Here is a 95,774-nt window from a genome sequence, read left to right on the forward strand (position 1 = left end):
CCCAGAAAATCAGCACCAGCACCAGCGCGCGGTAGCCCATCAGCACCTTGCGGTTGTTACCCACCAGGAAGCGCAGGTTGCTCTCGCCCAGGTAGTAGTTGTACATGATCGAGGTGAACACGAACAACGCCAGGGCCACCGAGATAAACATGCGGCCCCAGTCACCCACTACAGCCGCCAGGGAGTTCTGGGTCAGGGCAATGCCGTCGCCTTCAAAGCCTGGGGTGTAGAAGCCGGAGAGCAGGATCAGCAATGCGGTGCAGGTGCAGATCACGAAGGTGTCGAGGAACACGCTGAACGCTTGCACCACGCCTTGGGCGATCGGATGTTCCACCGACGCGACCGCCGCCACGTTCGGCGCACTGCCCAGCCCGGCTTCGTTGGCGAACACGCCGCGCTTCACGCCCATGATGATCGCGCTGCCCACCAGGCCACCGAAGGCTTGGTCGAGGCCGAAGGCGCTCTTGACGATGGTCGCGAGCATGGCCGGCACGTGGTCGAATTGCAGCACGATCACATACAGGGTCACGGCGATGTACACCAGGGTCTTGACCGGTACCAGCAGGTCGGCGATCGACGCGATGCGCTTGATCCCGCCGATGAACACCAGGCCCAGCAGGACTGCGAGGGCCAGGCCGGTGTAGGTGGTATCCAGGCCAAAGGCGTTGTTCAGCGAGTGGGTCACGGCATGGGCTTGCAGGCCGTTGAACGCAAAGCCGAAGGTCACCAGCAGCAGGAACGCCATGACCATACCCAACCAGCGTTTGTGCAGGCCATGCTGGATGTAATAGGCCGGGCCGCCACGGTAGGTGCCTTCAGCGTCAGTGCGCTTGTACAGCTGGCCGAGGGAGCACTCGATAAAGCTCGAAGACATGCCCACCAGCGCGGTGACCCACATCCAGAACACGGCGCCCGGGCCACCCAGGGTCACGGCAATGCCGACACCTGCGATGTTACCGGCACCCACACGGCCGGCGAGGCTGAGCATCAGCGCCTGGAACGAACTGAGCTGGTCGGAGCTGTTTTTCAGGCTGTCGCGAAACACCGAAAACATGTGGAAAAAGTGACGCAACTGGACGAAACGCGAGCGGATCGTGAAATAACCGCCGAGCCCGACAATGAGCACGATCAGTACTTTCCCTGAGAGGAAGTCGTTGATGACTTCGAGCATGGAGTGTTCCTCGCTGATTTTTCTAATGGCAAACGCAGGACGGTCCTACCCCTCGCATAGCACCAGGCAGTGCGCGACGGTTCGACCCATCCTTTTGCGGGTGTTGTTATTCATGCGGTTTCGCGCGTGTCCGGGCCTCGTTGCCGACGGCCGCTGGCGCGAAGAGGGGCGGCACTATACCTAGGCGAACGTGATCCGTCTGCTCGGACTGATTAAAGGTTTCAGCCAAGGGGTGTCGGGTAGGGGCGATGTTGGAATTTTTATGGGCGTCATTTCACAACCTTGAGGCAAAAAAAAGGGCCTGAAGAACGAGCCTTCAGGCCCTCAAAAGGTGAGAGGTGTCTAGTCCCTCAACCTGGTGAGCGGTGCAACAAACGCTTAGGCCTTCAACGGGACCAAACGTGGAGCGATCATGTTTTCGGGGCGCAGGATGTCGTCGAGCATGGCGTCGTCGAGCAAGCCTTCTTCGCGCACCAGTTCCAGCACGCCGCGGCCGCTTTCGAGGGCGATACGCGCGATGCGGGTGGCGTTTTCATAGCCGATGTACGGGTTGAGCGCGGTGACCAGGCCGATGGAGTGCTCCACCAGCTCGCGGCAGCGGGCTTCGTTGGCGGTGATGCCGACGATGCAGTGTTCGCGCAGCATGTCCATGGCGCGTTGCAGCAGGCGGATGGAGTCGAAGATCTTGAAGGCGATCAGTGGCTCCATCACGTTCAACTGCAGTTGGCCACCTTCGGCCGCCATGGTCAGGGCCAGGTCGTTACCGATGACTTGGAACGCCACTTGGTTGACCGCTTCCGGGATCACCGGGTTGACCTTGCCGGGCATGATCGAGCTGCCTGGCTGGCGCGCCGGCAGGTTGATCTCGTTGATACCGGTGCGTGGGCCGCTGGACAGCAGGCGCAGGTCGTTGCAGATCTTCGACAGCTTCACAGCGGTACGCTTGAGCATGCCGGAGAACAGCACGAAGGCGCCCATGTCGGAGGTGGCTTCGATCAGGTCGGCAGCCGGGACCACGGGCTGGCCGCTGATAACGGCCAGGCGTTGTACGGCCAGGGCCTGGTAGCGCGGGTCGGCGTTGATGCCGGTGCCGATGGCGGTGCCGCCCAGGTTCACTTCAGTCAGCAGCTCTGGCGCCAGGGTTTTCAGGCGGGCCAGGTCTTCACCGAGGGTGGTGGCGAACGCGCGGAATTCCTGGCCGAGGGTCATCGGCACGGCGTCTTGCAGTTGGGTGCGGCCCATTTTCAGCACGTGGCTGAATTCGACGCCTTTGGCGGCGAACGCCTGGATCAGGCTGTCGAGGCTGGCCAGCAGCGCGTCATGGCCCAACAGCAGACCCAGGCGGATCGCGGTGGGGTAGGCGTCGTTGGTCGACTGCGCCATGTTCACGTCGTTGTTGGGGTGCAGGTACTGGTATTCGCCCTTCTGGTGGCCCATGGCCTCCAGCGCGATGTTGGCGATGACTTCGTTGGCATTCATGTTGGTTGAAGTGCCGGCGCCGCCTTGAATCATGTCCACCACGAATTCTTCGTGGAAATCGCCGCGGATCAGACGGGCACAGGCTTCGCTGATAGCGGCGTGCTTGGCTTCGCTGAGCTGGCCCAACTCACGGTTGGCGTCAGCGGCAGCTTGCTTGACCATTGCCAGGCCGACCACCAATTTCGGGTAATGCGAAATCGGAACGCCCGAGAGGCGGAAGTTATTCACCGCTCGCAGGGTCTGGATGCCGTAATACGCTTGAGCGGGTACTTCGAGTACGCCAAGCAGGTCTTTTTCTGTGCGGAATGATGCAGCGGAGAACATGACGGAAATCATCTCGATATGGACCCGGAACAGGCCGGAACGCTGCGAATGCTAGGCCTGTAGGAAATTTTGGGCCAATGCTGTTAAACACTGGCCTATGCATAAACGGCATAATGCAGGTGTGACCCGGCTATCATGACGGGCGTGTGTGCCAAAATGGTGCGTATCCGTGGGAGGTAGTGATGAACCTTGAGAGCAAATGGCTGGAAGACTTCAGCGCCTTGGCGGCGACTCGCAGCTTTTCCCAGGCGGCGGAGCGACGGTTTGTCACCCAGCCAGCGTTCAGCCGACGTATTCGCAGCCTTGAGGCCGCACTGGGCCTGACCCTGGTCAACCGCTCGCGCACGCCGGTGGAGCTGACGGCGGCCGGGCAACTGTTCCTGGTCACCGCGCGCACCGTGGTCGAACAACTCGGTGAAGTGCTGCGCCATTTGCATCACCTGGAAGGCGGGCAGGGTGAGGTCATGCAAGTGGCCGCTGCCCACTCCCTGGCATTGGGCTTCTTCCCGCGCTGGATCGCACAACTGCGCAATGAAGGTCTGAACATCGCCACGCGGCTGGTGGCCACCAACGTCGGCGACGCCGTACACGCCCTGCGCGAAGGCGGTTGCGACCTGATGCTGGCGTTCTATGACCCGGATGCGGCGATGCAGATGGACGCCGAGATCTTCCCGTCGCTGCACCTGGGCAACACCGAAATGCTCCCGGTGTGCGCGGCCGACGCCGAGGGCAAGCCGCTGTTCGACCTGGAAGGCGAGGGCAGCGTGCCGTTGCTGGCCTACAGTGCTGGCGCGTTCCTCGGCCGTTCGGTGCATTTGCTGTTACGTCAACGCGCCCTGCGTTTTACCACGGTTTACGAAACGGCCATGGCCGACAGCCTCAAGAGCATGGCCCTGGAAGGCCTGGGTATTGCCTGGGTGCCGCAATTGAGTGTGCGTGCCGAACTGGCGCGCGGTGAATTGGTGGTGTGCGGCGGGCCGCAATGGCATGTGCCGCTGGAAATTCGGCTGTATCGCTGTGCGTTGGTGCGTAAGGCGAATGTGCGGTTGTTGTGGCGTAAGTTGGAAGGTGGGGCGGCGCAGAACACCTGAGCCCAATCTCGGGCCGAATGCAGGGCAAATGTGGAAGGGGCGGTGCGACGATTCGACTTGCCCCCGATTACGGTGTGTCAGGCACTGAATATGTCACTACTACACTGCTATCGGGGTGTAGCCCCTCCCACAGGGTTTTGTGGTGATCTGGCTGACTTGAAAGTCAATAAAGCCGCCGGTTTGCACGGCTAGACAGATGGTCATCCCAGGGGCTGTTTATCTGCGTTATTACGGTATACTGCGCGGCCTTCGGCCGGTCCAACCGGCCAAATTTCGTACAACAAGCCACGCCGGATTTCCCGCGTGGCTTGTTGTTTTTTGACGCGCCTGCGGGCGCCCAGAGAGAAGAGGCACGACGATGAGTGCATTGGTTGGCGTGATCATGGGCTCCAAGTCCGATTGGTCCACCCTTAGCCACACCGCCGATATGCTGGAAAAACTCGGCATTCCGTATGAAGTGAAAGTGGTCTCTGCCCACCGCACCCCGGACTTGCTGTTCCAGTATGCCGATGAAGCAGAATCCCGTGGCATTGAGGTGATCATCGCCGGTGCCGGCGGTGCAGCGCACCTGCCAGGCATGTGTGCGGCCAAGACCCACCTGCCGGTGCTCGGCGTGCCGGTGCAGTCATCGATGCTCTCGGGCGTGGATTCGCTGTTGTCCATCGTGCAGATGCCGGCCGGCATCCCGGTGGCGACCCTGGCAATCGGCAAGGCCGGCGCGATCAATGCCGCCTTGCTGTCTGCCAGCATCCTGGGCGCCAAGCATCCGCAGTTCCACGCTGCGCTGAAAAAATTCCGTGCTGAGCAGACAGACAGCGTGCTGGACAATCCAGACCCACGCATTGCCTGAGGTTGTTGACGATGAAAATCGGTGTAATCGGTGGCGGCCAACTGGGCCGCATGCTGGCCTTGGCGGGAACCCCGCTGGGGATGAACTTTGCTTTCCTGGACCCGGCGCCGGACGCCTGCGCGGCGGCCCTCGGTGAACACCTGCGCGCTGACTACAGCGACCCGGATCACCTGCGCCAGCTGGCGGACGAAGTTGACCTGGTGACCTTCGAGTTCGAAAGTGTCCCGCCTGAAACCGTGGCGTTCCTGTCGCAGTTCGTGCCGGTATACCCGAGCGCCGAAGCCTTGCGTATCGCTCGCGACCGCTGGTTCGAGAAGAGCATGTTCAAGGACCTGGGCATTCCAACCCCGGCCTTCGCCGATATCCAGTCCCAGGCGGACCTGGACGCCGCCGTTGCCAGTATCGGCCTGCCGGCTGTGCTGAAAACCCGCACCCTGGGTTACGACGGTAAGGGCCAGAAGGTCCTGCGCACCCCAGCGGATGTGGTCGGCACCTTCGCCGAGCTGGGCAGCGTGGCTTGCCTGCTGGAAGGCTTCGTACCCTTCACCGGTGAAGTGTCGTTGATCGCCGTGCGCGCCCGTGATGGCGAAACCCGCTTTTATCCGCTGGTGCACAACACTCACGACAGCGGCATCCTCAAACTGTCCGTGGCCAGCACCGATCACCCGTTGCAGGCCCTGGCCGAAGACTATTCCAGCCGCGTGCTCAAGCAGCTGGATTATGTCGGTGTGATGGCGTTCGAGTTCTTTGAAGTCGACGGTGGCCTCAAGGCCAACGAAATCGCCCCGCGTGTACACAACTCCGGGCACTGGACCACCGAAGGCGCCGAGTGCAGCCAGTTTGAAAACCACCTGCGTGCTATCGCAGGCTTGCCCCTGGGTTCCACGGCCAAGGTGGGCGAGAGCGCGATGCTCAACTTTATCGGCGTCGTACCGTCGGTCGAGCGCGTCATTGCCATCGATGACTGCCACCTGCATCACTACGGCAAGGCCTTCAAGGCCGGGCGCAAGGTCGGTCACGCCAACCTGCGCTGCAAGGATCGCGCAACGCTGCAAGCGCAGATCCTCAAGGTCGAAGCGCTGATCGCCGAGCAATAAACCCAGGGGGTGGCGGGAACCATTCGGCTATCGCCGTCCTCTGATTGCAGGATGCCAAAGCCTGTCCAGGCTTTGGCATAGCTCACTTCATTCAGAGGGAAATGCCATGGGTATCATCGGAACCATCTTTATCGGCTTGATCGTCGGCCTGCTGGCGCGTTTCCTCAAGCCCGGCGACGACAGCATGGGTTGGATCATGACCATCCTGTTGGGTATCGCCGGTTCCCTGGCCGCGACCTACGGTGGTCAGGCACTGGGTATCTACCAGGCGGGCCAAGGTGCGGGCTTTATCGGCGCACTCGTCGGCGCAATCATCCTGCTGGTGATCTACGGCCTGATCAAAAAGAACTGATCAGCCGACAAAGTCCTCTGCGCTGCGCAGGCGCAGAGGGCTAGAATGCTCGGCACTTGTTACTTGCCGAGCCTTTCCATGCGCCGTTTTCTGTTGACTCTTCTCTTGCTGGGCTCTGGCCTGGCACACGCCGGCGAACTGCCGGAAACCGACTGGCTCGACCTGATGCCGCTGTCGGACCAGAAGGCCCTCGAGGCCATGCCCGAGATCGACCACAACTCCCCCGAAGCCCAAGGCACCTTCACCGATAAAGGTGGCTTGAAGCAGAGCAAAGGCTTGCCGGCGGTGATGTATTCCACCAAGACCGTGGCCGCCATGAACGGCAAGAACATCCGCATCGGCGGCTACCCGGTCCCGTTGGAAACCGATGCCAAGGGCCGCAGTACGCTGTTCTTCCTGGTGCCCTACCCAGGCGCGTGTATCCACGTGCCGCCACCGCCACCTAACCAGTTGGTGCTGGTGCGCTATCCCAAGGGCTTGAAGTTGGATGATATCTACACGCCGCTGTGGGTCACGGGCACGTTGAAGGTGGAGAAGGTGAATAACGACCTGGCGGATGCGGCGTATGCGCTGGATGCGGGCAAGGTGCGGGTGGTGAAGGAGTCGGATCTCTAAACCACACTGCAAATCAATGTGGGAGGGGGCTTGCCCCCGATAGCGGTGATGAAGTCACCAGAGACAGTGACTGACCCCCTGCAATCGGGAGCAAGCCCCCTCCCACATTTTGATTGGGTTTACAAAGTGATACTGGTGATGCTCACGCCCAGCGTGTGGCTTTCACCCGGCGCCAACGCCACCACATCATCCAGCACATTCGCCGTCTCGATGCACAGCATGCCCTGCCAGCCATCGTCGGCCATGTCGTCGAAAGCCTTGGCGCGTTCGGTCCAGGGGTTCCAGATCACGGTGGATTTCGAGCCTTGGCTGGTGAGCTGGATGCGGCGCTGCCAGTCGTTATCGACGATGTTCAGTTGCGCGGGTGTATCGAGGTAGATGCGGTCGGTCTCGGCGCTGAAGTGCAGCAGGCCGGTTTGCGTCTTCTCGCTCCAGCCATCGGCGGTATCGATGTACGCCGAGCCGTCCAGGCCTTCGACCTGCACGTTGCGTACGTCGCTGACGGCGAAGTAGGTGTGCAGCGCCTGGCTGAGCGTGACAGTGTGGTCGCCACGGTTATGGCTGGTCAGGCGGATATGCAGTTGGTCGTCCAACAGCAGGCTTAGCTTCAGGTCGACCTGATGGGGCCAGCCGGGGAAGCCGCCTGTGGGCACTGGCAGCACCAGGTCGACGCGCAACCCTGTGCCTTCAAGTGCGGTCCCGGCCAACGCCCATAGGGCGGTGCGCACAAAACCGTGGGCGCCGGCCGGGGTATCACTCTGGCGCATCGCCTTGACGCTTTGAGGGTTGCGATCGAACACGCCAAACCACGGCCAGCACACCGGCACACCCGTGCGAATGCCTTTGCCTGTCTTGAACACGGCGGCCTTGTTCGGCCAGATCAGCGGCTGCTCGCCTGCGCGTTGGTAACTGATGATGTGCGCGCCCTGCTGGGCCACCATCAGTTGCGCACCGTTGTGGCGGATGCGCCAGCAGTCCAGCTCGTCGACTTTCACGGTTTCAACGTGGGGCGTAGGCATACAAAAGCACTCTCAATGGCAGGCAATGGGGCAATTGACCGTCAAAACCCGGCGAGGTTTAACGCGCGCGCGACGGCACCGAACGTGTGCGGCCACTGCCATCGATGGCAACGAACACGAATACCGCCTCGGTCACCTTGCGCCATTCGCTGGACAGCGGGTCATCGCTCCACACTTCGACCATCATCTGGATCGAGCTGCGGCCGATTTCCAGGGCCTGGGTATAGAAGGACAATTGCGCGCCCACGGCGACCGGCACCAGGAACGCCATGCGATCAATGGCCACGGTGGCGACACGACCGCCGGCGACTTTACTTGCCATCGCGGTGCCGGCCAGGTCCATTTGCGAGACCAGCCAGCCGCCGAAGATATCGCCGAAACCGTTGGTTTCACGCGGAAGCGCGGTGATTTGCAGGGCGAGATCGCCTTGCGGGATAGGATCTTCTTGTTCGAGTTCGATCATGCCGGGGGTGCCTCTGACCCGTGAAGCTTTTTATAGATGGTGCAAAGTGGATAGCCGACTGGTGGAAAAACGTTTCAGCACAAACATACTCCGTTCGATACGTTTCTCGTAAGGCGTACTAAAGGGAAACTCTGCCAAACCGGCTGGGCGGCACCCAACGGCGTTTTGGCACAGCAGCCCGTCAAGGATGCGGGTCTTGCGCATGCAAGGGCCGAGTATATCGAGACCCTGACGCCACGACGACCTCCCGGCGCTCATTTGGTCGGTAAATAGACGCTGTAATGGGGCTTTTTCGGGCAACTGTTCTTCTATCCAGCTTAACGGGTGTCCCGCGACGGGATTATTTCGTCCATCTGCACAGTTAACCGTTCGGCGCTGTGCTTTTTCCAACGATTTGCTATCTTGCCAGACCCGCCGCCAGTCGCGGGCATGTCGTCCTTATTACGCTGATTACTATAAGAGAAGCTTTGCCATGTCCTCCGTGCCCGCAAGCAGTGCGCAACCGTCGCGCCCGCTGACCCGCAACGACTACAAAACCCTGTCGCTGTCTGCCTTGGGCGGGGCGCTGGAGTTCTACGACTTCATCATCTTCGTGTTTTTCGCCACGGTGGTCGGAAAACTGTTCTTCCCCGCCGACATGCCCGAATGGCTGCGCATGATGCAGACCTTCGGCATTTTCGCCGCCGGTTACCTGGCACGCCCATTGGGCGGCATCATCATGGCGCACTTCGGTGACCTGCTGGGCCGCAAGAAAATGTTCACCCTCAGCATCTTCATGATGGCCGTGCCGACCCTGATCATGGGCCTGCTGCCGACCTACGCGCAGATCGGCCTGTGGGCGCCGATCCTGTTGCTGCTGATGCGCGTGATCCAGGGTGCGGCCATTGGCGGCGAAGTGCCGGGTGCTTGGGTGTTCGTCTCCGAACACGTTCCGCCGCGTCACATCGGCTACGCCTGCGGTACCCTGACCAGCGGCCTCACCGCCGGCATCCTGCTGGGCTCGCTGGTGGCCACCGCCATCAACACTATTTATAGCCCCGAGCAGGTCTCGGATTACGCCTGGCGGATTCCGTTCTTGCTGGGCGGTGTATTTGGCCTGCTGTCGGTGTACCTGCGCCGCTGGCTGCACGAAACCCCGATCTTTGCCGAGATGCAGCAGCGCAAGACCCTGGCCGCCGAGCTGCCATTGCGCGCCGTACTGCGTGACCATCGTGGCGCCATCGTGCTGTCGATGTTGTTGACCTGGCTGTTGTCGGCCGGCGTCGTGGTGGTCATCCTGATGACTCCGACCGTGCTGCAGACCATCTACCACTTCACTCCGACCATTGCGCTGCAAGCCAACAGCCTGGCCATCGTGACCCTGAGCCTGGGCTGCATTGCCTCCGGTGCCCTGGCCGACCGTTTCGGTGCCGGGCGCGTACTGGTTGCCGGTTGCGCGCTGTTGCTGGCGACGTCGTGGACGCTTTACCACAGCTTGCTGGACCACCCCGACTGGTTGTTCCCGCTGTACGCCCTGACCGGTCTGTTCGTCGGCACCATTGGCGTGGTGCCTTACGTGATGGTCAAAGCCTTCCCGCCCGTGGTGCGCTTCAGTGGTTTGTCATTCTCCTACAACGTGGCCTACGCGGTGTTCGGTGGGCTGACGCCGTTGGCCGTGTCGTTGCTGATGAAGGAAAGCCCGATGGGCCCGGCTTACTACGTTGCCGTCCTGTGTGTGATGGGGATGGTGGTGGGTGGGTACCTGTGGAAGCGCGGGCGCTGACGGCCGACTGATCACCTGTGGCGGGCGCGTTCGCCACAGGTGATGTTTGCCTCATCAATAATGTCAGAGTGTTTCCGAATAACCGTTACGCCCGCCTCAACCCTCGCATAACCCCTGTGTTTCCGAACTTTTCCCCGCGTTGCTGCGTTTCATCATCGATGATGGCCTTTCATCTAATTGTCACATTACAGACATAGAGTGTTCACACGGCCTCTCGATACTTGGCCCCGATCCAATTATCCCTATCTGCTAGGAGCAAGGCATGAAACTGAAACGTTTGATGGCGGCAATGACTTTTGTCGCTGCTGGCGTTGCGACCGCCAACGCGGTGGCCGCTGGTGTTGACCCGGCAATTCCGGCTTATGTGAAGACCACTGGTGTGTCGGGCAACTTGTCCAGCGTCGGTTCCGATACCCTGGCCAACCTGATGACCCTGTGGGCTGAGGGTTACAAAAAGGAATACCCGAACGTCAACATCCAGATTCAAGCAGCTGGTTCTGCCACCGCGCCTCCTGCGCTGACTGAAGGCACTTCCAACCTGGGCCCGATGAGCCGCAAGATGAAGGACACCGAACTGGCGGCCTTCGAGCAGAAGTACGGCTACAAGCCAACCGCTATCCCGGTTGCCGTGGACGCCCTGGCGGTGTTCGTGCACAAGGACAACCCGATCCAGCACCTGACCATGGAGCAAGTTGACGCGATCTTCTCCTCGACTCGCCTGTGCGGTGGCAAAGCCGACGTGAAAACCTGGGGCGACCTGGGTGTGACCGGCGACCTGGCCAACAAACCAGTGCAACTGTTCGGTCGTAACTCGGTGTCCGGCACCTACGGCTACTTCAAGGAAGAAGCCCTGTGCAAAGGCGACTACAAGCCTAACGTGAACGAACAACCTGGCTCGGCTTCGGTCGTGCAGTCGATCAGCTCCTCGCTGAACGGCATCGGTTACTCGGGTATCGGCTACAAGACCGCCAGCGTGAAAACCGTGGCCCTGGCCAAGAAAGGCAGCACTGACTTCATCGAAGACAGCGAAGAAAACGCCCTGAACGGCAAATACCCGCTGTCGCGCTTCCTCTACGTGTACGTCAACAAAGCCCCGAACAAGCCTCTGGCCCCGCTGGAAGCTGAGTTCGTGAAACTGGTTCTGTCCAAACAGGGCCAGGAAGTTGTAGTGAAAGACGGCTACATCCCGCTGCCAGCCAAAGTTGCCGCCAAGGCCCTGGCTGACCTGGGTCTGAAAGAAGGCAACTGATTGCCTCTGCGGGAACCGGTACGCCGGTTCCCGCATCACTAATTTTCAATCCGCTGCCAGCCCTGCTTCGCGGCGGATTTCTTGCGTCACTGCATTGTCATCTTTCTGTCATACAGGATCGCTAGGGTGTGCGCATGAATGATCTGGCCAATTCCACCATGACGACAACTTCTCCCCCCAAGCGCATTGATTTCAATACGCCTGAGCTGCAACGCAAGCGCCGCATCCGCGCGCTCAAGGATCGCCTGACCCGTTGGTACGTACTGATTGGCGGCCTCGCCGTCCTCGGCGCCATTACCCTGATTTTCTTCTTTCTTGCCTATGTGGTTGCGCCACTGTTCCAAGGTGCTTCCCTGACCAAGGAAGACGCGCTGACCCCGGCCTGGATCCAGGACGCCGGCAAGCCGTTGATGATTTCCCTGGAGGAACAGAACCAGGTGGCCATGCGGGTTTCCGACAAGGGCCAGGCACTGTTCTTTGATGTCGCCACCGGTGCCGAACTCAAGCGTTTCGATCTGCCGCTGCCGGCGGGTGCGAGCGTAGCGTCCATCGGTGAAGACCAGCCGGGCAGCCCGCTGGTGATCCTCGGCTTTTCCAATGGCCAGTCCCTGGTGTTCCGCCACACCTATAAGGTGTCGTACCCGGACGGCAAGAAAACCATCACGCCTGCGATTGAATACCCCTACGGTGAAACGCCCATCGTGCTCGACGATGCCGGCCGCCCGTTGGAGCACGTCGCCCTCAACGCCACCGACTCGTCGCTGGTGGTTGCCGGCTCGGCGGGTTCGCACTTGAACGTGCTGACCCTGAGCCGTGAAGAAAACATGATGACCGGCGACGTCACCAGCGAGCAGAAGCGTATCGAGCTGCCGCAGATGACTGAGCCGGTGAAGGCGATCTTCATCGACCCGCGCCAGCAGTGGCTGTATGTGATTAACGGTCGCGCCCTGGCCGATGTGTTCAGCCTGCGCGACAAGAGCCTCAATGGTCGCTACAAGTTGCTGGAAGACGCCAACGCTGAAATCACCGCCAGCACTCAACTGGTGGGCGGTATCTCGCTGATTATCGGCAACTCCAAGGGTGGCCTGGCCCAGTGGTTCATGGCCCGCGACCCGGATGGCGAGCAGCGCCTGAAGCAGATCCGCACCTTCCAGATGGGCACCGCGCCCATCGTGGAAATCACCGCCGAAGAGCGTCGCAAAGGCTTCACCGCCCTCGATGCTTCCGGCAAGTTCGGCGTGTTCCACAGCACCGCCCACCGCACCCTGCTGGTGGATCCGGTGGTCGACGGCCAGGGCGTGTTCGGCCTGTCGCCTCGCGCCAACCGTGTGATCGTCGAAGCCGGCGGCAAGCTGCAACCGCTGCTGCTGGACAACCCGCACCCGGAAGTGTCCTGGAGCGCGTTGTGGAGCAAGGTCTGGTACGAAAACTACGACGAGCCTAAATACGTCTGGCAATCGACCGCCGCCAACACTGATTTCGAACCCAAGATGAGCTTGGCCCCGCTGACCTTCGGTACCTTGAAGGCCGCGTTCTACGCCATGCTGCTGGCCGCGCCATTGGCCATTGCCGCCGCGATCTATACCGCTTACTTCATGGCCCCGAGCCTGCGCCGCAAGGTCAAGCCGGTGATCGAACTGATGGAAGCGATGCCGACGGTGATCCTCGGCTTCTTCGCCGGCCTGTTCCTGGCGCCGTATGTCGAAGGGCATCTACCGGGGATTTTCAGTCTGCTGATGCTGGTGCCGATTGGCATCCTGGTGGCCGGTTTTATCTTCAGCCGCCTGCCTGAGTCTATCCGCCTGCGGGTACCCGATGGCTGGGAAAGCGCGATCCTGATCCCGGTGATCCTGTTGGTGGGCTGGCTCTCGCTGTACATGAGCCCGTACCTGGAAACCTGGTTCTTCGGCGGCGACATGCGCATGTGGATCTCCCATGACCTCGGCATCACCTACGACCAGCGCAACGCCCTGGTGGTTGGCCTGGCCATGGGGTTTGCAGTGATCCCGAACATCTACTCCATCGCCGAAGACGCCGTGTTCAGCGTGCCGCGCGGCCTGACCCTGGGCTCCCTGGCCCTGGGCGCCACGCCGTGGCAGACCATGACCCGCGTCGTCATCCTGACCGCCAGCCCGGGGATTTTCTCGGCGCTGATGATCGGCATGGGCCGCGCCGTGGGCGAGACCATGATCGTGCTGATGGCCACCGGTAACACGCCGGTGATGGAGATGAACCTGTTCGAAGGCCTGCGCACCCTGGCGGCCAACGTCGCCGTGGAGATGCCCGAGTCGGAAGTGGGCGGCAGTCACTACCGCGTACTGTTCCTCTCGGCACTGGTGCTGCTGCTGTTCACCTTCATCATGAACACCCTCGCCGAGCTGATCCGTCAGCGTCTGCGCAAGAAATACTCGTCGCTTTAAGAAAGGTAGAAGTCTGTGAAACAGAACTCCCTGAATGGATGGTTCAAGAGCGGCGCTCCCGGCGTCTGGATCAGCGGTGGCGCGGTGTCCATCGCGGTCATCATGACCATTGGTTTGCTGGCGGTGATAGCCGTGCGTGGCCTGGGCCACTTCTGGCCGGCTGACCTGATCCAGGCCAACTACAACGTGCCGGGCCAGGAAAACCATATCGTCATCGGCGAAGTGGTGCAGAAAGAAGAAGTGCCGCGCGAGCGCCTGAAAAGCGCTGGCCTGCCGGTGCCCGATGCGGGCCCTGAATTCATGACCCGCGAGCTGATCAAGGTCGGCAACCGTGACCTGAACGGCAACGACTTCACCTGGATCGTCGGCGAGTGGTTGAAGGACCAGAGCACGCCGAAGAACCTGATGACTATCGAGCGTCGCGAGTGGGGCAACTTCTACGGCACCCTGGTCAACGTCAAGCAGGATGGCAAGGTCATCGCTGAAGGCGAGGCCGCGTGGCCGGAACTGCAAGCCCGCGTCGACCGCGTGAACAAGCTGGCGGCTCAACTCAAGACCCTGGAGAAGTCCGACATCGGCGCGATCAACGCCGGCCTCGAACGTATTCGCCTGCACGGTCGCAAGCTGGAACTGGAAGGCAAGCTCGACGCCGCCGCCCAGGCCGACATGGATGCCGACCGCGCCGAGCTGAACGCCCGCTACCAGGACATCGAAGCGCGCCTGGCCGACCTGCACGCCCAGTTCAACCGCGACGCCTTGACCGCCCGCGATGCGAACGGCAAGGAAGTGGAAATCGGCATCGGCAAAGTGGTACACGCCTACCAGCCGAACGCCATGGGCACGATGACCAAGATCGGCTTCTACTTCAGCAAGGTCTGGGAGTTCCTCAGCGACGACCCACGGGAAGCCAACACCGAAGGCGGGATCTTCCCGGCCATCTTCGGCACCGTGATGATGACCCTGATCATGGCGATGATCGTGACCCCGTTCGGCGTGTTGGCGGCGGTGTATCTGCGTGAATATGCCAAGCAGAACACCCTGACGCGGATTATCCGCATCGCCGTGAACAACCTGGCGGGTGTACCGGCCATCGTCTACGGCGTGTTCGGCCTGGGGTTCTTCGTGTATGTATTGGGTGGCTCGGTCGACCGTTTGTTTTTCGCCGAAGCCCTGCCGGCCCCGACCTTCGGCACCCCAGGCCTGCTCTGGGCCTCGTTGACCCTGGCGCTGCTGGCGGTGCCGGTGGTGATCGTGGCCACCGAAGAAGGCTTGGCGCGGATTCCTCGCACCGTGCGTGAGGGGTCCCTGGCACTGGGCGCGACCAAGGCGGAAACGTTGTGGAAGATCGTGCTGCCGATGGCCAGCCCGGCGATGATGACCGGCATGATCCTCGCCGTGGCGCGCGCCGCCGGTGAAGTGGCGCCGCTGATGCTGGTGGGTGTGGTCAAGCTGGCGCCGTCGCTGCCGCTGGATGGCAACTACCCGTACCTGCACCTGGACCAGAAGATCATGCACCTGGGCTTCCATATTTATGACGTCGGCTTCCAGAGCCCCAACGTCGAGGCCGCACGGCCGCTGGTGTACGCCACCGCGTTGTTGCTGGTGCTGGTGATCGCTACGTTGAACCTGTCGGCGGTGTGGATTCGCAACCACCTGCGCGAAAAATACAAAGCGTTGGATAGCTGATAACCCTGTAGGAGCGAGCTTGCTCGCGAGAAACGCAAGGGCGCCGCGTTCATTCTGGCTCCCGCGCGTTTTGTTAACGACCTTCGCGAGCAAGCTCGCTCCTACAGAAGAATGATGTAACCGCAGGCCCAATCGCCGCGGCTCACTGAAACGAATTGGTAGCACAGGGAGCATCCCATGCAACACGAAACCCAATCCCACGGCATCAACATGTCTGCCCTGGGGCGTGACAAGCAGAGCCTGAGCCTGGCCCAGGAGACCGTGGCCATCGAAGTGCCCGGCCTGAGCCTGTACTACGGTGAAAAGCAGGCGTTGTTCGACGTCAGCATGAACATCCCCAAGCAGCGCGTGACTGCCTTTATCGGCCCCTCGGGCTGCGGCAAGTCCACCCTGCTGCGCACGTTCAACCGCATGAACGACCTGGTGGACGGTTGCCGCGTGGACGGTGCGATCAACCTCTACGGCACCAACATCTACCGCAAGGGCGAAGACGTGGCCGAGTTGCGTCGTCGCGTGGGCATGGTGTTCCAGAAGCCCAACCCGTTCCCCAAGACCATCTACGAAAATGTGGTCTACGGCCTGCGCATCCAAGGCATCAACAAGAAACGTATCCTTGATGAGGCCGTGGAGTGGGCACTCAAGGGCGCGGCGCTGTGGGATGAGGTCAAGGACCGCCTGCATGAGTCAGCGCTGGGCCTGTCCGGCGGCCAGCAGCAACGTCTGGTGATTGCGCGCACCATCGCCGTGGAGCCGGAAGTGCTGCTGCTCGACGAACCGTGCTCGGCACTCGACCCGATCTCGACGCTGAAAGTGGAAGAACTGATCTACGAGCTCAAGTCCAAGTTCACCATCGTCATCGTGACCCACAACATGCAACAGGCGGCGCGGGTTTCCGACTACACCGCGTTCATGTACATGGGCAAGCTGGTGGAGTTCGGCGATACCGATACCCTGTTCACCAATCCGGCAAAAAAACAGACCGAAGACTACATCACCGGTCGCTACGGCTAGGAAGCCGTGGTTCACATTGCACTGACGCTGCGGTTCTCCGCACCTTACCGGACGCTCCAAGGACGCCAACATGATTAGCAAAGAAGGCCTTACCCATCACATCTCCGCGCAGTTCAATGCCGAGCTTGAGGAAGTGCGCAGCCACCTCCTGGCGATGGGCGGGCTGGTGGAGAAGCAAGTCAACGATGCGGTCACCGCGCTGATCGAGGCCGACTCGGGCCTGGCCCAGCAAGTGCGTGAGATCGATGACCAGATCAACCAGATGGAACGCAACATCGACGAAGAATGCCTGCGCATTCTTGCCCGTCGCCAGCCGGCGGCGTCCGACTTGCGTTTGATCATCAGCATTTCCAAGTCGGTGATCGATCTCGAGCGCATCGGCGACGAAGCCACCAAGATTGCCCGTCGCGCCATCCAGCTGTGTGAAGAAGGCGAAGCCCCGCGCGGCTACGTGGAAGTGCGCCATATCGGCGACCAGGTGCGCAACATGGTGCGCGACGCGCTTGACGCATTCGCCCGCTTCGATGCCGAGCTGGCATTGTCGGTGGCCCAGTACGACAAGATCATCGACCGTGAGTACAAGACGGCGTTGCGTGAGCTGGCGACCTACATGATGGAAGACCCGCGCTCTATCTCAAGGGTCTTGAGCATTATCTGGGTGCTGCGCTCCCTGGAGCGGATCGGCGACCACGCGCGCAATATCTCGGAACTGGTGATCTATCTGGTACGCGGCACCGACGTACGGCACATGGGCCTCAAGCGCATGAAAGCGGAAGTTGAAGGTTCAGTCGATCAAATCCCTAATGTTCCTGGCGAATCTGACGATAAGTAAGGTTGCCCGAGAAATTAACGCCCGGCCTTTGGTCGGGCGTTTTTGTTCGTGGCAGCTGAATTTTTTACGGATCGGACGAAAGAAAGTCCGAACGTGACGATAGAGTTTTGGCAAAATGCCATTAGTCAGGCGTTCTGCGTGCCGCGGTTTTTATAGGATAAAGGGTCGATGAGTAAAGTCAGTGTATTGGTGGTGGATGACGCCTCGTTTATTCGCGACCTGGTGAAGAAGTGCCTGCGCAACTACTTCCCGGGCATCAAGATCGAAGATGCGGTGAACGGTAAAAAGGCCCAGGCCATCCTGATGCGCGAAACCTTCGATCTGGTGCTGTGCGACTGGGAAATGCCGGAGATGTCCGGGCTTGAGCTATTGACCTGGTGCCGCGAACAGGCGCACCTCAAGGCCATGCCATTCGTGATGGTGACCAGCCGTGGCGACAAGGAAAACGTGGTCCAGGCGATCCAGGCCGGTGTATCCGGCTACGTCAGCAAGCCGTTCACCAACGAGCAGTTGCTGAACAAGGTCAAGCAGGCCCTGCACAAAATCGGCCGTCTCGACGCCTTAGTCGCCAGCGCACCGACCAAGATGAACTCGGCTTTCGGCAACGACTCGCTGAGCGCCCTGACCGGCGGCAAACCTGAAGCGGTCAAGGCCGCTCCGGTCGCGGCCGTGGCACCCAGCCGCGGCTTGCTCAACAGCCCACCCGTGCAAGCGGCGCCAGCGGCAGGGGCACCGGCAGGTGGTCGTGGCCAGGGCCAATTGCGCCTGTCCAGCGGCACCCAGCAGTGTGTGATCAAGGCGCTGAGCATCAAGGAGGCGCTGCTGGTGGTGCGTCGCGGTGAGGTCCTGCCCCAGGTACTGGAAAGTGCGGTACTCGACCTTGAGCAGGGCGACAACGCCGAAGTCGCGCGCCTCAACGGCTACCTGCACGCCATTGTGGCGTTCGAGCCCAAGCCCGACAGCGACTGGCTGCAACTGACCTTCCGGTTCATCGACCAGGATGCGCAGAAGCTTGACTACATCTCGCGCCTGATCGCGCGCGGCACGGCGCAGAAGCATTTTGTGCCGGGCGCCTGATCCTCGAAACCACTGAAAAATGTGGGAGGGGGCTTGCCCCCGATAGCGGTGTGTCAGCTAACGAATACTTGGCTGAAGGACTGCTATCGGGGGCAAGCCCCCTCCCACATTGGATCTCCATTGTGGCGTACAAAGTTGTCATGATCCGTTGCTAACCTGCCGCTCAGTCATCCCGGCAGGTTCACACCATGCTCATGCGCTTTTTGCTGTGCTGCGGGCTTGCAACGGTCGCCCTGTCGACCCAGGCCATGACCCTCTACAAATCCGTCGATGCCAATGGCCTGGTGTTTTTCAGCGACCGGTATACGCCTGGCGCCCAGGCGTTCGTGATCCGGGAGCGCAAGGTTGAGCGACCGATGCTTGTCGTGCCCAGGCCCGATCGTCCACAACAAGCTTACCGCTACCCCTTGCCTTGGCGCGGCGGTCCTTTCCGCCTGACCCAGGGCCCCAACGGCAGTTTCAGCCACACCGACGCCAAGAGCCGCTACGCCATGGACATTGCCATGCCTGAAGGCACGCCGATTATTGCCGCCCGCAGCGGTGTGGTGGTGAAGACCGAGAACGAGCAGGCCGGGCGGGGCAATGATGCGTCGGGGAATTTTGTGCGGGTGCGGCACGACGATGGCACCGAGGGCGTGTACCTGCATCTCAAGCGAGGGTCGGTCAGTGTGAGGGTAGGGCAACGCGTGGCAGTGGGGAGCCCGCTGGCGTTATCGGGCAATACCGGCAACAGCAGCGGGCCGCATCTGCACTTCGTGGTGCAGCGGCCCACCGAGGCGGGACTGGTGTCGATCCCGTATGAATTCAACCAGCCCGTCGGCGCATTGCCCAATTTTGCATTGGGCAATTGACGGCAGGAGCGGGCAAGCCCGCGCCTGCGGTTAGTCGAGCAGTAACACCTTGGCCAGCACGATCTTCGGTCCTTTCATCTTCTTGATGATGATCCGCAAGCCCTCAACCTCCAGCACTTCTTCCTCTTCAGGCACCCGCTTGAGGGTGTCGTAGACCAGCCCGGCCAAGGTTTCAGCCTCGATGTGGTCCAGGTCGACGCCCAGCAGGCGTTCCACCTTGAACAGCGGCGTATCGCCCCGTACCAGCAGCTTGCCCGGCTGATAGGCGAGGATACCGCGCTCGGCCTTGCGGTGTTCGTCCTGAATATCGCCTACCAGCACTTCCAGCACGTCTTCCATGGTCAGGTAGCCGATGACCTTGCCGTCGGCTTCTTCCACCAGGGCGAAATGCGCGCCGCCCTTGCGGAACTGCTCCAGCAACTGTGACAACGGCATGTGCCGCGACACACGTTCCAGCGGGCGGGTCAGCTCGGCCAGGTTGAACGACTCGGGGAGGTGGTCCAGGGCCGCCAGTTCCAGCAGCAGGTCCTTGATGTGCAAAAGGCCGACAAACTCGTTGCGCACCGCGTCATACACGGGGTAACGGCTGAATTTGTGGCGACGGAACAGCGCGAGGATTTCCTTGAGCGGGGCGTTGAAGTCCAGGGTCACCAGGTCTTCCCGGGAGTTGGCCCAGTCCACCACTTCCAGCTCGCCCATTTCCACGGCCGACGCCAGCACGCGCATGCCTTGGTCGCTGGGGTCCTGGCCACGGCTGGAGTGCAGGATCAGCTTGAGTTCTTCGCGGCTGTAATGGTGCTCGTGGTGCGGGCCGGGTTCGCCTTGGCCGGCGATGCGCAGGATGGCGTTGGCGCTGGCGTTGAGCAGGTAGATCGCCGGGTACATGGCCCAGTAGAACAGGTACAGCGGCACGGCGGTCCATAGCGACAGCAACTCGGGTTTGCGGATCGCCCAGGACTTGGGCGCCAGTTCACCGACCACGATGTGCAGGTAGGAAATCACAAAGAACGCGGCAAAGAACGACACACCCTTGATCACTTCCGGCGATTCGACGCCCACGGCGCCCAGCAGCGGTTCGAGGATATGCGCAAAGGCCGGCTCACCGACCCAGCCCAGGCCCAGGGAGGCGAGGGTGATACCCAGCTGGCAGGCCGACAGGTAGGCGTCGAGCTGGCTGTGCACGGTGCGCAGGATCTGTCCGCGCCAGCCGTTGGTATGGGCGATGGCCTCGACCCGGGTGGAGCGCAATTTGACCATGGCGAACTCCGCTGCAACGAAAAATCCGTTGAGCAGTACCAGGACCAGTGCAAAAAGAATCATGCCGAAGTCGGCGAAGAGTGTGGCGAGGGTGATACCAGGGGAAGGGTCCATGATGGGGTTTTGCGGGTTCCGTGTGTTCAATTAGGGGTGACAGGAGGGCCTGAAAGGCAGACACAAGTGGGCCAATGTAGCGGCTGACGGGGCGCTTGCCTAGTGGTTGCTGCCAGGTGGGGTATGGAATGCACTCTCTAAGACAACACCGATCCACTGTGGGAGGTGGCTTGCCCCCGATGGCGGCGGGTCAGATATGAATGTGCTGCATGACACCCTGCCACCTATATCGGGGGCAAGCCCCCTCCCACAGTATTGGGTTTATTCGTCGGGGCTGAGGGCTCGCGAGCGCGCCACCTGAGTCGGCGGAAAATGGCAGGTGAACGTACTGCCATGCCCCAGCACGCTGCTGATCTCCAGCCGCGCGCGATGGCGCAGCAGCACATGCTTGACGATGGCCAGGCCGAGGCCGGTGCCGCCGGTGTTGGAGTTACGGCTGGAATCGACACGGTAGAACCGTTCGGTGAGGCGCGGCAGATGCTTGGCATCGATGCCGATGCCGGAGTCCTGCACGCTCAGGTGGGCGCCGTGTTCATCGGCCCACCAGCGGATGCGGATATTGCCCTTGTCCTGGGTGTATTTCACCGCATTGAACACCAGGTTGGAAAACGCGCTGCGCAATTCGCCTTCGCTGCCTTTGAGCAGGATCGACGGGTCGGCTTCCAGGGTGATCTGTTGCCCGCGTTGGCCGGACAGGGCCTGGGCGTCGTTCTTGATGGTCTGCAACAGGCTCTGCACCGCGACCGGCTGGTTGTCCGACGGGTAATCGGTGGCCTCCAGCTTGGCCAGCAACAGCAAGTCGTTGAGCAGGGTTTGCATGCGCGAGCCCTGTTGCTGCATCTGTTGCAGGGCGCGGCTCCAGCGCGGGTTGATCTCGTCGACATTGTCCAGCAGCGTCTCCAGGTAGCCGCAGATCACGGTCAATGGGGTACGCAGTTCGTGGGAGACGTTGGCGACGAAGTCCTTGCGCATCTGCTCCAGCTGGTGGATGCGTGTCACGTCACGCACCAGCATCAGGTGTTCGTTGTTGCCGTAGCGCGTCAGGTACAGCTGGATGCGCACGCGGTCGTTGGTGGGCGAGGGGATTTCCAGGGCTTCTTCGTAGTTCTCCTGTTCGAAGTATTCCTTGAAGCGCGGGTGGCGCACCAGGTTGGTCACCGGCTGGCCGCTGTCCTGGGGCGTCTTGAGGCCCAGCAGGGTCTCGGCGGCGCGGTTCCACCATTCCAGGTTGCCATCGCTGTCGAGCATGATCACCGCGTCCTTGAGCGCGGCGGTGGACTCCTGTACCCGGTCGATCACCGCTTGCAGGCGTCCGCGGACGCGTTGGTCGCGGCGTTGCAGGTGGTAGATGCTGTCGAACACCTCGCCCCACAGGCCGTAGCCGTCGGGTGGTGCTTCATCGGGTTTGTGCTGGCGCAACCATTCATGCAGGCGCAGCAATTGCTTGAGCGTCCAGCCCAGGTACAGGCCGATGCCAACAGCCAGGCTCCAGCCGTATTGACCGCTGACCAGGCCCACCAGCAGGCAGCCGGTGATCAACAGAAGCATGTGGCGGATCAGGGTGCCATGCCAGTTTTGATTCACTTGAACATGCGTCCTTGTCAGCTGTTAAGTCAGACTCTTAAATCAGGAAGTGGCTGGCTCAGCCCTTGGTGGAAAACCGATAGCCGGTGCCGCGCACGGTTTGTACCAGATTCTCGTAAGCGTCGCCCAAGGCTTTGCGCAGGCGACGGATGTGCACGTCCACGGTGCGCTCTTCCACATACACGTTGCCGCCCCACACCTGGTCCAGCAATTGGCCACGGGTGTAGGCGCGCTCCTGGTGGGTCATGAAAAATTGCAGCAGGCGGTATTCGGTCGGGCCCATCTCGGCAGGCTTGCCGTCGATGGTCACGCGGTGGCTGATCGGGTCCAGCAGCAGGCCGCCCACTTCGATCGGTGCTTCGCCATCGGTAGGACCGGCACGGCGCAGTACCGCTTTCAGACGAGCGACCAGCTCCCGTGGGGAAAATGGCTTGGTGATGTAGTCGTCGGCGCCGACTTCCAGGCCCTGGATCTTGTTGTCTTCTTCGCCCTTGGCGGTGAGCATGATGATCGGGATATCCCCGGTCAGCTCATCACGCTTGAGGCGGCGGGCCAGTTCGATACCGGAGGTGCCCGGCAGCATCCAGTCCAGCAGGATCAGGTCCGGCTTGCGGTCGACGATGATGGCATGGGCCTGCTGGGAGTTTTCCGCCTCCAGGCAGTCATAGCCGGCCATTTCCAACGCAACGGCGATCATCTCGCGAATGGGCGCTTCGTCGTCAACGATCAGAATGCTCCTGCCAACCATGCCTAAAATCCTCTTGTCATTTAACTGTCTTGCGCCGCATTAGATAACGGAATTATTGCAGTCGTGTGACAGTAATTTAGCCGCTTGGGCAATTCCCGCCCGTGTGGACTACGCTTTGAGTCCGAATCCTGACAACCACAAAAGGAAGGTTCCGATGACTTACAGTACTTTTTCCTGGAAAGCCTTGCTGGTAACGGTGGCGTTGACGCTGCCGACCCTGGCGTTTGCCGCAGAGCCGGCGATGACGAAAGATGGGGTGTTGGTGGATCACAAAGGCATGACGCTCTACACCTTCGCCAAGGATGCCGATGGCAAGTCCATGTGTAACGACAAGTGCGCTGCCAACTGGCCGCCGTTGATGGCCGAATCCACCGACAAGCCCATGGGCAAGTGGACCGTCATCACCCGAGACGATCAAAAGAGCCAATGGGCCTACAGCGGCAAGCCCCTCTATACCTTCGTCATGGACAAAAAGGCCGGTGACATGACCGGCGACGGCAAAATGGACGGGGCCTGGAAAGTCGCCAAGCCCTGATCCTGCTTCGTGGCTAAAACATCGCGGGTAGGCCCGCTCCCACCTTTTGATGTGTGAATACATTCAAACGTGGGAGGGGGCTTGCCCCCGATGAGGCCCGACCAGACACTGCAAACACCTCAGCGAAACGCGTAATCCGCCACAATCCCGACAAAAATCGCCAACCCGGCCCAGTGGTTGTGCAAAAACGCCTTGAAGCATTTCATCCGGTCCCTGTCGCGGGTGTACCAGAACTCCCAGGCAAAGCAGCCTGCCGCCGCCAGCAACCCCAGGTGGAACCAGCCCCCCAGTTCAAACCTTGCGCCGGCCAGCAACAGGCACAGCAGCGCCAGGCCTTGCAGGGTCAGGATGATCACCCGGTCAGCATCGCCGAACAGAATGGCCGTGGATTTGACGCCGATCTTCAGGTCGTCGTCGCGGTCGGTCATTGCGTAATAGGTGTCGTAGCCCACCGTCCACAGCAGGTTGGCTATATACAGCAGCCAGGCGGTGGCGGGCAGGTGGCCGGTTTCGGCGGTGAACGCCATCGGCATGCCCCAGGAAAACGCCGCGCCCAACACCACCTGGGGGTAATAGGTGTAGCGCTTCATGAACGGGTAGCTGGCCGCCAGTGCCAGGCCGCCCAGCGACAACCAGATGGTTGTGGCGTTGGTCAGCAGTACCAGCAGGAAGCTGATCAGCATCAGTACCGCAAAGAACACCAGGGCCTCTTTTGAACTGATCTTGCCGCAGGCCAGCGGGCGTTGCGCGGTGCGCTTCACATGGCCGTCGACCTTGCGGTCGGCCCAGTCGTTGATCACGCAACCGCCGGCGCGGGTCAGCACCACACCCAATACGAAAATCACGATATTGAGGAGGGCCGGCGAGCCCTTGCCGGCGATCCACAGCGCCCACAGCGTCGGCCACAGCAACAGGTAGATGCCGATGGGCTTGTCCATGCGGGTCAACTGAATGAAATCCCAGGCCCTGGGGTTCAGGCGGTTCAAGGATTTGAGCAGACGTTGATACATCAGCAATTCTCCGGATGGTCATGCAGCGCGTGCCAGAAACTCGGCAGGAAGACTTCCGCCACCAGCACGCTCAGCGGCCCACGATCAAAGCGTGAGCGGCGTGCCCACAGCCCGTCGGCCTGGTCCGTGGTGGGCAGCCATTGGCGAGGGTAACGGCACACCTCGATGGCTTGGCGGGTGAACGCGTGATCGCAAAACAGCAATTCGCCCAGGGAGCGGCTGCCCAATTCGTCCATATGCAAGCCGTCGCCCTGCAATGCGCTGCGCGCCGCCACACTGCGGGCAAATACCCACGGTTGGCCATGCCCGCGCAAATACACCTCGCGCACCCAACCGATACTGGCCGGGGGCATGTGCAGCGCCGCGCATTCATCATCGCGCAGCGGCTGCCAGCCTTCGAACAGCGGCGTCACGCTGAAGCCATCGTTGGACAGCCACGTCAGCCGGCGCGTCAGCGAGCCTTCGTCGAACAGCCAGTCGAGGGTCACGGGCGCGGGCGCAGGGATCAGAAGGCTCTGGGTCAGCCATTGGCAAACATCGGTAAGGGCGATTGAGTGCGGCACGGTGAGTCAGTATTGGCAGCAAAAGAGGCGGCGAGCTTACCATGGCGTCCTGACCTTTTGCCGGGCCGAGCCAGCGCCTTGCGTCGATCGAGCTTGCATCTCCCGGCCCCGATCAGTACAAAACGCCCTGAGCCGCGCGGCAACGCTGGATCCATCGACCGCCGGCCAACCTGCCTGGACCCTGAGGAAGCAAGTAAATGAAGAAGTGGCAATGTGTAGTCTGCGGCCTGATCTATGACGAAAAAGACGGCTGGCCGGATGATGGTATCGCTCCGGGCACCCTGTGGCAGGACGTCCCGGAAGACTGGCTGTGCCCGGACTGCGGCGTCGGCAAGATGGATTTCGAAATGATCGAAATCGGCTAATTTTCAGTTTCAGAACCGTACTACAAGGAGAAAGGAATGAACGCACCTGTCGTGATCATCGGCACAGGATTGGCCGGCTACAACGTGGCCCGGGAGTTTCGCAAGCTCGACAGCGAGACCCCATTGCTGCTGATCACCGCGGATGACGGGCGCTCCTACTCCAAGCCCATGCTCTCCACCGGCTTTGGCAAGAACAAGGACGCCGATGGCCTGAGCATGGCTGAACCGGGCGCGATGGCCGAGCAACTCAAGGCTGAAGTGCGTACCCACACACGCATCACTGGCATCGACCCAGGTCACAAGCGCCTGTGGATTGGCGAGGAAGCCGTGGCCTATAGCGACCTGGTCCTGGCCTGGGGCGCAGAAACCGTGCGGGTGCCGGTGGAAGGCGATGCATCCGAGCTGATTTTCCCCATCAACGACCTTGAAGATTACGCACGCTTTCGTACTGCGGCCGCCGGCAAGCGCCGCGTACTGCTGCTGGGCGCGGGCCTGATCGGCTGCGAATTCGCCAATGACCTGATCCTCGGCGGCTATGAAATCGACCTGGTCGCGCCCTGCGAGCAAGTCATGCCGACCCTGTTGCACCCCGCGGCGGCAGCGGCAGTGCAGGCGGGGCTGGAAGGCCTGGGGGCGCGTTTCCACCTGGGCCCGGTGCTCAATCGCCTGCAACGCACGGCAGACGGGCTTGAAGCCCACTTGTCCGACGGCGAGGTGGTCGCCTGTGACCTGGTGGTGTCAGCCATCGGCCTGCGCCCGCGCATCGACCTGGCGGCTGCCGCCGGCCTGCAAACCAACCGCGGGATCATGGTGGATCGCCACCTCAAGACCTCCCACGCCAATATCTACGCCCTGGGCGACTGCGCCGAAGTCGACGGCTTGAACCTGCTCTACGTCATGCCCCTGATGACCTGTGCCCGCGCCCTGGCCCAGACCCTGGCCGGCAACGCCACCGCCGTCAGCTACGGCCCGATGCCCGTCACCGTGAAGACCCCGGTCTGCCCGCTGGTGGTTTCGCCACCGCCACGGGGCGCCGAAGGGGTCTGGAGCGTCGAAGGCCAGGGCGCCGACATCAAGGCCCTGTGCCGCGACGCCAGCGGCCGCCTGCTGGGTTATGCGCTGACCGGCAGCGCCGTGATGGAAAAACTCGCCCTCAACAAAGAACTTCCGCCGTTGCTGGCGTAAATACCGGTCGTTCTGTCGGAATAAGCACATTTTTTACCCTAGAAAGGTCGCCGCGAGACTGGCGCGGCGTACGAGGGCATGCCATCCTCACTCCCGTCTGCCGCAGAGTAGAGCCTGCGGCGCTTTGGGCGCTGCTCCACAGACGAGCAGCACGGACATAACAACAAAAAACCGTCAAAGAGGCTTCATTTATGCGTAAACCAGAACTCGCAGCCGCCATCGCTGAAAAAGCGGATCTCACCAAAGAACAGGCCAACCGCGTCCTCAACGCCGTTCTCGAAGAAATCACCGGCGCCCTGCACCGCAAGGACAGCGTCACCCTGGTTGGTTTCGGCACCTTCCTGCAACGCCACCGTGGCGCCCGCACCGGCAAAAACCCGCAAACCGGTGAGCCTGTGAAAATCAAGGCGAGCAATACCGTTGCGTTCAAACCGGGTAAATCGCTTAAAGACACCGTCAACGCGTAAGCAGTGCCGTCTCGACAGGGGGCGGGGTGGTAGGAAAAATGGGCACGCCGACTGGGTCGGGTGCCCATTTTTTGTGGACGGATATTGTGTGGTGGGGCAGCCAACCCCCTGTTTTTTGATCTTTATCTTAACTAATCAAAAAGTCATGGTGGCTGGTGATAGTGACCGGTCTGTTTTTCAGCAGATCGTTAATGATCGAGTGCTGAGCGTCGAATTCTTCCTTTAGCGTACGCTCCCAGACGGGGTCATCTTCTGTTTGCGCGTAGTGATCAATCAGATTAATGATCACCTCAAGGGCGTAGGCAAGGTTCTCCGTGTCGGTTGCGCTGTTAAGTGCAGAATTGAAACCCGCCAACGAATAGGTTTCGTGTGCCTCGGGTTCCTCATAGTTGGCAGCATACTCATCCATTGTGTCCAGCAGGTGTTGAAGTTTGTGCTGATAGGACGAGATGTTGCCTTGAAGAATAGAATCAACAATAGTTTCTTTGCTGTCGCTGATACCCAGTTTTTGCTGAATAACAGTCAGGGTATTTGGCAAGCTGAATAAGCCATTGACACACCAGGCCGATAAAAAAATAGTTTGCTTATCGGACAAATTTTTAAGGCTGTTCTGAATGAAGGCCTGATAGTTGTCTATCTCGTCGACGATATTAAACATCATGATTGTCCTGTAAGTTTTTAATCGAAAATGCCGCCGGAAGCATCCACATGAGGCTGGCAATTTGAACAGGATGCGTTGGTTTGTTTACCACCCCACGACACGCCCCATTTTTCGACTTTTGCACCTTCTGGCAGGTTTCTGATGATAACCCGTTCAGCATGGTTTTCCAGTTTCGCCTGTGTCGGGTCCGCGTTACTGCTTCGTACCTTCGTGCCTGACAATATGTTTTCAGGTGGTATACCCATTTCAGCGGCGAGTTTTCTTTGTGCAGGGGAGAGTGTGCCGCCGCTGCCAGCCACGTAATGTGTAGTTTTTCCATTGATCGTGACCTCCGCGATGGCGACGGTTGAATTCCGTTTGGCGAACGGATCTCTCGCCACGTCATGTATTTTTCGAGCCTTGGCACTGAGGGAGCAACTTAATCCCAGCGGGTCGATCCAGCCAATCGGATTGGGCGCGTACTGGTAGAGATTGAGTCCGCCTGCCAGCCCGATAGGGTCCCGGGTGGTAAACCGCCCTACATCAGGGTCGTAAAAGCGGAACGTGTTGTAGTGCAGACCGGTTTCTCTATCGAGGTACTGGCCTTGGTATCTCAGGTTTTGCCCTTCGATGTAATACGGTTCTTGCACTTCTTGGAGGGTATTGCCCCAAACTTTATAAGTGGCCTCCCAGACAGGGCTTCCGTCCGCTTCAGTCAGTTGTAGGGGCGATCCATTAACGTCGTTATGGTAATACCTGATTTTTTGCTGGTGACCGCGGCCATCGACACGCGCCAAAGGCTCGTATCCGCTGGTGGCATACAGGTATAAGCTTTTCTGACTGTTATGTTGCTCCTCGAGTAGTTTTAAACCGTCCCATAAGAACGTGGTTTTGTTTGTCTGAAACCCATTGCGCCACTCACATTTTTCCTGACGCCTGCCCAAAGGGTCATACTTCATGCAAATCACGGAGTCCCCAGCAGTACCGTGATTTCGAACTTCAATCAGGCGATGCTCAGCGTCGTATCTGAAGCTCTGTAGACCGCGTTGGCTGCTTCTTTTTTCGATCACCCGGCCAAATCCGTCGTAACGGAAGCGCTTGTCTTGATAGGTGATTAATTTGTTGTGTACGACCAGGCCTGCTCCTTGTTGCGACCCATCCAGCAGATTTGCCGCCGCGTCATAAGCGAATATTTCTGCTTGTCCTTGGATATCGCCCTGGCTGGCAATAATCCGCCCCGTAGCGTCGTAATGCAGAAGCTGGTGGCGCTGTCCCTTGGCGTGTTGATCTCGCTTTAAGGCCAGGTTGTTTGCGAGGTCGTATTCGAAGTTGCTTTGCTCTGCACTGGGCAACAGCGACGCCTGTTGCGTGTATCTGCGTTGACGAGACCTTAACCTGCCACTGCGGTCATACCCCAAGTAAGTACTGATCTGCCCCTGGGTACGCATGACTTCGCGATGCAAGCGGTCGCGCTCAAAGTCACTGATGATGACGCCGTCTAAGTTGATTTGATGGAGGTGGCCACTGCCGTAGAACAATCGATTTATCCAGCGTCCGTCGGGCAATTGGGTTTGTGTCAGGTTACCCAACTCATCGTAATGATGGCGCAAACTCCCAGCTGGGCTGGCCTCCTCCAGAAGTTGGCCGAGTGCATCATACGAAAAGCCCAGCGCTTGCGAATTGCCTTGGTGATCCGTAAACGTCACTGCGAGCAATTGGTTGAGTACGTCATAAACGTATTCGGTCCGGCCATCGTCGGTAACTTTAGCTGTCAGGCGCCCGATTGCATCCCGCTCCAGCCGGTGAACAATAGGTTTAGCCCTGGTGGGCGGTACAACTGAAAGCCCTGTGCCATAAAGTGCGGGCACAGATTCCACGCTGGCCAAGTTATCCAGCGTATCGTAGGCGTAGTACTTGGCACTGCCGTCGAGATCCTGCTGTTTCTCAAGCCGGTCACCGGCGTCCCAGGTAAACAGATAACGTTCGCCATTTTCATTGGTCAGCGCCTGCAGCCTCCCGAAGGCATCGTAGCCAAACTCGACCGTACGACCGTGGGCATCTGTGCGCTGTGACACCTGCCCGCGACGGTTGCGTCGATAGTGCGTGGTATGGCCGGCAGCGTTGGTGTGGCTGACCAATTGCCCGTTTGCATTGCGCTGAAAATAGTCCATCTGCCCGTCGGGTGATTGGCTGGTTAGCAGCCGTCCTTTGGCATCAACACTGAAATGGGAGCGTTCTCCCAGCGCATCGGTAATCGTCTGCAAAAAGCCACGTTCGTCATAGCTGAACCGTGTCGGGTAGCCCGAGCAGTCAATGTACTCAATGAGCTGGCCGAATTGATTCCAGCGCATTCGTTTGCTTTTGCCCGCGGCATCAATGATTTCTACGATCTGCCCATGAGCGTCATAACGGTACTGCGTGCTATAGCCCAATGGGTCAGTTTCTCGGATGCAGTTTCCGCGTGAGTCGTATTGATACGTCCAACTATTGCCCGCCGCATCAATTTGAAATCGAGGCAGCGCCCAATGCGGCAGCCACACGGTAGAGTCACTGCGTCCCAAGGGGTCGTGTTCGCCAATCAGGTTTCCCGAATCGTCATAGCTGAACGCATATCGCCCCCCTTTCGGATCGGTTGCACTGAGTAACTGACGCTCGTCATTCCACTCAAACAACCACGTCTGGCCCAAGTTGTCCGTGTAAGAGACAATTTGATGTTGGCTATTCCACAACCGGGTGCTGACACGCTGCAGGCTGTCGGTGATCCGAGTAATGCCCGCTTGCAGGTCATATTCAAATCTGTACTCGTCCCCTTCATCCGTCCAATGCCGGATAACCCTCCACTCCATCTGGTCAATCAACGCCCACTCATAGAAACAACGCAACCCTGTGGGCAACTGGTGTTCGACCATTCGCTGGCTGCTGTCATAAGCGAAACGTCTTTGAGTCTGGCCGGTAGCATCGCTGACGTGCGCCAGATCACCGGCTGCATCGAAGCTATAAAGGGCAAGGGGTTCTCGCCGGTGGTCGGGGTACACGCGGACAATCTGACAGACACGATTACGTTCGCGCGTCAGTTCAATCTGTATCAAGTCAAAGGTATCTCGCAGCCGAACCAGTTGACCTCGCTCGTCATAATCAAGATAAATCCGGTTGTCATTGCGGTCGCCCAATTGACTCAGGCGCAGAAATGCCGAGTCTCCAGGGGCGCTGTCGAACAGGCGGTACAGCCCGTCTTCACTCTCGATCAGCACCTGCCCGTTACGGTGACGTCGAATGCTCAAGCCCTCGCCGGCACTGAACATCGCAGTACCCAGCGGCATAGCCCCCAGATGGATGCGTCGTGCCTGTTCGTCGGTGTAGACCAGGTCTTCGCCACCATCTGGGTGAGGCAAGATTTCGATGCAGACCTCATACGAAACGCTCCATCCTGCGCCAAACATCCCGTTGCGACGTTTATCCCGGCTGTTATAAAAGCGTTGCCAAGTGATCGGCAGTATCCCTGGCAGTACGAAATCCATTTCGGTATTACCGCCCAGCACCTTTGCTCCCGTCGCCGCATGTACCGGATTGGGCGAGCCCATCGTTGCATTTGCCGCTGCCCCCATAGCCTGGCTGACCGCATAGGACGTGACTCCGCTAAGCAACATGCAAGGCAGGTCGCTCAGCGTCTTGCCCTTCGCTCCCTTGAGCATCATCAGCACTTCAATCGCCAACCCAACGCCTGGGGTTTTCCCGCTGCGAATCTCCTGTACCACCACCGTACCGCCGCCAATCGTGACATTCGGCGAGATCAGGCCCGAGGACACTACCGTCGCGTCGCACATGCTGCGGTCACCACTGCGCACGGCGGGCTGGCCGTTGATGGTTACTTTGTCGGAACCCTCCGCCAGAAGTTGCGGGGGCATCGGCGGATGACGGGCGCACAGGACCATATCGGTGAGGGCTGGAACGACACCAGGCGCGGGCGTGGCGACGGTCGGCCGCCATAGCTGCGAGAAGAAGCCCTCGGCCATATCCAGGAAGCCGGGCTCGGCTTGTGGCGCGGTGTCGGGTTCCGGCGGCGGGAGTTCAAGCTCCGTGCCTGCGGGCGCCACATGCGAGGGAATGGAGCCTGCCGCACGCGCAGCGGGGATGCTATTGACGAAAGTGTCGGCCGAGCCTACCGCAATCGTGGCTTCCACCACCGGTGGAAACAGCGCGTTGGCGAAACTCTCGCACATTTTACTGAGGTCCTTGTCGGCCCCCGTCTTGCTCATGGCCATGCCGACGACAATGCCGACTACCGCGCCGAGGATGCAGCCACCAATGCCGGCAGTAGCGACCGTCACACCAATCGCCGCCGCCACCGCAGCAGTCGCCAGAGCAGTGATCGCCACGTTGGCCGCCACCTCCAGCACACCGCCAAGAATGTCGGCCATCATGGAGGTATGGGTCAGCGCATCGCCCATCCGGGCAGCCCATAACGCGTCAGACATGCGTGGTGCTCAGGGATGTGCCGATTCTATTGAGACTTTCCATAGTCAGTCAGCTGCCACTGTGTGGTTAAGGCATGCTCATCAATGCTGTTCTCATGCGCGGATCCTCAAGGCAGTCGACAGGCCGTACGTTGTCTTTGGCACAATCCGTCTTAGCCGTAGAAGTAATCGAAAAAACGTTCGAAGTTCTCCTCGCCCAGCAACGGGCTGACCTCTTTCGTCAGCAATTTTACAAATTTGGGGGAAAGCTCGTCGTCATCGTTGTAAATGTCAAAGATGTCGAATTTTCCGTGAACAATTTCGATAGTTTTGGCGAATGCCAAGAGGAAATCAGCCAGGGAGTTGGCAATCTTGAACGGCTCGACGACATCGTAGCTCGCCCACACTGGAGTCCCGGGAGTGTCCGTAACGGCGATAATCGGTTTTCCGCCGCCAATATCATCCATGAAAACCAGATACTGGGCAGGCCAATTCCCGTTTACCAGGGTCTTGTTCGAATCGCCATCCCATTTATAGCCAACTTGGCCGTCTTCCAAAGCGCTCAAGTTGAAGAAGCAGATCGGCGTCAGACCGGTTTCAACTTCAACATCAACTGGCTCACAGTTATCGTAGAAATAGTCGGTTTCTGCCGAGCGCGGTAACGTCTGCGGCCATTTTGCGTTGGCATGGCTGCTTTTTTCGAAGCTTCCTTCGATATCGAATTTTTTGTGGACGCGGCGCAGCTCTTTAAATGCGTTGTCAAGGGCGCTCATGTTCTTCTCCAATGGATTATTTACCGCAGCCGGCTTTTCTGCCGGGTGTTCTAAGACGGTCGATCAATCGGCCTTTGCCTGAGTTGGCATAATTCTTTCGGTGCCCTTGAGGGCTGTTCAAATGTTCGTCCACACCACTTGGGTGTTTCGAGTTTTGCAAGAAAACAATGTTCCTCGGGTCACCTTTCCAGGCCTTGCCCAAGGCACCGTTACCTTCGACGCTGTTGATATGGTGACCGGTGTAGCCTGCTTTGGACATCTTAGAGTTCAGGCGAGCGTTGCTCTTTGTATTCTTGATCAGCTCGCGTTCCTCATCCGTCCAGTTTCGTGAGCCGCCACCGCGTAGAACCAGATCCCGTTCTTCGCCCCATGCCCTATTGATTGCCGTACCGCGGCCACCCGCTTTCGGGGTGACGGACGCCTTGGGTTTGTAACGTATCAAATCCTCAGGATTCAAGCCGTAGGGGTCGATCCAGGTCAGTGGATTTGTCGAATACAGGTAAAGGTTCAGCCCCCCTGCAAGGCCGATAGGGTCGGGGGTAGTGAAGCGGCCGATATCCGGATCGTAGAAACGGAATATGTTGTGATGCAAGCCGGTTTCACGGTCCAGGTACTGGCCCTGAAACCTCAGGTTTTGTTCTTCGATGTAGTAGGGTTCACGAATTTCCTGAACCGTGTTTCCCCAAATTCGATAGCTGGCTTGCCAGACGGTCTGACCTTCAGCTTCCGAGAGCAGTTCGGGCAGACCGTTTAGGTCATTGTGGTAATAGCGAACTTTCTGCTGGATGCCACTGCCATCAACGCGAGCGAGAGGTTCGTGACTATCGTCCCCGTATATGTAAAGGCTGGTCTGGGCGTGCTTGTGTTCTTGCAGCAGGCGCAGTCCATCCCAAGTAAAGCGGGTCTCGCTCAACAAATAGCCATTCCCGTCGTAGGTCGCCTTGGCAGTTCTTCGTCCTATAGGGTCGTAGGTCATTTTTACGACAGACCGCTGCCCGCCGTGCTCATTGTGGACCTCAATCAAGCGATGTTCGGCGTCATAGGCAAAGCGCTGGATGCCGCGATTTGCGCTGCGTTTTTCGATCATTCGACCGAAACCGTCGTAACGATAACGTTTGTCCTGATACGTCAGGACCTTGTTGTGCTGTACCAGCCCGGCACCGGGTTGCGGAGCATCCAGAAGGTTCGCAGCTGCATCATAGGAATAGGTTTCGCGTTGGCCTACGAGATTGTCTTGGCTAGCGACCACCCGGTCGGTTGCGTCGTAGTGCAGCAGTTGCCTGCGTTGGCCGCTCGGCGTCTGCTCGAGCTTGCCAATCAGGTTGTCGCTGGGGTCATACTCGAAATGCTTTTGTACCGCAGCAGGAAGTACCGATGCTCGAGTGATCTGACCTCGTTCACGGGAGCGCAATCGCCCACAACGGTCATAGTGATGACGCGTGCTGAGATGTCCTTGGGTACGCAGTACTTCGCGGTGCAGGCGATCGCGCTCGAAGTCGCTGATAACCTGACCGTCGAGATTTATTTGATGGAGGTGCCCACTGCCGTAGTGCAAGCGGTTGAGCCAGCGCCCGTCGGGAAGGCGAGTCTGACTCAGGTTGCCGAGCTCGTCATAGTTATGTTGCAGGGTGCCAGTCGCGCTTTTCTCTTCGATCAGTTGACCAACGCTGTCGTAGTCAAAGTTGATCGCTTGTTGCCTGCCGGCATTGTCGGTAAATGTGACGGCCTTGAGTTGATCCAGCGAGTCGTAGGTGTATTCCGTTCGTCCATCATCAGTGATCTTGACCCGCAGGCGGCCAACAGCGTCGCGCTCAAAGCAATGCACGATGGATGCTTCGGGAGTTACAGGGACTGATGCCATTCCGCTGCCCAGAGGGGCAGGAATAGATTCCATCCGCTTAATGTTGTTCAGTGCGTCGTAATGATAGCGGCGCACGCTACCGTCCAGGTCCTGCTGCTCAGCCACGCGGTCGTTGGCGTCCCAGGAGAAACGGTACCGCTCACCGTTTTCGTTGCACAGAGTGTTAAGGCGGCCATAGCGGTCGTATTCAAAGTTGACTTGGCGGCCGTGCGCATCAAGCCGCTGACTGACCTGTCCCTGGCGATTGCGTTGATAGTAGGTAGAGTGCCCGGAGAAGTCGGTATGTGCGATCAGTTGACCGCTGGTGTCGCGTTGAAAGTGTTCAATGCGTCCATCAGGCAACTGAGTACTCAGCACCAGGCCCCGAGCATCGTAAACAAACGTTGTGCGCTCACCCAATGCATCGGTGACAGCCTGCAAATAGCCTCTTTCGTCATACTTGAAACGGGTCGGGTAACCTGAGCAGTCAATATGCTCAATAAGTTGGCCGAATGGGTTCCAGCGCATCCTTTTGCTTTTTCCCGCTGCGTCGATGACCTCCACCAACTGCCCGTGATCGTCATAGCGATACTGCGAAACATGACCCTGCGGGTCCGTTTCAGCAATGCAGTTACCTCGCTGGTCATAACGTAAGTGCCAGGTGTTGCCTTCGCTGTCCGTGCCAGATACTGGTAAAGCCCAATGCTCAAGCCACGTAGTGGATTCGCTGCGGCCCAGCGGGTCGGTCTCGCCGATCAGGTTGCCGGCGTCGTCGTAGCTGTATGCAAAGCGCCCGCCCAGCGGATCGGTGGCGCTGAGCAATTGGCGCTCGTCGTTCCACTCGAACAGCCATGTTTGCGCGAGGTTGTCGCAGTAGCGAACGATCTGGTGCTGGGTGTTCCAGTGGCGGGTACTGACGCGTTGCAAGCCGTCGGTAATGCGCGTGATACCGGCCTGCAAGTCATAGTCGAACTGGTAGGCGTCGCCTTCGTCGGTCCAGTGCCGGACCACGCGCCATTCCACGTCTTCAACCAAGGCCCATTCGTAGAAACAGCGCAGACCGGTAGGTAACTGGTGCTCCACCATGCGCCGACCACTGTCGTAGCAGAAGCGCCGCTGCACCTGGCCAGTGGCATCGCGGACCTCCGCCAGGTTGCCAGTAGCGTCGTAGCCGTAACTGACGAGCACTTCGCGGCGTTGATCGGGGTAAAGACGTTCGAGCCGCATCACGTGGCCTTGATCGCGGATCAACTCCACTTGCACCAGATCGAATGTATCGCGCAGCCGAATCAGTCGCCCGGCTTCGTCATAATCGACATGGATACGGTTGTCGTTGCGGTCGCCGAGCTGGCTGAGGCGCAGCAATGAAGGGTTGGCAGAGGGTTCAAACAAGCGATACAGCCCGTCATCGCTCTCTATCAGCAATTGCCCGTTGAGGTGTCGGCGCACGGCCAGCCCCTCACCGGCGCTGAACACCGCGCCGCCCAGGGGAATACTGCCCATGTCGATAGGGCGCCCCTGCTCGTCGGTGTATACCAGCGTTTCGCCGCCCTCGGGATGGGGACGAATTTCGACGCACACCTCATACGGCACGCTCCAACCCGCACCGAACAAACCGCCCGTGCGTTCGTCACGGCTGTTGTAGAAACGTTGCCAATCAATCGGCAGGATGCCCGGCAGTACGAAATCCAGCTCATTATCGCCGCCCAACACCTTGGCACCGGTGGCCGCATGCACCGGGTTCGACGAGCCCATGGCCGCATTGGCCATCGCCCCCATCGCACTGCTCACGGCCATCGAGGTCGCACCGCCGATCAACATGCACGGCAGCTTGCTGAAGAACTTGCCCTTGCCGCCCTTGAGCATCAACAACGCGGTGACCGCCAGCCCCACACCCGGCGTCTTGCCGCTGCGAATCTCGCGCACCACCACCGAGCCGCCACCAATGGTCACGTTGGATGAAATCAACCCGGACGACACCACGGTCGCATCGCACGTACTGCGATCACCGCTGCGCACCGCCGGCTGGCCGTTGATCGTGACCTTGTCCGAGCCCTCGGCCAGAAACTGCGGTGGCATCGGTGGATGCTTCATGCAGGTGACCAGATCCAGCGGCTTGGGTACGGCGCCCGGCGCCGGGGTGGCAACCGTGGGCCGCCACATCTGCGAGAAGAAGCTTTCGGCCATGTCGAGGTAACTGGCTTCGGGCTCTGGCTGGGGGGCTTCCAGCTCGGTACCGGCCGGCGCTACATGGGAGCTGATCGCCCCGGCGGCGCGGGCGGCAGGAATGCTGTTGGTCAGGGTATCGGTGGAGCCGGTCAGAATGTTGGCCTGCACCGTGGGCGGAAACAGCGCGTTGCTGAAGCTATCGCATAAATTCGTGAGCCCTTTGTCCGCCCCTGTCTTGCTCATGGCCAGGCCGACAATCGTGCCCACCACCGCGCCCAGCAGGAAGCACCCCAGCCCGCCGGTGGCGACGGTAATACCGGTGGCCGCGACCACGGCAGCAGTCGCCACGGCGGTGATTGCGATATTGGCCGCCACCTCCAGCACCCCGCCGAGGATGTCAGCCATCATCGAGGTGTGGGACAGCGCATCGCCCATCCGGGCAGCCCATAACGCGTCAGACATGCAGGTAGCTCATCAAGAAATCGCGTCGAACGACAGCGAGTTTTTGATCAATGCCCAATGCGCCGCCTCGCCATCACCCAGCTTGTCCGCCTTCACATAACTCAACGCGAGCATCTTGCGTGTGCCCGGTATCACCAGGGCCAACTGATACTGGAACACCTTGTCATTGCCCTTGTTGAACTGGCTGCGCAGCTCGATGCCTTCGACCTCTTGCGCGGCGCCCAGGCGCACATCCACACCCGGTTGATAGCGCAAGTCCTGCACCTGTTTTTTCAGGCGCTGGAGCTGGTCGTTGAAGTTGCTGTGCAGGGTTTCGCCCTCGGCGAGCAGGCTGCGGCTGACGATCAGGGAGGTGCCCAGTTCGGGGAACTTGAGGATGTTGATCGTCGCGTCCTGCAACTCACTGGCGGGCAGTTGAAACTGGAATTCGTTGATTCGGTACGTCATGGAAAACAGGTCTCGTCAGGAGCTTTTAGGCGCGGGAAACGCGGCTTTGATATTGGCGTCGATGGCGCCTTTCTGGCCCTGGCCATCGGGCGTGGCGCCGGGGCCGCCGCCGTTGTTCAGGTGCAGCACGCCGCCGGTATTGAACTCGGCATCGCCACTGGCGTAGAAACTGATTTGCACGCCAGTCAGGTTGATCTGCCCGCTGGCGTTGAGCTCCAGGATGCTTTCACCGCAGACCAGGCGCAGGTTTTCACCGACTTCGATGACGTAGCTCTGGCTGATGCTGTCGGTCTTCCTCTGGCCCACCGAGAGGATGTCTTCCTGCTTGACGATGCGCAGGCGGTTGTTGCCGATGGTCACCGTCTCGTTGTGCCCGATGCTCTTGTTGCGGTCATGCCCCACCGAGTGACTTTCGTCCACTTCGACGACGATGTCCTGGTTACGCTCGGCATGGATGTACAACTGCTCCAACCCCTTCTTGTCCTCCATGCGGATTTCATTGAAGTTGGCTGGCGTGCCGCCCTTGCTCGAGCGGCTCTTCATGCCGCTCTGGGTCGCATTTTCCGGCAGGTCGTAGGGCACCGTCTGCTCCGCGTTGTACACCCGCCCGGTGATGATCGGCCGGTCGGGATCACCTTCCAGAAAGCTCACAATCACTTCCTGGCCGATGCGTGGAATCTGCATCGAGCCCCAGTTCTTGCCGGCCCAGGATTGCGAGACGCGTATCCAGCACGAGCTGTTTTCGTTGGATTGGTCGTGACGGTCCCAGTAGAAGTGCACCTTCACGCGGCCGTACTGGTCGGTCCAGATTTCCTCGCCTTTGGGGCCCACCACCAGCGCGGTCTGCGGGCCTTTGACGATCGGGCGGTGGGTGTTCGCCAGTGGGCGGAAGCTTTGCTGGGCGTCGATGCAGGTCAGGCTGCTTTCGAACTGCGCCGCGCCTGAACCGCCGCCGCTTTCCAGGCTTTCCTGGACGATGTAGTAACGGCAGCCGACGATCAGGTATTCGCGGTTCTGGTCCTGGCGGCTGAAGCGGGTGAGGCTGAACAGGTGGCCCGAGCCCAGGCCGCGGGCGTTGCCGCTGAACTCGATCTGCTCATGCAGGGTTTGCAGGGCTTCGATGCGGGTACGTGCGTAGTGTTCGCCGTCTGCGCTTTGCACGTAGGTGCCGGGGTAGTCGTACAGCGGGTAGTCGCCCGCGGTGTGCGGGCGCGGCATGGCCGAGCGCACGTCGATGCTCGCGCTGGGGCGCTGGAAGTCGTAGTCGTTGAGCTCCAGCGAGCCCGGCTGCACTTGCTGCGCCAGGTGCCAGTTGTGCATGTGGTCGCGTTCGCGTTGCTGCTCGTCCTTGGGGTAGTAGGGGATCGACGCGTAGCCCGGCACCGTGGTGTGGGCGCCATAGGCATCGGCCAGCACCAGCACATGGCGGTCCTGCTCATGGCGGAAGAAGTAGTAGATGCCTTCCTGTTCCATCAGGCGGCTGACGAAATCGAAACTGGTCTCGCGGTACTGCACGCAGTATTCCCACTCGCGATACGGCCGGCTCAGGGCGTCTTCGAAGTCGGAAAAGCCCAGGTCACGGAACACCTGCTTGATGATCTGTGGGATGCTCAGGTTCTGGAAAATCCGGCAATCGGACGTACGGCTGAGCAGCCACAGCCATGGGCGTAGCGTCACCTGGTAGCTGGCGAACTGGCCCTGGTCGATGCTCTGGCTGCACTGCGCGACGATGCCGTGGAAATGCCGTTCGCCACCGTCCGCCAGTTGCAGGCCCACGCTCATCGGCTTGCCGAGCAACTGGTTGAGGTCGATGTTGGCGTCCAGGGACGTCAGTTGCAGCTCGTAGGTGAACAGGCGCCCCAGCTCTTCGCCGCCGCCCATTTCATTGAGCAGCAGCACATCCGGCCCGAGGGGGCTGGTGATCTTGGCCAGGCGTGAGGCTTGGTTGAATAGCATCGAAGTACCCTAATAACTGAAGGAACCCAGTCCAAATGTGGGAGGGGGCTTGCCCCCGATAGCAGTGTGTCAGGTGATGCATTGGTGACTGATTCACCGCCATCGGGGGCAAGCCCCCTCCCACATGTTGAGCTGTATTCCGTCAGATCAATCGTTGAACTGGTAGTGCAGCTCATTATCCCGGCTGCTGATGCGCACACCCGCCAGCGCCTTGCCCTCAAGCATGCGCGTGAGGAATTCACGGCTCATGTCGGGCAGCAGGCTGTTGGTGAGGATGGTGTCGATCATGCGCCCGCCGCTTTCGGTTTCGGTGCAGCGCGAGACGATCAGGTCGACCACCGCGTCGTCGTAGTCGAAGGCGACCTTGTGCGTATTTTCCACACGCTTCTTGATGCGGTTGAGTTGCAGGCGGGTGATCGCCTTGAGCATCTCATCGCTGAGCGGGTAGTAAGGAATGGTCACCAGGCGGCCGAGCAAGGCTGGCGGGAAGATCTCCAGCAATGGCTGGCGCAGGGCCTTGGCGATTTCTTCCGGCTCGGGAATGTTCGCCGGGTCCTTGCAAACCTGGGAAATCAGCTCGGTACCGGCGTTGGTGGTCAGCAGGATCAGGGTGTTCTTGAAGTCGATCACCCGGCCTTCGCCGTCTTCCATCACGCCCTTGTCGAACACCTGGAAGAAGATCTCATGCACGTCCGGGTGGGCTTTCTCCACCTCGTCCAGCAGGACCACGCTGTAAGGTTTGCGCCGCACCGCTTCGGTCAGCACGCCGCCTTCGCCGTAGCCGATATAGCCCGGTGGCGCACCCTTGAGGGTCGACACGGTATGGGCTTCCTGGAACTCGCTCATGTTGATGGTGATCACGTTCTGCTCGCCGCCGTACATGGCTTCGGCCAGGGCCAGGGCGGTTTCGGTCTTGCCCACGCCCGAGGTGCCGGCCAGCATGAACACACCGATCGGCTTGCTCGGGTTATCGAGGCCGGCGCGGGAGGTCTGGATGCGCTTGGCGATCATCTGCAGGGCGTGGTCCTGGCCGATGATGCGTTTTTTCAGGTGCTGGTCGAGGTTGAGCACGGTTTCCAGTTCGTTGCGGGCCATGCGGCCCACCGGGATACCGGTCCAGTCGGCGACCACCGAGGCCACGGCCTGGTAATCCACGGTCGGCAGGATCAACGGGGTTTCGCCTTGCAGCGCGGTGAGGCGCTGTTGCAGATCGACCAGTTTTGCACGCAGCTCATCGTTGCCACTGTCTACAACCCCGGCCTTTTCGCGCAGGGTTGCACGGGTGGCGAGCAACTCATCCACCAACGCTTTCTCTTCGGCCCAGCGGCTTTCCAACGTGGCCAGGCGCTCGCGCTCGGCGCTCAGCAAGGCTTCGCTGTTGCTCTGGCGCGCGCCAATCGCAATGCCGATGGCATGCTCGCGGGCGATGATTTGCAGCTCGGTTTCCAGGGCTTCGATGCGGCGACGGCTGTCGTCCACTTCGGCCGGCACCGCGTGCAGGCTGATAGCGACGCGGGCGCAGGCGGTGTCCAGCAGGCTTACGGATTTGTCCGGCAACTGGCGCGCGGGGATGTAGCGGTGAGACAGCTTCACCGAGGCTTCCAGGGCTTCATCGAGGATCTGCACCTGGTGGTGTTTCTCCATGGTCGACGCCACGCCGCGCATCATCAGCAGCGCCTTGTCTTCCGACGGCTCGGCCACCTGTACCACTTGGAAACGACGGGTCAGGGCCGGGTCTTTCTCGATGTGTTTTTTGTACTCGGCCCAGGTCGTCGCGGCCACGGTACGCAGGGTGCCACGGGCCAGGGCGGGCTTGAGCAGGTTGGCGGCATCACCGGTCCCGGCGGCACCACCGGCACCTACGAGGGTGTGGGCTTCGTCGATAAACAGAATGATCGGCTTGGGCGAGGCCTGGACGTCTTCAATGACCTGGCGCAGGCGCTGTTCGAACTCGCCTTTCATGCTGGCGCCGGCTTGCAGCAGGCCCACGTCGAGGCTGCGCAGTTCCACGTCTTTCAGCGCGGGCGGCACGTCGCCGGCGACGATGCGCAGGGCAAAACCTTCGACCACGGCGGTCTTGCCGACGCCGGCTTCGCCGGTGAGGATCGGGTTGTTCTGGCGGCGACGCATGAGGATGTCCACCAGTTGGCGGATCTCTTCGTCACGGCCCACGATCGGATCGAGCTTGCCGCTGCGTGCCTGCTCGGTCAGGTCGACGGTGAAACGCTTGAGGGCCTCCTGCTTGCCCATCGCACTCGGCGCCATGGCACCGCTGGCTTCGCCTGGAACGCCGGCATTAAAACCATCGCTGGCGCTGAGGGCGTTTTCCGGCGAGTCGCCGACGTATTCGTCAAAGCGTTCGCTCAGGGCTTCGGCCTTGATCTTGTCGAACTCAGACGACAGGCCGAGCAACGCATGGCGCAGGCTTGGGGTCTTGAGGATGCCCAGCACCAGGTAACCGGTGCGCACCTGGCTTTCGCCGAACATCAGGCTGCCATAGACCCAGCCGCGCTCCACGGCTTCTTCCACATGGGAAGACAGGTCGGTGATCGAGGTCGAACCACGCGGCAGGCGGTCCAGGGCTTCGGTGAGGTCACGGGCCAGGCGCGCCGGTTCCACGTTGAACTGGCGGATGATGCGGTGCAGGTCCGAGTCCTGCAGTTGCAGCAACTGGTGAAACCAGTGGGCCAGTTCCACGTACGGGTTGCCCCGCAGCTTGCAGAACACGGTGGCGGCTTCGATGGCCTTGTAGGCCACGCTGTTGAGTTTGCCGAACAACGCGGCGCGACTGATTTCACCCATGCTCTGGATTCCTTGAGGTGGTGGCTTGATCGGCGTAATGCCGGGCCAGGATTAGGTCGTTGGCATCAACCGCAGGGCGGCCAAGCCAGGTGTTGAAGCCCAGGCGGAACTGGCCGTTGAGTTGCAGCGCCGGCACTTCGGGTTGTTGCAAAACCAGGTTCAAGTCCCAGTCCAATTCATGGCCCAGGTACTCGGCCACCCAGGCCACCAGCTCATTGAACGGCGACTGGCCAGGCAGCATGCCCATGTAGTCGTCCAGCTTGAGTGGGCCCAGGCGGATACGGAATTTATGCTGGCGGTCCCACACGTGGCTGCCCAGGCAGAAGTCCACGCCCAGTTGGTTGGCGCTGACGCCCACGCGGCTGCGCTCGGGCAGTTCCAGCCATTGGCCGACGTATTCTTCGATCTCCACCGGCAGGCCGAAATACTCGCTGAGGATCGCCTTCAAACCGTCCGGGTAGCGGGTTTGCGCCGACAGATGGCCGCTGTAATGCAGCTTCGCGGTATCAGGGATGAGCCCCTGATTCAGCAGGCTTGGCATCCCGCGACCACTCAGTGCGGCGAGGCGTGCAGACCAGTAGTCATCGTCCGGGCGGTCGTGGCTGACCGTCGGCCGTGCCTCGGCCCAGGCCCGGTAGAATAGGCTCAGCAGGCGGTGGTGGAAGATATCCAGGAACTGCTTGCTGGTGCTGTCGGCGTTGTTGCGCTGGCGTTCGCGCACGTATTCGGTGATATGCAGCGGCAGCGGGCCGTTGGGGCCGCCAAGGCCGAAGAAGAATTGCTCCAGCCGCGCCGGCTTGCCGTCGCCACCGGGATCGACCGAGGCCAGCGTAGCCGGGGCGAAAGTGCAATCGGCCTGCTGCCCCAGGCGCAGCGGGTCATCCGCCAGGCGCAGGGAATGGCCCAGGCGCGGCAGCTCGGGCGATTCGCACTCGATACGCCGCAATGCCTGGAAGAAATCGTATTCCCAGGGCTCCTGATGCATCGCATCCAAAGTACTCACAGGGTCGGACGACGCCCGGGCTTGGCTTTCCATCGCATGATCTCGCCGCGTTCGGTGGTACGGATCACCGTCTCGGTAAAACTGTTGATCGACACGTAGCGTGCCAGGAAGCGTTCCAGCACCGCACCGAGCAGGAACACGCCGGTGCCGCGAAACGCGTTTTCATCAAACTCCAAGGTAATTTCCAGGCCACGACCAAACACAATCGGGCCGGGCATCGGCAAGCGGCGAGTGACCGCCTTGCTGCTGACCTCGCGCAGGCCTTCGATCTGCAATTGCAGGGCGGCGTCGTTGCTGTCGCCGTACAGGCGTAGCAGTTCGCGCAATGCCGCCGCGCCCTGGCCCTGTTCGCTCAGGGACAAATAGTTGAGGGACAACTGGCTGATCAGGCGCCAGGCCTTGGCATCATGGGCATGGCTGGCGCGCGGGCGGCTTGGCCCGGCGACGCAACGCACGGATAAAACCGGCGCACTGTCGGCCAGGGTGAAGTCGGTCTTGCCGTTGCCCACGCTCATGAACAGCGGCAAATCGCGGTTGGTGCACAACGCGGTCACGCCAAGCTGGCGCAGGTCGTGGCGATACGGCGCCTGGCGGCTGTCGACCAGGCTGACAAAGGTTTCGCTGCCCACATAGGTGGAGCGCGGGCCGTTGCGGCGCTGGTCGCTGGACAACACCCGTGGCTCGCGGCGCACGGTGTAGTAAGCCTGGTCGCGGCCATACCGCGATGGATCGCGTACCGCATAGAACGGCAAAAATGGCTGCTCTGGCCCGGTGCCGTGGCCGGTGATGCCGCTCAACGAATGAATCTCGAAATCCATCGGCCGCGTGCGGTCGGCGATCACATGGTGTTCGTTGACCCGGTCGGACAAGTGGATACGGTCCACGCGCTTCGGGAACAGGTTGATCGCCGGGGTGCAGAACGGCAAAAACTGCGCCGCGCCGACGCTGCCTTCCAGGCTCGGTTCGTGACGGTCGAACAGCACGATCAGTTCCAGTTCCTGGCCGTCGCAACGCTTGACCGCACGGCTCAGCTCGGCGAACTCGACGAACAGGAAGCGGTGGGGCAGGGCGAAGTACTCCTGCAACAGGCGGTAGCCCTGGAACGCCCGCGCCACCACTGGCATGGCGGCATCGGCGTCATCGAAGCCCCGCGAGCGCAATGCGCCTTGTGGCAGGCGTTCGACCCAATCGCCACCGGGCTTGCGCGCAAACACCGCGCAGGCGTTGCCCAGCAGTTGTTCGTAAAGGCGGAACGGCTGCTCGTCGGCACCGCTGAGGTACAGCGGCAGGTTGTCCAGGTCGAGGCTGTTGAACGGCAATTCGGCGCCGGTGCGCAGGGTCAGGCGCAAGCCGGCCTTGGCTTTCGGCTCACTGGCGGCCAGGCGCCCGAGCACGGCGGCGGGGTTGCCGAAGTACTCGGCGCCACTGACCTGCAACGGCCACAACGTCACCGGATGCGCGGTGCGGTACTCGCAGCAGGTCTGGGTTTCGCGGCCCAAGGCGGCGCGCAACACGGTGTCGCGCGGCAGCGGGAAGCCGCTGGCCAGGGAGCCTTCATCGGGATCGGTCTGCAACTGCACCACGGTCATCGACGGGGTCGGCGCCAGGTAGTGCGGGTAGGCGATTTCCAGCAGGTTGTGGGTGAAGGTCGGGTACTCGGCGTCGAGCTTGAGCTGCACGCGGGCAGTGAGGTAGGCAAAGCCCTCCAGCAAGCGTTCGACGTACGGGTCGGCGCAGTCCATACCGGACAGGGACAGCCGACTGGCGATCTTCGGGTATTCCTTGGCGAACTCGGCGGCGCTTTCGCGCACGTGGTGCAGTTCCTGGTTGTACAGCTCCAGCAGGCGCGGGTTCATGGGCGCCTCCGCTGGTCGGCATTGACCACGCGCACATGGCCGGATTCCAGGTCGAGGTCGGTTTGCAGCAACAGGCGCAATGGCACCGGCTGCGCCCACAGGTCGCCTTCGATCTCGAAACTCAGGGCGTTGTGATTCATCTCGCCATGGCCGACGCGGGCTTTGACGCGCAGGGTGTGGCGCAGGATGCGTGGTTCAAAGGTGGCGATCGCCTGGTAGATCAGGGCTTCCAGGGCCTTGATATCAACGCTGGAAACGCTGTTGCCCGCCAGCGCCGGCAGGCCGTAATTGACCACCGAGGTGCCTGCTTGTGTGTGCAGCGTGGCATCGGCATCGAGCAACGACGTGGTGTTGAGCAGCCACGCCAGGTCGCGCAGCACCGAGGCCTTCAATTGGGTCAGGGACAATACGCGTTTATCCGCGCTTTCCTTGGGATTGGTTGGGTCGTCGTCGGTCAACCGGTCCAGCAGGGACGGTTGCAGACGGTCGCGGGAAGCGATTTCAGTTACCACCAAAGCAGCTCCACGGACGGGTTGTGAGAGGGACGCTCGTTCAGAGGGGCAGGGGCTTGTGGCCGTGGCGCAAAGCCACGGCCACAAAGGCTATCAGCGCTTGGTGTTGGAACGGATGTTCCAGCCAAACTTGATCGCGCCGCCGTCTTTGGTGCCGTCGGCTTTCTGCGGCTGGTAGTCGACCATCACTTGGGCGAAGTTCAGGGTGACGTTTTCAGTCAGGCGGTCATCGCTGCCCGAACCGCCGGTGCTCAGGGACGTGACCAGCACTTCTTCCAGGTTGATGATCATGTACTCGACCTGGCTTTCGCCACCGGCCTTGCGCACGGTCAGCTTGACCTTGTCGATGTGCTTGCCGCTGGCGCAGTGCATCATCAGGTTCGGCGACGCCTTGTCGACGTACTTGGTCAGCGACAGGTCCTGGATATTCACCTTGCCCGCGCCGCCGCCACCGCCGACGTGCATGTTGCCGGACTGGGACATGCCCCAGCTCCAGTTCAGCACGTCGATCTCGTCCTTGTGGGCCTTGTCCATGGACTCGCCCTTGATGTCGCCGATCTTGATGAAAATATCAACAGCCATGTTTTCTCCCTGTGTGGTCTCAGCCACAGTATTTGTTAACGCCGCCGACCCCTGTAGGAGCGAGCTTGCTCGCGAAGGTCGTCAACGGTGACGCAGGCATCCTGGATGAACGCAGCGCCTTCAAGTTTTTCGCGAGCAAGCTCGCTCCTACAGGGAGCGAGCCAGTCCGGATTTTTTACGCGCTTTTTGCCGAAGGCAGCTTCGATACCAGGCGCAACGACACGGTCAGCCCTTCGAGCTGGTAGTGCGGGCGCAGGTAGAACTTGGAGTTGTAGTAACCCGGGTTGCCTTCGACGTCCTCCACGATCACTTCAGCGGCAGCGAGCGGGTGCTGGGCCTTGGTGGTTTCGGTGGAGTGCGCCGGGTCGCCGTCGACGTAGTTGAGGATCCAGTCCTGCAACCAGCGCTGCATCTCGTCCTTCTCTTTGAAGGAACCGATCTTGTCGCGCACGATGCACTTCAAGTAGTGAGCGAAACGGCAGGTGGCGAACAGGTACGGCAGGCGCGCGGCCAGGTTGGCGTTGGCGGTGGCGTCCGGGTCGTCGTATTCGGCCGGTTTCTGCAACGACTGCGCACCGATGAACGCGGCGAAGTCGGTGTTTTTCTTGTGCAGCAGCGGCATGAAACCGTTCTTCGCCAGTTCCGCTTCACGGCGGTCGCTGATGGCGATTTCGGTCGGGCACTTCATGTCCACGCCACCGTCATCGGTAGGGAACGTGTGGGCCGGCAGGTTTTCCACTTCACCGCCAGACTCCACGCCACGGATGCGCGAGCACCAGCCGTAGTGCTTGAACGAACGGTTGATGTTCACCGCCATCGCATAGGCCGCGTTGGCCCAGGTGTACTTGGAGCTGTCGGCGCCGTCGGTGTTTTCTTCGAAAGCGAAGGCTTCCACCGGGTCGGTCTTGGCGCCATACGGCAGGCGCGCCAGGAAGCGCGGCATGGTCAGGCCGATGTAGCGCGAGTCTTCCGATTCACGCAGCGAGCGCCAGCCGGCGTATTCCGGGGTGGTGAAGATCTTGGTCAGGTCGCGCGGGTTCGACAGTTCCTGCCACGAGCCCATGCCCATCACGGTCGGCGAAGCCGCAGCGATGAACGGGGCGTGCATGGCGGCGCAGACTTTCGACAGCTCGCCCAGCAGCTCGACATCGGGTGGCGACTGGTCGAAGTAGTAGTCGCCTACCAGGCAACCGTACGGTTCGCCACCGAACTGGCCGTATTCTTCTTCGTACATCTTCTTGAAGATCGGGCTCTGGTCCCAGGCCGTGCCCTTGAATTTCTTCAGGGTCTTGTGCAGGTCCGGCTTGGAGATGTTGAGCACGCGAATCTTGAGCTGCTCATCGCTCTCGGTGTTGTTGACCAGGTAGTGCAGGCCACGCCAGGCGCTTTCCAACTGTTGGAAATCCGGGTGGTGGATGATCTGGTTGACCTGGGCGGTGAGCTTGGCGTCGATGGCGGCGATGATCGATTCGATCGACTTGATCGCGTCGTTGGACACCAGGTCCGTTTGCGCCAGGGCCTGTTCGGCCAGGGTGCGCACGGCGGTTTCCACGGCTTCGCGGGCACGCTCGGTCTTAGGCTTGAATTCCTGCATCAACAAGGATGCGAACTCGCTGGTTTCCTCAATTGCACCCAGGCTCTGGGCGCCTTCGCGGGCGGTATTGTCAGTCATGATTACTGCTCCCCTGCAGGCTTAGGCGCGCTGGCAAGTGCCTGAAGCAGTGCCGGGTCCTTGATCGCCTTCATGATGATTTCTTCAGCGCCAGTCTTGCCGTCCATGTAGGTCAGCAGGTTGGCCAGTTGGGTGCGGGCTTCGAGCAGTTGCTTGAGCGAGTCGACCTTGCGGGCCACGGCGGCCGGGCTGAAGTCGTCCATGCTTTCGAAGGTGATATCCAGGCTCAGGTTGCCTTCACCGGTCAGCTCGTTGGGTACGTGGAACGCCACGCGTGGCTGCATGGCCTTGAGGCGCGAGTCGAAGTTATCGACATCCACTTCAAGGAACTTGCGGTCGGCCACAGGCGCCAGAGGCTCGGCAGGCTTGCCGGCGAGGTCGGCCATCACACCCATCACGAAGGGCAGCTGGACCTTTTTCTCGGCGCCGTAGAGCTCGACGTCGTACTCGATCTGCACTCGAGGCGCGCGGTTGCGCGCGATGAATTTCTGAGAACTTTGCTTCGCCACGTTGCTGCTCCTGGTCGCTTGAGCGACGGTGTTGTTACTGCACAGCCGGGCGGTTTACTCGCCGTCCGGGCCGCGCAGGTTTTCAAATTGGGACATGCCATCGGGAATCAGGTTGCGCACGATGGCCGCGAAGTCGGCGTGCACCAGATGTTTGGCCCGGTTCAACAACACCGGCAGCGGGCTCGAAGGCTCGTGCCGGGTGTAGTACGCAAGGATCTTGTCGAGGCTGCGCAGCACGTCGTCGCGGTTGGCGATGTCGCCAGTGGGGCGAGGTGCGGCGGGGGCAGCGGCGAAATCGACCGAGGGGGCATTGTCGTCACTGACGGCCTCGGGTTCGCGGCTGCTTGTAGGGTCGGGTACGGCTTGGTTGAGTATTTGCAACGCCTGCTTGAGCGGCTGCTTCAGCAGGCTGAGGTCCACGCCCTGGGCTGAACCGACCTGGTCGCTGACCTGCTGCTCGATGGCTTCGCAAGCGGCGCGCGCCGTGCTCAAGGCGTCACGGGTGGCCTGCAGTTGTTCGGGATCGCTGTCGAGGAACGCGGCGTTGAGTTGCTGGGCGCCGAGTTGTTCATCGGGGAAATTCATCAGGCCGCTGGCGCTGAGCGCAGCGCGCAGGCTCACGGGGCCGAAGGTGCGCGAGCGCGTGAGGATGCTTTCGCGCAACAGACGAATGGTCGCGTCGCTGGTCAGGCCAGACAGGGCGTTGATGCGCACGGTGGGGTCGTTATCGTCGTCGGCATCCAGGTGCGGGTGCAGGTCGGCCCAGTATTCGCGCAGCAGCGCGTTGATCAGCGTGAGGACTTCAGCCAGCCCGGCCACGCCTTGCAGGGCGAGGGAGCTTTGCAGCAGGAAATGGGTGATGCGCAGGTCTTTGCTGCGTTGCAGCAAGTCAAGGCTTTGCTGCTGGATGCTGCGCCACTCCGGCGGTTCAGCGGGCAGGATCGAGTCGCCCATGCTGCGCTCGGGTTGGCCCTTGGCATCACGCTCCAATTGCAAAAATTGCGCGTCATATTCCATGTCTTCACCACACGGCGAAGTCGCGGAAACGGCGGTGAGCAGCAACGGCACATCCACTGAAATCGATCTCCCTATCAGCCCGTTAAATGGCGGGCAATTCATGCATTAGTTGCGCGAGGAACTTTGCATGTTTTCTTGGTCATATAAGTAAGATGCCACTAATGTGCCATCACTGGTATTCAAGAAGTTGTGCATTTTTGGTGTAGTACTTATGCCTTGTCAAGGTAAGCTATTCGCGCTCTGTGACAGATGTGCGGTGTTTAACAACCTGCGCGACTGGTGGGTCGAACGACGCACCGGAACAGGATTTTTGTCATGAAGGCCAGTTAAGATCAGCGATCATGCTGACAAAAGCAGGTTGTGGAAGGTCGATTGCACGACCTGATGGGGATCTCTCGGGAATCGCTGTCCCTTGGATCGACTGCGCGCGAAGTATCAGCAAGGAGGCAAGATGTCGCTGTGTTTGACTATCACTAGTTATCACAAGATTACCCCGGGGCAGTGCTCCGAAAAGTCCATGAACCAGGGCTCGATGGCTATCGGCCGCAGCTCGGATAATGACTGGGTATTGCCCGACCCTGAGCGCCTGGTGTCTTCGCAACACTGCGTTATTCAATACAAAGATGGCCGTTATTATTTAACCGATAACAGTACAAATGGTGTGGAGTTGGTTAACGCCGGTATTCGTATGCGCCGGGGTAATAGCGAGCCGCTGCAGGATGGCGAGTTGATCCGCATCGGCGATTACGAAATCCAGGCACGTATCGATTTCAACGTGCAGGCCGTCGATAGCCAGCCGTTTGCCGGTGATTCACCGAACAGTTTTGAGGCCTTGATGGGCGCCGTGGCGAACAAGCCTGCGCCGACGCCCGTGATTGCGCCGCAGTTCCACGGCGCTTCGTCGATGGACACCCTGCCCGACCTGTTCGACTTCCTCAGCCCCACCGCCGTACCGCCACCCACCGTGCCGGACCACGTACCCTCCGAGCAACACGACTTCCGCCCACCTACGCCGGTCGCGGTGCCGGTGGTCGAGAAGCCTGCGGTATCCGGCGCGGTGATTCCCGAAGACTGGGACCTGTTTGGCGATACGCCAGCGCCGTTGACCAGCGCGCCGCCGCCCGCGCCGACACCACCCCCCGTACCGACACCGCCGCCTGCACCGAGCGTGCCGTCGCCCCCCGTGGTCGAGCCCGTGCTCCCCGTGGCCGATACCCGGCAACCCGACCTCCTGCAAGCCTTCCTGCGTGGCGCGGGCCTGGATCAACTGCGCCTGGACAAGGCCGATGCCTGTGCGCAGATGGAAAGCATCGGCCGCAGCTACCGCCTGATGGTCGAGGGCTTGATCGACGTGTTGCGCGCCCGCGCCAGTCTCAAGGGCGAGTTCCGCATGCAGCAGACGATGATCCAACCCGCCGAAAACAATCCGTTGAAATTCGCACCGAACGCCGACGAAGCGTTACTGCTGTTGCTTCGCCATGGCAACCAAGCGTTTATGGCTCCGGATCTCGCCGTGCGCGACAGTTTCGACGATCTGCGCGCCCATCAGTTGGCGGTGATGGCGGGGGTGGAAGCGGCGATCAAGCACCTGCTCGGCCGCTTCGAACCGGCACAACTGGAAGAGCGCATGGGCAAACCCGGCGGGCTGTCGAGCCTTTTCAACGGTTCGCGCCAGGCCCAGTACTGGCAACAATTCACCGAGCTCTACAGCAATATTTCCCGCGAGGCCCAGGAAGATTTCCAGGACCTGTTCGGCCGCGAATTCAGCCGAGCCTACGAAGAACACAGCGCACGCCAGCGTCGCTGACCCGCAGCACATGGATTAACGGATAGCTAAGTACGTCATTGAGGACGCAGGATGATTCCCAGGTTTTTACTCGCAGTCGCTACCGCGCTGCTGCTGACCGCGTGTGCCAAGGACGCGGCCAAACCCGAAACAGCCGCTGAGGCTGAAGTGGACACCGCCGCCGTCGAGTTGCATTTCCACGCCATTGCCGGGCTTAACCCCGGCGCCAACGGCCAGGCCGCCCCGGTGCGGGTACGGATTTTCGAACTGAAGAACGCCGCTACCTTCGCCCGCTCCGATTACTTCGCCCTGGCTGACCGCGCGCAATCCACCCTCGGCCTGGACCTGCTGGACCAGGACGAAGTCATGGTGCAACCCGGCCAGCAACTGAGCATCCAGCGCGACCTCGACCCCTCCACGCGCCAGATCGGCTTGCTGGTGGGTTATCGCGAGCTGGACCGCGCGCAATGGCGCACGGTGATCAACGTGCCCGCGCGCCAATACACCGAATACCAGATCAGCCTCGATGTGCGTGCCGTGCGCGCCGACGTCGTGGCTACCCCATCCAGCCCTGCCCAATAAGAAGCAATCGGAGCCCCCATGTCCTGGAACAATCGCGTGGTCTGGTCGGAAGGCATGTTCATCGGAACGCAGCACTTCCAGCAGCATGACCGTTACCTGGAAAACCTGATCGACGCCCGTAGCCGTCCGCTGTCCGCCGGCGCCTGGGGCTTTTCCGAGTTGCTGATCGACCAGGGCCTGCTGGCCCAGGGCAAGCTGGCGATCGTGTCGGCGCGCGGCCTGTTGCCCGACGGCACGCCGTTCAATATTCCCCAGGATGACCTCGCGCCGAGCCCGTTGAATATCGACGACAACCTGCGCGACGGCCTGGTCTACCTGGCCTTGCCCCTCAAGCGCGCGGGTGCCCGCGACACCGTCGACGACGGCGAAGACCTTGGCGCCGCGCGTTACGTGAGCCAGGTGCGCGAAGTGCGCGACGACAACGCCCCGTTCGAGAACCGCGCCCCAGTGGCCGTTGGCTCCCGTGCCTTGCGCCTGCTGACCGCGCAGGATGGCATCAGCGATTACGCCGCCATCGGGCTGGTGCGCATCAAGGAAAAACGCGCCGACCGCGCGCTGGTCCTCGACGACACTTATATCCCGCCGGTATTGGACGTGGCAGCGAGCAAACCACTGAGCGCATTTCGCAGTGAGCTGCTTGGCCTGCTGCACCAGCGTGGCGAAGCCCTGGCGGGCCGTGTGGTGGCCTCGGGTGCCGGTGGGGCGTCGGAGATTGCCGACTTCATGCTGTTGCAACTGGTCAACCGTGCCCAACCGCTGATCCAGCATTTCAACCAGTTGAGCCCGCTGCATCCGGAGCGTTTCTTCAGCGAACTGGTCAGCCTGGCCGGTGAGTTTTCCACCTTTTCCACCAGTGGCCGTCGCCCCCAGGAATACCCGCAGTACCAGCACGACGACCTGGCCCTGAGCTTCGCCCCGGTGATGGCGGCGCTGCGCGAAGCGTTGTCGATGCTGATCGACAGCAAGGCCACGCCGATCCCGATCGTGGAGAAAGCCTATGGCATCCACGTGGCGATGCTGGCCGACAAGACCCTGCTCGACAGCGCCAGCTTCATCCTCGTGGTGCGTGCCGATGTGCCCGGCGAAACCCTGCGCGCGCGCTTCGGCCAGCAGAGCAAGGTCGGCTCGGTGGAGCACATCCGTGACCTGGTCAACCTGCAACTGCCGGGCATCAGCCTGCTGCCGTTGCCGGTGGCGCCACGTCAGATTCCCTACCACGCAGGCAGTACCTATTACGAGCTGGACCGCGGCAGCGAGCACTGGCAGCAGTTGGGCAACTCCGGCGGTTTCGCCTTCCATATCGCCGGGCAGTTCCCGGGTTTGAACCTGGCCTTCTGGGCGATCCGAGGATAATTCGCGATGCATCCCAATGATGATGACCGCACCCAGTTCATGCCGCGCCCGGGTGGCCGTGCGCCGGAACCTGTGCGTGCAGAGCCGGCGCCGCTGTCGATGCCGGCGGCACCGATCCTGACCGGCAAAAGCCAGGGGCTTAACCCGCTGGAAAGCGCCGCCGGCCCGCTATTGGCGTTGCTGACACGCCTGCGCAACACCATTGCCCACCCCGCACCGGCCAGCTTGCGTGCGCAACTGCTGGCCTACCTGCGCCAGTTCGAAGAACGTGCGGAAGCGGCCGGTGTGGCACGCAATGAAGTGCTGCTGGCGCGGTATGCGCTCTGCACCGCTCTCGATGAAGCGGTGTTGAGCACGCCGTGGGGCAGCACCAGCGACTGGGGCAAGCAGAGCCTGTTGATCACCGTGCATAACGAAGCCTGGGGCGGCGAAAAAGTCTTCCAGTTGCTCGACCACTGCCTGCAAAGCCCGCGCGAGCGCCTGTACCTGCTGGAATTGTTGTACCTGTGCATGTGCCTCGGGTTCGAGGGCCGCTACCGCGTGATCAACGACGGTCGCAGCCAGTTGGAAGCCCTGCGTGAGCGCACCGCTGCGGCGATTCGCAGTGCCCGTGGCGACCACGAGCGCGAGTTATCGCCGCACTGGCGCGGCGTCAGCGTCGCGCGGGATCGCCTGGCGCAGTTCATGCCGCCATGGATCGCGGTGGCTATCGGCCTGGCGCTGCTGCTGGCGTTGCTGTTCGGCTTGCGCATGAAGCTGGCATCGGACGCCGAGCCGGTGTTCAAGAACATTCATGCCTTGGGCGAGATCCCGGTGCAGGCCATCGACCGTCCGGTGGCGCAGCCCAAAGTCATCGAGCGGCCACGCCTGGCCGGCTTCCTGGCGGAGGACATCAAGGCGGGTCGTGTGGCAGTAGAAGATCAGGTCGACCGTTCAGTCGTGACCATTCGTGGCGACGAACTCTTTGCGTCCGCCAGCTCCAGCATCGTCGATGACTACCAGCCGCTGATGCTGCGCATCGCCGACGCCATTCGCAAGGTCAAGGGCCAGGTGCGTGTCACCGGGCACAGCGACAACCGCCCGATTGCCACGCTGCGCTTCCCGTCCAACTGGGCGCTGTCCGAAGCGCGGGCCAAGTCGGTGCTGGACATCCTGGCAGCCAAGACCGGCCAAGGCGACCGCTTCAGCGCCGAAGGCCGCAGCGACACCGAGCCGGTGGCCACCAACGCCACCGCCGAAGGCCGTGCCCGCAATCGCCGGGTTGAAATCACCGTATTGGCGGAGGGCGTCGAGTGAAGGCGTTTTTCAGTTTCATGATTCGCTGGGTGATCCCCGTACTGGGCCTGATCGCCCTGAGCCTGATCATCTGGTTTGTGGGGCCGTTGCTCGATGGGCTGGTTCCGGAAGGGCGGCGCTGGGCGCTGATCGTGCTGATCTTTGCGGTGTGGATTGCCTATCGGGTGTTCCGCATCATCCAGGCGCGCCGTCAGGCGGCCGAAGTGATGCGCAGCCTGGCGGCGGAAACCCCGGCCGACCCCAACAGCGTGGCCACCGCCGAAGAATTGTCGAGCTTGCGCCAGCGCATGGACGAAGCCTTGGCCCTGTTGAAAAAGGCCAAGCTAGGTGGTGACGAACGCCGCAATCTCTATGAGCTGCCGTGGTACGTGATCATCGGCCCGCCAGGCTCGGGCAAGACCACTGCGCTGGTCAATTCCGGGCTGCATTTCCCGCTGGCCGCGCAACTGGGCGCCGGTGCGGTGCGTGGTGTCGGCGGCACGCGCAATTGCGACTGGTGGTTTACCGACCAGGCGGTATTGCTCGACACCGCAGGCCGCTATACCACCCAGGACAGCAATTCCACGGTGGATAAAGCCGCCTGGCTGGGCTTTCTCGACCTGCTGAAAAAGCAGCGCTCGCGTCGCCCGATCGATGGTGCCTTTATCGCGATCAGCCTGTCTGACCTGCTGCTGGGCACCGACGCCGAACGCGCCGCCCATGCGGCGGCGATCCGCCTGCGTATCCAGGAGCTGTACACCCAATTGGGCGTGCGTTTCCCGATCTACCTGATGCTGACCAAGCTCGACCTGGTGCCGGGCTTCATGGAGTTCTTCGACAACCTGAGCAAGGAAGAACGCGCCCAGGTATGGGGCATGACCTTTGCCCTGGATGACGGCAAGAACAGCGACAGCCCGCTGGCCCACCTGCAAAGCGAATTCGCCGGCCTGGAGCAGCGCCTCAACGAACGCCTGGTGGAACGCCTGCAACAGGAGCGCGACCCGGCGCGGCGCGACCTGATCTACGGTTTCCCGCAACAGTTCGGCGCCCTGAAGGATTGCCTGCAAAGCTTCCTCGAAGGTGTATTCAAGCCCAACGCCTTTGAAGAACGCGTGTTGCTGCGCGGGGTGTACTTCACCAGCGGTACCCAGGAAGGCAGCCCGATTGACCGCCTGATTGGCGCCATGGCCCAGAGCATGAATCTGGACCGCCAGCACCTGGCGCGCCAGAGCGGTACCGGGCGCAGTTACTTCATCGAAAAACTCTTCACCGCCGTGGCTTTTGCCGAACGTGGACTGGTGGGTGTGAACCCGAAAGTTGAGCGCCGGCGCAAGTGGATCGCACGCGGTGTGCTCGCGGCCACCGTGGCCTTGGTGATCGTGGTCAGCAGCTTGTGGTGGGTGAGTTATCGCGCCAACCAGGCGTATATCGCCCAGGTCGACCAGAAGGTCGCGCCCCTGGGCCAGACCGTCCAGAACCTCAGCCCGGCGCAGCGCGAAGTGCTGGCCGTGCTACCGCTGCTCAATGCGGTGAAGAACCTGGCAGGCGATTCGCCCAGCTGGTCCGAGGGCCTTGGGTTGTATCAAGGCGACATGCTGGAAGCCGAGTCCGCCAGCGTCTACCGCAAGCTGTTGATCGCGGTCTTCGCGCCACGCCTGGTGACGCGTATCGAAGAGCAACTGCATGGCGGCGGCAATTCCGACTTCCTTTACGAGGGCCTCAAGGCCTACCTGATGCTCGCCGACACCGAGCATTACGACCCGGACTTCATCAAGGCCTGGATCGCCCTCGATTGGGACCGCAACCTGCCCCGTGACCTGCCCGCCGATCAGCGCCAGGCGCTGGCCGGGCACCTGCAGGCGTTGTTCGAACGGCACCCGCCGAGCGCACGCCTCGATCCGCGTTTGATCGACGACCTGCGTCGCCAGTTGCAACAACTGCCGGTGGCCCAGCGTGTCTACGACCGGGTCAAGCGTCAGAAATTGCCTGAAGGCATCCCGGACTTCCGCATCAACGAAGCCGCCGGCCGTGATGCTGCGCTGGTGTTCAGCCGCAAAAGTGGCAAGCCGCTGGGTGAGCCGCTGAGTGGTTTCTTTACCGCCAAGGGCTATCGCCAGGCGTTCCTGCTGAGCAGCCTGAACCAGACCGGTACCCTGGCCGAAGAGCAATGGGTACTGGGCCGTGAGCAGGCCGACCAGCAGAACGTGGTCAGCCTGGCCGCCGATGTGCGTCGCCTGTACTTCCAGGACTACCAGCGCCAGTGGGATGCGTTGCTCGCCGACATCGACTTTGTACCGATCACCAGCGTGGCCCAGGCAGCCGATGTGCTGCGGGTGATTTCCGGACCCACCTCGCCGCTGAAAAAACTGCTGGTGGCGGTGGCCAAGGAAACCGACCTGCAAGCGGAAGAGCGCCAATTGGCCGCCAAGGGTGTACCGGTGGAAGGTGGGGTGGACAAGCTCAAGGAGCGCCTGGGCAGCCTGCTCGGCCAGGAGCAACCGACCGCGAATGCGCCGGCCGCCGCGGATGACCCGGTGACCGCACACTTCGCCGAACTCAACAGCATCGTCAGCAAGAACGAAGGCGAACCGGCTGCCATCGACGGCCTGTTGTCGGACATGAATGCGCTATATGTGCAGGTCAGCGCCATGGTCGGTGCCAGCGGCGACGCCTTGCTGGGTGAGGCGAAGAACCAGGCGGCGGCTGCGGCCACGCGGGTCAGCCTGAATGCCGAGCGCCAGCCACCTTTGGTGCAAGGCATGGTCAAGTCGGTGGTCAACTCCACCACCAACAGCATGATGGGCGGTGTGCGTAACCAACTGAACGCGGCCTGGGTCAGCGAAGTGGTCAACGTGTATCGTCAGTCCCTGGCAGGGCGCTACCCGATGTCGCCGGGCAGTACGCGTGACGCCACCCTGGATGACTTCGGGCAGTTCTTTGGCGTGGGCGGGGTGATGGACAATTACTTCCGCAAGTACCTGCAGCCGTACGTGGACACCTCGGCGCAGACCTGGCGCTGGCAGCCGGGCGCGGCGCAGAAGCTCGGGATTGCACCGGGCGTGCTGCAAACCTTCCAGCGTGCCGCGACGATCCGCGATGCGTTCTTCCGCTCCGGGGGTACCCAACCCATCGTGCGCTTCGAACTCAAGCCAGTGTCGATGGACCCGAGCATTACCCAGTTCCTGCTTGACCTTGACGGCCAGCAACTGAGCTACGACCACGGCCCGAGCCGCCCGGTGGCGATGCAATGGCCAAACCCCGGCAGCATTGGTGTGGTGCGAATTTCCATCATGCCGCCGTCGGCCAGTGGCCGCTCCGGTGTGACCCTGGATGGCCCGTGGGCTTGGTTCCGCCTGTTGGAGCAGTCGGACCTTACCGCCGGCAACTCGCCTGATCGCTTTAACCTGCGCCTGCGTGTGGATGGGGCGAGCATCGCCTACGAGTTGCGCGCCAACAGCGCCTTCAATCCGTTCAAGAGTCGCGTGCTCAGCGGCTTCAGCCTGCCGGAGCGGTTATGACGACGCTGGGTTTCTACGGCAAGTTGGCCAGTCGTGGGGACTTTGTCAGCCGCGCCTTGCCCCAGAGCTTTATTGGCCCATGGGACAGCTGGTTGGCGGCGGGTTTGCTCGCCAGCCAGCAGAGCCTGGGCGCCGAGTGGCTCAACGTGTACCTGGTCAGCCCGCTGTGGCGCTTTGTGTTGGCGCCGGGTGTGTGCGGACCGAACGCGGCGGCGGGCGTGGTGATGCCGAGCATCGATCGGGTGGGGCGGTATTTCCCGCTGGCGGTGGTGGCCTTGCTCGATCACGACACCAACCCGGCTTCTCTGGTGGGCGGTCCGGACACCTGGTTCGAACAGGCCGAAGAGCTGTTGCTCGGCACCCTCGATGCCGACGCTACCTTTGAACGCTTCAACGATGGCCTCGACAGCTTGGGCTTGCCGGCGATTGAGCCGCGAGCGGTCGACAGCCGTTTCGCCGGCCTGCAACGTGTGGCCGCCACCGAGCCCCACCAGCGCATGACCGCGCTCGCCGAACAGGCCTGCGACGGTGCCAGCCTGTGGTGGGGCCGTGGTTCGCAGACGATTTCCCCTGGTTTATTGCGGTGTCAGGGCCTGCCCGCCACCGGCGATTTTGCGCAGTTTTTGCTCGGACAAGAGGGTGTGATGTAGATGGGGGCGACGTATGTATCCGCGAGCAAAAGCCATGTGGGCATGGTCCGCCAGGTCAACGAAGACGCCTGCCTGGACCTGCCGGAAAACCGCCTGTGGGTGGTGGCCGACGGCATGGGCGGGCATGCGGCGGGGGATTACGTCAGCAGCCTGATCGTCGACAGCTTGCGCAGCGTGCCGCTGGGTCGGTCCCTCGAGGAATACTCGGCGGCCTTGCGCAATGACCTGCTCCGTATCAATGCCGCCGTGCGTGAAGAAACCGCCAACCGTGGTGTGACCATGATGGGCAGCACCGTGGTGGTGCTCGCCGCCCGCGGCTTGCGCGGTGTGTGCCTGTGGGCTGGTGACAGTCGCCTGTACCGCCTGCGCGACGGCGTGCTCGAAGGTATCTCCCGCGACCACAGCTACGTGCAGGACCTGCAAGACAGCGGCCTGCTCAGCGAAGCCGACGCGCGCGTGCACCCGCGCGCCAACATCGTCACCCGCGCCATTGGCGTAGAGGCCCAGTTGGAACTGGCGGTGGTCGACCTGTTGATCGCCCCGGGTGACAGCTACCTGCTGTGCAGCGATGGCCTGAACAAGACCGTCGAAGACCATGAGATCCGCGAAGTGCTCAGCCACGACGCGCCGGACGAAATCGTGCGCAGCCTGGTGCACCTGGGGCTTAACCGCGGCGCGCCGGACAACATCACCGCCATCGTCGTGAAGGTATCGGCATGAACATTGTGATTCCGGGCTACGACATCGAAGGCGAGATCGGCGAAGGCGCCATGGCCAGCGTGTACCTGGCGACCCAGCGCTCGCTGGAGCGCAAGGTGGCGTTGAAAGTGATGGCGGCGGCGCTGGCGGCCGACCCGAGTTTCTGCGAACGCTTCCTGCGCGAGGGCAAGACCCTGGCGCGCTTGTCGCACCCGCATACGGTGACCATCCATGACATCGGCAATGTCGGTGAGCTGTACTACATGGCCATGGAGTACCTGCCCAACGGCACGCTCAAGGAGCGCATCGCCGCGGGCCTGACGCCAGAGCAGGGCGTGACGTTGATTCGCCAGATTGCCTCGGCGCTGGGCTATGCGCATGCCCAGGGGTTGGTGCACCGCGACGTCAAGCCGGCGAACATCCTGTTCCGTGCTGACGGCACTGCGGTGTTGTCGGACTTCGGTATCGCCAAGTCCCTGGACGACCGTACCCAGTTCACCCAGGCCGGGTTTGCGGTGGGCACGCCGAGCTACATGAGCCCGGAGCAGGCACGGGGCCAGGAGATCGATGGCCGTGCCGACCTCTACGCGCTGGGCGTGGTGCTGTATGAAATCCTCGTCGGCAAGCTGCCGTATAACGGCACCGATGCGCTGTCCACGGCGCTGGCGCACCTGACCGAACCCTTGCCGGAGTTGCCGGTGCACCATGGCCGTTATCAGGGTGTGCTGCGCAAGCTGTTGGCCAAGGACCCGGCGGAGCGTTTCCCGGATGCGGCGGCGTTGCTGGCGGCACTGGACCAGCTGCCGGCGGACTCGCCAGAGGCCACGCTGGTGCGGCCGTTGCCGATCCCGCTGAGTTTTGATCTGGCGGGCATGACGCCCGTCACCATCGACATCCCGACCGACAAACCCCAGCCGCAACCGGTGCGCCAGCCGGTGGTGACACCGACCCAGCATAACGCCGTGTCCGAGCAGCGCCGTGGGCCGGTGTTGGCACTGGCCGCCGTGGCGGTGGCCGTGGCATTGGCCATTGGTGGCGGCAGCTACTGGTGGTTGAGCGGCCGTGATGAACCGGCCAAGCCGCCGGTTGCCGTCGTGCCGCAGGCCAAGCCGCCTGCGGCGGTAGCCGAAGTGCCACAGGCAACGCCACCTGTCGCGGTGGCTGAAGTGGATGGCGGCCAACGTCCGTTGTTGATGGCCGGCAAGAAGACCCTGTTCCAGCGCGTCCTCAGCAAGCCCGGCGCCAAACTGTCGAATGAGGCCGGCAGCGCGTCGGGCAAGGCCCTGCCGGCGTTCTCCGTGCTCTACGTGTATCAGCGCAAAGACGTCGACGGCAGCCCGTGGGTTCGTGTCGGCGCCGCCACCGATGGCCGCAGCGACGGTTGGTTGCCCGCCGCCCAGGTCAGCGACTGGAAGCAAAGCCTGGTGCTCAAGTTCACCGAGCGCTCCGGCCGGGCGCCGGTGATGTTCCTGCGCCAATCCGCCGAAGTGGAAAAGCTGCTGGCTGATCCTGCCGCGGCCAAAGGCGTGTTGGCCAAGGCGCAGAAAAACAGCGAAGACAACGGCCAGGTCCTGGCCTTGGAGCCGGCTGCCAGTGCGGTGCCGCAGAACCAGTTCTACCTGTTGCCGATCTTCGACTCCAAAGAGAGCTTCGACGAAAACGGCCAGCCGGTGCAGTTGCTGAATGTCGCGTCCATCGACCCTGGCAGCAGCGCGGCCGCCAAGCCTGCAACGCCGGTGATGAGCGCCAATGCCGACGCCTTCCGCACCGCCGTGGTGCTGGTGGTCGATACCACCGTTTCCATGCAGCCCTATATCGACCAGGTTCGCGACGTGGTGCACGAACTGCAAACCCGCATTGCCGAGCGTGGCGAACTGGACAGTGTCAGCTTCGGCCTGGTCGGTTTTCGCAACAGCATCAAGAAAACCCCGGGCCTGGAATACGTGGCCAAGACCTTGATCAGCCTTGACCAGGGCCGCGACCCGCAACGCTTTCTCGACATGGCGCGCCAGGTCAAGGCGTCCACGGTGTCCAGCCATTCCTTCAACGAAGATGCGTTTGCCGGGGTGATGCAGGCCGTGGAAGGCATGGACTGGTCCGGCTATGGCGGGCGGATCATCCTGCTGGTCACCGACGCTGGCGCCCTGCGCAAGAACGACCCGTTCGCCGCCACTCAGATGAACGAAGCCGAAGTGCGCCAGGCCGCGCTGGGCAAGCAGATCAAGATCTACGCCCTGCACCTGCGCACCGACGCTGGCAAGAAAACCCACGCCGGCGCCGAGAGCCAATACCGTGTCCTCACCGCCGACGCCAACCCACAGATCGGCGACCTGTACACGCCGGTACCGGGGGGGGATGTGCGCAAGTTGGGTGAGCGGGTCGATGAGATCGGCACGGTGTTCGCCAACCTAGTGCACCAAGTGCGCAGCAACACGCCGCAGCCGGTGCCGTTGCTGAGTGGCGCGCCGAGCCTGGCGGATAAATCCGCGGCGGTCGGCTATGCCATGCACATGGACTTCCTCGGCCGCAAAGCCGCGAGCCAGGCGCCGCAACTGGTCAGCGCCTGGACCGCCGACCGCGACCTGACCAACCCGGCACTGCCGGCGTTCCAGGTGTGTGTGATGTTGACCAAATTGCAGCTCAATGACCTGCAACAGTCGCTGAAACTGATCGTCGATGCCGCGCGCAAAACCCAGACTTCACCCAAGGATTTCTTCCAGGAAATCGCCAGCGCCTCAGCCTATATGAGCCGTGATCCGCAAGCCCTGCGCAAGGGCGGCAACCTGGCCGATGGCGGGATTCTCGGCGAGTACCTGGAAGGCCTGCCGTACCGCAGCAAGTCGCTGAATATGACCCAGGATTTGTGGTTGTCGTTGAGCGTGGCCGAGCAGGAAGACTTTATCGACGAGCTGGATTCGAAGATCCGCCTCTACGAAACCTTCCACAATGACGTGGCCAACTGGGTCCGTTTCGGCGATGCCGAGCCGGGTGATGCGTTGTACCGCGTACCCTTGTCGACGCTGCCGTAATGCTGAACCTGAGTGCGGTGCACAAGAGCCGGGGTGTCGGCAGCCAGCGTTACAGCTTGGTGATCCCGGCGCTGCACCTGCGTGCCGGGGAGCAGTTGGCGATTGTCGGGCCGAGCGGGTGCGGCAAGAGCACCTTGCTGGATCTGCTGGCGCTGGTATTGGCGCCTGATCAGGTGGGCCGGTTCGAATTCAATCAGCAGGACATTGGCGGGCTGTGGCGTGCCGATCAGCAATCCACCCTGGCCGCGCTGCGCAGCCAACACCTGGGCTATGTGCTGCAAACCGGCGGGCTGCTGGGCTTTCTGGATGTACGCAGCAATATCGCGCTGTCGCGGCAACTGCTGGGGTTGAAGGACGATGGCAGCGTGGCGCGCCTGGCTGAACAGCTGGAGATCAGCGACCAGTTGGCCAAGAAGCCGGCGGCCCTGTCAGTGGGCCAGCGCCAACGCGTGAGCTGCGCGCGCGCTTTGGCCCATGCGCCGCAGTTGGTGCTGGCTGATGAACCCACCGCGTCCCTTGACCCATTGAATGCCGAACGCGTCATGCAGGCGCTGCTGGCCCAGGCCCGCGAGCATCGCGCCGCCTGTGTGATCGCCACCCATGACGAACCCCTGGCCCGCGCCAGCGGCTTGCAGGTGCGGCGCATCAGCTGTCGCCGCGACGCCGACGGCGGCGTCACCGCGACCCTCGGGGAGGCGTGCTGATGCGTATCCCTCTGGTGGCGTCCCTGGCCTGGCAGGATTACCGCAACGATGCCTGGCTGTCGGCCTGCTCGGTGTTGGCGCTGGTGGCGGTGATCGCGCCGTTGCTGGTGTTATTCGGCCTGAAATTTGGACTGGTTAGCAGTTTGACCGAACGTTTGGAGACCGATCCGGCCACCCGTGAAATTATTCCGTTGGGCGGTGGTCGATTCAGCAGCGCATTTGTCGAACAGCTCGGCCAGCGCAGCGATGTGGCGTTCGCCTTACCACGCACGCGGCAGATTGCGGCGACGGCGCAGGTCGGCACGCTGACCTTGGAAATGCTGCCGACGGCTGCGAGCGACCCGTTGTTGAGCGGCCTGCCGATGCCCAAGGGCCTGGACCAGATCGTGCTGAGCCACACCGCTGCCGAGAAGCTCGCGGCACGGCCGGGGGATTGGTTGGAGACCAGTTTTGCGCGGCAAGTGGCGGGACGTGTAGAAGCCCAGCGCACACGCTTGCAGGTACTGGCGGTGCTGCCGCTGGAAGCCTTCGCGCGTGATGGGTTGTTTGCCGATTTGAGATTGCTGGAAGCGGCGGAAGATTACCGCGATGGCCGTGCGGTACCGGCGTTGGGTTGGGCCGGTGATGAGGTGGCTGTGAGCGAGCAGCGGGTATACCCGGCATTTCGCCTGTATGCGCGCAGCCTCACCGATGTGGAACCGCTGCGGGTGTATTTCGCCGCGCAGAATCTGTTGGTGTCGACCCAGGCGCAGACCATCGCCCAGGTGCAGTCGTTGAGCCGCAACCTGTCGATCGTGTTCTGGATCATCGCCGGGTTGGCCTTGGCGGGGGCGTTTGCGGCGATCTTCGCCGGGGCGCTGGCCGCCGTGGCGCGCAAGCGCCGGGAACTGTCGGTGTTGCGCCTGTTGGGTTTTTCCACCGGCGCACTGTTGCTGTTTGTGGTGGTGCAGGCGCTGTACAGCGCAGGGTTTGCCGCCTTGCTCAGTGCCGGGCTGTATGGCCTGGCCGAGACAGCGGTGAATAAGTTATTCGTGCAGGTGCCGGGCGAATACGCCAGCCACCTGCTGGCGCGTCACTACGGCCTGGCCCTGGTTGCAGTCCTCGGCGTCAGCGCCGTGGCGGCGGCCTGTGGCGGTTGGCGAGTGGCGCGTATCCAGGCTTCTGAAGGAATCAGAGATGTATAAGTTACTGGGCGCCTGTGTGGCGCTGACCTTGGCTTCGATGGCCTGGGCCGATGAAGCGAGTGACAAGCTCGACAACCCCAAGCCGTTGCCCGACGACGTCAGCCTGCCGTTGCCGTGCGAAGGCAATATGGTGTTCCGCTACGCCTACGTATTGGCCCAGGGCACCCTGGACGACCGCGAGATCAGCCTTGGTTACCCGTTTGCCGAAGGCGAGGCGGGCTATCAGCAGTCGTTTATCTCCGGCTATCGCCGCGACTTCATCAACGGCCAATTCACCCTCAAGGACTTGCCGAAAGACTGGAACAAAGTCATCGCACCGTTGATGCCCAAGACCGACGCCAAGACCCCGCTCAAGCCGATGCTGTACTTCATCGGCAAGTACGAAGTGACCGCGCGCCAATACGCCCAGGTGATGTCCCAGGCGCAGTCGCTGGCCAGTGGCGAGCCCGCGCCGGCCTGCGATGCGCCCACCGGCATTGCCGCGCGTTTGCCCAAGGTGAAACTGTCGCGCTTTGAGGCCGAGCGTTTCTCGGCGGTGTACAGCGCCTGGCTGATGAAATACCACCGCGACTTGCTGCCGGTCAGCGGGCGCGGTTCGTCGGCAGAAGAGGGCGGCCTGGGCTTTGTGCGCCTCCCTACTGAAGTGGAGTGGGAGTTTGCGGCCCGCGGTGGGCACGCGGTCAGCCGCCAGGACCTGGAAGGGCGCCTGTTCCCGCGCCGCGTCGAAGGCAGCGAGAGCGACGGCCCGCTCGGCGATTACGCGGTGTTCAACCAGGTCGCCGGTGGCACCGGCCAGGCCGCGCGCCTGATGCCCATCGGCACCAAATTGCCCAACCCGATCGGCATGTTCGACGTGATCGGTAACGCCGCGGAAATGGTCCAGGAATCTTTCCAACTGGTACACGCCGGACGCCGCCAGGGCACCTACGGCGGCTTTGTGGTCAAGGGCGGCAACTACCTGGAAGGCGAGGGCACGCTGTTTACCGGCATGCGCCGCGAATACCCGTTGTTCGCCGCCGACGGCACCGAGCAAAGCAATGAGACCACCGGTTTCCGCGTGGCGATTGGTGCGTTGTCGGCACCGCGCTCACGCTACAAGGAGTTGTTCGCCCAGTGGCAGAAAGAGGGCCGCCTGGCCTCGTTGACCGACGCCATTGACGATGCCCAGGACCCGACCAAGCGCCTGGACAGCATCATCGCCGCCAGCGTCGACCCCAAGTTGCAGGCCGAGCTTGGGCTGGTCAACGAAGAGCTCAAGCGCAATGTCTCGCTGATCGCCCAGCAACGCGAAGAGGCGGCGGGCAACCTGATTCAGTCGGCGGCATTGGTGGCCGAGACCATCAGCAACTACAACATCCGCCTGGCCAACCTGCAGAAGAGTCGCCAGCAGGCCCTGGACAATAAGGACGAGGCCAGCGCGGCGCTGTTTGCCACGGCCATCGACAACGGGCGCAGCGCCCTCGATGGCGCGGTGGCGATCTATATCGACAACCTGGCCACCGGCACGCGCTACACCGACGCGGTGATCCAGGCGCAGTTTCAACGCATCAAGGAAGAGTTGGATCGCAAGCCAGTGCTCGGCAAGAGCCTGGTGACGCGCGCGACACTGTTCGTCCGCCATGTCGGCAACTACCGCAAGCAACAGCGGGCCGACCCGGCGACGATCTTGAAGGAATTGCTCGCAGCGAGCGGTCAGCGATGATCGCTGGCTGTATGGCGAGCTTGGAAGGGACTCAGGCGGCAGTGGGCCGTGCTGGGCAAGTCAAACTTAGAAGAGAACACACCTATGCTTTTTTCCCGTAAGGCGGTTTCCAAGCGTCACTTGCTGCTGATCGCAGCCGGCTTCAGCACGGTGCTGACCGGTTGCGCCACGTCGCCGGCCTCCAAGGTCGCGTCGAGCACCAAGGTCGAGTACTACCCCAACTGCTACGAGCCGGTGCAGCACTTGCGCGCCACCGATTCGAACATGACCAAGTCGGTTGTCACCGGCGCGGCCATCGGTGCGGCGGGCGGTGCCTTGCTGGGCGTGCTGACCGGCGACAAGGAAAACCGTGGCCGTAACGCCGCCATCGGCGCAGCGGGCGGCGCCCTGGCCGGCGGCGCAGCGGGTTACTACACCGAGCGTCAGAAGCAGATCGCCGATGACAACCAGCGCATTGCCTCGTATGCGGCTGACGTGAACAAAAGTGCCTCTGACATCGACCGCAGCACCGCGTACGCCAGGGCGTCCCAGCAGTGCTACCAGAGCGCATTCACCAAGTTGGTGGCTGATCGTAAAGCCAAGACCGTCAACGATACCGAAGGCCGCAAGCGCCTGGCGGAAATCGTCTCGGGCCTGAAGGAATCCAATGACCTGATCGTTGCGGTCAACGGCAAAGCCGCCGAAGACCTGAACAACTACACCCAAGCCTACGAGAAAGACCTGCAGCAGGTTGGCGTACAGCGTGCCGACGTGGTCACCGTGGCCCAGGCCGATGCAACACCCGTGGTGACACCGGGCAACAAGAAGAAAGGTACAGGCACCAAACCGCCGAAAAAGCCGCCTCTTCCAACCGTGCCGACAGAAGCGGTGAACACCGAGAAAACCTTCCAGACCGCCCAGACCAAGCAAGATGAAAGCAAGAAGGTCGCCAGCGCCGGTAAAGCGCAGATCGAAGGCACTTGCCGCGATCCAAACCTGGCCGACTGGGCGCCGGTCCCTTGCCCTAACGTGTAAGGACGAGGGGTTGTTCTAAACCGTCAATGCCAGCCACTCATCTTCAATGGTGATCGGCTGGCATTGTTACACCGCGTTCTATTGAATGGAGTCTGGATACCCGTTCAATCGGTGTGCTATCAGCCTGTCTAGGCTTCGCTCAATCCCGTGATTTCAAAAGAGCCATCAGAAAATACGACATCGTCGTGGCCTGGGCCAGAGACGCTGAAGTTCAGAGTGCCAGTCAATTTTTTTAGATGTTCATCGTAGGTGAAGTTTACGGTTCCCGAGGTGGCGCGATAAAAGACCTTAGCAATCAAAGTGACGACAGCGGTGTCCCCATCCTCAGACGGGGAAATGGGAAGTGTTTTTTCACCCAGCTTTGATGTGGGAATGTGCAGCCACAAGTGTCTAGGCGCGTTTTTATCATCGTTATCATCGTTTGCCACGACTTGCAGAAAGCCAGGTTCAGTGAAGCTCATGTGCGGTCTGCTTGAGCTGAAGTCGGGCGTGGGCAAATTAAGCGTGCCCCTCAGATACCCTGTACTTTGTCGATGTGATGTTTCACTGCGGAAGGATACCTTGCCCTCAGTGAAGGTGGCTAAATCGCGGATTTCAGGGTTTAAACTTTTGGCGGTGCAGTAAAAGGTGCCGTCGATTTGCTGCTCAGACGCCGTCTCAGTCAAAGTAAATTCGCCTTCGATGTCCCGGTAGGAGTCCAACTGAACCGTCGTGGGTGGGTCATACGCCAGGCCGACAGTATTTCCCGGCTTGCCATCCAAGGGGTATGTGCCAGGTTCGGCGCCATTGGCAATTTTCAATTCAACGGTATAGATACGGAAAGGTGAAAATACCGCTTGGGAGGCTTTGATGACCACGTGATGGTCTTTCAAAGTTGCGCTGGTATACGTTGACACGAAAGGATGTATGGAGCCGCCCAGTTCAATATTGGCGCTCACTTGTCCAGCCAATGTGTTGTTAATGGTTTTCATGGCTTTAGTTCCATTAAATGATTTTTATCGAGCCTGGAAGTTTCGCGTCAAGGTTGGCGTCAGGGACTGGAAATAACTACTGTTAAAGTTGACAGTCAGTTAGACCTGTTTGGAATGGCGTTATTCCAAGTTGGTTCTTGCCTGCGCCGGTCTAATGGTGGTCTGTTTAAATATTGACCGTGCAGTCATGCGGTCTAAGTAAAACAATGAGGGTTTTCTAACTTGGGGGAATAGTGGCGTTCTACAGGGGAATCGTTAGACTGCGCGAGCCGTTAATTTTCCTGAGGCTGTGCCGTTATGAAATTTCGTCTTCTCCTGTGGGTGCTGGGCCTGATGATGGGCAAAGCCAGCCGCACCAACCCTGCGTTCCAGCAACAGCTGGGTGACAAAGACCTGGCGTTCCAGTTGCAGACCCTCGACGGCAAGGTTGCCCGTCATTTCATCGTCAAAGACCAGCGCATCACCAGCCGCTCGGGTGTCCACCCGGCGCCGGCGTTTGCCATCGCGTTCAAGGATGCGGCCTACGGCTTCGCCACCTTGCAGGCGAAGAACAAGCAATTGGCGTTCATGACGGGGATTCAGGACAAGTCGATCCAGATCAAGGGCAACCCGGCGTTGGTGATCTGGTTCCAGGGCTTGACCAAGTATTTGAAGCCGAAGAAAAAGAAGTAGATCGAGGTGGATTCATCGGGGGCAAGCCCCCTCCCACACTTGACTGTGTTCGCAGATCAAAATGTGGGAGGGGGCTTGCCCCCGATAGCGATCTGCCAAGCTACCGATTCAGCCCTGGCTGAACTGGGACGCCAATTCGCGCAACAGCACTTCGGCATCCAGCACTTTGCCCACCACTTCCTCGGCCTTGTCACGGCTCAAGCCCAGGCGCTCGAGCAGCACATCCGGGATCGTTTCATCCGGGCCGGAACCAATGCCACGGCTGCGCAACAGGCGCACGGCCAGGCATACCAGGTTCGGGTACTCGGCATACTGGCCGTCGTAGGTCGGGTCGTGCTGGAAGCGCAGGGCGGTGGACAGTTCGTCCGGCATGTCCCAGTAGCGCATCAGCCAGGCGCCGATCTGCTCGCGGCTGATGCCCAGCAGATGCTGCTCGACATAGCTGTGGCACAGGTGCGGGTTGACCTCCAGGTGCCGGCAGATCAGCGAGAAATGCGGCGGGAACACATGGGCCAGCAGCAGGTAGCCGAAGTTGTGCAGCAAGCCGGCCAGGTAGGTCAGGCCGGCTTCGGGGCGCTGGGCGCGTGGCATGGCACGGGTCAGGCCTTCGATCACGGCGGCGGTGTAGATCGATTGGTGCCAGTACGGCGTAGCCTGGTGCGGGTGGTCCTTGGGCAGGCTCAGGGTTTTGCCCAGGGCCAGGCCAAGCGCCAGGTTGATCACCAGGTCAAAGCCCAGCACCCGCACGATGGCGTCTTCCACCGAACGGATCTTGCCCGGCGAGGCGTAGTAGGGCGATGCGGCCCAGCTGACCACCTGGGCGGCCAGGGCCGGGTCGGTTTCCACCACGCCGGTGATATCGTCGATGGTCGCATTGGGGTCGACGCGCAGCTTGATGATCTTCTGCGCGGTGTCAGCCAGCGGCGGAATCTCGATGGTCGCTTCCAGGCGTTGCTGGATGCGGCGGGCTGTGAACGCCTGCATCGCTTGGGTGATTTCCTCGCGGTCATCATTGGGGCGGTCGAGGTTGGGGCGGATGTTGCTCAGCGGCTCACCGAACTGGCCGGCGCTGGCCTTGGTGAGCATGGTCTTGAAGGCTTCGCTGGAGATTTCCAGCAATACCCCGGCTTCGCCTGAATGCACCAGCAGGCTGGGTTCGTTGAGCAGGCTGCCTTCGTAGAGGCACGGTGAACTGGTCAGTGGTGGCAGGCCCGGCAACAGGCTCAGGTCGTGCTTGCCCAGCATGCGTTTGACGCGATCCGGTGATACCGCCGTGAGGCGACGCCCGGTGAGTTCGGTGAGGCGGTTGAGGTCGAGCAACTGGCTCTGTGGGAACAGCACCATCAGTGCGCCCACGGCATCTTCCAGCAACACCGCCTGGACCTTTTGCGCAGGATTCAGGCCCGGTTGTTCGGCGACTTCCGTGTAGCTGATGGCGAGTTTTGCAAGCAACGCCCGAATAACCGGCGGGGCGGTCAGTGGGGTTGTGGCGAGGGCAACTTCTGACATGGCCTGATCCAATTTCTTACAGTCAACGAAGTATAACCAGCTTGATACAACTGTAGGTCGGATAAGTGAGTCAGGCGTCACACTTGGCCGTATTGCTGCCCATGGCGAAGCCAGCGATCCAGCAGCGGGCTGACGTGATGCGGCCAGCGCTCCAGCAGCGCTTGCGCCGCATCGCGCACAGCGGGCAGCAGGTCGGCGTCGCGCATCAGGTCGGCGACCTTGAATTGCAGCAGGCCGGTCTGGCGGGTACCGAGCATCTCCCCAGGGCCGCGCAGTTCGAGGTCTTTCTCGGCAATGACAAAACCGTCGTTGGTTTCACGCATGATGCCCAGGCGCTGACGACCGATCTGCGACAGTGGCGGGTGGTAGAGCAGCACACAGTGGCTGGCGGCGCTGCCCCGGCCGACGCGGCCGCGCAACTGGTGCAGTTGCGCCAGGCCCAGGCGCTCGGGGTTTTCGATGATCATCAGGCTGGCGTTGGGCACGTCCACACCGACTTCGATGACCGTGGTGGCCACCAGCAGTTGCAGGTTGCCGGCCTTGAATTCGGCCATCACCGCAGCTTTCTCCGCCGGCTTCATGCGGCCGTGGATCAGCCCGACCTTGAGCTCGCCGAGGGCGCTGGTGAGGTCTTCGTATGTGGTCTCGGCGGCCTGGCAGGTCAGCTCTTCGGATTCTTCAATCAACGTGCACACCCAGTACGCCTGGCGCCCTTCGGCACAGGCGCCACGCACGCGCTCGATCACTTCCACGCGGCGGGTGTCGGTGACCAGCACGGTGTTGACCGGGGTTCGGCCGGGGGGCAGTTCGTCAAGGATCGAGGTGTCGAGGTCGGCGTAGGCACTCATGGCCAGGGTGCGCGGGATCGGCGTGGCGGTCATGATCAGTTGGTGCGGGCTCATGCGGCCGCCCACGCCTTTCTGACGCAGGGCCAGGCGTTGTTGCACGCCGAAACGGTGTTGTTCGTCGATGATCACCAGGGCCAGGTTCTTGAACGTCACTTCGTCCTGGAACAGCGCGTGGGTACCCACCACCATCGGTGCGCCGGCGGCGATCTGTTCGAGGGCGGCTGCGCGGTTCTTGCCCTTGAGCTTGCCCGCCAGCCATGCCACTTCCAGGCCCAGGGGTTCGAGCCAGCGCTTGAAGGTGATGAAGTGCTGCTCGGCGAGGATCTCGGTGGGCGCCATCAGCGCGACTTGGTACCCGGCTTCCAGGGCCTGCAAGGCGGCGAGGGCGGCAACCACGGTCTTGCCTGCGCCCACGTCGCCCTGGATCAGCCGCAGCATGGGCTCCTTCTGGCTCAAGTCGTAGGCGATTTCATTGCCCACGCGCTGCTGGGCGCCGGTCGGCGCAAAGCCGAGGTTGGCCAGGTACTGCGCAGGCAGGCGCGTGGCCTTGGGCATCGCTGGTGCGCGCAGGGAGCGCATGCTTTCGCGTAGGCGCTGTTGGGACAGTTGGTGGGTCAGCAGCTCTTCGAACGCCAGGCGATGCTGGGCCCAGTGATGACCCAGGGCCAATTCGTCGACATCGGCGTCGGCCGGTGGGTGGTGCAGGTAGCGAATCGCATCAGCCAGCGGCGCCAGCTGGTAGTCGCGCGCCAGCTCCTGGGGCAGCCAGTCGGGCAGGCTGGTGGGGCCGAGCATCGTCAGGGTCTGCATGCACAGTTGGCGCAGGCGCTGTTGGGTCAGGCCTTCGGTCAACGGGTAGATCGGTGTGAGCGTGGTGTCGACCGGCGGTGGCTCGTCGCCGGTAATGGCGCGGTATTCCGGATGATAGATTTCCAGGCCAGAAGCGCCGGGCCGCGCCTCGCCGTAGCAGCGCACGCGGGTGCCGCGCTTGAGGCCTTCCTTCTGCGCGTTGCTGAAATGGTAGAAGCGCAGGCTCAGGCCACCGGTGCCGTCCTGCAGGCGCACCACCAGGCTGCGGCGCTTGCCCATGACCACGTCGGCGCCGCTGACGGTGCCTTCGACCACTGCGTCCTGTCCAGGCCGCAAGTGGCCGATGGGCACTACGCGGGTGCGATCCTGATAGCGCAGGGGCAGGTGGAACAGCACGTCCTGGAGGTTCTCCAGGCCGACCTTGGCCAGCTTCTCGGCCATGGCTTCACCGACACCCTTGAGTGCCGTCACTGGCACCTGCGACAGCTCTGTCATACCGTTGCTTAGCTCGCGGCAGGCGGCTTGGCCACCGAGCACAGGCGGATCGAGTCAGCGAGGATCTCGATGGCTTTGGGCCGCGGGAAACTGGCGCGCCAGGCGATTGCCACGGTGCGGAACGGCACCGGTGGCGTGAGTGGGCGCACTTCGATCACGCCGGGGGCGTAGTGATGGCTGTCCACCGCCGACAGCGGCAGGATCGAGATGCCGAGGCCGGAAGCGACCATGTGGCGAATGGTTTCCAGGGAGCTGGATTCCACCGTGGTGTGCTTGGCGCCGTCGTTGCCCTTGGTCAGGGTCGGGCAGGCTTCCAGCACTTGGTCGCGGAAGCAGTGGCCCTCACCGAGCAGCAGCAGGCTCTTGTCGTTGAGCAGGGCCGCGTCGATGGTGTCTTTTTGCGTCCACGGGTGCGAGGCCGGCATCAATACGTAGAACGGCTCGTCGTAGAGCGGCAGGGTGAGCACGTCCGCCTCGTTGAACGGCAGGGCAATGATGATCGCGTCCAGCTCGCCGTTGCGCAGTTTGTCGCGTAGCACGTGGGTGAAGTTTTCTTCGATATACAGCGGCATCTGCGGCGCGACGCGGTGCAGTTGCGGAATCAAGTGCGGGAACAGGTAGGGGCCGACGGTGTAGATGGCGCCGACTTTCAGCGGTGCGGTCAGCTGGTTCTTGCCGGCCTGGGCCAGTTCGCGAATGCTTTGCGCTTGTTCCAGGACCTTCTGGGCCTGGGCAACAATGCCTTCACCCACCGGGGTCAGGCGCACGGCGCTTTTGCTGCGCTCGAAAATCAGCACACCGAGTTCGTCTTCAAGCTTCTTCACGCCCACCGATAGCGTCGGCTGGCTGACGTGGCAACGCTCGGCCGCGTGGCCAAAGTGTTGTTCTTGGGCGAGGGTCACGATGTAGCGTAATTCTGTAAGAGTCATAGCGGGCGTCCATGAGGTTGCAAGCCAAGCATACCGGCTGCAATCGATAGACGCACGTTATCAGAGAGGATGGGGTTTACGACACCTGGTAATCAGGTGTCGCGTTCATGCTTTCAGCTTTGCGGGTATTTGAAGGTGAAGGTTTTGGTGAACGGCCCCCACCATTCCGGTACGCCGGTTTCCTTGTCCACGTGGTGGAAGAAACCTTTGATCTGCGGGCTTTCGTAGCGCAGTACCACAGTGTAGGTGCCGGGGCCGTCCATTTTCACGTTGTTGGCGTAGTGGGCGCCGTCTTTGGCCACCATCGGCAGCAGCGTGCCGATTTCCTTGTAGTCGGGCGAACCCTGCTTGACCAGCGAGTAGGTAATGGTCAGGTAGGGCACCCACTCGCCATTGGACAGGCCGTACTTGTTGTCGGCGGTGGCATGCACATCCGTCTCAAGGTGCACCGAATCCTTGCTCATCACCATGCCCGGTGGCATGGGGGCCATTTCGATGCCCACCAGGTAGGAGGAGGCGATTTCCATGTCGTTGACCTGGACGGGCCCGCCAATCGGGTACTCGCGGGCTTGGGTCAGGGTTGAAGCGGCCAGGGCGCTGACAAGTACCAGTGCGGTGGCCAAGGGGTTGCGCAGGTGTTTCATGGCGTGGCTCCTTGAGGCAGTTAACGTGATTGCGTCGGGCGTGAATGCAGCAAGCGGTTACCCAGCACCAGGAGCGCAAGGGTGACGGACCAGGCGACCAGTTGGACGCCCAGCGGCCGGTCGGTGTAGCCCACCAGCGCGGTCAGGGCGCGGCCGGTGAGGCTGGCGTCGGAGACCAGCCAGGACGTGTCCCAGAGTTGGTAGCCCCAGGCGGGGATCAGGTCGATACCGGCGAGGATCGCGGCCGCCCGCCCCGCCATGCCGGCGGCGAGCAAGGCGATCATCCAACCGGTAATCGAAAACAGACGCTTGAGGCTGATGGCGACCAGGCCGCGGTACATCAGCCAGGACAGCGCGGCGCCGGCGGCGATGCCGAGCACGCCACCGGCCAGCATCGACAGTGGGTCTGCCTGGCTCGACGCGGCGATGCCATAGAGGAACAGCACGATTTCCGAGCCTTCGCGCAGCACCGCCACGGTGATCACCACGGCCAGCGCCCAGAGTGATTTTTCGCCGTTGAGTACCGCATTGCCGGCGCTGCGCAGTTGGGTGGCCAACTCGCGACCATGGCTGGCCATCCACAGGTTGTGCCAGCCCAGCATGACCACGGCGACCACCAGAATGGCTGCGTTGAAAATCTCCTGGCCAAAGCCCTGGAGTGCCTGGGTGATTGCGCCGGTAAAGAGTGCGAGGATCCCCGCGCCCAGTACGCCGGCTGCGATCCCGCCGCCGATAAACAGCCCGCGCCGCGCCAGGCCCTGGGTGGCGGCCATCACGATCCCCACCACAATCCCGGCTTCCAGCACTTCTCGAAACACGATCAACAGACAGGCCAGCATGGCTTACTCCTTGGCCTCGACGGCAGTGACCGTGCCTTTGGCCTGGTCGGGGTGGTAGTCATCGAAGAAGGTGTAAGTGCCGGGATGCAGCGGGCCGGCGAACACCGTCACGGTGTTGCCGGGGACGATGATTTTTTCGAATTTCATGTCATAGCTTTCGAACTCATCGACGCTTTCGTCGTGGCTGGTGAGTTGAATGCGAAAGCGCTCACCGGCCGGCACCTCGAAACTTGAGGGGCTGAAGGTGTGGTTTTGAATGACCAGGGTGACCAGTTGATCCGCCTGCGCAACGACGGGAAAAGCCAGCAGGAGGAGAGCCAGCCGGGCAAGAGTGGGCATGCCGAATGTCCGCTAATGAGAACGATTCGCGGATAATTAGCTTTGTATTTAAATGTTACAAGTGAAGATGGAGATAGGTCGCAGGCTGTTCAACCCTGGTTCAGGTTGCAGCAATACGCGGGGGAGGGAGCAGCAGCCGTGGGCACCCGAGAGTGCCCACGGTGAGGATTACCGGCGACGTTTTTCGATGTTGTAAACGAACGGCGCAACGATCTCGATGCTGCCGCCTTTCAACATGTCGGCTGGCGGCTTGGGCAGTGGTTGGGCACGACGGATCATGTCCAGGGTCGCACGGTCCAGGTCGGCGTTGCCGGAGCGGCCCACCAGCTCATAGGACAGCACGTTGCCATCGGCATCCACCACGAAGCGCAAGCGGTTCAGGCCTTCCTTGCCTCGGGCCTGGGCGCCCGGCGGGTACTTCTTGTACTTCTGCAAGTGCGCCAGCAGGGTGCCTTCCCAGGACGCCTTGGCGGCCACCTGTTGCGGCGATGGGCCAGGAACCGGCTGGGCCGATTTTTCCGCCGGAGCGTTGGTCTGTGGCGATTCGCTCGGTGGGTCCTCGGAAGGTTTTTCCTTGGGTGGCTCGGGCTTCTTCTCCACCGGCTTGGGCGGCTGGGGTTTGGGCTTGGGCTTGACCGGCTTGGGCACCTGGATCGTCGGCTTGGGCGCTTCGGCCAGTTTTGGCAGCGGCAACTCTTCCACCGGGGCAGGCGGTTGCGGCGGCGTCACCACTTTCGGCGGCGCTGGCGGTGGTGGCGCTGGCGCGGGTGCCAGGTCAATGACCATGGCTGCCGGTGGCAGCAGGACCGGGCGCGGTGCCGACCAGTGGAGTGCGATGGCAATCGCGATGGCGTGCACGCCCAGCACGACGGCGAGGCTGGTGCCATAACGCGTCAGTTTGTGGCGCGTCGTGATCATTTCTTGGCTGCCGTCTCAAGTCCGACCAGGCCCACCTTCAGATAGCCGGCCGCCCGCAGGGCATCCATCACGCTCATCAGGTCGCCGTAGTCCACGCCTTTATCAGCCTGGAAGAAGATCGTCGTGTCCTTTTTGCCTTGGGTCTTGGCATCGAGCACTGGCCCCAGGGTTTCGGCTTTGACTTCTTCTTCGCCCAGGAACAGGCGCTGGTCCGCCTTGACGCTGAGGAAGATCGGCTTCTCCGGCCGCGGCGCCGGCTTGGCGCTGGAGGCGGGCAGGTCGACCTTGATGTCCACGGTGGCCAGGGGTGCCGCCACCATGAAGATGATCAGCAACACCAGCATCACGTCGATGAATGGCGTGACGTTGATTTCGTGGTTCTCGACGAGTTCGTCGTCGCCTTGATTCAAATGCAGGCCCATGGCCGATTACCCCACTTTCACCATGTGCGGTTGCGAGCTGCGCTCGGTAGGCAGGTGGTCGAGGTCGCGGCTCACCAGCAGCAGGACTTCTGCCGACGCGTCCGATACCTGGGCCTTGTAGCCGGCAATCGAACGGGCGAAGACGTTGTAGATCACCACCGCAGGAATCGCGGCAACCAGGCCCAGGGCTGTAGCCAGCAGGGCCTCGGCGATGCCGGGGGCAACGACGGCAAGGTTGGTGGTCTGGGTTTTGGCGATGCCGATGAAGCTGTTCATGATGCCCCACACGGTACCGAACAGGCCGACGAACGGCGCAGTGGAACCGATGGTAGCCAGCACGCCGGTGCCGCTGCTCATGTTACGACCGCAGGCTGCGACCAAACGCTCCAGGCGGAAGGCTACGCGCTCTTTGATACCTTCTTTTTCGCGGGTGTTGGCCGACAGGCGCATTTCTTCCAGCGCGTCGTGCACCAGGGTATTGGCCAGGGTGCCCTTTTGGGTCGCGCTTTCACTGGCTTCCTTGAGGGTGGTGGCTTTTTTCAGGTGGACGATCTCGGTGCGCAGACGACGCTTGGCGCCCAGCAGCTCGAAGCCCTTGGCGATCCAGATGGTCCAGGTAATGATCGAGGCAATGGCCAGGCCGATCATCACGGCTTTCACCACCACGTCAGCATTCTGGTACATGCCCCATGGGGACAGGTCGTGGGCCATGCCCAGGGTGTTGTCTTCTTCCAGTACTACGCCGGACTCGTCGGCAGCGGCTGGCACTGCCGGATCGGTCGCGGCTGGTGTCGCGGCAGGTGCAGCCGCAGGGGCGGCGTTCTGTTCGGCGGCAGGCGGGGTGGCCGGCGCCGTGGCATCAGCGAATGCGGCGGTCGGTGCCAGCAGTACGCTGAACAGCAACGCAGCAATCGCACGCCAGGCGCGGGATGGGCTGTGAGGCTTGGTTGGCGAAGCGGGGTTTGTATGACGTGTCATGCTGGCCGGACCTGAGAGAAAAAATGAGTGATCGTCCTTCCAGACCGAGCGAGGTCGAGGACAAATGGGCGGTTATTATTGCAAGTAATTCTTGTTAACAAAAGTAATACAGTAACTTTATTTGCCCTTTTTCTGGCCGCCGGTCTACGGAGACGGCTAATCTAGACCTTTCAGTTCGGAGTTTTGTGATGTCTGCGCCTTCTGTTGTGATTGCCGGATGTGGCGATGTGGGGAGTCGGCTGGCCAGCCAACTGCTCGCCTCGGAATGGGAGGTTCATGGCCTGCGGCGTGATATTTCGCGCCTGCCCGATGGCGTGATTGGCATTGCCGGCGACCTGTTCAACAAGGATTGCCCTGACACCTGGCCAATCGGCGGGGTGGATTACCTGGTGTATTGCGCCGCCGCGACGGATCACGATGAGGCCGGTTATCGCGCCGCTTATGTGCAAGGGTTGCAGCACGTACTGGAGTGGCTGAAGGATTACGGCCAGGAGCCCAAGCATCTGTTGTTTGTATCCAGCAGCAGTGTGTATGGGCAGCAGAATGGCGAGTGGGTCGATGAAACCTCCGAGACCCAGGCGAAAGGCTATTCCGGGCAGGTGATGCTGGAAGCTGAGCAAGTGGCGCTGAACAGTGGTATCCCGGCGAGCGTCGTGCGGTTGACGGGGATCTATGGCCCGGGCCGTGAATGGCTGCTGACCCAGGTGCGCCAGGGTTATCGCGTGGCGATCGATCCGCCTTTATATGGCAACCGGATTCATGTCGATGACGCGGCGGGCCTGCTGGCCTTTTTGCTGCGGCATGTGGAGCAGGGCGGCTCGTTGGAGAAGATTTACATCGGTGTTGACGATGCGCCGGCGCCATTGGCGGAGGTGGTCGGTTGGTTGCGCGACTATTTGGGCGTGACCGAATGGGCCGACGACGCCAGTGTGCGCCGCGCGGGCAGCAAGCAATGCAGTAATGCGCGGGCCAAGGCGCTGGGCTGGGCGCCGGTCTATCCGACCTATCGCGAGGGGTATGCTGCGATTCTCGAAGGTCAGCGCTGACAGAGGAGCCCAAGGGCGAATGCCAGTCAGTTAAGAGATAGAACGAGCAAACAGTAACCTGTGGCAAGCCCGCTTGCCACAGTTGCAGTGTTCCTCCTTACTGGCTGGCATTACCCGAACAAGGGCTCTTTTTTCGTCACTGTTGTTCCAGCAGCCATTGGCGTGGGCCTGGAGCGAGTTGGGGAATTTCGTCCGGTTGGGCATGATTGATCGCGTTCAAAATTTCCATCCGCTTGCCGTGACGGACAAAAATCCATACGTCTGCGACATCGCCCTTGCCGAGAGAGAGCGTGTCATTGCCAGCGCCTTGAGTGGCGCAATCGCCGCCCAGGCAGAGCTCGTACCGGTCATTTTGTGCCAGCCCGGACAGGCCGCCATCAGCATTGAACACCACGCTGTTGCCGACGCCTTGGCCTTCAATGATTTTCCACTTCCCGCCCATGTAGGCTGAATTCAGTGCCTGTCTGAACGTTGTACCCCACCTTGCACCCTCGGGGGCTGGCTGGGCCGGGCGCCGGAACACTTGGCCGGCAAAAAATGCTTTGGCCTGCTGGATAAGCTGGTTGCCATCCCAGTGCAGTTCGTCGGTGCCGTGGCCGTCATAGTCGACAACCCATACGCCTGGTGCCTTTGACCGCAGTTGACCTTCGCCGGCTTCGAATGCATTGCTGAATAACGCTTTGCCGCCACGGGTGTCGATGTTCCATTCCAGATTCAGGCCATTGGCGTCCAGTGCTTTGAGTAATGGACGACCTTGGGCGGCGGTATCAATAGCGGCCTGGTTGATCCACAGTCCGCTGATGTCGGCAGATTGCGGCGTGTGCGAGCAACCGGCCAGCAGGAACGGGCTGAGGCTGAGCGCGAGTAACTTGTGCATGAGGCCATCCGCTTATGCGTGAAAACAATGGCGCAGGCTAAAGAAAAAGGAGCCGGTGGGCTCCTTTGTTGTGTATCACGGTTTCTCGAGCAACCACTGCCGTGGCCCCGGTGTAAACGAGGGCACTTCATCCGTCTGTGCGGTGTTGACGGCCTGGAAGATTTCCAGTTGTTTGCCCTTGCGCACGAAGATCCAGGGGTTTCCCTGGCCGTTGAGTTGCAGCCAGATGCTGTCATAGCCGCCGCTCATGGAGGCGCAATCGCCCGCCAGGCACAGTGAGTAGCGATCGACGCCAGGCAGGCCGGCGACCTTGCCGTCAGCCTGGAACTGTACCGTGGCGCCGTTTCCGAAGCCGTCGGTGATCTTCCAGTCGCCACCCATATAGGCCGCGTACAGCGCCCGTTCGAAGTTGGCGCCCAGTGGCGCGCCTTCCGGTGCGGGGTCTTTGGCGCGGGCGAACAGCTGTTCGGGCTCGTTGTCGTTGGCCGTTTGCAGCAGTTGTTTGTTTTTGCGCTTGAGTTCGGTGGCGGTGCTGCCGTAGAAGTCCACGCTCCAGGCGCCGGATTGCTCGCCGAGCAACTTGCCTTCGGCAACTTCAAAACCGTTGTAGTAGCGCGCTTGCGAAGCCTTGGTGTTGACCTCCCATTCGAGGTTCGGACCATAGCTTTGCAATGCTTCACGCAAAGGGCCGCCCTTGGCTGCCGCATCGATGGCGACCTGGTTGATCCAGGTGCCGCTCACATCCAGGTCGGCGGGATTGCTGGCACAGCCGCCGAGCAACAGGGCGAGCAACGAGGAGGCTACAAGCGCTTTGCGCATCATGAAATCCTTCTGAAACGAAGTCGGCGCAGCCTGGTTGAGGCTGCGCCGGGTGTTTTACTCGATGACCAGGATCGCGTCCATCTCAACCTGCGCGCCTTTTGGCAGCGCTGCGACGCCAATGGCGGCGCGAGCAGGGTAGGGCTGTTCGAAGTACTTGCCCATGATCTCGTTGACCTTGGCGAAGTGGCTCAGGTCGGTGAGGAAGATGTTCAGCTTGACGATATCCTTGAACGAACCGCCCGCGGCTTCTGCGACGGACTTGAGGTTTTCGAAGACCTGTACGGTCTGGGCTTCGAAGCCTTCAACCAGTTCCATGGTCTTTGGGTCCAGCGGGATTTGGCCGGACATGTAGACGGTGTTGCCCGCCTTGATCGCCTGGGAGTAAGTGCCGATGGCGGCCGGGGCTTTATCGCTGGTGATAACAGTCTTGGTCATGAATGACTCCTTGTAAGAGGTGGGCTATGCACGCATGCGGGTGATGCGGATCACGCCGGTCAAGGCGCGCAGTTTCTTGATCACGCGGGCCAGGTGTACGCGGTCGTGCACGCTGACCACCAGTTGGACCACGCTGATGCGGCCATCGCGTTCGTCCATGCTGATTTTCTCGATATTGCCGTCGGCCGCATTGACGCTGCTGGCCAGCAGGGCGATCAGGCCACGCTGGTGCTCAAGCTCCACGCGAAGCTCGACGTTGAACTCGCCGGTGACATCCTTGGCCCAGGAGAGCTGGATGCATTTTTCCGGGTTGTGGCGGATTTCGCTGATGTTGCGGCAGTTGTCCAGGTGCACGACCATGCCTTTGCCCGCCGACAGGTGGCCGACAATCGGGTCGCCCGGGATCGGTGTGCAACACTTGGCATAACTGAGCACCAGGCCCTCGGTGCCGCGAATCGCCAGCGGACCCTCCGGGCTCGGCAACTGTTCGCCTTCGCCGAGCAGGCGGCGGGCTACTACGTAGGCCATGCGGTTGCCCAGGCCGATATCTTCCAGCAGGTCTTCGATGGTTTCCTGGCGGTACTCGTGGAGCATCGCTTGAACACGCTCACCCGGGATCTTGTCCAGGGCGCTGTCGAAACCATTGAGCACCTTGTTCAGCAGGCGTTCGCCCAGGCTGATGGACTCGGAGCGGCGCTGCAGTTTCAGCGCATGGCGAATATGGGTGCGCGCCTTGCCAGTGACCACGAAGTTGAGCCACGCGGGGTTTGGCCGTGCGCCCGGCGCGCTGACGATTTCCACGGTGGAGCCGCTTTGCAGCGGTTCCGACAGCGGGGCCAGGCGACGGTTGATGCGGCAGGCGATGCAGCTGTTGCCGACGTCGGTGTGCACCGCGTAGGCGAAGTCGACGGCCGTGGAGCCTTTGGGCAGCTCCATGATCCGGCCCTTGGGCGTGAACACATAGACCTCGTCCGGGAACAGGTCGATCTTCACGCTTTCAATGAATTCCAGGGAGTTGCCGGCACGTTGCTGCATTTCCAGCACGCCTTTTACCCACTGGCGCGCGCGGGCATGGGTGCCTTTTGGCTGCTCGTCGCCACTGGACTTGTACAGCCAATGGGCGGCGATGCCGTTGTTGGCCATTTCTTCCATTTCCCGGGTGCGGATCTGGATCTCGATCGGCACCCCGTGCATACCAAACAGCGTGGTATGCAGCGACTGATAGCCGTTGGCCTTGGGAATCGCGATGTAGTCCTTGAAGCGGCCCGGCAGGGGCTTGTACAAATTATGTACAGCGCCCAGCACGCGGTAGCAGGTATCGACCTTGTCGACGATGATGCGGAACGCGTACACGTCCATGATCTCGTTGAACGCCCGGCGCTTGCCGCGCATCTTCTTGTAGATGCCGTAGATGTGTTTCTGCCTGCCGCTGACCTCGCCCTCGATCTCGTCGATCGCCAGGCAATGACTCAGGGATTCTTCGATCTTGTTGACGATTTCCTTGCGGTTGCCCCGGGCACGCTTGACCGCCTGGTAGATGCGTGCCGAACGCATCGGGTGCATGGCCTTGAAGCCGAGGTCTTCGAATTCGATGCGAATGGCGTGCATGCCCAGCCGGTTGGCGATGGGCGCGTAGATTTCCAGGGTTTCCTTGGCGATGCGCCGGCGTTTTTCGCCGGACAGCACTTCCAGCGTGCGCATGTTGTGCAGCCGGTCGGCCAGCTTGACCAGGATCACCCGGATATCCCGGGCCATGGCCATGGCCATCTTCTGGAAGTTTTCCGCCTGGGCTTCGGCTTTGGTCTCGAAGTTCATCTGGGTCAGTTTGCTGACCCCATCGACCAGTTCGGCCACGGTTTCGCCAAATTGCGCACTGAGCGCTTCCTTGGCAATACCGGTGTCTTCGATCACGTCATGCAGCATGGCGGCCATCAGGCTCTGATGGTCCATGTGCATGTCGGCAAGAATATTTGCCACCGCAAGAGGATGGGTGACATACGCCTCGCCACTCCGGCGGCGTTGGCCGTCGTGGGCTTGTTCGGCGTAGAAATACGCTCGGCGGACCAGGTTGACCTGGTCGGGGCCGAGGTAGGCCGATAAGCGATCGGCGAGGGCGTCTATGCTCGGCAAAGTGTGAACTCCTGCCGTTGGCTGTGACCCCGCGCCGTGCTACGTCGACCAGGCATAGGCTTAGACGGCCTCGTTGGACTCGTCCTCGAACGCTGCAAACAGCGGTTCGTCTTCAACGATCTCAGCGTTGGCGATGAACTCGTAGCTCATCAGGCCTTCAGCGATTTCACGCAGGGCTACAACGGTAGGCTTGTCGTTTTCCCACTGGACCAGGGGCTCTTTGCCGCCAGTGGCCAGTTGACGGGCACGCTTGGTAGAGAGCATGACCAGCTCAAAGCGGTTATCCACGTGTTCTAGGCAGTCTTCAACGGTTACGCGGGCCATGGTATTCCTCGGAGCGAATGCAAGATGCGCGCTGCCCGGCTGGGCGAGCGGACTAAACAGTTTAAAAAATCACCAGCGTTTAGGGAAGCGCTGATTTTTCGCAGGCCCTCGCAAAACCGCTACAAGTGCCAATGTAAGGCCCCTGCAGCAGTTTTGGGAAGAGCCAATCAACCGAGCAGTTCGGCCAGTAATTTGCCGAAACGCTGCTGTTGGCGTTTTTGCTGGAGCTGATTGGCGCGGAAAATCGCCTTCAAGTCGTCCAGCGCGTGAGCAAAATCGTCGTTGATGATCAGGTAGTCATAGTCGACGTAGTGGCTCATTTCGCTGACGGCTTCCCGCATGCGGCCTTCGATGATCGCGTCGCTGTCCTGGCCACGGTTGGTCAAGCGCTGGTGCAACGCTTCCAAAGATGGCGGCAGGATGAAGATCGAGCGCGCCTTGGGCATCAGTTGGCGCACTTGCTCGGCGCCCTGCCAGTCGATTTCCAGGATCAGGTCGTGGCCTTCGTCCAGGGTTTGCTGCAGGTGGCTTTGCGAGGTGCCGTAGAGGTTGCCGAACACTTCGGCGCGCTCGAGGAAGTCGCCATGCTCGATCATCTTGACGAACTCGGTGCGCTCGACGAAGTGATAATGCACGCCGTTCACCTCACCCGGGCGCATGGCGCGGGTGGTGTGCGAGACCGAGATGCGGATCTGATCGTTGGTGTCGGTCAGGGCCTTGACCAGGCTGCTCTTGCCTGCGCCCGAAGGGGCGGAAATGATGTAAAGGGTGCCGGTGCTATGGGTCATGGAGGTTGCCTTACTCAATATTCTGTACTTGTTCGCGCATCTGCTCGATCAACACTTTGAGGTTGACCGCAGCGGTGGTGCTGCGCGGATCGAAAGCCTTGGAGCCCAGTGTATTGGCTTCGCGGTTGAGTTCCTGCATCAGGAAGTCCAGGCGCCGACCGGCGGCACCGCCTGACTTGAGCACGCGGCGCACTTCGAGGATGTGGGTGCTGAGGCGGTCGAGTTCTTCGGCGACGTCACTTTTTTGCGCCAGCAGGACCATTTCCTGCTCCAGGCGCACCGGGTCAAGGTCGGCTTTCATGTCGGCGAAGCGATCGAGGACCTTCTGGCGCTGGGTCGCCAGCATTTGTGGCACCAGCTCGCGCAGGGTGACCACATCCTCCTCGATCGAGGTCAGGCGCTCGTTGATCAGGCGGGCCAGTTCGGCGCCTTCGCGCTCGCGGCCGGCCTTGAGCTCCTTCAAACCCTGGGTGAACAGGGCGAGGGCTTCGGCGTTGAGGGCTTGCGGGTCGACGGCATCGGCCACCAGCACGCCGGGCCAGGCCAGCACTTCCAGGGGGTTCAGCGCCGCGGGCTGCTGGATCAGGCTGGCGATAGTCTCGGCGGCCGCGACCAGTTGCGCGGCGCGGTCGCGGTCGACCTGCAGTGGCTTGCCGGTGGTTTCCTCGGTAAAGCGCAGGGTGCATTCCAGCTTGCCGCGTGAGATGCCTTGGCGCAGGGCTTCACGTACGGCGCCTTCGAGGTCGCGGAACGATTCCGGCAGGCGCAGGTGCGGTTCCAGGTAGCGGCTGTTGACCGAGCGCAGTTCCCAGCTCAGGGTGCCTTGGGCGCCGGCTTTTTCGACGCGGGCGAAGGCGGTCATGCTGTGCACCATGGAGGTACCTCGCGTTGCAGTCCCGCGAAAGCGGGCTGATGGATAAATTGGAGCCGACTGGCTGCGAAGGCGCAGGAGTGTAGCGCAGTGGTGCGATAGGCCCCAAACGCGGGTGCTGACATCGCATCACAAGCCGAGCATTCGTAACCAGATTTTAAGAAGTGCCCCGAATCGGCTCGCGGCTCTATAATGCTCGGCAGTTTTTCGTCCTTCGTACAGGTATCCCCTATGAAACGTCCAAGTGGTCGCGTTGCCGATCAGCTCCGCTCGATCCGCATCACCCGCAACTACACCAAACACGCCGAGGGATCCGTACTGGTCGAGTTTGGCGATACCAAGGTGATCTGCACCGTCAGTGTCGAAAACGGCGTGCCACGTTTCCTCAAGGGCCAGGGCCAGGGTTGGTTGACCGCCGAATACGGCATGCTGCCGCGCGCCACCGGCGAGCGTAACCAGCGTGAGGCCAGTCGTGGCAAGCAAGGCGGTCGTACCCTGGAGATCCAGCGCCTGATCGGTCGCTCCCTGCGTGCAGCGTTGGACATGTCCAAGCTGGGCGACGTGACCCTGTACGTCGATTGCGACGTGATCCAGGCCGACGGCGGTACTCGTACTGCGTCCATCACCGGCGCCATGGTCGCTCTGGTCGATGCGCTGAAAGTGATCAAGAAGCGTGGCGGCCTGAAAGGCGGCGATCCGCTCAAGCAGATGATCGCTGCCGTATCGGTGGGCATGTACCAGGGCGAGCCTGTGCTGGACCTGGACTACCTGGAAGACTCGGCCGCCGAGACCGACCTGAACGTGGTCATGACCAGCACCGGTGGTTTTATCGAAGTGCAGGGCACCGCTGAAGGCGCGCCATTCCAGCCGGCCGACCTGAATGCGATGCTGGCCCTGGCCCAGAAGGGCATGACTGAGATTTTCGAACTGCAGAACGCCGCACTGGCTGACTGAACACGCTTCAAGGAGAAGTGCCATGAGTGACAGCCAGTTGCCGGTTCCGGCACCGTCCAAGGAAGTTCGCCAGTGGGCGATGCTGTGTCACTTCGCGGCGTTCCTGGGGTTGGTATTCCCCTTCGGCAGTCTCTTGGGGCCGCTGATCCTGTGGCAGATCAAGAAAGACATGGACCCGCTTATCGATGATCAGGGCAAGGAAGCGCTGAATTTCCAGATCACCGTGGCGATCGCCTGGCTGGTGTGCATGGTGCTGGGGTTCGTGGTGATCGGCTTTGTGCTGATGTTGATCCTGGTGGTTGCGGCGCTGGTGCTGACAATTATTGGCGGGATCAAGGCCAACAATGGCACGGCTTACCGTTACCCGTGGACCTGGCGCCTGATCAAATAATGAGCGCCCACAAAAAAACCGACAGCGATGTCGGTTTTTTTGTGCCTGGAAAAAGACCTCAAATGGTCAGTGTCCAGTCGTAGTCCACGATCAGTGGCGCGTGCTGCGAGAAGCGTGGCTGGCGCGGCAGGCGTGCGCTGCGTACGAACCGACGCAGGCCTGGGGTCAGCAACTGGTAGTCGAAGCGCCAGCCCAGGTTGAGCATCTCAGCCTGTTCATTGTCTGGCCACCAGCTGTACTGGTCGCCTTCGCGGCTGACTTCGCGCAGGGCATCCACATAGCCCATGTTGCCGACAATCTCGTCCATCCAGGCCCGTTCCGGCGCCAGGAAGCCAGGGGATTGCTGGCTGTCGCGCCAGTTCTTGATATCCAGCTTTTGTTGCGCCACGTACAACGAGCCACAATAAATGTACTCGCGACGTTTGCGTCGCTGTTTATCCAGGTAACGGGCGAAATCGTCCATTAGCTTGAACTTCTGGTTCAAGTCTTCATCGCCGTTCTGCCCTGATGGAAGCAGCAAGGTCGCGATGCTGACCTTGTCGAAATCGGCTTGCAGGTAGCGCCCGTAGCGGTCGGCTGTCTCGAAGCCGAGGCCGCTGATGACCGCCTTGGGTTGCAACCGCGAGTACAAAGCCACGCCACCTTGGGCGGGTACTTCGGCATCGCAGGCATAAAGGAAGTAGCCATCCAGTTGGAAGGCTGGGTCGTCCAGTTCAAAGGCGGAGGCGCGGGTGTCCTGCAGGCAGATGACGTCGGCATTCTGGGCTTGCAGCCAACTGAGCAAACCACGCTCGACTGCAGCCTGAATACCATTAACGTTCACACTGATGATCCGCATAAATGGCCCCAAAAATCGCGTGCGTGTATGATACACGCCGTCTACCTAATTAGCTAAATCCGTGGTATCTGAGGCTTTTTTCATGCAGGCGTATCAACGCGATTTCATTCGTTTTGCCATCGATCGCGGGGTTTTGCGCTTCGGTGAGTTCACCCTCAAGTCCGGGCGCACCAGCCCGTACTTCTTCAATGCAGGCTTGTTCAACTCGGGTTCGGCCCTGGCCCAACTGGGTCGTTTCTACGCGGCAGCCATTGTTGAAAGCGGTATTTCCTTCGATGTCTTGTTTGGTCCGGCCTACAAGGGCATTCCCCTCGCCGCCGCGACTGCCGTGGCGTTGGCTGAGCATCACGGGCGGGATCTGCCGTGGTGCTTCAACCGCAAGGAAGCCAAGGCCCATGGCGAAGGCGGCAGCCTGGTGGGTGCGCCGCTGACTGGCGATGTGCTGATTATCGACGATGTGATCACCGCCGGTACCGCCATCCGTGAAGTGATGCAGATCATCGCCTCCCAGGACGGCGCCAAGGCTGCCGGTGTGTTGATCGCACTGAACCGCCAGGAGCGTGGCAACGGTGAATTGTCGGCGATCCAGGAAGTGGAGCGCGATTTCGGAATCCCGGTGGTGAGTATCGTGTCGTTGAACCAGGTGTTGCAGTTCCTGGAAGACGATCCGCAGCTCAAGCAGCACTTGCCGGCAGTGCGCGCGTACCGCGAGCAGTTCGGCGTCCAGTAATCGCCGCACAACAAAAAGCCCCACCCTCTGTAGGAGCGAGCTTGCTCGCGAAGAACGCCAACGATGACGCGTTTATTCTGGATGAACGCGGCGCCTTTACGTTTTTCGCGAGCAAGCTCGCTCCTACAGAGGGTGGGGCTTTTTAGTGTTTAAGGACGCTTGCGGTTGCTGATCAGCGTACCTACACCGGTGTCGGTGAAGATTTCCAGCAGGATCGCATTCGGCACCCGGCCGTCCAGGATCAGCGAACTGCCCACGCCGCCCTGCACCGCTTCCAGCGCGCAACGGATCTTCGGCAGCATGCCGCCGTAGATCGTGCCGTCGGCGATCAGCGCGTCCACCTGTTGGGTGGTCAGGCCGGTCAGCACCTTGCCTTCCTTGTCCATCAGGCCAGCAATATTGGTCAGCAGCATCAGCTTTTCAGCCTTCAGTGCTTCAGCCACCTTGCCCGCCACCAGGTCGGCGTTGATGTTGTAGGACTCGCCGTTGGTGCCCACGCCAATTGGCGCGATCACCGGGATGAAGTCGCCCTTGACCAGCAGGTTCAGCAGATCGGTGTTGATGCCGATCACTTCGCCTACCTGGCCAATGTCGATGATTTCCGGCTGGGTCATCTCCGGCGTCTGACGGGTAACGGTCAGTTTTTTCGCGCGGATCAGCTCCGCGTCTTTGCCGGTCAGGCCGATGGCGCTGCCGCCGTGGCGGTTGATGAGGTTGACAATGTCCTTGTTCACTTGGCCGCCGAGGACCATTTCCACCACGTCCATGGTCTGTGCGTCAGTCACGCGCATGCCATCGATGAAGTGACTCTCGATCGACAAGCGCTTGAGCAGGTCGCCGATCTGCGGGCCGCCACCGTGGACTACCACCGGGTTGATCCCTACGGCTTTCATCAACACGATGTCGCGGGCAAAGCCGGTTTTCAGCTCGTCGCTTTCCATGGCATTGCCGCCGTACTTGATCACCAGCGTCTTGCCGACGTAGCGTCGAATGTAGGGCAGCGCTTCGGACAGGACCTTGGCGGTGTTGGCAGCGGCTTCGCGTTCGAGGGTCATTCAGGGCTCCGGTACAAAAAATCAGAACGGTAATTGGAGATCAGGGGCAACACGTTTCAACTGGGCGTGGAACACGTCCTTGATGCGCTGCAACTCAGCCTCGGTATCCGCCTCGAAACGCAGCACCAGCACCGGTGTGGTGTTGGACGCGCGAACCAGGCCCCAGCCTTTGGCATAATCGACTCGCACACCATCAATGGAGGTCAGGTTGGCGCCTTCACCCCATTGCGCATCGTGCAATGCGTCAATGATGCTGAATTTGCTCTCTTCGGTCACATGGATATTGATCTCTGGCGTAGAAATATCATTCGGGAAGGTCTCAAACAGCCCTTGCGCGGTGGATTTTTCCTTGCTGAGGATCTCCAGCAGGCGGGCAGCGCTGTAAATACCGTCGTCAAAGCCGAACCAGCGTTCCTTGAAGAATACGTGGCCGCTCATTTCGCCGGCCAACAGGGCGCTGGTTTCCTTCATTTTCTTTTTGATCAACGAGTGACCGGTCTTCCACATTAGCGGACGACCGCCGTATTCCTTGATCAGCGGGGTCAGGCGGCGGGTGCATTTGACGTCGAAAATGATCTCGGCACCGGGGTTGCGCGCCACGACGTCACGGGCAAACAGCATCAGCAGGCGGTCCGGGAATACGATCTCACCGGTTTCGGTTACTACGCCCACGCGATCCCCATCGCCATCGAAGGCCAGGCCCACATCGGCGCCGGTTTCCTTGACCTTGGCAATCAGGTCCACCAGGTTTTCAGGCTTGCCTGGGTCCGGGTGGTGGTTGGGGAAGTGGCCGTCGACCTCGCAGAACAGCGGGATCACTTCGCAGTTCAGGGCTTCGAGCAGTTGCGGGGCGATCACGCCGGCCGCGCCGTTGCCGCAGTCCACCACCACTTTGAGGCGGCGCGCGAGTTTGACGTCGCGGGTGATTTCGTCGGAGTAGCGCTGAAGAATGTCGACCTTGGTGATGCTGCCGGGGCCGCTGGTCAGGTCGTTGGTCTTCAGGCGTGTGTGCAGGGCCTGGATCTGTTCGTTGGCCAGGGTGTCACCAGCGATGACGATCTTGAAACCGTTGTAGTCCGACGGGTTGTGGCTGCCGGTGAGCATCACGCCGGATTTGCCGGCCAGTACGTTGGCCGCGTAGTACAGCGCCGGGGTAGGCACCAGGCCGACGTCGCTGACGTGGCAGCCACTGTCTGCCAGGCCCTGGATCAGTTGTTCCACCAGCTCCGGGCCGGACAGGCGGCCGTCACGGCCTACCGATACGTTGGGTTCGTCCTGGGCCAGGCTTTGGGCGCCGATGGCGCGGCCAATCCAGTAGGCAGTTTCGGCGGTCAGGGTCTTGGGTACTACGCCACGGATGTCATAGGCGCGAAAGATGCTGTCGGGAAAGGTCGGGGCTACTCGGGCTGCGTTACTCATCGCGGGGGGAAACTCCATCTGAAGGGGGCAAGGCTGGCCATAATGTGGCTGACCGGCAGGCTCAAACTGAAGGGTATGACGGTGTTTTCGGCAGAGAGTTCGTGGTGCAAAAGTGCCACCTGAGCGGGAGCTCGATGGTTTATCTTTCGTAATGCATTGATTCCCCTGGGGAAATCTCGCTGATTAGATTCGCGCATTCTTCATCCTGAAAGGCCATGCGGTGGCGTCTGGCCGGACGAACGTACCCGGCCAGGTTCAGCTGGGTCAGTGACTGCCGGAGTGCCCAAAGCCACCTGCGCCACGTTGGGTTTCGTCGAATTCCTGTACCAGCTCGAAGTGCGCCTGCACCACCGGCACCAGCACCAGCTGCGCAATGCGCTCGCCGACCGCGATATTGAACGCGGTCTGGCCACGATTCCAGCACGACACCATCAACTCACCCTGGTAGTCCGAGTCGATCAGGCCGACCAGGTTGCCCAACACGATGCCATGTTTGTGACCCAGGCCGGAGCGCGGCAGGATCAGTGCGGCCAGGCCAGGGTCACCGACATAGATCGACAGGCCGGTAGGAATCAACAGGGTCTGGCCTGGCTCGAGGACAGTGTCTTCCTTGAGCATGGCGCGCAGGTCCAGGCCGGCGGAGCCCGGGGTGGCGTAGGCCGGCAGTGGGAATTCGCTGCCGATGCGAGGGTCGAGAATCTTGGCTTGCAAAGCGTGCATGGACATTAAACCTGGTTCAGCCGTTGGGCGATAAAAGAGATCAGTTGGCGGGCAATCTTGCCTTTGCTGGTCTGGGCGAAAAGGGTGGCGTGCAGCTCGCGGTCGATCACGCTGCAGGCGTTTTCCTCGCTGTTGAAGCCGATGCTTGGGTTGGCGACATCATTGGCGACGATCAGGTCGAGGTTTTTATCTTTCAATTTGCGTGCGGCGTAGTCCAGCAGGTGCTCGGTCTCGGCGGCGAAACCGACACTGAATGGGCGATCCGCACGGGTGGCGATGGTGGCCAGGATGTCCGGGTTGCGCACCATTTGCAGGAGCAGGCCGTCGCCGCTTGTAGGGTCCTTCTTGAGCTTTTGCGGGGCGACTACTTCCGGTCGGTAGTCCGCAACTGCTGCCGAGGCGATAAACAGGTCGCAGGGAATCGCCGCTTCACAGGCTGCCAGCATGTCCCGGGCGCTGACTACGTCGATTCGGGTGACTCTGTCGGGCGTTGGCAAATGCACCGGACCGGTGATCAAGGTGACGCGCGCGCCTGCCTCAACCGCGGCTTCGGCCAGGGCAAAGCCCATTTTTCCTGAGCTATGGTTGGTGATGTAGCGCACCGGGTCGATGTTTTCCTGGGTCGGGCCGGCGGTGATCAGCACGTGCTTGCCGGTCAGGGCCAGGTGCTGGAAGCACTCGGCGGCGCACAGCGCCAGGTCGGTGGCTTCGAGCATGCGGCCCATGCCCACGTCGCCGCAGGCCTGGCTGCCGGAGGCCGGGCCGAACACCTTGAGGCCACGGCTTTGCAGGAGTTGGGTATTGGCCTGGGTGGCCGGGTCGCGCCACATGGCCTGGTTCATGGCCGGGGCGATGGCGACGGTGGCGTCGGTAGCCAGTACCAGGGTGGTGAGCAGGTCATCGGCGATGCCCTGGGCCAGGCGGGCGATCAGGTCGGCGGTGGCCGGGGCGATCAGTACCAGGTCGGCCCATTTGGCCAGCTCGATATGGCCCATGGCGGCTTCGGCTGCCGGGTCCAGCAGGTCCAGGTGAACCGGGTGGCCGGACAAGGCCTGCATGGTCAGTGGGGTGATGAACTCACTGCCACCGCGGGTCATGACCACGCGCACTTCGGCGCCCTGGTCAAGGAGCCTGCGAACCAGCTCTGCGCTCTTGTAGGCGGCAATGCCGCCGCCGACGCCGAGAACGATGCGTTTCCGATACAGACGCTGCATTGGTTTGCCTTTCCAGTTCAGTGAAGCCAGTTCAGTGACGCCTGCGATGCCCCCTCCCCAGGTGAAATCGCACGCAAAAAAGAGGGCCTACGATAACACAGCGCCTGCCAGGCAACAGCGGCGCACGTATACAGGAAAGAGGGATGAGTATTCGCGATTGGCCCGTAGCGGAACGTCCGCGGGAGAAACTTCTGGAATGGGGCGCGGCGAGTCTGTCCGATGCCGAGTTGTTGGCCATCTTCCTGCGCACCGGGGTTTCCGGGCGAAGTGCGGTGGACCTCGCACGCCACCTGTTGGTGCAATTCGGTGGCCTGCGCCCGCTGCTGGAGGCCAGCCAGGCGCTGTTCAGCCAGCAACTGGGGCTGGGGCCGGCGAAGTTTGCCCAGTTGCAGGCGGTGCTGGAAATGTCCCGGCGCCACTTGGCCGAGCGGTTGCGGAGTGACTCTGTATTGGAAAGCCCGGTGGCCGTGCGTGATTACCTCAAGGCGTTGCTGCGCCATGAGCCCCACGAGACGTTCGGTTGCCTGTTTCTCGATTCAAAACATCGTGTACTGGGTTTCGAGGCGTTGTTCCAGGGCACCATCGACGCCGCCATGGTTTACCCCCGGCAGGTGATCAAGCGCGCCCTGGCGTACAACGCGGCGGCGCTGATCCTGTGTCACAACCATCCTTCGGGGAATGTGGAGCCCAGCGCCGCTGATCGAAAATTGACCAAGGTGCTGCAAAAGGCCCTGGAAGTGGTGGATGTGCGAGTGCTGGATCACATCATCGTGGGGGATGGGGATCCGTTGTCGATGGCGGAATACGGATGGATGTAGCCCCCGCCCATTGGATGGGGGCTATTGGGTCAGGGCTTGACGCTGACTTTCGAGAAGTCCTGCCGCCCGAACGGGCTCACCTGGTAGCCCTCGACGGTTTTGCGCGCCAAGGCAAACGCCGTCGGGTGCGCCAGGGGCAACCACAAGGCCTGCTGCTGGATCTGCGCCTGGGCCTGTTGATACAGCTTGCTGCGCACCCCTTGTTCGCTGGTGGTCTTGCCGGCGCTGATCAGCTTGTCCAGGGCAGGGTCGCAGTAGCGGGCGAAGTTGGTGCCGGATTTTACGGCGGCGCAGGAGAACTGCGGGGTGAGGAAGTTATCCGGGTCGCCGTTGTCGCCGGCCCAGCCCATGAACAGCAGGTCGTGCTCACCGGCTTTGGCACGGCGAATCAGTTCGCCCCATTCGATCACGCGAATTTCGGCCTGGATGCCGACCTTGGCCAGGTCCGCTTGCAGCAGTTGCGCACCGAGGTTCGGGTTCGGGTTAAGCAGGCTGCCGGTGGGGCGTGTCCAGATTGTGGTCTTGAAGCCGTCCTTGAGCCCGACACGTTCGAGCAAGGCCTTGGCCTTGGCGAGGTCCTGTGGATAACCGGGCAGCTCTTTGGCGTAGCTCCAGGTGTTGGGCGGGAAGGGGCCATCGGCGGCTTCGGCGGTACCTTCGAACACGGCCTTGAGGTAGCTGGCCTTGTCGAATGCCAGGTTGATTGCCTGGCGCACTTCCGGCTTGTCCAGGGGCGGATGCTGGCTATTGATTGCAACGAATGCGGTCATGAATGCGGCGGTTTTTTCCACCTTGAGCGCGGGGTCCTTCTCGGCTTCGCCGACATCCAGCGGTTTGGGGGACAAGGCGATCTGGCATTCATTGCGGTGCAATTTCTGCAGCCGCACGTTTGCGTCTGGCGTAATGGCGAAGATCAAGTTATCCACAGCCGGTTTGCCGGCAAAGTAGTCGGGGTTGGCCTTGTAGCGAACCACGGCATCTTTCTGGAAGCGCGTGAAGATGAACGGCCCGGTGCCGATCGGTTGGCTGTTGAGTTTTTCCGGGGTGCCCGCCTTGAGTAATTTGTCGGCGTATTCGGCCGGGTAGATCGAGGCAAAACCCATGCTCAAGGCCGCCAGGAAGGTGGAGTCGGCGTGGTCCAGGGTGAAGCGCACGGTCAGTGGGTCGAGGGCGTCGATCTTCTTGACCAGGGTCGGCAATTGCAGCGACTGGGCATGGGGGAAGCCGCTCTGGGCGATCTTGTGCCACGGGTTGGCCGGGTCAAGCATGCGCTCGAAGCTGAAGCGCACGTCTTCGGCAGTCAGCGTGCGACTCGGGGTGAAGTACTCGGTGCGATGGAATTTCACGTCCGGGTGCAGCTTGAACGTATAGGCCAGGCCATCCGGCGAAACCTCCCAGCTATCGGCGAGGCTCGGCACCAGCTTGCCACTGGCGGCGTCATAGTCCACCAGACGGTTCATCAGCACGTCGGCCGAGGCGTTGGTGGTCGTCAGCGAATTGTATTGCACCACGTCGAACCCTTCGGGGCTGGCCTCGGTGCAGACGCTCAAACTGGTGGCCGCCAGGGCCTGCGGCACGACAAATAGAGGGGCTAGCAATAGCGGTAGGGCAGCGAGGCGCATATTAGGTTTCCTTTGCAGATCGAAGGCCCATCTGCGAGTGCAGTCTGGAAAAGTCCTACCGTAGTGGTCTGATTCATAAATGACTAGCCCATTTTTGCCTGTGCTTTTGGCTCAAATGCTGTTTTGATGGCGCCTCAGCGCGTTTCGCTGTGCGCCTCACTGCGCGCGCGAGCGCTGTAAGTCATTCTGTGCGACGAGCGGTCGGCTGTTACAGCGGCCCCTCCTGGCAACGGTTCGGGCGTATGTCGCCGAGATTTACGCCGGTAAAAACACACGGGCTGTTGTTGCACTTGGGTCTTTCTGGTATAAAGCAGCGCTCTTTTCTAGGGGCCCGGTTCCTTCGCTTGTAGGTGTAGCCGGTAAGACCCTAAAGAAACGCGGCGCCTGGCGCCAAATGACTGAGAGATTAAGCGGCCAACCCATGCCGGGTTGGGCATGTGGTTTTAGAGGGCTGAGGCATGTCGAGAGTCTGTCAAGTTACCGGTAAGGGTCCGGTGACTGGGAATAACATTTCCCACGCAAATAACAAAACCCGTCGTCGTTTCCTGCCGAACCTGCAGCATCACCGCTTCTGGGTTGAAGAAGAGAAACGTTTTGTTCGCCTGCGTGTATCTGCCAAAGGCATGCGTATCATCGACAAGCGTGGCATCACTGTCGTGCTGGCCGAAATCCGCGCCGCTGGCAAGATCTAAGGAGCTCTATCATGCGTGAATTGATTCGAATGATCTCTAGCGCCGGTACTGGTCACTTCTACACTACCGACAAGAACAAGCGTACTACCCCGGACAAGCTCGAAAAGAAAATGTTCGACCCGCGCGTTCGCAAGCACGTGATCTACAAAGAAGGCAAAATCAAGTAATTGGTTTTCTTCCTTGTGAAAAAAAGCCCGTATCTCACGATGCGGGCTAATGAGATGGTCACCCCCACACCCTGCGAGGGCTACGCTTTCGCAGGGTGTTTTGTTTTTGGAGGCCATCAT

General features: G+C 61.3%; 82 protein-coding genes and 1 pseudogene (1 of these 83 cut by a window edge). 37 read left to right on the forward strand and 46 right to left on the reverse strand.

What is annotated here, in order from left to right:
* Both AC1Q6I_RS07020 and aspA read right to left on the reverse strand, forming a co-directional pair.
* A protein-coding gene (locus AC1Q6I_RS07020; RefSeq protein ID WP_069077340.1) for an alanine/glycine:cation symporter family protein crosses the window boundary here: on the reverse strand, positions 1-1,171 show its 5' portion. The gene continues 275 nt to the left of window position 1, outside the view; the window shows 1,171 of its 1,446 coding nt (coding positions 1-1,171); the start codon lies at positions 1,169-1,171; the stop codon falls past the left edge of the window.
* A gap of 378 nt (positions 1,172-1,549) precedes the next feature.
* Positions 1,550-2,974 (reverse strand): aspartate ammonia-lyase, encoded by a 1,425-nt coding sequence (gene aspA / locus AC1Q6I_RS07025; RefSeq protein ID WP_102623591.1) that lies wholly within the window; start codon positions 2,972-2,974, stop codon positions 1,550-1,552.
* A gap of 182 nt (positions 2,975-3,156) precedes the next feature.
* Between aspA and AC1Q6I_RS07030 the strand changes: the two genes are divergently transcribed.
* The 5 genes from AC1Q6I_RS07030 to AC1Q6I_RS07050 all read left to right on the forward strand — a co-directional run bounded on the left by AC1Q6I_RS07030 (position 3,157) and on the right by AC1Q6I_RS07050 (position 6,979).
* Positions 3,157-4,065 carry a LysR substrate-binding domain-containing protein gene (locus AC1Q6I_RS07030; RefSeq protein WP_024078160.1) on the forward strand — a complete coding sequence of 303 codons (909 nt, stop codon included), beginning with the start codon at positions 3,157-3,159 and terminating at the stop codon, positions 4,063-4,065.
* Between the two features lie 358 nt (positions 4,066-4,423).
* Positions 4,424-4,915 (forward strand): 5-(carboxyamino)imidazole ribonucleotide mutase, encoded by a 492-nt coding sequence (gene purE / locus AC1Q6I_RS07035; RefSeq protein ID WP_003213411.1) that lies wholly within the window; start codon positions 4,424-4,426, stop codon positions 4,913-4,915.
* Between the two features lie 11 nt (positions 4,916-4,926).
* Positions 4,927-6,012, forward strand: coding sequence for a 5-(carboxyamino)imidazole ribonucleotide synthase (locus AC1Q6I_RS07040; protein WP_102623592.1), 1,086 nt, complete (start codon positions 4,927-4,929; stop codon positions 6,010-6,012).
* A gap of 106 nt (positions 6,013-6,118) precedes the next feature.
* Positions 6,119-6,364, forward strand: coding sequence for a GlsB/YeaQ/YmgE family stress response membrane protein (locus tag AC1Q6I_RS07045; protein ID WP_024078158.1), 246 nt, complete (start codon positions 6,119-6,121; stop codon positions 6,362-6,364).
* A 78-nt stretch (positions 6,365-6,442) separates the two neighbouring features.
* Positions 6,443-6,979, forward strand: coding sequence for a DUF3299 domain-containing protein (locus AC1Q6I_RS07050; RefSeq protein WP_041161056.1), 537 nt, complete (start codon positions 6,443-6,445; stop codon positions 6,977-6,979).
* Between the two features lie 119 nt (positions 6,980-7,098).
* Here AC1Q6I_RS07050 and AC1Q6I_RS07055 read toward each other — a convergent pair whose 3' ends face one another.
* Both AC1Q6I_RS07055 and AC1Q6I_RS07060 read right to left on the reverse strand, forming a co-directional pair.
* Positions 7,099-7,998, reverse strand: coding sequence for a D-hexose-6-phosphate mutarotase (locus AC1Q6I_RS07055; RefSeq protein ID WP_102623593.1), 900 nt, complete (start codon positions 7,996-7,998; stop codon positions 7,099-7,101).
* A gap of 58 nt (positions 7,999-8,056) precedes the next feature.
* The gene (locus AC1Q6I_RS07060; protein WP_010566936.1) at positions 8,057-8,461 is read right to left on the reverse strand and encodes an acyl-CoA thioesterase; all 405 of its coding nucleotides are present in this window, start codon (positions 8,459-8,461) and stop codon (positions 8,057-8,059) included.
* Positions 8,462-8,933: 472 nt separating this feature from the next.
* On the opposite strand from AC1Q6I_RS07060, the gene AC1Q6I_RS07065 reads away from it, so the two are divergent.
* The 8 genes from AC1Q6I_RS07065 (at position 8,934) to AC1Q6I_RS07100 (ending at position 19,349) form a co-directional block, all read left to right on the forward strand.
* The gene (locus AC1Q6I_RS07065) at positions 8,934-10,223 is read left to right on the forward strand and encodes an MFS transporter (protein ID WP_024078155.1); all 1,290 of its coding nucleotides are present in this window, start codon (positions 8,934-8,936) and stop codon (positions 10,221-10,223) included.
* 262 nt (positions 10,224-10,485) lie between these two features.
* Positions 10,486-11,472: a phosphate ABC transporter substrate-binding protein PstS gene (locus tag AC1Q6I_RS07070; RefSeq protein WP_016978637.1), complete on the forward strand. Its 987-nt coding sequence runs from the start codon at positions 10,486-10,488 to the stop codon at positions 11,470-11,472.
* 386 nt (positions 11,473-11,858) lie between these two features.
* Entirely contained in the window at positions 11,859-13,892 is a 2,034-nt protein-coding gene (locus AC1Q6I_RS07075; RefSeq protein ID WP_173860558.1) for an ABC transporter permease subunit, read from the forward strand.
* Positions 13,893-13,907: 15 nt separating this feature from the next.
* Complete coding sequence (gene pstA, locus AC1Q6I_RS07080) at positions 13,908-15,578, forward strand: phosphate ABC transporter permease PstA (RefSeq protein ID WP_024078153.1); 1,671 nt, start codon at positions 13,908-13,910, stop codon at positions 15,576-15,578.
* A gap of 177 nt (positions 15,579-15,755) precedes the next feature.
* Positions 15,756-16,589, forward strand: a complete 834-nt coding sequence (gene pstB, locus AC1Q6I_RS07085) for a phosphate ABC transporter ATP-binding protein PstB (protein WP_024078152.1) — start codon at positions 15,756-15,758, stop codon at positions 16,587-16,589.
* Positions 16,590-16,659: 70 nt separating this feature from the next.
* Positions 16,660-17,421, forward strand: coding sequence for a phosphate signaling complex protein PhoU (phoU, locus tag AC1Q6I_RS07090; protein WP_024078151.1), 762 nt, complete (start codon positions 16,660-16,662; stop codon positions 17,419-17,421).
* Between the two features lie 168 nt (positions 17,422-17,589).
* Entirely contained in the window at positions 17,590-18,498 is a 909-nt protein-coding gene (locus tag AC1Q6I_RS07095) for a response regulator (protein ID WP_069077344.1), read from the forward strand.
* A gap of 188 nt (positions 18,499-18,686) precedes the next feature.
* On the forward strand, positions 18,687-19,349 hold the full coding sequence (locus tag AC1Q6I_RS07100; protein WP_069077345.1) for a M23 family metallopeptidase: 663 nt from the start codon (positions 18,687-18,689) through the stop codon (positions 19,347-19,349).
* Between the two features lie 30 nt (positions 19,350-19,379).
* Here AC1Q6I_RS07100 and AC1Q6I_RS07105 read toward each other — a convergent pair whose 3' ends face one another.
* The 3 genes from AC1Q6I_RS07105 to phoB all read right to left on the reverse strand — a co-directional run bounded on the left by AC1Q6I_RS07105 (position 19,380) and on the right by phoB (position 23,052).
* Entirely contained in the window at positions 19,380-20,720 is a 1,341-nt protein-coding gene (locus AC1Q6I_RS07105; protein ID WP_024078148.1) for a hemolysin family protein, read from the reverse strand.
* Positions 20,721-20,981: 261 nt separating this feature from the next.
* Entirely contained in the window at positions 20,982-22,268 is a 1,287-nt protein-coding gene (phoR, locus tag AC1Q6I_RS07110) for a phosphate regulon sensor histidine kinase PhoR (RefSeq protein WP_219730516.1), read from the reverse strand.
* Positions 22,269-22,362: 94 nt separating this feature from the next.
* Positions 22,363-23,052: a phosphate regulon transcriptional regulator PhoB gene (phoB, locus tag AC1Q6I_RS07115; RefSeq protein ID WP_003176964.1), complete on the reverse strand. Its 690-nt coding sequence runs from the start codon at positions 23,050-23,052 to the stop codon at positions 22,363-22,365.
* A gap of 154 nt (positions 23,053-23,206) precedes the next feature.
* Here phoB and AC1Q6I_RS07120 point away from each other — a divergent pair, with 154 nt between their 5' ends.
* A complete protein-coding gene (locus AC1Q6I_RS07120; RefSeq protein WP_024078146.1) occupies positions 23,207-23,587 on the forward strand; it encodes a COG4315 family predicted lipoprotein in 381 nt (126 codons plus the stop codon).
* A 119-nt stretch (positions 23,588-23,706) separates the two neighbouring features.
* Here AC1Q6I_RS07120 and ubiA read toward each other — a convergent pair whose 3' ends face one another.
* Positions 23,707-24,597, reverse strand: coding sequence for a 4-hydroxybenzoate octaprenyltransferase (gene ubiA / locus AC1Q6I_RS07125; RefSeq protein ID WP_024078145.1), 891 nt, complete (start codon positions 24,595-24,597; stop codon positions 23,707-23,709).
* On the reverse strand, positions 24,597-25,160 hold the full coding sequence (locus tag AC1Q6I_RS07130) for a chorismate--pyruvate lyase family protein (protein WP_102623595.1): 564 nt from the start codon (positions 25,158-25,160) through the stop codon (positions 24,597-24,599). Before AC1Q6I_RS07130 ends, ubiA begins: the two co-directional genes overlap by 1 nt.
* 197 nt (positions 25,161-25,357) lie before the next feature.
* Between AC1Q6I_RS07130 and AC1Q6I_RS07135 the strand changes: the two genes are divergently transcribed.
* The 3 genes from AC1Q6I_RS07135 to AC1Q6I_RS07145 all read left to right on the forward strand — a co-directional run bounded on the left by AC1Q6I_RS07135 (position 25,358) and on the right by AC1Q6I_RS07145 (position 27,177).
* A complete protein-coding gene (locus AC1Q6I_RS07135) occupies positions 25,358-25,525 on the forward strand; it encodes a rubredoxin (protein WP_003213373.1) in 168 nt (55 codons plus the stop codon).
* A gap of 36 nt (positions 25,526-25,561) precedes the next feature.
* Positions 25,562-26,710, forward strand: a complete 1,149-nt coding sequence (locus tag AC1Q6I_RS07140) for an NAD(P)/FAD-dependent oxidoreductase (RefSeq protein WP_102623596.1) — start codon at positions 25,562-25,564, stop codon at positions 26,708-26,710.
* Positions 26,711-26,901: 191 nt separating this feature from the next.
* Positions 26,902-27,177 (forward strand): HU family DNA-binding protein, encoded by a 276-nt coding sequence (locus tag AC1Q6I_RS07145; protein WP_003176958.1) that lies wholly within the window; start codon positions 26,902-26,904, stop codon positions 27,175-27,177.
* Positions 27,178-27,304: 127 nt separating this feature from the next.
* Here the strand turns inward: AC1Q6I_RS07145 and AC1Q6I_RS07150 are convergent, their stop codons facing one another.
* From AC1Q6I_RS07150 to tssA, 14 genes are all read right to left on the reverse strand, one after another.
* Entirely contained in the window at positions 27,305-27,835 is a 531-nt protein-coding gene (locus AC1Q6I_RS07150) for a hypothetical protein (protein WP_024078142.1), read from the reverse strand.
* Between the two features lie 20 nt (positions 27,836-27,855).
* Complete coding sequence (locus tag AC1Q6I_RS07155; RefSeq protein ID WP_102625333.1) at positions 27,856-32,292, reverse strand: RHS repeat-associated core domain-containing protein; 4,437 nt, start codon at positions 32,290-32,292, stop codon at positions 27,856-27,858.
* Positions 32,293-32,444: 152 nt separating this feature from the next.
* Positions 32,445-33,044: a hypothetical protein gene (locus AC1Q6I_RS07160; protein WP_102625334.1), complete on the reverse strand. Its 600-nt coding sequence runs from the start codon at positions 33,042-33,044 to the stop codon at positions 32,445-32,447.
* Positions 33,045-33,060: 16 nt separating this feature from the next.
* The gene (locus AC1Q6I_RS07165) at positions 33,061-37,515 is read right to left on the reverse strand and encodes an RHS repeat-associated core domain-containing protein (RefSeq protein ID WP_240968750.1); all 4,455 of its coding nucleotides are present in this window, start codon (positions 37,513-37,515) and stop codon (positions 33,061-33,063) included.
* A gap of 12 nt (positions 37,516-37,527) precedes the next feature.
* On the reverse strand, positions 37,528-37,962 hold the full coding sequence (locus AC1Q6I_RS07170) for a DcrB-related protein (RefSeq protein ID WP_102625335.1): 435 nt from the start codon (positions 37,960-37,962) through the stop codon (positions 37,528-37,530).
* Between the two features lie 15 nt (positions 37,963-37,977).
* Positions 37,978-39,918 carry a type VI secretion system Vgr family protein gene (locus AC1Q6I_RS07175; RefSeq protein ID WP_102625336.1) on the reverse strand — a complete coding sequence of 647 codons (1,941 nt, stop codon included), beginning with the start codon at positions 39,916-39,918 and terminating at the stop codon, positions 37,978-37,980.
* Positions 39,919-40,065: 147 nt separating this feature from the next.
* Positions 40,066-42,720 carry a type VI secretion system ATPase TssH gene (gene tssH / locus AC1Q6I_RS07180; RefSeq protein ID WP_024078136.1) on the reverse strand — a complete coding sequence of 885 codons (2,655 nt, stop codon included), beginning with the start codon at positions 42,718-42,720 and terminating at the stop codon, positions 40,066-40,068.
* Positions 42,713-43,756: a type VI secretion system baseplate subunit TssG gene (tssG, locus tag AC1Q6I_RS07185; protein ID WP_102625337.1), complete on the reverse strand. Its 1,044-nt coding sequence runs from the start codon at positions 43,754-43,756 to the stop codon at positions 42,713-42,715. The genes tssH and tssG overlap by 8 nt, the downstream gene beginning before the upstream one ends.
* Complete coding sequence (gene tssF / locus AC1Q6I_RS07190) at positions 43,720-45,579, reverse strand: type VI secretion system baseplate subunit TssF (RefSeq protein ID WP_102625338.1); 1,860 nt, start codon at positions 45,577-45,579, stop codon at positions 43,720-43,722. Before tssF ends, tssG begins: the two co-directional genes overlap by 37 nt.
* Entirely contained in the window at positions 45,576-46,091 is a 516-nt protein-coding gene (tssE, locus tag AC1Q6I_RS07195) for a type VI secretion system baseplate subunit TssE (protein ID WP_027608263.1), read from the reverse strand. Before tssE ends, tssF begins: the two co-directional genes overlap by 4 nt.
* Positions 46,092-46,184: 93 nt before the next feature.
* Entirely contained in the window at positions 46,185-46,673 is a 489-nt protein-coding gene (locus tag AC1Q6I_RS07200) for an Hcp family type VI secretion system effector (RefSeq protein ID WP_024078132.1), read from the reverse strand.
* Between the two features lie 175 nt (positions 46,674-46,848).
* Positions 46,849-48,345 carry a type VI secretion system contractile sheath large subunit gene (tssC, locus tag AC1Q6I_RS07205; protein ID WP_024078131.1) on the reverse strand — a complete coding sequence of 499 codons (1,497 nt, stop codon included), beginning with the start codon at positions 48,343-48,345 and terminating at the stop codon, positions 46,849-46,851.
* A 2-nt stretch (positions 48,346-48,347) separates the two neighbouring features.
* Entirely contained in the window at positions 48,348-48,854 is a 507-nt protein-coding gene (tssB, locus tag AC1Q6I_RS07210; protein ID WP_003213340.1) for a type VI secretion system contractile sheath small subunit, read from the reverse strand.
* Positions 48,855-48,908: 54 nt separating this feature from the next.
* Complete coding sequence (gene tssA / locus AC1Q6I_RS07215) at positions 48,909-49,928, reverse strand: type VI secretion system protein TssA (RefSeq protein WP_024078130.1); 1,020 nt, start codon at positions 49,926-49,928, stop codon at positions 48,909-48,911.
* Between the two features lie 394 nt (positions 49,929-50,322).
* On the opposite strand from tssA, the gene tagH reads away from it, so the two are divergent.
* From tagH to tagQ, 12 genes are all read left to right on the forward strand, one after another.
* Complete coding sequence (tagH, locus tag AC1Q6I_RS07220) at positions 50,323-51,678, forward strand: type VI secretion system-associated FHA domain protein TagH (protein WP_102642567.1); 1,356 nt, start codon at positions 50,323-50,325, stop codon at positions 51,676-51,678.
* Between the two features lie 51 nt (positions 51,679-51,729).
* Positions 51,730-52,239: a type VI secretion system lipoprotein TssJ gene (gene tssJ, locus AC1Q6I_RS07225; RefSeq protein ID WP_024078128.1), complete on the forward strand. Its 510-nt coding sequence runs from the start codon at positions 51,730-51,732 to the stop codon at positions 52,237-52,239.
* A gap of 18 nt (positions 52,240-52,257) precedes the next feature.
* A complete protein-coding gene (gene tssK, locus AC1Q6I_RS07230) occupies positions 52,258-53,592 on the forward strand; it encodes a type VI secretion system baseplate subunit TssK (protein WP_024078127.1) in 1,335 nt (444 codons plus the stop codon).
* A gap of 6 nt (positions 53,593-53,598) precedes the next feature.
* Positions 53,599-54,888 carry a DotU family type VI secretion system protein gene (locus tag AC1Q6I_RS07235; RefSeq protein WP_024078126.1) on the forward strand — a complete coding sequence of 430 codons (1,290 nt, stop codon included), beginning with the start codon at positions 53,599-53,601 and terminating at the stop codon, positions 54,886-54,888.
* Positions 54,885-58,385: a type VI secretion system membrane subunit TssM gene (gene tssM / locus AC1Q6I_RS07240; RefSeq protein WP_024078125.1), complete on the forward strand. Its 3,501-nt coding sequence runs from the start codon at positions 54,885-54,887 to the stop codon at positions 58,383-58,385. The genes AC1Q6I_RS07235 and tssM overlap by 4 nt, the downstream gene beginning before the upstream one ends.
* Entirely contained in the window at positions 58,382-59,035 is a 654-nt protein-coding gene (gene tagF / locus AC1Q6I_RS07245) for a type VI secretion system-associated protein TagF (protein ID WP_024078124.1), read from the forward strand. The genes tssM and tagF overlap by 4 nt, the downstream gene beginning before the upstream one ends.
* Entirely contained in the window at positions 59,036-59,755 is a 720-nt protein-coding gene (locus tag AC1Q6I_RS07250) for a PP2C family protein-serine/threonine phosphatase (protein ID WP_024078123.1), read from the forward strand.
* Positions 59,752-62,763 carry a serine/threonine-protein kinase gene (locus AC1Q6I_RS07255; RefSeq protein WP_102624897.1) on the forward strand — a complete coding sequence of 1,004 codons (3,012 nt, stop codon included), beginning with the start codon at positions 59,752-59,754 and terminating at the stop codon, positions 62,761-62,763. Before AC1Q6I_RS07250 ends, AC1Q6I_RS07255 begins: the two co-directional genes overlap by 4 nt.
* Positions 62,763-63,467, forward strand: coding sequence for an ABC transporter ATP-binding protein (locus tag AC1Q6I_RS07260; RefSeq protein WP_069077355.1), 705 nt, complete (start codon positions 62,763-62,765; stop codon positions 63,465-63,467). Before AC1Q6I_RS07255 ends, AC1Q6I_RS07260 begins: the two co-directional genes overlap by 1 nt.
* Positions 63,467-64,651 (forward strand): ABC transporter permease family protein, encoded by a 1,185-nt coding sequence (locus AC1Q6I_RS07265; protein ID WP_024078120.1) that lies wholly within the window; start codon positions 63,467-63,469, stop codon positions 64,649-64,651. The genes AC1Q6I_RS07260 and AC1Q6I_RS07265 overlap by 1 nt, the downstream gene beginning before the upstream one ends.
* A complete protein-coding gene (locus AC1Q6I_RS07270; protein ID WP_069077356.1) occupies positions 64,644-66,353 on the forward strand; it encodes a formylglycine-generating enzyme family protein in 1,710 nt (569 codons plus the stop codon). The genes AC1Q6I_RS07265 and AC1Q6I_RS07270 overlap by 8 nt, the downstream gene beginning before the upstream one ends.
* Before the next feature lie 84 nt (positions 66,354-66,437).
* The gene (gene tagQ / locus AC1Q6I_RS07275) at positions 66,438-67,367 is read left to right on the forward strand and encodes a type VI secretion system-associated lipoprotein TagQ (protein ID WP_102624896.1); all 930 of its coding nucleotides are present in this window, start codon (positions 66,438-66,440) and stop codon (positions 67,365-67,367) included.
* Positions 67,368-67,495: 128 nt separating this feature from the next.
* Here the strand turns inward: tagQ and AC1Q6I_RS07280 are convergent, their stop codons facing one another.
* Positions 67,496-68,338 (reverse strand): DUF6252 domain-containing protein, encoded by an 843-nt coding sequence (locus AC1Q6I_RS07280; protein WP_102624895.1) that lies wholly within the window; start codon positions 68,336-68,338, stop codon positions 67,496-67,498.
* 297 nt (positions 68,339-68,635) lie between these two features.
* Here AC1Q6I_RS07280 and AC1Q6I_RS07285 point away from each other — a divergent pair, with 297 nt between their 5' ends.
* Complete coding sequence (locus tag AC1Q6I_RS07285) at positions 68,636-69,010, forward strand: helicase (RefSeq protein ID WP_069077358.1); 375 nt, start codon at positions 68,636-68,638, stop codon at positions 69,008-69,010.
* Between the two features lie 108 nt (positions 69,011-69,118).
* Here AC1Q6I_RS07285 and AC1Q6I_RS07290 read toward each other — a convergent pair whose 3' ends face one another.
* The 9 genes from AC1Q6I_RS07290 to exbB all read right to left on the reverse strand — a co-directional run bounded on the left by AC1Q6I_RS07290 (position 69,119) and on the right by exbB (position 77,741).
* Complete coding sequence (locus tag AC1Q6I_RS07290; protein ID WP_069077262.1) at positions 69,119-70,519, reverse strand: aminoacyl-tRNA deacylase and HDOD domain-containing protein; 1,401 nt, start codon at positions 70,517-70,519, stop codon at positions 69,119-69,121.
* Positions 70,520-70,596: 77 nt separating this feature from the next.
* Positions 70,597-72,672: an ATP-dependent DNA helicase RecG gene (gene recG, locus AC1Q6I_RS07295; RefSeq protein WP_024078114.1), complete on the reverse strand. Its 2,076-nt coding sequence runs from the start codon at positions 72,670-72,672 to the stop codon at positions 70,597-70,599.
* Between the two features lie 8 nt (positions 72,673-72,680).
* On the reverse strand, positions 72,681-73,601 hold the full coding sequence (locus AC1Q6I_RS07300; protein WP_024078113.1) for a hydrogen peroxide-inducible genes activator: 921 nt from the start codon (positions 73,599-73,601) through the stop codon (positions 72,681-72,683).
* A gap of 113 nt (positions 73,602-73,714) precedes the next feature.
* Positions 73,715-74,245, reverse strand: a complete 531-nt coding sequence (locus AC1Q6I_RS07305) for an iron transporter (protein ID WP_024078112.1) — start codon at positions 74,243-74,245, stop codon at positions 73,715-73,717.
* 20 nt (positions 74,246-74,265) lie between these two features.
* Positions 74,266-75,084: an FTR1 family iron permease gene (locus AC1Q6I_RS07310; protein ID WP_102624893.1), complete on the reverse strand. Its 819-nt coding sequence runs from the start codon at positions 75,082-75,084 to the stop codon at positions 74,266-74,268.
* A 3-nt stretch (positions 75,085-75,087) separates the two neighbouring features.
* Positions 75,088-75,423, reverse strand: coding sequence for a cupredoxin domain-containing protein (locus AC1Q6I_RS07315; RefSeq protein ID WP_024078110.1), 336 nt, complete (start codon positions 75,421-75,423; stop codon positions 75,088-75,090).
* Between the two features lie 168 nt (positions 75,424-75,591).
* Positions 75,592-76,341 (reverse strand): TonB family protein, encoded by a 750-nt coding sequence (locus AC1Q6I_RS07320; protein ID WP_102624892.1) that lies wholly within the window; start codon positions 76,339-76,341, stop codon positions 75,592-75,594.
* Positions 76,338-76,763 (reverse strand): TonB system transport protein ExbD, encoded by a 426-nt coding sequence (exbD, locus tag AC1Q6I_RS07325; protein ID WP_003195519.1) that lies wholly within the window; start codon positions 76,761-76,763, stop codon positions 76,338-76,340. The genes AC1Q6I_RS07320 and exbD overlap by 4 nt, the downstream gene beginning before the upstream one ends.
* Before the next feature lie 6 nt (positions 76,764-76,769).
* Positions 76,770-77,741 (reverse strand): tonB-system energizer ExbB, encoded by a 972-nt coding sequence (exbB, locus tag AC1Q6I_RS07330; protein ID WP_102624891.1) that lies wholly within the window; start codon positions 77,739-77,741, stop codon positions 76,770-76,772.
* Between the two features lie 188 nt (positions 77,742-77,929).
* Between exbB and AC1Q6I_RS07335 the strand changes: the two genes are divergently transcribed.
* Complete coding sequence (locus tag AC1Q6I_RS07335) at positions 77,930-78,787, forward strand: SDR family oxidoreductase (protein ID WP_024078107.1); 858 nt, start codon at positions 77,930-77,932, stop codon at positions 78,785-78,787.
* 136 nt (positions 78,788-78,923) lie between these two features.
* On the opposite strand, the gene AC1Q6I_RS07340 is transcribed toward AC1Q6I_RS07335, so the two are convergent.
* The 7 genes from AC1Q6I_RS07340 to AC1Q6I_RS07370 all read right to left on the reverse strand — a co-directional run bounded on the left by AC1Q6I_RS07340 (position 78,924) and on the right by AC1Q6I_RS07370 (position 85,037).
* Positions 78,924-79,664: a hypothetical protein gene (locus AC1Q6I_RS07340; protein WP_102624890.1), complete on the reverse strand. Its 741-nt coding sequence runs from the start codon at positions 79,662-79,664 to the stop codon at positions 78,924-78,926.
* Between the two features lie 75 nt (positions 79,665-79,739).
* Positions 79,740-80,483 (reverse strand): hypothetical protein, encoded by a 744-nt coding sequence (locus AC1Q6I_RS07345; protein ID WP_024078105.1) that lies wholly within the window; start codon positions 80,481-80,483, stop codon positions 79,740-79,742.
* A 57-nt stretch (positions 80,484-80,540) separates the two neighbouring features.
* A complete protein-coding gene (locus tag AC1Q6I_RS07350; protein WP_003176922.1) occupies positions 80,541-80,921 on the reverse strand; it encodes a RidA family protein in 381 nt (126 codons plus the stop codon).
* Between the two features lie 24 nt (positions 80,922-80,945).
* Positions 80,946-83,051: a bifunctional GTP diphosphokinase/guanosine-3',5'-bis pyrophosphate 3'-pyrophosphohydrolase gene (gene spoT, locus AC1Q6I_RS07355; RefSeq protein WP_024078104.1), complete on the reverse strand. Its 2,106-nt coding sequence runs from the start codon at positions 83,049-83,051 to the stop codon at positions 80,946-80,948.
* A 60-nt stretch (positions 83,052-83,111) separates the two neighbouring features.
* Positions 83,112-83,375, reverse strand: a complete 264-nt coding sequence (gene rpoZ / locus AC1Q6I_RS07360; protein ID WP_003176920.1) for a DNA-directed RNA polymerase subunit omega — start codon at positions 83,373-83,375, stop codon at positions 83,112-83,114.
* Positions 83,376-83,542: 167 nt separating this feature from the next.
* On the reverse strand, positions 83,543-84,163 hold the full coding sequence (gene gmk, locus AC1Q6I_RS07365; protein WP_024078103.1) for a guanylate kinase: 621 nt from the start codon (positions 84,161-84,163) through the stop codon (positions 83,543-83,545).
* Positions 84,164-84,173: 10 nt separating this feature from the next.
* Positions 84,174-85,037: a YicC/YloC family endoribonuclease gene (locus tag AC1Q6I_RS07370; protein ID WP_024078102.1), complete on the reverse strand. Its 864-nt coding sequence runs from the start codon at positions 85,035-85,037 to the stop codon at positions 84,174-84,176.
* Positions 85,038-85,265: 228 nt separating this feature from the next.
* Between AC1Q6I_RS07370 and rph the strand changes: the two genes are divergently transcribed.
* Together rph and AC1Q6I_RS07380 are read left to right on the forward strand one after the other, a co-directional pair.
* On the forward strand, positions 85,266-85,988 hold the full coding sequence (rph, locus tag AC1Q6I_RS07375; RefSeq protein WP_024078101.1) for a ribonuclease PH: 723 nt from the start codon (positions 85,266-85,268) through the stop codon (positions 85,986-85,988).
* Positions 85,989-86,010: 22 nt separating this feature from the next.
* Positions 86,011-86,379 carry a DUF4870 domain-containing protein gene (locus tag AC1Q6I_RS07380; RefSeq protein WP_024078100.1) on the forward strand — a complete coding sequence of 123 codons (369 nt, stop codon included), beginning with the start codon at positions 86,011-86,013 and terminating at the stop codon, positions 86,377-86,379.
* A 58-nt stretch (positions 86,380-86,437) separates the two neighbouring features.
* Here the strand turns inward: AC1Q6I_RS07380 and crc are convergent, their stop codons facing one another.
* Positions 86,438-87,217, reverse strand: a complete 780-nt coding sequence (gene crc / locus AC1Q6I_RS07385; protein WP_003176915.1) for a catabolite repression control protein Crc — start codon at positions 87,215-87,217, stop codon at positions 86,438-86,440.
* An 82-nt stretch (positions 87,218-87,299) separates the two neighbouring features.
* On the opposite strand from crc, the gene pyrE reads away from it, so the two are divergent.
* Positions 87,300-87,947 (forward strand): orotate phosphoribosyltransferase, encoded by a 648-nt coding sequence (gene pyrE / locus AC1Q6I_RS07390; RefSeq protein WP_024078099.1) that lies wholly within the window; start codon positions 87,300-87,302, stop codon positions 87,945-87,947.
* 149 nt (positions 87,948-88,096) lie between these two features.
* On the opposite strand, the gene argB is transcribed toward pyrE, so the two are convergent.
* The 4 genes and pseudogenes from argB to coaBC all read right to left on the reverse strand — a co-directional run bounded on the left by argB (position 88,097) and on the right by coaBC (position 92,355).
* Positions 88,097-89,002: an acetylglutamate kinase gene (gene argB, locus AC1Q6I_RS07395; RefSeq protein WP_024078097.1), complete on the reverse strand. Its 906-nt coding sequence runs from the start codon at positions 89,000-89,002 to the stop codon at positions 88,097-88,099.
* Positions 89,003-89,023: 21 nt separating this feature from the next.
* Positions 89,024-90,445 (reverse strand): annotated as a pseudogene (locus AC1Q6I_RS07400) (phosphomannomutase/phosphoglucomutase); the annotation flags it as partial.
* A gap of 240 nt (positions 90,446-90,685) precedes the next feature.
* Positions 90,686-91,141, reverse strand: a complete 456-nt coding sequence (gene dut, locus AC1Q6I_RS07405) for a dUTP diphosphatase (protein WP_041161320.1) — start codon at positions 91,139-91,141, stop codon at positions 90,686-90,688.
* Between the two features lie 5 nt (positions 91,142-91,146).
* Positions 91,147-92,355, reverse strand: a complete 1,209-nt coding sequence (coaBC, locus tag AC1Q6I_RS07410) for a bifunctional phosphopantothenoylcysteine decarboxylase/phosphopantothenate--cysteine ligase CoaBC (protein ID WP_024078094.1) — start codon at positions 92,353-92,355, stop codon at positions 91,147-91,149.
* A 143-nt stretch (positions 92,356-92,498) separates the two neighbouring features.
* Here coaBC and radC point away from each other — a divergent pair, with 143 nt between their 5' ends.
* On the forward strand, positions 92,499-93,173 hold the full coding sequence (gene radC / locus AC1Q6I_RS07415) for a RadC family protein (protein WP_024078093.1): 675 nt from the start codon (positions 92,499-92,501) through the stop codon (positions 93,171-93,173).
* Between the two features lie 29 nt (positions 93,174-93,202).
* Here radC and AC1Q6I_RS07420 read toward each other — a convergent pair whose 3' ends face one another.
* Positions 93,203-94,795: an ABC transporter substrate-binding protein gene (locus AC1Q6I_RS07420; protein ID WP_102624888.1), complete on the reverse strand. Its 1,593-nt coding sequence runs from the start codon at positions 94,793-94,795 to the stop codon at positions 93,203-93,205.
* Positions 94,796-95,253: 458 nt separating this feature from the next.
* On the opposite strand from AC1Q6I_RS07420, the gene rpmB reads away from it, so the two are divergent.
* Positions 95,254-95,487, forward strand: a complete 234-nt coding sequence (gene rpmB / locus AC1Q6I_RS07425; protein ID WP_003176907.1) for a 50S ribosomal protein L28 — start codon at positions 95,254-95,256, stop codon at positions 95,485-95,487.
* Between the two features lie 11 nt (positions 95,488-95,498).
* Entirely contained in the window at positions 95,499-95,654 is a 156-nt protein-coding gene (gene rpmG / locus AC1Q6I_RS07430; RefSeq protein WP_003176906.1) for a 50S ribosomal protein L33, read from the forward strand.
* Positions 95,655-95,774: the final 120 nt, after the last annotated feature.

The organism is Pseudomonas sp. MPR-R2A5 (assembly GCF_058793055.1).

What these genes read in the sequence shown, in the direction of transcription:
- tssG (WP_102625337.1), bottom strand. Translation starts at nt 43,756, where the DNA reads ATGGAAAGCCAAGCCCGGGCGTCGTCCGACCCTGTGAGTACTTTGGAT.
- AC1Q6I_RS07055 (WP_102623593.1), bottom strand. Translation starts at nt 7,998, where the DNA reads ATGCCTACGCCCCACGTTGAAACCGTGAAAGTCGACGAGCTGGACTGC.
- tssF (WP_102625338.1), bottom strand. Translation starts at nt 45,579, where the DNA reads ATGAACCCGCGCCTGCTGGAGCTGTACAACCAGGAACTGCACCACGTG.
- AC1Q6I_RS07175 (WP_102625336.1), bottom strand. Translation starts at nt 39,918, where the DNA reads ATGCTATTCAACCAAGCCTCACGCCTGGCCAAGATCACCAGCCCCCTC.
- AC1Q6I_RS07155 (WP_102625333.1), bottom strand. Translation starts at nt 32,292, where the DNA reads ATGTCTGACGCGTTATGGGCTGCCCGGATGGGCGATGCGCTGACCCAT.
- AC1Q6I_RS07300 (WP_024078113.1), bottom strand. Translation starts at nt 73,601, where the DNA reads ATGACTCTTACAGAATTACGCTACATCGTGACCCTCGCCCAAGAACAA.
- AC1Q6I_RS07200 (WP_024078132.1), bottom strand. Translation starts at nt 46,673, where the DNA reads ATGGCTGTTGATATTTTCATCAAGATCGGCGACATCAAGGGCGAGTCC.
- AC1Q6I_RS07320 (WP_102624892.1), bottom strand. Translation starts at nt 76,341, where the DNA reads ATGATCACGACGCGCCACAAACTGACGCGTTATGGCACCAGCCTCGCC.
- AC1Q6I_RS07095 (WP_069077344.1), top strand. Translation starts at nt 17,590, where the DNA reads ATGAGTAAAGTCAGTGTATTGGTGGTGGATGACGCCTCGTTTATTCGC.
- rpoZ (WP_003176920.1), bottom strand. Translation starts at nt 83,375, where the DNA reads ATGGCCCGCGTAACCGTTGAAGACTGCCTAGAACACGTGGATAACCGC.
- AC1Q6I_RS07070 (WP_016978637.1), top strand. Translation starts at nt 10,486, where the DNA reads ATGAAACTGAAACGTTTGATGGCGGCAATGACTTTTGTCGCTGCTGGC.
- AC1Q6I_RS07065 (WP_024078155.1), top strand. Translation starts at nt 8,934, where the DNA reads ATGTCCTCCGTGCCCGCAAGCAGTGCGCAACCGTCGCGCCCGCTGACC.
- recG (WP_024078114.1), bottom strand. Translation starts at nt 72,672, where the DNA reads ATGACAGAGCTGTCGCAGGTGCCAGTGACGGCACTCAAGGGTGTCGGT.
- tssC (WP_024078131.1), bottom strand. Translation starts at nt 48,345, where the DNA reads ATGACTGACAATACCGCCCGCGAAGGCGCCCAGAGCCTGGGTGCAATT.
- phoR (WP_219730516.1), bottom strand. Translation starts at nt 22,268, where the DNA reads ATGCTTCTGTTGATCACCGGCTGCCTGCTGGTGGGCCTGGTCAGCGGT.
- AC1Q6I_RS07050 (WP_041161056.1), top strand. Translation starts at nt 6,443, where the DNA reads ATGCGCCGTTTTCTGTTGACTCTTCTCTTGCTGGGCTCTGGCCTGGCA.
- pstB (WP_024078152.1), top strand. Translation starts at nt 15,756, where the DNA reads ATGCAACACGAAACCCAATCCCACGGCATCAACATGTCTGCCCTGGGG.
- AC1Q6I_RS07105 (WP_024078148.1), bottom strand. Translation starts at nt 20,720, where the DNA reads ATGGACCCTTCCCCTGGTATCACCCTCGCCACACTCTTCGCCGACTTC.
- AC1Q6I_RS07335 (WP_024078107.1), top strand. Translation starts at nt 77,930, where the DNA reads ATGTCTGCGCCTTCTGTTGTGATTGCCGGATGTGGCGATGTGGGGAGT.
- AC1Q6I_RS07060 (WP_010566936.1), bottom strand. Translation starts at nt 8,461, where the DNA reads ATGATCGAACTCGAACAAGAAGATCCTATCCCGCAAGGCGATCTCGCC.
- argB (WP_024078097.1), bottom strand. Translation starts at nt 89,002, where the DNA reads ATGACCCTCGAACGCGAAGCCGCTGCCAACACCGCCAAGGTCCTGTCC.
- AC1Q6I_RS07250 (WP_024078123.1), top strand. Translation starts at nt 59,036, where the DNA reads ATGGGGGCGACGTATGTATCCGCGAGCAAAAGCCATGTGGGCATGGTC.
- AC1Q6I_RS07165 (WP_240968750.1), bottom strand. Translation starts at nt 37,515, where the DNA reads ATGTCTGACGCGTTATGGGCTGCCCGGATGGGCGATGCGCTGTCCCAC.
- AC1Q6I_RS07370 (WP_024078102.1), bottom strand. Translation starts at nt 85,037, where the DNA reads ATGGTGCACAGCATGACCGCCTTCGCCCGCGTCGAAAAAGCCGGCGCC.
- AC1Q6I_RS07315 (WP_024078110.1), bottom strand. Translation starts at nt 75,423, where the DNA reads ATGCCCACTCTTGCCCGGCTGGCTCTCCTCCTGCTGGCTTTTCCCGTC.
- tagH (WP_102642567.1), top strand. Translation starts at nt 50,323, where the DNA reads ATGTCGCTGTGTTTGACTATCACTAGTTATCACAAGATTACCCCGGGG.
- AC1Q6I_RS07260 (WP_069077355.1), top strand. Translation starts at nt 62,763, where the DNA reads ATGCTGAACCTGAGTGCGGTGCACAAGAGCCGGGGTGTCGGCAGCCAG.
- AC1Q6I_RS07135 (WP_003213373.1), top strand. Translation starts at nt 25,358, where the DNA reads ATGAAGAAGTGGCAATGTGTAGTCTGCGGCCTGATCTATGACGAAAAA.
- AC1Q6I_RS07150 (WP_024078142.1), bottom strand. Translation starts at nt 27,835, where the DNA reads ATGTTTAATATCGTCGACGAGATAGACAACTATCAGGCCTTCATTCAG.
- radC (WP_024078093.1), top strand. Translation starts at nt 92,499, where the DNA reads ATGAGTATTCGCGATTGGCCCGTAGCGGAACGTCCGCGGGAGAAACTT.
- tssH (WP_024078136.1), bottom strand. Translation starts at nt 42,720, where the DNA reads ATGGGTGAAATCAGTCGCGCCGCGTTGTTCGGCAAACTCAACAGCGTG.
- AC1Q6I_RS07045 (WP_024078158.1), top strand. Translation starts at nt 6,119, where the DNA reads ATGGGTATCATCGGAACCATCTTTATCGGCTTGATCGTCGGCCTGCTG.
- AC1Q6I_RS07345 (WP_024078105.1), bottom strand. Translation starts at nt 80,483, where the DNA reads ATGCGCAAAGCGCTTGTAGCCTCCTCGTTGCTCGCCCTGTTGCTCGGC.
- AC1Q6I_RS07290 (WP_069077262.1), bottom strand. Translation starts at nt 70,519, where the DNA reads ATGTCAGAAGTTGCCCTCGCCACAACCCCACTGACCGCCCCGCCGGTT.
- rph (WP_024078101.1), top strand. Translation starts at nt 85,266, where the DNA reads ATGAAACGTCCAAGTGGTCGCGTTGCCGATCAGCTCCGCTCGATCCGC.
- aspA (WP_102623591.1), bottom strand. Translation starts at nt 2,974, where the DNA reads ATGTTCTCCGCTGCATCATTCCGCACAGAAAAAGACCTGCTTGGCGTA.
- rpmG (WP_003176906.1), top strand. Translation starts at nt 95,499, where the DNA reads ATGCGTGAATTGATTCGAATGATCTCTAGCGCCGGTACTGGTCACTTC.
- AC1Q6I_RS07270 (WP_069077356.1), top strand. Translation starts at nt 64,644, where the DNA reads ATGTATAAGTTACTGGGCGCCTGTGTGGCGCTGACCTTGGCTTCGATG.
- AC1Q6I_RS07100 (WP_069077345.1), top strand. Translation starts at nt 18,687, where the DNA reads ATGCTCATGCGCTTTTTGCTGTGCTGCGGGCTTGCAACGGTCGCCCTG.
- exbD (WP_003195519.1), bottom strand. Translation starts at nt 76,763, where the DNA reads ATGGGCCTGCATTTGAATCAAGGCGACGACGAACTCGTCGAGAACCAC.
- dut (WP_041161320.1), bottom strand. Translation starts at nt 91,141, where the DNA reads ATGCACGCTTTGCAAGCCAAGATTCTCGACCCTCGCATCGGCAGCGAA.
- AC1Q6I_RS07160 (WP_102625334.1), bottom strand. Translation starts at nt 33,044, where the DNA reads ATGAGCGCCCTTGACAACGCATTTAAAGAGCTGCGCCGCGTCCACAAA.
- AC1Q6I_RS07255 (WP_102624897.1), top strand. Translation starts at nt 59,752, where the DNA reads ATGAACATTGTGATTCCGGGCTACGACATCGAAGGCGAGATCGGCGAA.
- crc (WP_003176915.1), bottom strand. Translation starts at nt 87,217, where the DNA reads ATGCGGATCATCAGTGTGAACGTTAATGGTATTCAGGCTGCAGTCGAG.
- AC1Q6I_RS07170 (WP_102625335.1), bottom strand. Translation starts at nt 37,962, where the DNA reads ATGACGTACCGAATCAACGAATTCCAGTTTCAACTGCCCGCCAGTGAG.
- AC1Q6I_RS07040 (WP_102623592.1), top strand. Translation starts at nt 4,927, where the DNA reads ATGAAAATCGGTGTAATCGGTGGCGGCCAACTGGGCCGCATGCTGGCC.
- phoB (WP_003176964.1), bottom strand. Translation starts at nt 23,052, where the DNA reads ATGGTTGGCAGGAGCATTCTGATCGTTGACGACGAAGCGCCCATTCGC.
- gmk (WP_024078103.1), bottom strand. Translation starts at nt 84,163, where the DNA reads ATGACCCATAGCACCGGCACCCTTTACATCATTTCCGCCCCTTCGGGC.
- purE (WP_003213411.1), top strand. Translation starts at nt 4,424, where the DNA reads ATGAGTGCATTGGTTGGCGTGATCATGGGCTCCAAGTCCGATTGGTCC.
- AC1Q6I_RS07280 (WP_102624895.1), bottom strand. Translation starts at nt 68,338, where the DNA reads ATGAAAACCATTAACAACACATTGGCTGGACAAGTGAGCGCCAATATT.
- AC1Q6I_RS07265 (WP_024078120.1), top strand. Translation starts at nt 63,467, where the DNA reads ATGCGTATCCCTCTGGTGGCGTCCCTGGCCTGGCAGGATTACCGCAAC.
- phoU (WP_024078151.1), top strand. Translation starts at nt 16,660, where the DNA reads ATGATTAGCAAAGAAGGCCTTACCCATCACATCTCCGCGCAGTTCAAT.
- AC1Q6I_RS07140 (WP_102623596.1), top strand. Translation starts at nt 25,562, where the DNA reads ATGAACGCACCTGTCGTGATCATCGGCACAGGATTGGCCGGCTACAAC.
- tagQ (WP_102624896.1), top strand. Translation starts at nt 66,438, where the DNA reads ATGCTTTTTTCCCGTAAGGCGGTTTCCAAGCGTCACTTGCTGCTGATC.
- tssJ (WP_024078128.1), top strand. Translation starts at nt 51,730, where the DNA reads ATGATTCCCAGGTTTTTACTCGCAGTCGCTACCGCGCTGCTGCTGACC.
- pyrE (WP_024078099.1), top strand. Translation starts at nt 87,300, where the DNA reads ATGCAGGCGTATCAACGCGATTTCATTCGTTTTGCCATCGATCGCGGG.
- AC1Q6I_RS07305 (WP_024078112.1), bottom strand. Translation starts at nt 74,245, where the DNA reads ATGAAACACCTGCGCAACCCCTTGGCCACCGCACTGGTACTTGTCAGC.
- AC1Q6I_RS07120 (WP_024078146.1), top strand. Translation starts at nt 23,207, where the DNA reads ATGACTTACAGTACTTTTTCCTGGAAAGCCTTGCTGGTAACGGTGGCG.
- AC1Q6I_RS07340 (WP_102624890.1), bottom strand. Translation starts at nt 79,664, where the DNA reads ATGCACAAGTTACTCGCGCTCAGCCTCAGCCCGTTCCTGCTGGCCGGT.
- AC1Q6I_RS07235 (WP_024078126.1), top strand. Translation starts at nt 53,599, where the DNA reads ATGCATCCCAATGATGATGACCGCACCCAGTTCATGCCGCGCCCGGGT.
- coaBC (WP_024078094.1), bottom strand. Translation starts at nt 92,355, where the DNA reads ATGCAGCGTCTGTATCGGAAACGCATCGTTCTCGGCGTCGGCGGCGGC.
- AC1Q6I_RS07310 (WP_102624893.1), bottom strand. Translation starts at nt 75,084, where the DNA reads ATGCTGGCCTGTCTGTTGATCGTGTTTCGAGAAGTGCTGGAAGCCGGG.
- AC1Q6I_RS07285 (WP_069077358.1), top strand. Translation starts at nt 68,636, where the DNA reads ATGAAATTTCGTCTTCTCCTGTGGGTGCTGGGCCTGATGATGGGCAAA.
- AC1Q6I_RS07420 (WP_102624888.1), bottom strand. Translation starts at nt 94,795, where the DNA reads ATGCGCCTCGCTGCCCTACCGCTATTGCTAGCCCCTCTATTTGTCGTG.
- AC1Q6I_RS07380 (WP_024078100.1), top strand. Translation starts at nt 86,011, where the DNA reads ATGAGTGACAGCCAGTTGCCGGTTCCGGCACCGTCCAAGGAAGTTCGC.
- rpmB (WP_003176907.1), top strand. Translation starts at nt 95,254, where the DNA reads ATGTCGAGAGTCTGTCAAGTTACCGGTAAGGGTCCGGTGACTGGGAAT.
- tagF (WP_024078124.1), top strand. Translation starts at nt 58,382, where the DNA reads ATGACGACGCTGGGTTTCTACGGCAAGTTGGCCAGTCGTGGGGACTTT.
- exbB (WP_102624891.1), bottom strand. Translation starts at nt 77,741, where the DNA reads ATGACACGTCATACAAACCCCGCTTCGCCAACCAAGCCTCACAGCCCA.
- AC1Q6I_RS07030 (WP_024078160.1), top strand. Translation starts at nt 3,157, where the DNA reads ATGAACCTTGAGAGCAAATGGCTGGAAGACTTCAGCGCCTTGGCGGCG.
- tssK (WP_024078127.1), top strand. Translation starts at nt 52,258, where the DNA reads ATGTCCTGGAACAATCGCGTGGTCTGGTCGGAAGGCATGTTCATCGGA.
- AC1Q6I_RS07350 (WP_003176922.1), bottom strand. Translation starts at nt 80,921, where the DNA reads ATGACCAAGACTGTTATCACCAGCGATAAAGCCCCGGCCGCCATCGGC.
- ubiA (WP_024078145.1), bottom strand. Translation starts at nt 24,597, where the DNA reads ATGTATCAACGTCTGCTCAAATCCTTGAACCGCCTGAACCCCAGGGCC.
- AC1Q6I_RS07145 (WP_003176958.1), top strand. Translation starts at nt 26,902, where the DNA reads ATGCGTAAACCAGAACTCGCAGCCGCCATCGCTGAAAAAGCGGATCTC.